This window comes from Enterobacter sp. R-25, assembly GCF_049913205.1.
Taxonomy (GTDB): Bacteria; Pseudomonadota; Gammaproteobacteria; order Enterobacterales; family Enterobacteriaceae; genus Enterobacter; species Enterobacter ludwigii.
In genome coordinates this window covers 804,065-919,407 of the sequence record NZ_CP183982.1, presented here as the reverse complement: position 1 = coordinate 919,407, position 115,343 = coordinate 804,065, and the positions used below count along the sequence as shown (strand labels likewise).

106 protein-coding genes, 5 tRNA genes, 3 rRNA genes and 1 pseudogene (2 of these 115 running past the window's edge) are annotated in these 115,343 nt (G+C 51.7%); 34 read left to right on the top strand and 81 right to left on the bottom strand.

The window, feature by feature from the left end:
- Positions 1–33: the 3' end of a TetR/AcrR family transcriptional regulator gene (locus ACN9MQ_RS04350; protein ID WP_073395584.1), read on the top strand. It extends 609 nt beyond the left edge of the window; only the last 33 of its 642 coding nucleotides appear in the window; the start codon falls outside the window, past its left edge; it ends in the stop codon at positions 31–33.
- Between the two features lie 151 nt (positions 34–184).
- On the opposite strand, the gene ACN9MQ_RS04345 is transcribed toward ACN9MQ_RS04350, so the two are convergent.
- Complete coding sequence (locus ACN9MQ_RS04345) at positions 185–589, bottom strand: type II toxin-antitoxin system YafO family toxin (protein ID WP_073395582.1); 405 nt, start codon at positions 587–589, stop codon at positions 185–187.
- A complete protein-coding gene (gene yafN / locus ACN9MQ_RS04340) occupies positions 586–879 on the bottom strand; it encodes a type I toxin-antitoxin system antitoxin YafN (protein ID WP_073395581.1) in 294 nt (97 codons plus the stop codon). The genes ACN9MQ_RS04345 and yafN overlap by 4 nt, the downstream gene beginning before the upstream one ends.
- A gap of 539 nt (positions 880–1,418) precedes the next feature.
- Here yafN and ACN9MQ_RS04335 point away from each other — a divergent pair.
- From ACN9MQ_RS04335 to ACN9MQ_RS04325, 3 genes and pseudogenes are all read left to right on the top strand, one after another.
- Entirely contained in the window at positions 1,419–2,318 is a 900-nt protein-coding gene (locus ACN9MQ_RS04335) for a DUF4365 domain-containing protein (RefSeq protein WP_073395579.1), read from the top strand.
- An 83-nt stretch (positions 2,319–2,401) separates the two neighbouring features.
- On the top strand, positions 2,402–3,382 hold the full coding sequence (locus tag ACN9MQ_RS04330) for a hypothetical protein (RefSeq protein WP_073395578.1): 981 nt from the start codon (positions 2,402–2,404) through the stop codon (positions 3,380–3,382).
- Positions 3,383–3,458: 76 nt separating this feature from the next.
- Positions 3,459–4,133: pseudogene (locus ACN9MQ_RS04325) on the top strand (DUF3644 domain-containing protein); the annotation flags it as partial.
- Here the strand turns inward: ACN9MQ_RS04325 and ACN9MQ_RS04320 are convergent.
- Positions 4,096–5,451, bottom strand: coding sequence for a shufflon system plasmid conjugative transfer pilus tip adhesin PilV (locus tag ACN9MQ_RS04320; RefSeq protein ID WP_236900106.1), 1,356 nt, complete (start codon positions 5,449–5,451; stop codon positions 4,096–4,098). The pseudogene ACN9MQ_RS04325 and the gene ACN9MQ_RS04320 overlap by 38 nt on opposite strands.
- 333 nt (positions 5,452–5,784) lie before the next feature.
- On the opposite strand from ACN9MQ_RS04320, the gene ACN9MQ_RS04315 reads away from it, so the two are divergent.
- The gene (locus ACN9MQ_RS04315) at positions 5,785–7,122 is read left to right on the top strand and encodes an anti-phage deoxyguanosine triphosphatase (RefSeq protein WP_073395576.1); all 1,338 of its coding nucleotides are present in this window, start codon (positions 5,785–5,787) and stop codon (positions 7,120–7,122) included.
- A gap of 32 nt (positions 7,123–7,154) precedes the next feature.
- Entirely contained in the window at positions 7,155–7,868 is a 714-nt protein-coding gene (locus tag ACN9MQ_RS04310; RefSeq protein ID WP_073395574.1) for a hypothetical protein, read from the top strand.
- Between the two features lie 121 nt (positions 7,869–7,989).
- Here ACN9MQ_RS04310 and ACN9MQ_RS04305 read toward each other — a convergent pair whose 3' ends face one another.
- Both ACN9MQ_RS04305 and ACN9MQ_RS04300 read right to left on the bottom strand, forming a co-directional pair.
- A complete protein-coding gene (locus ACN9MQ_RS04305) occupies positions 7,990–8,274 on the bottom strand; it encodes a conjugal transfer protein TraD (protein WP_049594967.1) in 285 nt (94 codons plus the stop codon).
- Positions 8,274–8,528: a hypothetical protein gene (locus ACN9MQ_RS04300; protein WP_073395573.1), complete on the bottom strand. Its 255-nt coding sequence runs from the start codon at positions 8,526–8,528 to the stop codon at positions 8,274–8,276. The genes ACN9MQ_RS04305 and ACN9MQ_RS04300 overlap by 1 nt, the downstream gene beginning before the upstream one ends.
- A gap of 865 nt (positions 8,529–9,393) precedes the next feature.
- On the opposite strand from ACN9MQ_RS04300, the gene mobQ reads away from it, so the two are divergent.
- Both mobQ and ACN9MQ_RS04290 read left to right on the top strand, forming a co-directional pair.
- Positions 9,394–10,800 (top strand): MobQ family relaxase, encoded by a 1,407-nt coding sequence (gene mobQ / locus ACN9MQ_RS04295; RefSeq protein ID WP_073395958.1) that lies wholly within the window; start codon positions 9,394–9,396, stop codon positions 10,798–10,800.
- 290 nt (positions 10,801–11,090) lie between these two features.
- A complete protein-coding gene (locus ACN9MQ_RS04290; RefSeq protein WP_139252541.1) occupies positions 11,091–12,746 on the top strand; it encodes a hypothetical protein in 1,656 nt (551 codons plus the stop codon).
- 117 nt (positions 12,747–12,863) lie between these two features.
- Here the strand turns inward: ACN9MQ_RS04290 and ACN9MQ_RS04285 are convergent, their stop codons facing one another.
- Together ACN9MQ_RS04285 and ACN9MQ_RS04280 are read right to left on the bottom strand one after the other, a co-directional pair.
- Entirely contained in the window at positions 12,864–13,523 is a 660-nt protein-coding gene (locus tag ACN9MQ_RS04285) for a hypothetical protein (RefSeq protein ID WP_073395570.1), read from the bottom strand.
- Positions 13,524–13,540: 17 nt separating this feature from the next.
- A complete protein-coding gene (locus ACN9MQ_RS04280) occupies positions 13,541–14,095 on the bottom strand; it encodes a membrane lipoprotein lipid attachment site-containing protein (protein WP_073395956.1) in 555 nt (184 codons plus the stop codon).
- A 634-nt stretch (positions 14,096–14,729) separates the two neighbouring features.
- Here ACN9MQ_RS04280 and ACN9MQ_RS04275 point away from each other — a divergent pair.
- Positions 14,730–15,107, top strand: a complete 378-nt coding sequence (locus ACN9MQ_RS04275) for a hypothetical protein (protein WP_073395568.1) — start codon at positions 14,730–14,732, stop codon at positions 15,105–15,107.
- 982 nt (positions 15,108–16,089) lie between these two features.
- On the opposite strand, the gene ACN9MQ_RS04270 is transcribed toward ACN9MQ_RS04275, so the two are convergent.
- From ACN9MQ_RS04270 to proB, 8 genes are all read right to left on the bottom strand, one after another.
- Complete coding sequence (locus tag ACN9MQ_RS04270; protein ID WP_073395567.1) at positions 16,090–16,455, bottom strand: hypothetical protein; 366 nt, start codon at positions 16,453–16,455, stop codon at positions 16,090–16,092.
- A 54-nt stretch (positions 16,456–16,509) separates the two neighbouring features.
- Positions 16,510–16,800, bottom strand: a complete 291-nt coding sequence (locus tag ACN9MQ_RS04265; protein ID WP_073395565.1) for a hypothetical protein — start codon at positions 16,798–16,800, stop codon at positions 16,510–16,512.
- 75 nt (positions 16,801–16,875) lie between these two features.
- Entirely contained in the window at positions 16,876–17,112 is a 237-nt protein-coding gene (locus ACN9MQ_RS04260) for a hypothetical protein (protein WP_073395564.1), read from the bottom strand.
- Between the two features lie 139 nt (positions 17,113–17,251).
- On the bottom strand, positions 17,252–17,452 hold the full coding sequence (locus tag ACN9MQ_RS04255) for a helix-turn-helix transcriptional regulator (RefSeq protein WP_073395562.1): 201 nt from the start codon (positions 17,450–17,452) through the stop codon (positions 17,252–17,254).
- A gap of 326 nt (positions 17,453–17,778) precedes the next feature.
- Positions 17,779–18,993 (bottom strand): tyrosine-type recombinase/integrase, encoded by a 1,215-nt coding sequence (locus tag ACN9MQ_RS04250; RefSeq protein ID WP_073395561.1) that lies wholly within the window; start codon positions 18,991–18,993, stop codon positions 17,779–17,781.
- Between the two features lie 175 nt (positions 18,994–19,168).
- Positions 19,169–19,244 (bottom strand) — tRNA-Thr (locus ACN9MQ_RS04245).
- A gap of 111 nt (positions 19,245–19,355) precedes the next feature.
- Positions 19,356–20,609 (bottom strand): glutamate-5-semialdehyde dehydrogenase, encoded by a 1,254-nt coding sequence (proA, locus tag ACN9MQ_RS04240; protein WP_014168771.1) that lies wholly within the window; start codon positions 20,607–20,609, stop codon positions 19,356–19,358.
- 11 nt (positions 20,610–20,620) lie between these two features.
- Positions 20,621–21,724, bottom strand: coding sequence for a glutamate 5-kinase (gene proB, locus ACN9MQ_RS04235; protein ID WP_020882782.1), 1,104 nt, complete (start codon positions 21,722–21,724; stop codon positions 20,621–20,623).
- Between the two features lie 305 nt (positions 21,725–22,029).
- Between proB and phoE the strand changes: the two genes are divergently transcribed.
- Positions 22,030–23,082 carry a phosphoporin PhoE gene (phoE, locus tag ACN9MQ_RS04230; protein WP_014168769.1) on the top strand — a complete coding sequence of 351 codons (1,053 nt, stop codon included), beginning with the start codon at positions 22,030–22,032 and terminating at the stop codon, positions 23,080–23,082.
- Positions 23,083–23,196: 114 nt separating this feature from the next.
- Here the strand turns inward: phoE and crl are convergent, their stop codons facing one another.
- The 3 genes from crl to gpt all read right to left on the bottom strand — a co-directional run bounded on the left by crl (position 23,197) and on the right by gpt (position 25,464).
- Positions 23,197–23,598, bottom strand: coding sequence for a sigma factor-binding protein Crl (gene crl, locus ACN9MQ_RS04225; RefSeq protein ID WP_020882784.1), 402 nt, complete (start codon positions 23,596–23,598; stop codon positions 23,197–23,199).
- A gap of 57 nt (positions 23,599–23,655) precedes the next feature.
- The gene (gene frsA / locus ACN9MQ_RS04220) at positions 23,656–24,900 is read right to left on the bottom strand and encodes an esterase FrsA (RefSeq protein WP_073395559.1); all 1,245 of its coding nucleotides are present in this window, start codon (positions 24,898–24,900) and stop codon (positions 23,656–23,658) included.
- A 105-nt stretch (positions 24,901–25,005) separates the two neighbouring features.
- Entirely contained in the window at positions 25,006–25,464 is a 459-nt protein-coding gene (gene gpt / locus ACN9MQ_RS04215) for a xanthine phosphoribosyltransferase (RefSeq protein WP_010427903.1), read from the bottom strand.
- 260 nt (positions 25,465–25,724) lie between these two features.
- Between gpt and pepD the strand changes: the two genes are divergently transcribed.
- Positions 25,725–27,182, top strand: coding sequence for a cytosol nonspecific dipeptidase (pepD, locus tag ACN9MQ_RS04210; protein WP_032677472.1), 1,458 nt, complete (start codon positions 25,725–25,727; stop codon positions 27,180–27,182).
- Positions 27,183–27,236: 54 nt separating this feature from the next.
- On the opposite strand, the gene dinB is transcribed toward pepD, so the two are convergent.
- The 8 genes from dinB to ACN9MQ_RS04170 all read right to left on the bottom strand — a co-directional run bounded on the left by dinB (position 27,237) and on the right by ACN9MQ_RS04170 (position 34,437).
- Positions 27,237–28,295: a DNA polymerase IV gene (gene dinB / locus ACN9MQ_RS04205; protein ID WP_181216301.1), complete on the bottom strand. Its 1,059-nt coding sequence runs from the start codon at positions 28,293–28,295 to the stop codon at positions 27,237–27,239.
- Between the two features lie 101 nt (positions 28,296–28,396).
- Positions 28,397–28,600, bottom strand: a complete 204-nt coding sequence (nqrM, locus tag ACN9MQ_RS04200; RefSeq protein ID WP_020882787.1) for a (Na+)-NQR maturation NqrM — start codon at positions 28,598–28,600, stop codon at positions 28,397–28,399.
- Positions 28,600–29,823 carry an NADH:ubiquinone reductase (Na(+)-transporting) subunit F gene (gene nqrF / locus ACN9MQ_RS04195; RefSeq protein ID WP_020882788.1) on the bottom strand — a complete coding sequence of 408 codons (1,224 nt, stop codon included), beginning with the start codon at positions 29,821–29,823 and terminating at the stop codon, positions 28,600–28,602. The genes nqrM and nqrF overlap by 1 nt, the downstream gene beginning before the upstream one ends.
- Before the next feature lie 10 nt (positions 29,824–29,833).
- A complete protein-coding gene (gene nqrE, locus ACN9MQ_RS04190; protein WP_014168762.1) occupies positions 29,834–30,430 on the bottom strand; it encodes an NADH:ubiquinone reductase (Na(+)-transporting) subunit E in 597 nt (198 codons plus the stop codon).
- Between the two features lie 6 nt (positions 30,431–30,436).
- Positions 30,437–31,075 carry an NADH:ubiquinone reductase (Na(+)-transporting) subunit D gene (locus ACN9MQ_RS04185; protein WP_025205100.1) on the bottom strand — a complete coding sequence of 213 codons (639 nt, stop codon included), beginning with the start codon at positions 31,073–31,075 and terminating at the stop codon, positions 30,437–30,439.
- Positions 31,068–31,862: a Na(+)-translocating NADH-quinone reductase subunit C gene (locus ACN9MQ_RS04180; protein WP_020882789.1), complete on the bottom strand. Its 795-nt coding sequence runs from the start codon at positions 31,860–31,862 to the stop codon at positions 31,068–31,070. The genes ACN9MQ_RS04185 and ACN9MQ_RS04180 overlap by 8 nt, the downstream gene beginning before the upstream one ends.
- The gene (locus ACN9MQ_RS04175; protein ID WP_025205104.1) at positions 31,855–33,090 is read right to left on the bottom strand and encodes an NADH:ubiquinone reductase (Na(+)-transporting) subunit B; all 1,236 of its coding nucleotides are present in this window, start codon (positions 33,088–33,090) and stop codon (positions 31,855–31,857) included. The genes ACN9MQ_RS04180 and ACN9MQ_RS04175 overlap by 8 nt, the downstream gene beginning before the upstream one ends.
- A 3-nt stretch (positions 33,091–33,093) precedes the next feature.
- On the bottom strand, positions 33,094–34,437 hold the full coding sequence (locus ACN9MQ_RS04170) for a Na(+)-translocating NADH-quinone reductase subunit A (RefSeq protein WP_410378498.1): 1,344 nt from the start codon (positions 34,435–34,437) through the stop codon (positions 33,094–33,096).
- A gap of 298 nt (positions 34,438–34,735) precedes the next feature.
- On the opposite strand from ACN9MQ_RS04170, the gene dpaA reads away from it, so the two are divergent.
- Positions 34,736–35,476 (top strand): peptidoglycan meso-diaminopimelic acid protein amidase, encoded by a 741-nt coding sequence (dpaA, locus tag ACN9MQ_RS04165; RefSeq protein WP_014168757.1) that lies wholly within the window; start codon positions 34,736–34,738, stop codon positions 35,474–35,476.
- Here dpaA and ACN9MQ_RS04160 read toward each other — a convergent pair.
- Positions 35,447–36,214, bottom strand: a complete 768-nt coding sequence (locus ACN9MQ_RS04160; protein ID WP_014168756.1) for a class II glutamine amidotransferase — start codon at positions 36,212–36,214, stop codon at positions 35,447–35,449. The genes dpaA and ACN9MQ_RS04160 overlap by 30 nt on opposite strands.
- Before the next feature lie 46 nt (positions 36,215–36,260).
- Complete coding sequence (gene lpcA / locus ACN9MQ_RS04155; RefSeq protein WP_014168755.1) at positions 36,261–36,839, bottom strand: D-sedoheptulose 7-phosphate isomerase; 579 nt, start codon at positions 36,837–36,839, stop codon at positions 36,261–36,263.
- A 239-nt stretch (positions 36,840–37,078) separates the two neighbouring features.
- Between lpcA and fadE the strand changes: the two genes are divergently transcribed.
- Positions 37,079–39,523, top strand: coding sequence for an acyl-CoA dehydrogenase FadE (fadE, locus tag ACN9MQ_RS04150; RefSeq protein ID WP_214580802.1), 2,445 nt, complete (start codon positions 37,079–37,081; stop codon positions 39,521–39,523).
- A 108-nt stretch (positions 39,524–39,631) separates the two neighbouring features.
- Entirely contained in the window at positions 39,632–40,402 is a 771-nt protein-coding gene (locus ACN9MQ_RS04145; protein ID WP_014168753.1) for an amidohydrolase, read from the top strand.
- Positions 40,403–40,443: 41 nt separating this feature from the next.
- Here the strand turns inward: ACN9MQ_RS04145 and ACN9MQ_RS04140 are convergent, their stop codons facing one another.
- The 9 genes from ACN9MQ_RS04140 to dnaQ form a co-directional block, all read right to left on the bottom strand.
- Entirely contained in the window at positions 40,444–42,045 is a 1,602-nt protein-coding gene (locus ACN9MQ_RS04140; protein WP_020882793.1) for a gamma-glutamyltransferase family protein, read from the bottom strand.
- A gap of 9 nt (positions 42,046–42,054) precedes the next feature.
- On the bottom strand, positions 42,055–42,930 hold the full coding sequence (locus ACN9MQ_RS04135) for an ABC transporter permease (RefSeq protein WP_014168751.1): 876 nt from the start codon (positions 42,928–42,930) through the stop codon (positions 42,055–42,057).
- Between the two features lie 2 nt (positions 42,931–42,932).
- Positions 42,933–43,874: an ABC transporter permease gene (locus ACN9MQ_RS04130; RefSeq protein ID WP_020882795.1), complete on the bottom strand. Its 942-nt coding sequence runs from the start codon at positions 43,872–43,874 to the stop codon at positions 42,933–42,935.
- Between the two features lie 18 nt (positions 43,875–43,892).
- Entirely contained in the window at positions 43,893–45,407 is a 1,515-nt protein-coding gene (locus ACN9MQ_RS04125; RefSeq protein ID WP_025205116.1) for an ABC transporter substrate-binding protein, read from the bottom strand.
- A gap of 2 nt (positions 45,408–45,409) precedes the next feature.
- Positions 45,410–46,492 carry an ABC transporter ATP-binding protein gene (locus tag ACN9MQ_RS04120; RefSeq protein WP_426021422.1) on the bottom strand — a complete coding sequence of 361 codons (1,083 nt, stop codon included), beginning with the start codon at positions 46,490–46,492 and terminating at the stop codon, positions 45,410–45,412.
- Positions 46,489–47,502, bottom strand: a complete 1,014-nt coding sequence (locus ACN9MQ_RS04115; protein WP_014168747.1) for an ABC transporter ATP-binding protein — start codon at positions 47,500–47,502, stop codon at positions 46,489–46,491. Before ACN9MQ_RS04115 ends, ACN9MQ_RS04120 begins: the two co-directional genes overlap by 4 nt.
- Positions 47,499–48,218: a FadR/GntR family transcriptional regulator gene (locus ACN9MQ_RS04110; RefSeq protein WP_014168746.1), complete on the bottom strand. Its 720-nt coding sequence runs from the start codon at positions 48,216–48,218 to the stop codon at positions 47,499–47,501. The genes ACN9MQ_RS04115 and ACN9MQ_RS04110 overlap by 4 nt, the downstream gene beginning before the upstream one ends.
- A 387-nt stretch (positions 48,219–48,605) precedes the next feature.
- Positions 48,606–48,682, bottom strand: a tRNA-Asp gene (locus ACN9MQ_RS04105).
- A 132-nt stretch (positions 48,683–48,814) separates the two neighbouring features.
- Positions 48,815–49,546 carry a DNA polymerase III subunit epsilon gene (gene dnaQ / locus ACN9MQ_RS04100; RefSeq protein WP_032669568.1) on the bottom strand — a complete coding sequence of 244 codons (732 nt, stop codon included), beginning with the start codon at positions 49,544–49,546 and terminating at the stop codon, positions 48,815–48,817.
- Positions 49,547–49,610: 64 nt separating this feature from the next.
- Here dnaQ and rnhA point away from each other — a divergent pair, with 64 nt between their 5' ends.
- Positions 49,611–50,078 (top strand): ribonuclease HI, encoded by a 468-nt coding sequence (gene rnhA / locus ACN9MQ_RS04095; RefSeq protein ID WP_079231385.1) that lies wholly within the window; start codon positions 49,611–49,613, stop codon positions 50,076–50,078.
- Here the strand turns inward: rnhA and ACN9MQ_RS04090 are convergent, their stop codons facing one another.
- Positions 50,079–50,795, bottom strand: coding sequence for a class I SAM-dependent methyltransferase (locus tag ACN9MQ_RS04090; RefSeq protein WP_020882800.1), 717 nt, complete (start codon positions 50,793–50,795; stop codon positions 50,079–50,081).
- A 32-nt stretch (positions 50,796–50,827) separates the two neighbouring features.
- Between ACN9MQ_RS04090 and gloB the strand changes: the two genes are divergently transcribed.
- Both gloB and mltD read left to right on the top strand, forming a co-directional pair.
- Positions 50,828–51,586, top strand: a complete 759-nt coding sequence (gloB, locus tag ACN9MQ_RS04085) for a hydroxyacylglutathione hydrolase (RefSeq protein ID WP_020882801.1) — start codon at positions 50,828–50,830, stop codon at positions 51,584–51,586.
- Positions 51,587–51,654: 68 nt separating this feature from the next.
- Positions 51,655–53,019, top strand: coding sequence for a murein transglycosylase D (gene mltD / locus ACN9MQ_RS04080; RefSeq protein WP_426021423.1), 1,365 nt, complete (start codon positions 51,655–51,657; stop codon positions 53,017–53,019).
- 52 nt (positions 53,020–53,071) lie between these two features.
- Here mltD and ACN9MQ_RS04075 read toward each other — a convergent pair whose 3' ends face one another.
- From ACN9MQ_RS04075 to ACN9MQ_RS04065, 3 genes are all read right to left on the bottom strand, one after another.
- Positions 53,072–53,845: a class I SAM-dependent methyltransferase gene (locus ACN9MQ_RS04075; RefSeq protein WP_121340311.1), complete on the bottom strand. Its 774-nt coding sequence runs from the start codon at positions 53,843–53,845 to the stop codon at positions 53,072–53,074.
- A gap of 74 nt (positions 53,846–53,919) precedes the next feature.
- Positions 53,920–54,720, bottom strand: coding sequence for an endonuclease/exonuclease/phosphatase family protein (locus ACN9MQ_RS04070; RefSeq protein ID WP_025205128.1), 801 nt, complete (start codon positions 54,718–54,720; stop codon positions 53,920–53,922).
- Positions 54,721–54,856: 136 nt separating this feature from the next.
- Positions 54,857–56,032, bottom strand: coding sequence for an MFS transporter (locus ACN9MQ_RS04065; RefSeq protein WP_426021424.1), 1,176 nt, complete (start codon positions 56,030–56,032; stop codon positions 54,857–54,859).
- Positions 56,033–56,136: 104 nt separating this feature from the next.
- Between ACN9MQ_RS04065 and yafC the strand changes: the two genes are divergently transcribed.
- On the top strand, positions 56,137–57,042 hold the full coding sequence (gene yafC / locus ACN9MQ_RS04060; RefSeq protein ID WP_014168734.1) for a DNA-binding transcriptional regulator YafC: 906 nt from the start codon (positions 56,137–56,139) through the stop codon (positions 57,040–57,042).
- Between the two features lie 31 nt (positions 57,043–57,073).
- Here yafC and dkgB read toward each other — a convergent pair whose 3' ends face one another.
- The 8 genes from dkgB to gmhB all read right to left on the bottom strand — a co-directional run bounded on the left by dkgB (position 57,074) and on the right by gmhB (position 64,175).
- Positions 57,074–57,877 (bottom strand): 2,5-didehydrogluconate reductase DkgB, encoded by an 804-nt coding sequence (gene dkgB / locus ACN9MQ_RS04055; protein ID WP_426021425.1) that lies wholly within the window; start codon positions 57,875–57,877, stop codon positions 57,074–57,076.
- Positions 57,878–58,039: 162 nt separating this feature from the next.
- Positions 58,040–58,116, bottom strand: a tRNA-Asp gene (locus tag ACN9MQ_RS04050).
- 55 nt (positions 58,117–58,171) lie between these two features.
- Positions 58,172–58,287: ribosomal RNA gene (gene rrf / locus ACN9MQ_RS04045) — 5S ribosomal RNA — on the bottom strand.
- Between the two features lie 63 nt (positions 58,288–58,350).
- A 23S ribosomal RNA gene (locus tag ACN9MQ_RS04040) occupies positions 58,351–61,257 on the bottom strand.
- Positions 61,258–61,437: 180 nt separating this feature from the next.
- Positions 61,438–61,513, bottom strand: a tRNA-Ala gene (locus ACN9MQ_RS04035).
- 38 nt (positions 61,514–61,551) lie between these two features.
- A tRNA-Ile gene (locus ACN9MQ_RS04030) sits at positions 61,552–61,628 on the bottom strand.
- A 70-nt stretch (positions 61,629–61,698) separates the two neighbouring features.
- Positions 61,699–63,238 (bottom strand): 16S ribosomal RNA (locus ACN9MQ_RS04025).
- Together the 16S, 23S and 5S rRNA genes with 3 tRNA genes alongside form the textbook arrangement of a ribosomal RNA operon.
- Positions 63,239–63,608: 370 nt before the next feature.
- The gene (gene gmhB / locus ACN9MQ_RS04020; protein WP_014168732.1) at positions 63,609–64,175 is read right to left on the bottom strand and encodes a D-glycero-beta-D-manno-heptose 1,7-bisphosphate 7-phosphatase; all 567 of its coding nucleotides are present in this window, start codon (positions 64,173–64,175) and stop codon (positions 63,609–63,611) included.
- 188 nt (positions 64,176–64,363) lie between these two features.
- On the opposite strand from gmhB, the gene metN reads away from it, so the two are divergent.
- From metN to proS, 6 genes are all read left to right on the top strand, one after another.
- Entirely contained in the window at positions 64,364–65,395 is a 1,032-nt protein-coding gene (metN, locus tag ACN9MQ_RS04015) for a methionine ABC transporter ATP-binding protein MetN (RefSeq protein WP_014168731.1), read from the top strand.
- Positions 65,388–66,041, top strand: coding sequence for a methionine ABC transporter permease MetI (locus tag ACN9MQ_RS04010; RefSeq protein ID WP_014168730.1), 654 nt, complete (start codon positions 65,388–65,390; stop codon positions 66,039–66,041). Before metN ends, ACN9MQ_RS04010 begins: the two co-directional genes overlap by 8 nt.
- A 40-nt stretch (positions 66,042–66,081) precedes the next feature.
- Complete coding sequence (metQ, locus tag ACN9MQ_RS04005) at positions 66,082–66,897, top strand: methionine ABC transporter substrate-binding lipoprotein MetQ (protein WP_014168729.1); 816 nt, start codon at positions 66,082–66,084, stop codon at positions 66,895–66,897.
- A 106-nt stretch (positions 66,898–67,003) separates the two neighbouring features.
- Entirely contained in the window at positions 67,004–67,408 is a 405-nt protein-coding gene (gene rcsF, locus ACN9MQ_RS04000) for an Rcs stress response system protein RcsF (RefSeq protein ID WP_014168727.1), read from the top strand.
- On the top strand, positions 67,405–68,109 hold the full coding sequence (gene tsaA, locus ACN9MQ_RS03995) for a tRNA (N6-threonylcarbamoyladenosine(37)-N6)-methyltransferase TrmO (RefSeq protein ID WP_426021211.1): 705 nt from the start codon (positions 67,405–67,407) through the stop codon (positions 68,107–68,109). Before rcsF ends, tsaA begins: the two co-directional genes overlap by 4 nt.
- A gap of 112 nt (positions 68,110–68,221) precedes the next feature.
- Complete coding sequence (proS, locus tag ACN9MQ_RS03990; RefSeq protein ID WP_138613300.1) at positions 68,222–69,940, top strand: proline--tRNA ligase; 1,719 nt, start codon at positions 68,222–68,224, stop codon at positions 69,938–69,940.
- A gap of 53 nt (positions 69,941–69,993) precedes the next feature.
- Here the strand turns inward: proS and nlpE are convergent, their stop codons facing one another.
- Genes nlpE through ACN9MQ_RS03975 form a run of 3 tightly spaced genes read right to left on the bottom strand, consistent with a single transcriptional unit; the run spans position 69,994 to position 71,690 of the window.
- Positions 69,994–70,692, bottom strand: a complete 699-nt coding sequence (gene nlpE / locus ACN9MQ_RS03985; RefSeq protein WP_426021212.1) for an envelope stress response activation lipoprotein NlpE — start codon at positions 70,690–70,692, stop codon at positions 69,994–69,996.
- A 33-nt stretch (positions 70,693–70,725) separates the two neighbouring features.
- Positions 70,726–71,148 carry an alternative ribosome rescue aminoacyl-tRNA hydrolase ArfB gene (gene arfB / locus ACN9MQ_RS03980; RefSeq protein ID WP_020882624.1) on the bottom strand — a complete coding sequence of 141 codons (423 nt, stop codon included), beginning with the start codon at positions 71,146–71,148 and terminating at the stop codon, positions 70,726–70,728.
- A complete protein-coding gene (locus ACN9MQ_RS03975; protein ID WP_014168722.1) occupies positions 71,145–71,690 on the bottom strand; it encodes a YaeQ family protein in 546 nt (181 codons plus the stop codon). The genes arfB and ACN9MQ_RS03975 overlap by 4 nt, the downstream gene beginning before the upstream one ends.
- Before the next feature lie 196 nt (positions 71,691–71,886).
- On the opposite strand from ACN9MQ_RS03975, the gene ACN9MQ_RS03970 reads away from it, so the two are divergent.
- On the top strand, positions 71,887–72,087 hold the full coding sequence (locus tag ACN9MQ_RS03970; RefSeq protein WP_014168721.1) for a YaeP family protein: 201 nt from the start codon (positions 71,887–71,889) through the stop codon (positions 72,085–72,087).
- Positions 72,074–72,334, top strand: a complete 261-nt coding sequence (rof, locus tag ACN9MQ_RS03965) for a Rho-binding antiterminator (RefSeq protein WP_014168720.1) — start codon at positions 72,074–72,076, stop codon at positions 72,332–72,334. The genes ACN9MQ_RS03970 and rof overlap by 14 nt, the downstream gene beginning before the upstream one ends.
- A 28-nt stretch (positions 72,335–72,362) precedes the next feature.
- Here rof and tilS read toward each other — a convergent pair whose 3' ends face one another.
- The 20 genes from tilS to rpsB form a co-directional block, all read right to left on the bottom strand.
- A complete protein-coding gene (gene tilS, locus ACN9MQ_RS03960) occupies positions 72,363–73,649 on the bottom strand; it encodes a tRNA lysidine(34) synthetase TilS (protein ID WP_426021213.1) in 1,287 nt (428 codons plus the stop codon).
- 57 nt (positions 73,650–73,706) lie between these two features.
- On the bottom strand, positions 73,707–74,096 hold the full coding sequence (locus ACN9MQ_RS03955; protein ID WP_014168718.1) for a VOC family protein: 390 nt from the start codon (positions 74,094–74,096) through the stop codon (positions 73,707–73,709).
- 65 nt (positions 74,097–74,161) lie between these two features.
- The gene (locus ACN9MQ_RS03950) at positions 74,162–76,294 is read right to left on the bottom strand and encodes a lysine decarboxylase LdcC (RefSeq protein WP_426021214.1); all 2,133 of its coding nucleotides are present in this window, start codon (positions 76,292–76,294) and stop codon (positions 74,162–74,164) included.
- 100 nt (positions 76,295–76,394) lie between these two features.
- Positions 76,395–77,354, bottom strand: coding sequence for an acetyl-CoA carboxylase carboxyl transferase subunit alpha (gene accA / locus ACN9MQ_RS03945; protein ID WP_014168716.1), 960 nt, complete (start codon positions 77,352–77,354; stop codon positions 76,395–76,397).
- 12 nt (positions 77,355–77,366) lie between these two features.
- Positions 77,367–80,849: a DNA polymerase III subunit alpha gene (dnaE, locus tag ACN9MQ_RS03940; protein WP_014168715.1), complete on the bottom strand. Its 3,483-nt coding sequence runs from the start codon at positions 80,847–80,849 to the stop codon at positions 77,367–77,369.
- Between the two features lie 38 nt (positions 80,850–80,887).
- Entirely contained in the window at positions 80,888–81,484 is a 597-nt protein-coding gene (rnhB, locus tag ACN9MQ_RS03935; protein WP_014168714.1) for a ribonuclease HII, read from the bottom strand.
- A complete protein-coding gene (gene lpxB, locus ACN9MQ_RS03930; RefSeq protein WP_426021215.1) occupies positions 81,481–82,629 on the bottom strand; it encodes a lipid-A-disaccharide synthase in 1,149 nt (382 codons plus the stop codon). Before lpxB ends, rnhB begins: the two co-directional genes overlap by 4 nt.
- Entirely contained in the window at positions 82,629–83,417 is a 789-nt protein-coding gene (gene lpxA, locus ACN9MQ_RS03925; RefSeq protein WP_020882620.1) for an acyl-ACP--UDP-N-acetylglucosamine O-acyltransferase, read from the bottom strand. Before lpxA ends, lpxB begins: the two co-directional genes overlap by 1 nt.
- A gap of 3 nt (positions 83,418–83,420) precedes the next feature.
- Positions 83,421–83,876, bottom strand: coding sequence for a 3-hydroxyacyl-ACP dehydratase FabZ (gene fabZ / locus ACN9MQ_RS03920; RefSeq protein ID WP_010426706.1), 456 nt, complete (start codon positions 83,874–83,876; stop codon positions 83,421–83,423).
- A 103-nt stretch (positions 83,877–83,979) separates the two neighbouring features.
- The gene (lpxD, locus tag ACN9MQ_RS03915; protein ID WP_014168709.1) at positions 83,980–85,005 is read right to left on the bottom strand and encodes a UDP-3-O-(3-hydroxymyristoyl)glucosamine N-acyltransferase; all 1,026 of its coding nucleotides are present in this window, start codon (positions 85,003–85,005) and stop codon (positions 83,980–83,982) included.
- Positions 85,006–85,008: 3 nt separating this feature from the next.
- A complete protein-coding gene (skp, locus tag ACN9MQ_RS03910; RefSeq protein ID WP_020882619.1) occupies positions 85,009–85,503 on the bottom strand; it encodes a molecular chaperone Skp in 495 nt (164 codons plus the stop codon).
- 122 nt (positions 85,504–85,625) lie between these two features.
- Positions 85,626–88,043, bottom strand: coding sequence for an outer membrane protein assembly factor BamA (gene bamA, locus ACN9MQ_RS03905; RefSeq protein ID WP_014168707.1), 2,418 nt, complete (start codon positions 88,041–88,043; stop codon positions 85,626–85,628).
- Between the two features lie 31 nt (positions 88,044–88,074).
- A complete protein-coding gene (gene rseP, locus ACN9MQ_RS03900; RefSeq protein ID WP_020882618.1) occupies positions 88,075–89,427 on the bottom strand; it encodes a sigma E protease regulator RseP in 1,353 nt (450 codons plus the stop codon).
- A gap of 11 nt (positions 89,428–89,438) precedes the next feature.
- Positions 89,439–90,296, bottom strand: coding sequence for a phosphatidate cytidylyltransferase (gene cdsA / locus ACN9MQ_RS03895; RefSeq protein ID WP_014168705.1), 858 nt, complete (start codon positions 90,294–90,296; stop codon positions 89,439–89,441).
- Between the two features lie 12 nt (positions 90,297–90,308).
- Positions 90,309–91,067: a (2E,6E)-farnesyl-diphosphate-specific ditrans,polycis-undecaprenyl-diphosphate synthase gene (gene ispU, locus ACN9MQ_RS03890; protein ID WP_014168704.1), complete on the bottom strand. Its 759-nt coding sequence runs from the start codon at positions 91,065–91,067 to the stop codon at positions 90,309–90,311.
- Positions 91,068–91,253: 186 nt separating this feature from the next.
- Positions 91,254–92,453, bottom strand: a complete 1,200-nt coding sequence (gene ispC / locus ACN9MQ_RS03885) for a 1-deoxy-D-xylulose-5-phosphate reductoisomerase (protein WP_426021216.1) — start codon at positions 92,451–92,453, stop codon at positions 91,254–91,256.
- A 94-nt stretch (positions 92,454–92,547) separates the two neighbouring features.
- Positions 92,548–93,105, bottom strand: a complete 558-nt coding sequence (gene frr, locus ACN9MQ_RS03880; protein ID WP_014168702.1) for a ribosome recycling factor — start codon at positions 93,103–93,105, stop codon at positions 92,548–92,550.
- A gap of 166 nt (positions 93,106–93,271) precedes the next feature.
- A complete protein-coding gene (gene pyrH, locus ACN9MQ_RS03875) occupies positions 93,272–93,997 on the bottom strand; it encodes a UMP kinase (protein WP_003856194.1) in 726 nt (241 codons plus the stop codon).
- Between the two features lie 150 nt (positions 93,998–94,147).
- Positions 94,148–94,999 (bottom strand): translation elongation factor Ts, encoded by an 852-nt coding sequence (gene tsf / locus ACN9MQ_RS03870; RefSeq protein WP_008501911.1) that lies wholly within the window; start codon positions 94,997–94,999, stop codon positions 94,148–94,150.
- A 117-nt stretch (positions 95,000–95,116) separates the two neighbouring features.
- Entirely contained in the window at positions 95,117–95,842 is a 726-nt protein-coding gene (rpsB, locus tag ACN9MQ_RS03865; RefSeq protein ID WP_003856207.1) for a 30S ribosomal protein S2, read from the bottom strand.
- Positions 95,843–96,163: 321 nt separating this feature from the next.
- Here rpsB and map point away from each other — a divergent pair, with 321 nt between their 5' ends.
- The 4 genes from map (at position 96,164) to ACN9MQ_RS03845 (ending at position 101,052) form a co-directional block, all read left to right on the top strand.
- The gene (gene map / locus ACN9MQ_RS03860; RefSeq protein ID WP_020882616.1) at positions 96,164–96,958 is read left to right on the top strand and encodes a type I methionyl aminopeptidase; all 795 of its coding nucleotides are present in this window, start codon (positions 96,164–96,166) and stop codon (positions 96,956–96,958) included.
- A gap of 63 nt (positions 96,959–97,021) precedes the next feature.
- A complete protein-coding gene (gene glnD, locus ACN9MQ_RS03855) occupies positions 97,022–99,697 on the top strand; it encodes a bifunctional uridylyltransferase/uridylyl-removing protein GlnD (RefSeq protein WP_426021217.1) in 2,676 nt (891 codons plus the stop codon).
- A 32-nt stretch (positions 99,698–99,729) separates the two neighbouring features.
- On the top strand, positions 99,730–100,554 hold the full coding sequence (gene dapD / locus ACN9MQ_RS03850) for a 2,3,4,5-tetrahydropyridine-2,6-dicarboxylate N-succinyltransferase (protein WP_426021218.1): 825 nt from the start codon (positions 99,730–99,732) through the stop codon (positions 100,552–100,554).
- Between the two features lie 111 nt (positions 100,555–100,665).
- On the top strand, positions 100,666–101,052 hold the full coding sequence (locus ACN9MQ_RS03845) for a DUF3461 family protein (RefSeq protein ID WP_014168696.1): 387 nt from the start codon (positions 100,666–100,668) through the stop codon (positions 101,050–101,052).
- Positions 101,053–101,142: 90 nt separating this feature from the next.
- Here ACN9MQ_RS03845 and cdaR read toward each other — a convergent pair whose 3' ends face one another.
- From cdaR to dgt, 3 genes are all read right to left on the bottom strand, one after another.
- Positions 101,143–102,300, bottom strand: coding sequence for a DNA-binding transcriptional regulator CdaR (gene cdaR / locus ACN9MQ_RS03840; protein WP_020882613.1), 1,158 nt, complete (start codon positions 102,298–102,300; stop codon positions 101,143–101,145).
- A gap of 154 nt (positions 102,301–102,454) precedes the next feature.
- Entirely contained in the window at positions 102,455–103,891 is a 1,437-nt protein-coding gene (gene degP, locus ACN9MQ_RS03835) for a serine endoprotease DegP (protein ID WP_032679638.1), read from the bottom strand.
- Positions 103,892–104,022: 131 nt separating this feature from the next.
- Complete coding sequence (gene dgt / locus ACN9MQ_RS03830; protein ID WP_047743453.1) at positions 104,023–105,537, bottom strand: dGTPase; 1,515 nt, start codon at positions 105,535–105,537, stop codon at positions 104,023–104,025.
- Between the two features lie 82 nt (positions 105,538–105,619).
- Between dgt and mtnN the strand changes: the two genes are divergently transcribed.
- Genes mtnN through ACN9MQ_RS03815 form a run of 3 tightly spaced genes read left to right on the top strand, consistent with a single transcriptional unit; the run spans position 105,620 to position 107,762 of the window.
- Positions 105,620–106,318 (top strand): 5'-methylthioadenosine/S-adenosylhomocysteine nucleosidase, encoded by a 699-nt coding sequence (gene mtnN / locus ACN9MQ_RS03825; protein ID WP_014168692.1) that lies wholly within the window; start codon positions 105,620–105,622, stop codon positions 106,316–106,318.
- Positions 106,311–107,111: a vitamin B12 ABC transporter substrate-binding protein BtuF gene (btuF, locus tag ACN9MQ_RS03820; protein ID WP_244047685.1), complete on the top strand. Its 801-nt coding sequence runs from the start codon at positions 106,311–106,313 to the stop codon at positions 107,109–107,111. The genes mtnN and btuF overlap by 8 nt, the downstream gene beginning before the upstream one ends.
- Before the next feature lie 27 nt (positions 107,112–107,138).
- The gene (locus ACN9MQ_RS03815; RefSeq protein ID WP_014168690.1) at positions 107,139–107,762 is read left to right on the top strand and encodes a TRIC cation channel family protein; all 624 of its coding nucleotides are present in this window, start codon (positions 107,139–107,141) and stop codon (positions 107,760–107,762) included.
- 56 nt (positions 107,763–107,818) lie between these two features.
- Here the strand turns inward: ACN9MQ_RS03815 and erpA are convergent, their stop codons facing one another.
- Entirely contained in the window at positions 107,819–108,163 is a 345-nt protein-coding gene (erpA, locus tag ACN9MQ_RS03810) for an iron-sulfur cluster insertion protein ErpA (protein WP_013095643.1), read from the bottom strand.
- Positions 108,164–108,248: 85 nt separating this feature from the next.
- Positions 108,249–109,649 carry a H(+)/Cl(-) exchange transporter ClcA gene (clcA, locus tag ACN9MQ_RS03805; RefSeq protein WP_020882610.1) on the bottom strand — a complete coding sequence of 467 codons (1,401 nt, stop codon included), beginning with the start codon at positions 109,647–109,649 and terminating at the stop codon, positions 108,249–108,251.
- A 177-nt stretch (positions 109,650–109,826) separates the two neighbouring features.
- Here clcA and hemL point away from each other — a divergent pair, with 177 nt between their 5' ends.
- On the top strand, positions 109,827–111,107 hold the full coding sequence (gene hemL / locus ACN9MQ_RS03800; RefSeq protein WP_040018655.1) for a glutamate-1-semialdehyde 2,1-aminomutase: 1,281 nt from the start codon (positions 109,827–109,829) through the stop codon (positions 111,105–111,107).
- 56 nt (positions 111,108–111,163) lie between these two features.
- Here hemL and fhuB read toward each other — a convergent pair whose 3' ends face one another.
- The 4 genes in view from fhuB to fhuA are tightly spaced (at most 50 nt apart) and all read right to left on the bottom strand, a layout consistent with a single transcriptional unit that may run on beyond the window.
- Positions 111,164–113,146, bottom strand: coding sequence for a Fe(3+)-hydroxamate ABC transporter permease FhuB (gene fhuB, locus ACN9MQ_RS03795; RefSeq protein WP_426021219.1), 1,983 nt, complete (start codon positions 113,144–113,146; stop codon positions 111,164–111,166).
- Positions 113,143–114,033, bottom strand: a complete 891-nt coding sequence (gene fhuD / locus ACN9MQ_RS03790; protein ID WP_426021220.1) for a Fe(3+)-hydroxamate ABC transporter substrate-binding protein FhuD — start codon at positions 114,031–114,033, stop codon at positions 113,143–113,145. Before fhuD ends, fhuB begins: the two co-directional genes overlap by 4 nt.
- Entirely contained in the window at positions 114,033–114,830 is a 798-nt protein-coding gene (gene fhuC / locus ACN9MQ_RS03785; protein WP_020882606.1) for a Fe3+-hydroxamate ABC transporter ATP-binding protein FhuC, read from the bottom strand. The genes fhuD and fhuC overlap by 1 nt, the downstream gene beginning before the upstream one ends.
- A gap of 50 nt (positions 114,831–114,880) precedes the next feature.
- Positions 114,881–115,343 carry the 3' end of a ferrichrome porin FhuA gene (gene fhuA / locus ACN9MQ_RS03780; protein WP_426021221.1) on the bottom strand. It continues 1,757 nt past the right edge of the window, so the window shows 463 of its 2,220 coding nt (coding positions 1,758–2,220); its start codon lies off the right edge, out of view — the gene reads right to left on this strand; the stop codon is at positions 114,881–114,883.

Genomic DNA, 115,343 nt, shown 5'->3' with positions numbered 1-115,343 from the left:
ATTTTACTTATATTCAGGCAAGGTGATGAATGACATAGTACATGGCGATTCGATAATAGGAACAACACCTGACCACTATCATATTGATAGTATTAACTAATACTCTGTTTCAACTACCTACATGCCCCCATTGATGCCCCCATATGTTTTTCTGCCCTAAATGACAGAGTGTTTTTTGTCCAACTTAATGCTTCATCCTGAACGCTTCGGCCATCATCCCGATCTTATGCATATGGTTATTGTTACGCGCCATTTTATGCGCTTCGGGTTTCAGAATGATAATCAACAGATAGGCATCAGGGTCCATCGCACCTTGGCAGTATACCAAATGCGCCTGATCGCTGGTTCGTTTGAACTGACGTAAAAACTTCGGGAAAGGGGCATCCGCATCGGCAAGATGAATGTGGGCCACTTGCTCTTCTTTTACCAAGGGATAGGTGCGGTCATCATCATAAGGCGCATCACGCCCAAAGGTATCTGGCAACACGCAATCCTTTTTATAGGACAGAAAATCCGCCGCCAAATCATCAAGCTCTTGTTGGCTTAATTGTTGACGGATCAGTGCTGACTTGAAAATCCTGATACTCATTCCGTGAACTCGGTCAGATCCTTGTCAGAGGCGTTTTGCAGCAGTTTCTGTCCACTATCCGCAATATCACTTAAACGTTCAGCCGTTGGCCTGAATCGCGCACCGGTATGAACCCTGCCCTGCTTCTCTTCCAACAGATCGATCAGCTCTTCAAACACCTTAGCACTAACCATGTAGCCAGCGGGACGGTTGTTTGAGAGAACGGCAACCGGTTCATCAATAAAATATTTCGCCGGGTTCTTTCGTAACTCGGTGATGTTGATAGATTTTTCTGCGAGGATACGTTCCATAGATCACCTAAAATCGTGTTTTATTACATACATTATAATGCACATCAAAGCGTACATCTAGTTTAAATGTACTGAGGAGATTAAAGTCTACTTATGAGTGCATGATGAGCTGTGAGGGTGTTGTCGTGCATGTGCAGCCAAGGTCTGCTAGGCTAAGCATCTTGAAAAACGCATTCCGAAAATGAGTGGTCGTTTCATTTTCTGTTCTTTACCCGGGATGAGATGATTCAATTTTGATTTTACGTGTGAGGGCCTCAAGAGACACCCTAATCTTATATAACCACTTCGACTTCGGTCAGAAATGCACATTGGTCTATTAGTTATAGTTGCATTATTTATCCTAAGTGAGTGTGAATAATTTGTAAACATCAAGGAGATTTTCGTGGTTCATCACTTCGTTAGCCTCAGAAAAAAAGTTGAAAAAATATTGCTTTAACGTTAGTTTGGAATGAGTAAAATAATGAAATAGAAAAAGAGTGATTTACAATTTATAAAATAGACAATTTTCATTAAATTATTATACTTAGTGGAGATAGCACTTGAAAGCCCCAAAAACTGAATTAATTAGCAGAGCTGGCGTATATTTTGCTGGGTACGCTTTGTCAATATCAGGTATTATCTTTCGCGAAACAAGCTCAAGTGATATTGGCATAGATGGGCAAATTGAATTAGTTGATAAAGATGGTTCTGCTACTGGCATGTTAGCTGGAGTACAGATAAAAAGTGGTGACTCATTTGTAGACCACAAGAAAAGGATATTCACATTTAAAGCTAGTAAAGAACATTATAAATATTGGGACAATCTTACAATACCAAGCATAGGCATTGTCTTTTCTCCTAAACTTAAAACTGCTGCATGGTTCAATCTAGAAAACCACTCAAAAGAAATCATTAGCAACAACTCCTCTAGCACAATAATTCAGAAGATAGACATCTCCAATGAATTATCTATTGAGAACAGCCCTTGCTGTTATCTTATTAATTATATTAGAAATTATTACAAGCGACCAATAACAGAAGAAAAGTTGAACAACTTTGATTCATTAGACAGTGATAATAAAACATCTAACACTGATAAAATAATTATATGGAAGCGGTTAACTGCCGCATTCTTTTCATCAGAGAGCAATCCGGAAGTCATTTATGATGTTGGATATAGATTGTCATGGCATTTTCCTGTTGTTACAAATGAACAACGGAATTTCTTCAAAGAACGTCTAAATAAAATTACAATACCAGAATTATATAATGTAATCAAAGGTGTAATATTTGCGTATGAAAATGATTGCGACCGTGGTTTCGAACTAATAACAGATCTGTTAAAATACAAAACAGATATTATAAAAATGTTATCAGAACTGATGAAGTCTAATTTACCGACACCGAAAGAAATACTACTACTTAAAGATATTATCGATTGTTTGGTGCAGGATATATAACATATAATCCAAGCTTGCTCTCTACGGACACTGGGCTATACCACATAACATAGATTAAATATTACGCACGACAAGGAGATAGTATGATAACTCTATTTTTAGGAGCTGGTTTTTCGAAATGGGCATTCGACTTACCTTTAGTAAATCAATTATTTGATTTAAATATCTCGGCGACATCAGAGCAAGAGGTAAAAAAACTAGCTTTAATTGAAAAGGATTGGGGAGATTGGCGGAAAAAAAATCCTGATGTAACTCCTGAACAATTTGTCTATTGGTGCATGAATAAATCATCGCATAGAAAAAGTCGCATAATTTGGTATGTGAGTCGTCGCCTAACAGAACCATTCATGACTAAAATCAGGGGTTCATATACTTCGGCAATGTTTGATGAGAGATCAATTAGAGAAAATGAAAGAATAAAGTATCTTCGAGAGTTCTTTGCGAAATTAAGCGAAAATGGTTTAAGTGGAATTCTTACTTGTAATTACGATACAATTACTGAGTGTGCTTTGGGTATGTCTGGATTTAACTACGGTGTCATCGGTGAACAATTGTTCGGAAGAGGAATAAATCCATTATTCCCATGGCAAAATGCACACTTACAGGTTACTGGTTCAATTTCATTAGCTAAATTACACGGTTCGTTGTCTTGGGATATAAATACAAAATACACAAGTGGAAAACCGGGAAGAAATGGAAAAGCACTAATTATTCCACCAGCACCAGAAAAAAAACCACCAGTAGAACTACAGTATACTTGGGCTTTAGGAGCAAAACTATTAGAACAAAGTAACATTTTAATTATATTTGGTTTTGCATTTAACCCATACGATCAGGCATTGTTAGAGTATTTAAAGAAGCATGGTTCTAACCTCCAAAAAGTTATTTTAGTTGATCCATTTCCAAATATAGCAAGTGCCCAAGCACTTTGGCCTGATGTTTCAATACAAGTAATTGACCCAAGAGATAATTTTGATGCTGACACCTTACTTTCAGTGCTTAGTAGAAAGATGAAGAAAACACCTAACAATATTTTACTATCAAACAAGGATCACTCATCTTGAACAACTGCTCTAAATATCGAATATCAGTCAGCTATTAAAATATATTTATATATAATCAGATTGCAAGGATCAAAGAATGAATAGATATGATAAAGTTGATTTAGCATATGAATTTTTGAGCAAAATGGAAAAGAAAGGTGAAGCTTTCACAATAGAACAACTTGTTGAAACCACTGGTTGGGCTATTGACACTTGTCGAACCTATCCGTCTAAACGTTGGCATCAGTACATTGAAAAAGATGGTTCACAATATACAACCTCAGGAATTATTTATCTAAGTAAAGAGGAGTTTAGATCAGTTCACAGTCAAAAGCTTCAACAGACGACCGATCAATCAATAAAAGGAATCTTCATTCATAAAGCTAAAGAATTCGCCCTACTAGCAGTAAGCACTTATAATAATCCATACACAGAATTCAAAACTTATGGATTCATTGTAAATATCATCATCGCTTATACTTCATTATTTCATGCTATTTTTAATAAAAAAGGAATTAATTATTTTCATTTTAATGATAATGCAAAAACAATTTTCATTGATGGCGAGGAAAAAGCATGGGAACTTGCAGAATGCATAGATGAATACTGGCGTGGTGTTATGACACCTGAAAAAGCAAATATAATTTTTCTTATTGGATTGCGAAATAGAATAGAGCATCGAAGTTTACCTGCTATAGATCTTGCGGTTTGTGGAGAATGCCAATCTGCTTTAATTAATTTTGAAAATATTTTAGTAGAAGAGTTTGGTGATGAACATGCGCTAGCGACAAGTCTTGCCATAGCAATGCAATTGACTCGGGTTTCAGAGCAAGCAATCGTGTTCCCTTCATTACCCTTCCATTCGCCATCAATACACCATACTGGCGATCCATCGGTTGCCTTGCTGATAAGTCCGTAGGTAAGCATGTTTCCCCGGTAGTGGCTATTGATGTGGGTTGAATGTATCTACCAGCAATATTGCCTGATGCACTGATGCCACCGGTGGTTTTACCATCATTAGATGCTGACAAAACAAGATCACCGCGAAGCTTTTGACTTCCCCATACATCAAGCTTAACCGATGAGTTGTTATCGCCATTAAGGGAGAGGTAGCCATCACCCGCCCCGCCTGCGACGTTAATCAACACCGCATTCTGATTACTGGACCCACCGCCGCCAATTTGGAGACGGCTGCTGTTAGTCTTGGCAGCAACATAGCTATTCGAATCAATGCCATTCTTAACGGTCAGATAGCTGTTCATGGATACGTTTTTGCCAAAGGTAGAGAAGCCCGTCACCACCAGATCTTCTGAAACACTGACATTCTTGGCAAAGCGCCCATAGGAACCATTAAACGAAACCGCATTGACATCACCGGACGCGGTAATGTCTTTGGCGTTGTTTATGCTTTGACCTCCCATGTTGAGATCGCCCGTCATTGGCAATGTGCCATCACGATGTAGGTAAACAGAATACATGGAGGAATCGTATCCTACTCGGTAGGCCAGCAATCCAGCCGCATTAATCCCACTATAGTTATTTTGGTTCTCAGTCCATTGACCACTCGTACCTGATGCGACAGATGCAGATTGCGTCATACCGCTATCAATCCCTGCTGTTTGCATAGCACGGCCTAATAAGTCATAGCGAATACGGTCTCCTTCTGACCAAGGCAACGTTGTTATTATCAGTCCATTGATAACGTAGTTAGGCGTTGTTCCAGCGCGTTTTAGCAGGATTTTATAAGAAGATTTTTGCATATTGACGCCAGTATGACCCGCAGGCAACAGCCCTTCATTAACCAACGTCTGATAAGTAATTTCACAACCATTAGCCGAACAGGTTCTTGGTCCCGGATCGCTTGTCTGGCTGCTGCTGGATGTCAGGGTTGAAAGCTTGTCAAAATGAATACTGATATAACGATTAACCGCTTCCCCCATCTGTTTCATTTGAGCACCAACGGTATTAGCCATGATGGCTTCTTGATCTTGCTTCATGTCCTGAAACTTTATGGATGTCATTGCAGAGCCAATACCTAAAACTAATGTTATTCCCAATAAGGAAAAACCTTTTTTATTTATTATTTTCATTTTTCATCGTCCTTTTTACTTTCACGTAATTGTTAATTAGCAAAAATAAAAAAGTGGTCAATATTACCTCTGAAATTAAAAAAACATTTTTTAGTTATGAACACCTGATGAACACACACCTTAGGTTGAACTTTAAGTCATCATTGAGTTAGTTAAAATCAATATAATAACTGAATGTTATTGTTACCACCCTATCCATGCACTGTATAACAAACCATATCCCACAAATCTAAATTATTAGATAAAATAGAATACAGCTTTAAATCTTTCTATGCCAAAACTATGCCAAAAAAATCAGTGTAATAATGCCATTAAAAATCAGAGGGTTAATGCATGAATACTGCGTACTGGAGTAGAAGAAAACAGAATGATGATGATAACTACCCTGTAAAAGAATTCAATTCAAATACTGAGGACAGCCAGTACCAAAGAGACAGAGCAAGGGTTATTCATTCGGCAGCATTTAGACGATTACAAACTAAGACGCAAGTATTAGGACTCGGAGAAAATGATTTTTACCGGACACGATTAACACATTCTTTAGAGGTAGCACAGATAGGCTCTGCCATTTGTGAAAGATTACATGAAAAGTATACGACAGATGAACTCATTAGATCGTGGATTCCATCCTTAAGCCTGATTGAGGCTATCGGTTTGAGTCATGATATAGGTCACCCTCCTTTCGGTCATGGTGGTGAAGTAGCACTTAACTATTCAATGATTGATTCGGGTGGATTTGAAGGCAACGGGCAGACCCTAAGAATTGTTAGTCGCCTTGCCGAATACTCACCAAATCATGGCATGGATTTGACTCGAAGAACCCTTTTAGGACTGGTAAAATATCCGGCTCCATATAGCAAAGTAAGAAACTATAATCAAAAGGAAATATCCCAAACTATTCTTCCCTTAAATTTAGATAACTGGCACCCCCCAAAATGTTATCTTGATGATGAAAAAAATTTACTTGATTGGATTTTTAAAGAAATCCCTAAAAATGACATTGAGATATTTTCAACCATTAAATTTGTAGAGAGCAATCATCATGAAACAATTTTCAAATCATTTGACACGACAATTATGGAGCTTGCAGATGATATTTCATATGGAGTTCATGATTTAGAAGACGGTATAGCATTAGGTCTCATAACTAAAAGCATGTGGGAAAGCGATATTATCCCAATAATTTTAGCTCATAATAATAATCAACTGGCAGAAAACATTGATTTCTATAATGAAAATCTCTTCGATGGTTCTAATAAAGAAAGAAAACATGCAATAAGTAAATTAGTAGGGTATTTTATTTCATCTATACATGTTGAAAGGAATGATGTTTTCGACACACCACTTTTAATGCTAAAAGCCACCCAAGATAATGACAGCATGAGCATCTTGAAAGCGTTAAAAAAATTCGTCATGAATCGGGTAATAAAAACTCCAGAAGTTCAGGTTTTAGAATATAAAGGTCAACAAATCATATTAAGGATATTTGAAGTCTTACGTGAAAATCCTAACCGATTGCTTCCAAAAAATACACTCAGTGCTTATAAAAATGCTGAAAATAAAAACAGAGTTTTATGCGATTATATATCTGGAATGACCGACAGTTATGCAACAAAACTGTACCACAAATTATTCACACCAGATATCGGTTCAATTTTTGATAGGTTGTAGATAAAAATATAAAATTACAACAAGGATAAAGCATGAAGATTGACAACATACAGCTACACTCTTTCTTACGCTCACAGGATATAACGTATTTTCATCATGCAAATACTGTAGCAACTGCAATATCTTTTATTAGGAATGGGGGGCTAGTTTCAAGAAGTGATATTGAAAGACTTGGAGCATTTCAAACGAAGCAGGAATCCGACCCGGAAGATAAGCAGTATGACGTCTGGGGAGATGTGTTTTTGGACACAGTGGACCTTCATGGTTTTTTCCCGAGACAAAACCTATATGGTCCTGTTTTGTTCAAGTTTAATATAGATTTTCTACTTCATGAAAATTTAGATATATGGATAACAAAAACAAACCCAATGTTTTGGATCCCAAACATGTCAAGTAATGAAAGATACTTCCAAGGCATGTCTGACATTTTACTGAACTGGAATAATTTTGATCGCCAACGCAAAATGATAACAATACGAAAACCATACCACCCAGTACTATTTAAGTACTTGGAGGAAATAGTTCTTGATGATCCCGGCGTTCAAATTTATGACGAAACCATACTTTATGATGTAGCACATGCATCGTTAAGTATAGAATTGAACAATGTTCAATTGCCTTTAACACTATTAACAAAAAGACATTGTAGCGGGTGTTTTTGCCAAGACAATTACCTAAGACAATTAACTATAGAGAAGTTAATAAGTTTATTCTTAGCACCACAACATAAGCATTGGAGAAACTAGATTTGCGATATTTAAATAACATTTAAATACTTGCCGACTCACCCTCTGGGGCTTGTTCAACAGTTCACCGACCTAAAAGCAAGTTTTAGGCCGGTTCACCGTTTGGACGTGAAAAACATGATTAGGACTTAGTTCTGTTTATAACAGTATCGATATAGGTTTGGCCCTGTACTCGGTAGGCTTTGATATCACTCTCATGAAGATTCTGGATATCAAGCAGAACCCCAAAGACTAATTCCTTATCTACATAACCAATATCACATCCTAAGACTTTGGCAACCTCTGCACCGAAAATAATTTTCTGACGAGTATTCTCTTTTTTTGTTTGTTGTTTCTTTTTGGCTTCCAAGAAGTATAGACGTTCCTGCGCTGAAGCAATTTGTTGTTTAATTGTTTTTGTTGTCATTATTTATCTCCCCAATGTTTTTTCTTGTTGGAATAAGGGATGTCAGCATAGTCATAACCATTACTAATCTGTTTCTTGATTGATCTTATTTTCATCTTGAACTGTTGCTTTATCTGGCGCTTCTTTGCTTGTTCCCTAATATTTATTACTATCTTTTCTGCTTCTAAATAGGCTTGTTCCGTATCGGTATAAACACCTTCATCAAGAAGTTTTTTTGCTTCCCAATCAATGGCTTCATCATTATTTTTATACATTAAACCTCCTTATGTTTGTTATAGATTATCCTTTACCATATTTTTAATAATTATCAACACAGGAAACTAATTTTATTTTATAAAATGCAAGCTCATAAGGCTTATATTTAAATCCCACGCCACAGCATTAATCATTTCATTTAACTTATATCACTTATGTAGGCAATTATAGTTATTAAGAAAAAGATAGATAGAATCTAACTTAACCGCTTATATATGATCTATTAAATAGGTTAAGCGCATATATTTGAGCGATTCAAAGCATCAGAATATTCATACCATCAATACATGGAATCCTGACCAGTTGAAAGGGATGGTAAATTTATGGCAATAAATTAAATTAAGCAACACTATACGATAGTAATCACTAACTGTTTTGTCTAATACTCACTACGTTACTTAATTTTTCTCGTTAATGTTTTTCATATTATCTCTTAAATTTTCACTATGATTTCCCATCCTAACCTGTGAAGGTTGCCACAGGGAAAACTACAGACAAAAAGCTACTATTTTATTGTTTTAGGGCTTTCCCGCCTTACGGCGGGATAAATTAACACTCTTCTTGTCCTTCGGACCCCATCTAAAACCCATCGGGTTAATATCGCGTAATACTTCGCCCTTTCATCTAGATTGCGCCGCTTAATTCGGCGTTTTGTTTTACAGACATTAATATATTTCGTATTAATTAAGTAGGGGCTTTTACATTGTTAGAAAAAACAATGCCCACTTATACACTCACTTCGTGAGCGTGTGGGGTCTACCTACGGTTGCCTGCCGCAGGCTAAAAGACAGGTCAACGTCAACATAAAAGTTTTTCTTGCGAAAAACTAACAGCAGCATGGTTATATTTGAGGTTATTTATTATATGGCGATTTTTCATCTGGAGTTTAAAATTGTGAAGCGCTCTGAGGGTATGTCTTCCTGTAGGAAGGCAGCCTACCACGCGCGTTGCAGAATAACAGATGATCGTACAGGCAATACCTACAATTTTAGCCACAGAACAGATTTATTCCATCATCAGATATTAGCACCAGTTTCCGCACCTGCTCATATTATCGAAAGCTCAACCACCTTGTGGAATGAAGTAGAAAAGGTTGAACGTCAGAAAGACGGTCAAACAGCCCGTTATTTTGATGTTGCTATTCCCTGTGAACTGGACAATGAAGACAAGATAAAACTAGTTGTTGAATACTGCCAGAATAATTTCGTTGATAAGGGCATGATTGCCGATATCGCATATCACGATCTTAATAGCAATAATCCACATGCACATGTGATGTTGACATTAAAACCGATCACCGCTGATAGCTTCGGTAAAAAAGAAAGAAGCTGGAACGACAAGAAAAACGTAATCCTGTGGCGTGAAGCGTGGTCTACTCTTGCCAATCGCTATCTTGAGGCGTCAGGCGTGTCAGAACGTATTGTTCATCGTTCTATTGAGGCTCAACATAATGAAGCCTTGAAAAATGCTGCTATTACCTTGGATGCAGAAGAAAAAGCGCTATGGCTTGCCAAGGCAACAGCAACCAGCCGCCCGGCAATGCAACGTGTTCATCGTGCCAAGTGGAACAGCAAGAGTGTTCAGAAACAACGTGCTGCTGAACAGGCTTTTCGTGATGAGATGAAAAAGGTAGCTCAGGCTACATACAACACCTTCAAAGATTTAGATCTGCAGATCGTTGTTGACCTTAGAAGCTTCACCGTATCAGAAATGCCTGAGCCTGTTGAAATCGTATTGCCTGAAACAGGTTCGCAGTCGTCATCATCGGAAGGCCAAAAGCCTGTTCTGGTTGCCCCTACACCTCATACACGCACTACACTGAAAACCCCATCCTCTACAACGGCCAGAGCGGTTAAACGCGCGCCTGTTAAAAGTAAGAGAAAGCAGGTTAAACCTCGTCAAGATGGTTTGTTCAAGCGTTTCACCCTACTGGTGGTTGAATATATAAGGGAGAAATTCGTCTGGGCCAAGAAGAAGCCTGTTGCCCCTGATGTTGAGCACGATAAACGTATTGCTGAAAACTATGTGTTTGATGATGTGCTGGGGATCTATGTTCCACGCGCTGAACATGAGAGACGCACAAGGTTCAACCGTGATGATTACAAGCCTACCAAGGAAGAGATTACACGTTTTCCAAGTCGTCTTGGACATGGACAGTTTAATAAAGATAAAAATATGGATCTTACGCCATACAAATTGCAGGTATATGTAAGTGAAATATTCCTGCCAAAAAACACACCAAAGATAAGAAAAATTAAAAAGTCAAGTTAATGAATTAATATAGCCATAGCTAACTCATAAAACAAGCCAACTCTTTAAATATGTCATTTATAACATTGTTACTCATCACACGGCCTGTTAAGATGGGTTATCTTCCCAACATAACAAGAAAAAAACAAAAAAGAATAGCAAGCTAATAATACCATTAGGTTGCAATTAAAATAAAAATGGCAGTCATTATATTTACATCTTGTAAACTTATATAGTGAAAGTATAATCACGTAATAAAATTGTTATTTTCAACCTACATCAAAAAAGACAACCTTCTCATAGGACAAAAAATGGATGACTTATTAAGTTCTAACGAAATATACACTGAGTTTTCAACAAATAAAGAACTATCAATATATAATAATATTTTAGGGACTTATACCACAGAGGATTTTACAATAAGACTTGCATATTATATTCATGAGAAATTAGAAAAACTTAACTCAGGAGTTATCAAATATAGCAACATTGATGATGAAACATTACAAGCATACTCCACATTCCTACATGAAACTGTACACTGGAGACAACATATAGGCTCTATATCTGGATTTATTTTAAGTATGGTGTCACCATCTCAGAACTTTTGCTTACATAGCTTTTTAAAAATCATTCTTGAAGAAATAGGTCCTGTAAAGCCCTTACAAAAATACTATTATGATAATGTAAAAACAAATACCCCAGATGATAAATTGTTTCAAAACCTTAATAACACACTTAACAACTTTCATGATTTGAACTATTATACCCACTTAGCTGTAAACCCTAAAAAATTAACTGAAAACATACATTTAAAAAATGGTTTTTTTATTAGTTATGGCCATTCGACAATATACGCTTATATAAACACACTTCAAATCCTTTCCCATTTCTTTAATGATGATGAGATAGACATAAAAGCAAACGAATTAAAATCTATAATATCCTCTCAAGAAAACTCACCAGATAAGGAGTTTAATGCATTTAAAGAAGAACAGATAGTAATACCCCCAATTGGTCTCAAGCAAATATTTGAAGGACAAGCCAGATTTATTCAACTTCAATTTTTGTATTTTTCTAACAGTCATAAATATGACGTTCCGTTTTTTCAAGAAAAAAGATTACTAGATGGGGTTTATGGTGAAGCCTTCGACTTATTTTTAACCGTTATTGAAAAAGATTACCCTTCCTCATTCAATGATTCTTTAATACCTATATTTTTAGTTATATGTGATTTGGCAATAAACCCCGGCAATGCTTTTCCATTAGATGTAGGTCATGACGAAAGTTTCTTCTTTGAAGTAATACCCGGCATACGCTTTTATGATCTATGTCATGTGGCTAAAGAACTAATTGAATCAGATCAGAACTTCATTGTACGAGACTATTCAAAAGATGAGTATTCTTACATAGCTAATTTATTATGTGATAAACTATATTACCCTCATCCAAGTGAAGTTTTAGAGAAAGTGATTTCTTGGAATGAAAAATATGATTCAATTCGCGAAATAATGTGCGAAGAAAAAACGTACTCTTATAAAAATGAACTTCTTCCAATTCGTTTTCTTTTATCTAAATTTATAATTTTTTGTGTAGACAAACAAGAAAATCCAGAGTTTTTCTGCTGGACGGGGGCTTGTAGCGCAGGCGAAAAATTGAAAGATAGTTACATTTCTCTAACTGAAAAGCACAAGGCTCCATTTATAAACCAAAAAGATTTAGATGTCTACGCAGCATACCAAGAAGGTATCAATGAAGATAATATTGAAATATTAAAAGATCACTTTACCACTATGAACATATTATCAAACCTGATAAGACAGTGGATAATAAATGAAGGTGAATTCAACATTGATTTTATAAACGAAATTAGAGCAAAACATAATGAAAGTGAACTTAAAGAAGCGTACAGCACTATTTTTAAAAATCATTTTAATTTTGACCTAAACGACTTCGTATTACTTTGACACCCTCTCTCAAAAAACATAGCCATCACATATCCTGTATCTGATGGCTATGTTTCATCCTGCTAACTTATAATTTATTCACTTACATATTAACCATTGCTAAAACTATGCTTATCTTTACCAGACATCATTTTTTCTTTCCTTTATAACATCTTCATAACGCTGTCGTTCGACGATATTCAGATTGAGTTCAGACAGAATACTTGCGCCCTTCACAGCAATATCGTAGTCAATTTGTGATTGTGTCTCATACTCTTTAATGGGCTTGAAATATTCTGATTGCGGTGCAGATGACGGTGCAGAATAACCAGAATATGTTTTACTCCCAGCACAACCGAGATAAGCCAGCAGACAGACAAACAAGAAGAACAACGTCCACACCACATTGTATCCATTAAGCGTGTATCCACTGCCATTCACATCTGAAAAAACGCCGTGAAACCTAATGGCATAGATAATCAGGAATGATGAAAGGATAACAGCCCTGCTTTTACCTACAGTTAAATGCTTACGCATGAATTTTACCGCTGGCACCAGCATGACCACAAATAACCCAATGGCGGCAAAAATCAGCCATACAGGGAACAGTCCATATTTTTGTGTTGTATTCTGCGATACCGTTACCAGCGATAGCACCAAGAAGGCGTTAAGCAGAAAAAGTCTAAGGGCCAGCGATACCTTCACGTTCTTTTGTGTCTTTCGGAGAAACAGCACCGGTGCCAGTGATGGTATGTTCATCAGCAGATCGATGAAAAACGCCCAATAAATAGTGTTCATAGCGTCTTTTCCTGTAATTACCGAGCGACCCAGCCGTTATTAGTTTTCACCAGAACAATTTTGGCTTCTTCGGATTCAGCGATTCCCTTGACGCCAGAGAAAGCATTTTTATCAACCCACCCCGGAACAGCGTCGAGTTTCCACGTATAAGTCACTTGTGTGATTTTAGCGCCAGCGCCATCACTCGGTTCAGTCCAACTGGTGATCTCAGCAACAACACGATGACCGACACAGGCACCTTCCTCACGGTTCCAAAACCCAACCTCTTGTCCTTTGTCTGTTACTTCCAGAACATCAACGCTACTAAAACCATTTGCCTGTTGTGAAACAGTGAGAAGCCCCTGTTCAACAAGCCCGTTCAGGATTTCATGGCTGACATTGTATCCAGCAGAACGGTAGCCATGATTAACCTTTACTGGAAAACCCTTATTGAACGCAAAGTCATTGTTCTGCAATGAGTAGCACACCTTTGATTTTGAAATTTTCGCGTTGATAGCCTTCTCAAAGTCGCCTTTCTCACCACATCCCGCCAGAACAAGAGCTATGCCAGCAACGAGCAAAATCTTCTTCATCTTCCTATCCATCCTGATAATCAAAAATGCTGTTATGTTGAGGTAGTCTGCTGCGCACCTGTAGTCGTTAAAGCTTGTTCTTACTGGCATAACGCAGCAAAACCACCTGATTAACCAATTGATAGGATTCAATTATTTTTGTGGGCCGTCATATCGTTTGTAACGATCAAAATCAAAATAATGATAGCCAACACATATTATTAAATATATATTGATCGATTAAACCAATTAAACTACCGATCGAAAAAACGTTATTAATCGACATTATCTATCAATATCAATTTATCGATCTGATTTACCGATCATTTTCTTGCTAGATGAATCGTTACTGGATAAAGTGAACAGAAGGCTCATTGGACCGTTTATGCGCTGGTTTGTAGGGATATAACGTCAAACCCTATGACCAACAGCCAGCACTGTTCTATGGCCTTAGCGTAGGTTTTATTAATGCAACATCAGGGAAAACAACAGTGAAGGATGCCGGTAGCTGATTAGATAAAAAAAACTCACAGGCTTCTGATAAGCGGCTTTCTTCACTATTGATTAACACAAACTTTAATAGCCAGATGCGGCACAACGCTGGCCCCGGATTCTTTGCGCCTATTTTTACGTTTACTGTTTATATGGAGTTAACATGAGAAAATTGTTTATCGCTGCGTTGGTGATCCTGCCTCTTACCGCTTGCACCACCTATGGCAATAAATCCCTGAAAGATGAATCACAACAAACCGTAAAAACCAAAATCGTTAAGGGGAAAACGACCCAGCAAGATGTTATTAACGCATTCGGGGAACCACAAACACGAGCTACCAATGATGGTCAAGAAATGTGGTCCTACTCCAGCATGTCAGGCGAGAGCCAGATCTCGAACTACATTCCCGGTCTGGCCCTACTGAAGAACAGCAGCACAGCGCATATGAATTCGTTAGAGATTTGGTTCAAGGGGAATGTTGTTGATCGATATAATTTCAGTCAGACGGCGAGTAAGGTTTCGAAAGGATTGTTGGATTAACGAATAACAACCAAGTATATTTTTTCCAAGTTTTACTTTTAATTTATTGGTGCCTTTAAAATGGCACCTATCTATTTTATTATCTCATGGCATAACTTATTATAAATGAGTTTACCTTGCGTGTGCTCCCCGAAAGGGGACTTCACCCAAGGTTTCACCTCCTGAAATTTCTGACGAAAAAGTCAAAAATCGATCAGGATTGGCGAGAACCAAGATGAAAATATATGACTTCACCCAAGTTGATCTGGCTTAGAGTTCTGAATCGTTTCCAACACAGGACACCCTACGACACTCCCAGATTCGCCCATGCAGATAAAATGTATTGTTGTCCCCTATTTATGCGGTTAAGCAAAGGTAGGGCTTTCTCATAGCCATTCCATTACAACTTCATTTATCTGTTTAGAGCTTCGCTTCGAGTTGGTATTTCGTCGCTCCCCCTTCTATACCTACAATCAACAAACATACGGACAACTCTTGTAAGCGACTCGCGCTCAATGACTCCACATATGCAGACCTGATACAAAGGCTATTAATTTGATTGCTTTCGAGGACTGCGAAGCTTTTAGAAATGGTATTTGAAGTTTGTAAAAAGTTGCGATTTAGATTTGACAAATATAAGTTGATTGAGTAATGTTTTATTTATATTTGTAATCAGTTCTTGCTTAACTCGATTACAAGGCTTCAAAAGTCGGCAAAACTTTTTTAGTCCTTAGAAAGTCAGACATCATAGTCTGACTTTTTTTGTATCTTTATTCTATTTAACCGATATATATTATTCGTCAAGAGAAAGTCAAAAATATTTAGCATTATTTTAAAATAGCAGATATAGCGTGAAAATATTATCATTTTTCGATCTCTTTAATAAAATATCAGCTTGGATTTTTCTATGCATAAACATAACGTTGAATTCATCAATCATTTTTAATCTCTCAGTTATCTTATCTATTTTATTTTCCTCTTATCGAGGGAATATATTCATTATTCAATGCTGGTTCACTGTCATTTTCAGCTTCCAATAAATAGGGCCGTCAGTTTCATCTTGTTTTATGTTTTTTAATACAAGCTCAATGATATGCTCTTGGTGCCAATATAAAATCTTTTCCTTTAAGTCATCAAAGTTAATGCCTGTTAAATCCCTATATCTGCCATTCTTCACACACACTTCAACTTCATGTGCAAGTAAAACGTCATACAATATCTCTGAATGCATTTGCCAAAATAAAAGAGTCATTGCTGTTTCAGGTTCTTTTTCAAATATGTTATAAATCGTTTCACAATACCCCTGTAATACTTTTGCGATAAGATATACTGCCGTTTCATTCTTTTCATTTAATACAATCTCTTTCATATTGAATCCTTTTGTTAGGTTGATTGTTAGCCCCTTGCGGGGCAATATTAAAGCTTACTTTCTAAAACTATCCGAATACCTCACCAACATTTCCGCAACTTGCTCAACGTTAACTTCACCAATATCACCACCATTCCCTTCTTGGGTTGTGAATCTCTCAAAGTTATTCTGGATATGATCAATAATATACATAATGAATAAACTCATAAAATCAGGATCATCAAGCAGCTCAATACTCTCTCCATTTACTTCCTGAAAATACTCCCAGCTTGCTTCAAACGATCTCATAGCAAGATCAAGGAACAACTCTGTAGATTTATTTTCAAGTTTATTATTTTCAAACATAACTAAACCTCACTTTTATATGATTATTTGGAATTCATTTTATTTTAACCCCCGAACAGAGGGTAAATAAGAAAACTACTTTTTATAAACTAGATTTATGATTACAGATCCATACTCTAACTCCATCTCATCAACTAAATCATTATTCACATGCCTATTTAAAGCGTCTAACAAGTTTTTATCTTTCATTATTTCCTCGATGGTATATCCGCTCAACGCAACAAATACATTGAAGCTTTCTTGGATCACGCTAAGTGTTTTAGGCGTTTTTTCACATACCATGCTTACTAATATTGATATATCATTATTCATTTTGTTTATCCTTTTTTTTGTAATAAGATTCCCTGCATAAAAGTGCTTTATGCTTTTCAATGTAGGGATATGATTAATAAAGTGTGTTATTTAACGTTTTACATAAAACCTCCTCATCGTATTAATAGTGTATTTTTCATTAATCAGCATGTTTACGTGATAACTGAATAATATTTTCAATCCATTCATCGATTTCACTTTCAACAAAAGCTCTGGCTTTTATTCCAATCTTTATCGGTTCTGGGAATACGCCCCTGCTAATAAGTCGATAAATCCATGCTTTGCTATATCCTGTTTTATTCATCACTTCCGGCAGGCGAATAAGTCTTCTTGTTGTCATATATTTCTCCGTTGTTGTTTTGATGAATGTAGTATCTGCAGATCGCTTATGACGTTCAACCCTCGAAAAATCAGAATTGAACCTGAATTGAATGTTTTTTAAACAAAAACGAATGAAATGGCGGGAGAGCTGTCACTGGGCGGGGTGTAGAGCGATTTGGCAAAAAGTGCTATTTATTTTCCTGTTTTAAGGTATTTTATAATTTCCATATTAATCAATTAGTTAATCAATATCAGTTTAAATTCTGACTTAATTCTTATCTGCTTTAGCCAAGAAAAAGGGCTATGCCCGTTAAGACATAGCCCCTCTTTCATCAGCCGTTATCCTTACCCACGCCGATTAAACGCTCCCTGCACCACATTGCTTCCGTTCTCAAGGCTTACCATGTAGTCGGCATACCATTGCAGCATCTCACGTCTGCCATCAAGATATTGCGCATGGTTGTAGGTGCCACGGATAGCATTCTTATCAACATGCGCCAGTTGGGTTTCAATCCATGCGGTGTTGTAGCCCTGTTCATGAAGAACGGTGCTCATGGTATGGCGGAAGCCGTGACCCGTAACCCGGCCTGTATAGCCAATTCGCTTAAATACCTGATTGATACTGGCTTCGCTCATGGTCTTACTGGGATCATTGCGTCCGGGAAATAGTAAAGGAAATTGCCCCGTCATTGCTCTGATCTGTTCGATAATGGCTAACGCTTGGGTAGATAGCGGGATGATATGGGGACGGCGCATTTTCATGCGTTCAGCAGAAATTTCCCATAGCGCTTTCTTGGTATCGATTTCTGACCATAGCGCACCACGCAATTCACCTGTTCTCAGGCCGGTAATGATCAGCAATCTTGCTGCCAGCACCATCAATTCACTGCCAGAGTAGCCAGCAAGGGCTTTAAAGAAGGCGGGAAGCTCTTCTATGGTCAGGAACGGGTAATGTGTAGACTCATGCCCTTGCATGGCACTGGTGAGATCTGGTGCGGGATTATACTCGGCTCTGCCTGTCACGATGGCATAGCGAAACACTTCGCCGCAGCGTTGACGCACTTTTTTGGCTTTCTCGGTTGCTCCTCTGTCTTCCATCTTTTTAAGCACGTTTAGCAGTTCCAACGGCTTGATGTCTGCAACAGGACGTTGACCAATGAAGGGGAAGACGTCTTTGTTGAACGCTTCAAGAATGTCTGAGGCATATCCCGCAGACCATTTCTTCACTTTCATGCTGTGCCATTCGAGCGCAATTTGCTGAAAAGTGTTTTTTACTTCTTCGATTTGGGCTTGTTTGCTTTCTTGCTTAAACGCACTCGGATCAACGCCATTAACCAGCAGCTTTTTAGCATCATCTCTTTTGCTTCTGGCATCGGCTAAGGTAATGGTCGGGTAGACACCAAACACCACACGTTTTTCTTTACCGGCGATACGGTATTTCATGCGCCAGCTTTTGGTGCCGTTAGGGAACACTTCCAGATACATGCCCCCACCATCTGCTAACTTGTAGGGTTTATCTTTGGGCTTGGCAGTCTCTACCTGTCTGGCATTGAGCTTCATTTGGGGGCATCTCCTTTAGACCGAACACGATATGCCCCCACCGATGCCCCCAACTCACCGTAGATTTCTGTGAACGTGAGTAGACGAGCAGAGACAACAAGGGCCGTGAAACCGCGTATTATAAGGGTTTAAAGGGTATTTGAGTAGACTTAAGGAGACGTTAAAATAAGTAGAATGGTGCCGATAATAGGAGTCGAACCTACGACCTTCGCATTACGAATGCGCTGCTCTACCAACTGAGCTATATCGGCCCTGAAAGGCCGGTTACGAGCGTAACCACGGGGCAAAAGGTTAGATCTAACCGGGTGATGCGTCAATGCCCTTTTGAATCAAACGGCTATTTTTGCATCACCCGTGATTATTTACGCACGAATCGTATCATCACCGAAGCCGATCCACTTGTAAGTGGTCAGTGCTTCCAGGCCCATCGGGCCTCTTGCATGCAGTTTTTGCGTGCTGACAGCAACTTCTGCGCCCAGGCCGAACTGGCCACCGTCGGTGAAGCGGGTTGAGGCATTCACGTATACGGCGGAGGAGTCCACCTCATTCACAAAGCGATCGGCATTGCGCAGGGTACGCGTCAGAATCGCATCCGAGTGCTGGGTACCATGTTCACGGATGTGAGCAATGGCATCGTCAAGGCTCGCAACCACCTTCACGTTCAAATCCAGCGACAGAAACTCGTCGTCGTACTGTTCCGCTTTCACCGGTACCACCGTCGCTGGGCCGTCTTTCAGCAGTGCCAGCGCGTTGGCATCCGCGTGCAGCGTCACGCCGCTTTCGGCCATCTGTTTGCTCAGCGCAGGCAGGAAGGTGTTGGCGATGCCCTGATGCACCAGCAGCGTTTCAACCGTATTACAAGTGCTTGGACGCTGGGTTTTGGCATTGACGATAATCTTCAGCGCCGGTTCAATCTCGGCACTGTCATCGACCACGATATGGCACACGCCGATACCGCCCGTGATCACAGGAATGGTCGACTGCTCACGGCACAGCTTGTGCAGGCCCGCGCCACCGCGTGGGATCAGCATGTCGATGTATTTATCCATACGCAGCATCTCGTTCACCAGCGCACGGTCCGGGCTCTCGATTGCCTGTACGGCACCTGCCGGCAGGCCGCACTCCTCCAGCGCCTGCTGGATAACGTTTACGGTCGCGGCGTTGGTACGCCAGGTCTCTTTCCCGCCACGCAGAATGGCGGCGTTGCCGGTCTTCAGGCACAGGGAAGCGACATCAACCGTAACGTTGGGACGGGCTTCATAGATCACGCCAATCACGCCCAGCGGCACGCGACGACGCTCAAGGCGCAGCCCGCTGTCGAGCAGCCCACCGTCAATGACCTGACCTACCGGATCGGCAAGATTGCAGACCTGGCGGACATCGTCAGCGATGCCTTTCAGACGTGCCGGGGTCAGCGCCAGGCGGTCGAGCATTGCTTCGCTCAGGCCATTGCGACGCGCTTCCAGCAGATCCTGCTCGTTGGCGAGCAGAATCTCCTGCGACTGCGATTCCAGATAATCAGCGATTTTTTCCAGTACGCGGTTTTTCTCGCGGCTGGAAAGGAGCGCCAGTTTGTAAGAGGCGGCCTTCGCGGCTGCGCCCATTTGTTCCAGCATTTTCTGGCTCCTTAACGAATAATCATGTCATCACGATGCACGGCAACCGGGCCATATTCATAACCCAGAATGGCGTCTATCTGCTGTGAATGGTGACCCGCAATACGGCGCAGGGCATCGCTGTTGTAGCGGCTTACGCCGTGGGCGATGTCACGACCTTCGAGATTACGGATACGGATCACTTCACCACGTGAGAAGTTGCCTGTCACGCTTTTAATTCCTTTAGGAAGTAATGAGCTCCCTCTTTCCAGAATTGCGGCAGTCGCCCCTTCATCAACGGTGAGTTCGCCTGCCGGCGGTGCGCCAAAGATCCAGCGTTTACGGTTCTCCAGCGGGGAGGCCTGCGCGTGGAAGCGGGTTCCCACGGAGATGCCTTCCATCACGTCGCCAATCACGCCAGGACGGCTGCCCGCGGCAATGATGGTGTCGATACCGGCACGGCATGCCACGTCAGCAGCCTGCAGCTTGGTCCCCATCCCGCCGGTCCCGAGGCCTGAAACGCTGTCACCTGCGATGGCGCGTAGCGCATCGTCGATACCGTGTACATCGGTAATCAGTTCAGCGTCCGGATTTGAACGCGGGTCGGCGGTGAAGAGCCCCTGCTGGTCGGTCAGGAGCAGTAATTTATCAGCGCCTGCCAGAATTGCGGCCAGTGCCGAGAGGTTATCGTTATCACCCACTTTGATTTCAGCGGTGGCAACGGCATCGTTTTCGTTAATGACGGGAACGATGTTGTTATCCAGCAGCGCGCGCAGCGTATCGCGCGCGTTCAGAAAACGCTCCCTGTCTTCCATATCCGCACGCGTCAGCAGCATCTGCCCGACGTGGATGCCATAGATAGAAAACAGCTGTTCCCAGAGTTGAATGAGTCGGCTTTGTCCCACGGCGGCCAGCAGCTGTTTCGAGGCGATCGTCGCGGGGAGTTCGGGGTAACCCAGGTGTTCACGCCCGGCGGCAATCGCCCCGGAGGTCACAATTACAATACGATGCCCTGCGGCATGCAACTGAGCGCACTGACGTACAAGCTCAACAATGTGGGCGCGATTAAGGCGGCGCGATCCGCCTGTTAAAACACTGGTACCGAGTTTTACCACCAGCGTCTGGCTGTCACTCATGATTCTCTGCCGTTCAACGATAAGGGAAAATGATGTCAAACGAACGTTTTAACAGGTGTCAGCCCCGTTGCCAACTGCCTTAGCACATCGCGAAACACTTTGTTGCGCGGGATCAGGAAGCGTAGCGGCAAAATTTGACAGTTTTATTACCGAAATAATAAATCACAGTTTTTTAAAATTATTCTTAATTTGTCATAAAAGTTTCATTGCGTAACGTTAAAACCCTTTCTGTTTTTTCACGGGACTTAAGCATGAGCTTATCGTCCAGCGAATTTTTTTAGCGCGTTTATAAGACAGGATCGAAAATGAAAAAGAGCACACTGGCATTAGTGGTAATGGGCGTTGTGGCTTCCGCATCTGTACACGCAGCCGAAGTTTATAATAAAAACGGTAATAAACTGGACGTATACGGCAAAGTTAAAGCAATGCACTACATCAGCGATGATGACACTAAAGATGGTGACCAGACTTACGTCCGTTTCGGTTTTAAAGGCGAAACACAGATTAACGATCAGCTGACAGGCTATGGCCGTTGGGAAGCTGAATTTGCCGGTAACAAAGCAGAAAGCGACTCTACACAGAAAACGCGTCTGGCGTTTGCTGGTCTGAAACTGAAAGACATTGGCTCTCTGGATTACGGTCGTAACCTGGGTGCGCTGTACGACGTTGAAGCCTGGACCGATATGTTCCCTGAGTTCGGCGGTGACTCTTCAGCCCAGACTGATAACTTCATGACCAAACGTGCGAGCGGTCTTGCCACCTACCGTAACACCGACTTCTTCGGTGCGGTTGATGGCCTGGATATGACCCTGCAGTATCAGGGCAAAAACGAAAACCGCGACGTCAAAAAACAGAACGGTGACGGTTTCGGTACCTCTCTGACCTATGACTTCGGTGGCAGCGACTTCGCCGTCAGCGGTGCTTACACCAACTCTGACCGTACTAACGCACAAAACCTGCTGACGCGCGGCGAAGGTAAAAAAGCAGAAGCATGGGCAACCGGTCTGAAATATGACGCTAACGATATTTACCTGGCAGCGATGTACTCTGAAACCCGCAATATGACCCCAATTTCGGGTGGTTTTGCGAATAAGGCTCAGAACTTTGAAGTTGTTGCACAATACCAGTTCGATTTCGGTCTGCGCCCGTCCCTGGGTTATGTCCAGTCTAAAGGCAAGGATATCGAAGGTGTGGGTGACGAAGATCTGGTGAAATACATCGACGTGGGCGCGACCTATTATTTCAATAAAAATATGTCCGCGTTTGTTGATTATAAAATCAACCAGATTGATGACGACAATAAACTGGGCGTGAGCAGCGATGACATCGTTGCTCTGGGTATGACCTACCAGTTCTGATATTGTTGAAATAAAAAATCCCGGCGCAGATGCCGGGATTTTTTTTGCCTGGAGGGGGTCGGGTTTACTGCCCTCACCCCATCCCTCGCGAAGAGAGAGGGAGAAATATCGCGATTACGCCGTCAGCTTAACCGCTTCGCTGGAAAAGTTATCCGCGGGTTCAAGCTTCAGATCCAGGGTGGCCAGCAGTGCTCTTGCCTTTTCGAGGTACTCTTTCAAAGTATGCTCCAGGCGGTCAATCACTTCCTGGTCTTTGATTGGGGCTGTTTGCCAGTAGCCGTCTTTATTAAACAGGCCGAACTGGTAGCTATACGTAAAACGTTTTTCTTCCGCTTCCATTTCCATCCACCAGCCCCAGAATTCACGTTTTTCGGGTGCAGGCTTCACGTTGACGCATACAGCCAGGCAGTCGAAAAAAAAGCGATTTTCTTCACACTGCTCTTCTCGAATATACGGGCCGAGAGCCATAAACTTCTTGATCAGTCTACTTTTCGGGTGTCCACTCGGTAACGTCATTGCGATCTCCTTTTGTGAAGCCACTGTTTTACCAAACCAGCAAAATTTAGCAATCTATTAACACAATCTCTGCGCGATCCAGCGTGTGATCTCTCTCAATGCTTTGTCAAAATTCTGGTACACCGGGCTGAACGGTACCTCAAGCAATTTGCCATCCGCAGATGACGAAGTGATTAAGCGTGACTCCTCTTCGGGACTGAAGGGATCGTTTTTCCAGTACCCTGACATCATAGGCGTAGGGCAACGCCGTCCCAGCAACCCCTGCGTTTTTAGCGAGTAACGATTGAGTTCAACGCGCAGCGCTTCGTCTGATGCATCATGCATGCCAAGGCGGCTGGCCAGCACATCAAGGTACATTTCCGGCACGCGGCCCTGCCGGGTCGGATCGCTGAGCAGAGCGTGCACCACCGGACCGAGACAGGCGACGGCCTTCAGGCGTGAAGCTTCAAGGTAAGCCAGACGCACGGCGACGTTGGCGCCAAAGCGGAAGCCAAATGCAGCAACACGCGTGTGGTCAACCCATGGAATGTTTTCCAGCGCTTTTAGTGCATGCTGGTGCAGAAGACTCGAGTCCTGAGTCAGTTTCCATTTGGATGAAAAGCCAATTGAGGGCATATCCAGCGTCAGCATCGCGATCCCTTTTGGTGCGAAGTAACGCTCATACAGGCTGTAATAGTCGATTTGCAGTGAATCCAGCCCGCCGCACATCAGAACGGTCGGGAACGGGCCGTCGCCTTCTGGCATATGCAGGAACCCGGTGACGGGCGCGCCACCCGGGATGGTAAACTCCAGCTCGCGCATCCGGCCCGGCAAGCGTTGAGCGGCCTCTTCGTAGGCGCGATTCGCCAGCGCCTGAGCCTGCTCGGCCAGCTCATCACCTTTCAAATGCGGGTATGCGGCAATAGCATAGAGGTTGGCTGCATGCAGCCAGTGTTTGCCGCTGAGCGTGGCGTCCTCTTCCTGGCTGGCTTTTTGCTGCCAGAGCATCGCCTGTTTAGACCATTCGTAGATCCAGTTTCCCCCGCGATAACCCACGACCGTATCGTAGAGTTCACTGTCGGTGCGCTCGGCTTCGCTCATCACGATACGCGCCTGCACATCAAGGATTTCACGGGGATCAATACCGCGCCAGATCCACATCAGACGGTTAATCATGCGGTACCAGTGGGGCACGTTTTTACCGTCTAATGCAGACTGGACGGCAGGCATGGTCCCCGGATTAAACCGGCGCACCAGCGTCGACGTTTCAGGATGTTTGAAACGGGGTTTGAAGAGAGTCTCGGTGAGATTCGCCTGCGTCATTACGTTGCCTCCATGAATACGTCATATAGAGACCATTGTAACGCGCGTCAGACTAAAAAAAACAACGCCCGGTATCACCGGGCGTTAAATAAATGCGTAAGAGAATTAACGACCAGAGATTGGCGGTACGAATACCACGCCCATATCCCATGGCTGTTCAATCCAGGTATCCTGAGGGATATCAATCACGTAATCGTCAACCAGCGGACGGCCTGCTGGCTTCGCGAAGATGGTGACGAAGTGGGCTTTTGGATACATTTCGCGGATAGCCACCGCGGTACCGCCGGTATCAACCAGGTCGTCGATAACGATGAAGCCTTCACCGTCGCCTTCCGCACGTTTCAGCACGGTCAGCTCACGCTGGTTGTCATGGTCATAGCTGGAGATGCATACGGTATCGACATGACGAATACCCAGCTCACGTGCCAGCAGCGCCCCCGGTACCAGACCGCCACGGCTGACGGCAATAATGCCTTTCCACTGTTCGGAAGGCATCAGACGCGCAGCCAGTTTGCGTGCGTGAATCTGCAACATGTCCCAGGTGACGACGTATTTTTCGCTCATGTGAAGTGTCCCAGCCTGTTTGTATACGGCTTAAAAAGTGTTCGAGGGGGAAATAGGTTGCGCGAGATTATAGAGATCTGACGCACTAAAAACCAGTGTTTAGCGCCCGGAGCCTGAGTTTTTACATGCTTTATGCTACCAGCCACCGGAGAAAGTGGTATTCTCAGTTGCATCTCGCAAGCCTGTCTTGTGGTAACTATTAACCTGCTAACCCTGTGACCTGCAACTCGCTTTGCAGGGCATCGACAAGGAGACTTATCGTGTCTGAACTGTCTCAATTATCTCCACAGCCACTGTGGGATATTTTTGCCAAAATCTGTTCCATTCCCCACCCTTCCTACCATGAAGAACAGCTTGCAGAACATATTATGGGCTGGGCGAAGGAAAAAGGTCTGCATGCTGAACGCGACCAGGTTGGCAACATTCTGATCCGCAAACCGGCGACCGCAGGCATGGAAAACCGTAAACCGGTTGTGCTGCAGGCGCACCTGGACATGGTTCCACAGAAAAACAACGACACCGTTCACGACTTCACCAAAGACCCTATCCAGCCTTACATCGATGGCGACTGGGTGAAAGCGCGCGGCACGACCCTTGGTGCAGATAACGGCATTGGTATGGCGTCTGCTCTGGCCGTCCTGGCGGACGACAGCGTTGAACACGGTCCGCTGGAAGTGCTGCTGACCATGACGGAAGAAGCAGGCATGGACGGCGCGTTCGGTCTGCAGGCGAACTGGCTGCAGGCGGATATTCTGATCAACACCGACTCTGAAGAAGAGGGTGAGATCTACATGGGCTGCGCCGGCGGGATTGATTTCATCACGACCCTGCCACTGTCCCGCGAAGCGATCCCTGCTGGTTTCCAGACCTTCAAGCTGACGCTGAAAGGGCTGAAAGGCGGTCACTCCGGTGGTGATATTCACCTGGGTCTGGGCAACGCCAACAAACTGCTGGCACGCTTCCTGGCTGGCCACGCGGCTGAGCTGGATCTGCGTCTGGTGGATTTCAACGGCGGCACACTGCGCAATGCCATTCCGCGTGAAGCCTTCACGACCGTGGCAGTACCCGCTGCAAAAGCTGACGAGCTGAAAAAGCTTTCCAGCGTGTATCTGGATATCCTGAAAAACGAACTGTCAGCGAAAGAGAAGAACCTGACCGTGGTGCTGGAGTCCGTGACTACCGACAAAGCGGCGCTGACCTCCCCGTCTCGTGACGCCTTCGTTCAACTGCTGAACGCGACGCCAAACGGCGTGATTCGTAACTCAGACGTCGCGAAAGGCGTGGTTGAAACCTCCCTGAACGTGGGCGTGGTCACCATGAGCGATGACAGCGCGGAGATCATCTGCCTGATCCGTTCGCTTATCGACAGCGGTAAAGAGTATGTGGTGAGCATGCTGGAGTCTCTGGGTAAACTGGCGGGTGCGCACACCTCCGCAAAAGGTAGCTACCCAGGCTGGCAGCCGGATGCCAGTTCGCCGGTGATGGCGCTGGTGCGTGAAACTTACCAGCGTCTGTTCAACAGTACCCCGAACATTCAGGTGATCCACGCCGGTCTGGAGTGTGGTCTGTTCAAGAAACCGTATCCGAACATGGACATGGTGTCTATCGGGCCAACCATTACCGGTCCGCACTCGCCGGATGAGCAGGTTCATATTGAAAGCGTGGGTCATTACTGGACTCTGCTGACTGAACTGCTGAAAGCGATCCCTGCTAAGTAATTCGCCGTATGATGCCCGGTAGCGCGTTGCCTGCCGGGCTGACAAATCCGCCTGCTATAACCCCAATACCAGCTGCCGCTCCAGTTGCGGGTCCAGCAGCGTCACGTGTAACCCCACCAGCCTCACTCCCCGCCCTGCCCGCCGTTCTTCCCAGGCTTTTCTCGCGGTGGCGATAAGATCGTCTTTATTCAGTCGCGGCCAGACATGCTCCTGCGTCGTTTGCTGGAAATCATTAAACTTCAGCTTAACGCCCTGACGGGCAATCAGCAGATCGGGTTTTACTTTCGCTAACCGCCGCTCCAGTTCGGGATAAAGTTGGTCAGTGATAATGACTTCACACTCGGACCAGTCATGGATGTCTTCCATCAGCGTGCGTTCAACCCCGACCGATTTACGCAGCCGCTCATTGCTCACGCTGCGCTCATCAATTCCCTGACTGCGCTCCCACAGCACGCGACCAAACTTACCGAAACGCTTAAGCAGCATGGCCAGATCGCTTCGCTGTACATCTTCACAGGTCCGTAATCCCATACTTTCCAGCTTTGCAGCAGACACTTTCCCCACGCCGGGGATTTTGCCGAGCGGCAGCGTTTTTAAAAACGCCGGAACCTCTTCCGGAGTGATGACGTACTGACCATCGGGTTTATTCAAATCAGACGCTATTTTGGCGAGGAATTTCACCGGTGCGACGCCTGCGGAAGCGGTCAGATTGAGCTCGTTGAAGATAGTCCGGCGGATCTCCTGCGCCATTAACGTTGCGGAGCCGTGGCAGTGCAGGCTGTCAGTGACATCCAGGTAGGCTTCGTCCAGTGACAGAGGTTCAATCAGCGAGGTATAGCGAGAGAAGATCTCGCGGATATGCAGGGAGGCTTCTTTGTAGGCTTCAAATCGGCCGGGCAACAGCGTGAGATGAGGGCACAGCTTTAGCGCCATGGCAGTTGGCATAGCGCTGCGCACGCCAAATTTGCGCGCAGGGTAGTTGGCGGTGCTGATCACACCGCGCTGGACACGGCTACCGCCAATCGCAATAGGTATATCCCGCAGCGCCGGATTGTCACGCATCTCCACTGCGGCAAAAAAGCAGTCCATATCGACATGGATAATTTTGCGCATAGTAAGCCCTCACTTATTACTGGATAAGTATACAGTAAAGAAATGAGGATTGAGAAGTGTGTTTCCCCTCTCCTCCTGGAAGAGGGAAAACACCGTATTCACTACAGGATCCGTCGGGCCTCACGCGCCATGCGTTTTTTACGGGCGTCGCAGGGTTCGGGGCAGTCGCACACTTTTTCCATCCCGAGCGCGGAGATACCACCACAGCTGCCCTGAATGCTTTTACGCTTTATGATCCAGCCCAGAGACATGCCGAGTACAACAAGCAAAAAAACCGCGAAAGTTGCCAGAAACGTCAGCATCATCACCCCCCGAAGTCATCCAGCAGGATGTTCTCATCTTCCACACCCAGATCTTTTAGCATCTTAATGACTGCAGCGTTCATCACTGGCGGCCCACACATGTAAAATTCGCAATCCTCTGGCGCAGGATGCTGCTTGAGGTAGTTTTCATAAAGCACGTTGTGGATGAACCCCGTGTGGCCGGTCCAGTTATCTTCCGGTTGCGGATCGGAGAGGGCCACATGGAAGGTGAAGTTTGGGTTTTCACGCGCCAGTTGCTCAAACTCATCATCATAGAACATCTCTCGCAGCGAGCGTGCCCCGTACCAGAAGCTGATTTTGCGCTTGCTTCCGAGGCGCTTGAGCTGGTCAAAAATGTGCGAACGCATCGGTGCCATGCCCGCGCCACCACCGATAAAGACCATTTCAGCCTCGGTCTCTTTAGCAAAGAACTCGCCAAACGGACCGGAGATGGTCACCTTATCTCCCGGTTTCAGGGACCAGATATACGACGACATGACGCCCGGGGGTGCATCAGGCACATTCGGCGGCGGCGTGGCGATACGCACGTTGAGCATAATGATGCCCTTCTCGTCCGGGTAGTTGGCCATTGAGTAGGCGCGAAGCGTCGGTTCTTTAACGTCAGACACAAAACGGAAAAGATTGAATTTGTCCCAGTCGGCACGGTACTCATCCGGAACGTCGAAGTCCGCATACGCCACGGTGTGATCCGGGCACTCAATCTGGATGTATCCCCCTGCCCGGAACGGAACATCTTCCCCTTCCGGCACGCGCAGCTTCAGCTCTTTAATGAAAGTCGCTTTGTTATCGTTAGAGATAACTTCACACTCCCATTTTTTGACCCCGAAAATCTCTTCCGGCAGCTCAATTTTCATGTCCTGGCGCACCGCGACCTGGCAGGCCAGACGGCAGCCCTCTTTTGCCTCACGCTTCGTGATATGCGCAAGCTCAGTGGGCAGAATATCCCCGCCGCCCTCTTTCACCGTGACGCGGCACTGACCGCAGGAGCCACCGCCACCGCAGGCTGAGGAGACAAAGATCCCGTTGCCGGAGAGCGTATTGAGCAGTTTATCCCCCGCCGGCGTGCGGATCTGGTTTTGCGGCTCACCGTTGATATCAATCACCACGTCGCCGGAATTCACCAGCTTCGCGCGTGCCGCCAGAATCAGCCCTGACAACACCAGTACAATCAGCGTGAACATCACCACGCCAAGAATAATTTCCATCTGTTAGCCCTTATAGCTGCACACCGGAGAAGGACATAAAGCCCAGCGCCATCAGCCCGGTGGTGATAAAGGTGATCCCTAAGCCACGTAAACCCGCAGGCACATTGGCATATTTCATTTTTTCGCGGATCCCCGCCATGGTAACGATAGCCAGCATCCAGCCGATGCCGGAGCCGAAACCATACACAACGGATTCACTGAAGTTGTAATCACGCTGAACCATAAACGAGACGCCACCAAAGATGGCGCAGTTCACCGCGATCAACGGCAGAAAAATCCCCAGCGCGTTGTATAGCGACGGGAAATACCTGTCGAGGATCATCTCCAGGATTTGTACCAGCGCCGCAATCACACCGATAAAGGTGATGAAGTTCAGGAAGCTGAGATCGACACCGTCTACCAGCGCACCGTCGCGCAGCACAAAGTTGTACACCAGGTTGTTAATCGGTACAGATAAGCCGAGCACCACCGTGACCGCGACACCCAGACCAAATGCCGTCGATACCTTTTTGGAAACGGCAAGAAACGTACACATGCCCAGGAAAAACGCGAGTGCCATGTTTTCAACAAACACCGCGCGCACAAATAAACTCAGGTAATGAGCCATCGTCGGTTACTCCTTTTCCTGCTGTTCTGGCTTCAGGGTACGAATCAGCCAGATCAGCAAACCGATAATGAAAAATGCGCTTGGGGCCAGCAGGAAGAGTCCGTTTGGCAGATACCAGCCGCCGTTTTGTACCGTGTCCAGCACCGTGACGCCAAACAGCTTACCGCTGCCAATCAGCTCGCGCAGGAACCCAACGGTCAGCAGGATAACGCCGTAACCGAGACCGTTACCGATCCCGTCCATAAAGCTCGCCAGCGGAGGCATTTTCATCGCATAAGCTTCGGCACGCCCCATCACGATGCAGTTGGTGATAATCAGGCCGACAAACACCGAGAGCTGTTTTGACGTTTCATACGCGAAAGCGCGCAATAGCTGATCGACCACGATCACCAGCGACGCGATGATCGCCATCTGCACAATGATCCTCACGCTATTCGGGATGTGGTGGCGGATCATGGAGATAAACATGCTGGAAAATGCCGTCACCAGCGTGACCGCGACGGTCATGACCAGCGCGGTTTCCAGTTTTGTCGTGACCGCCAGCGCCGAACAGACGCCCAGTACCTGTAAGGTAATAGGGTTATTCGCCAGCAGCGGACCGATGAGCACCTTTTTGACTTCTTTCAGTTCACCCGTATCAGCCATTGTTCAGCGCTCCTTCACGTACGTTTTTCAGGAAAGGACCAAAGCCCAGCTCGCCCATCCAGAAATCAAAACTGTGCTGCACCCCTTTTGACGTGAGCGTTGCCCCGGAAAGCCCATCTACGGCATATTCGTCACCCGGACGCGCAGCCCCTTTCATCACCTTCAGGGCAGGCAGGCCGTTATCGTCGAGCACTTTCTTGCCGACAAACTGCGCGCGCCAGTTAGGGTTTTCAACCTCACCGCCGAGCCCCGGCGTTTCGCCCTGGTCATAATAGGTAATCCCTTTCACCGTGCGACCATCCGTATCGAGTGCCACAAAGGCGTACATCATCGACCATAGCCCGTTGCCGTATATCGGCAGCACGACCTCCTGCACCCGCTTCTGCTCATCGCGCACAAGGTAAATTTCGGCGAGGTTACTGCGACGCTTGATGCCAGCGGGATCTTGCGATGCCTCCAGCGTCAGGCTCATCTCAGGGTCTTTCAGTGCCAGCGCCTGGTTAAATTTCGTCGGGTCTTTATCCAGCAACTGGCCGGTTTTTAAATCCACCAGACGCGCCGAAATTCGCTCCGCGAAGAGTTCAGCCACGTCGTCTGTACTCATCCCTTCCTGCATTAATCCGGCCACAGCCAGGATGTTGCGTTGTTTATCCAGCGCACGCTGCTCCTGTTGCCGTGGTTTTAATCCCACGGCAGAGCCAGCCACGACAATGGAACAGACCAGGCAAAGGACCAGCACCACCAGCAGCGTTTTGCCGATGCTGTCGTTATTCTTGCTTTCAGCCACGCGCTTTCCTCCGCTTAATGTTGGCGCGCACGACCAGATAGTCGAAGAGCGGCGCAAACAGATTGGCAAACAGAATGGCCAACATCATCCCTTCCGGATAAGCCGGGTTGACCACACGAATCAGGACACACATCGCACCAATGAGCACGCCATAGCTCCATTTACCTTTGTCGGTAAAGGACGCAGAGACAGGATCGGTAGCCATGAACATCATGCCGAAAGCGAACCCACCCAGCACCAGATGCCAGTACCAGGGCATGGAGAACATCGGGTTGGTGGCGGAACCGATGAAATTAAACATCGTGGCTGTTAACACCATGCCAATCATTACCCCTGCGACAATGCGCCACGACGCGACGCGTCCGAAGAGAATGATGGCCCCACCGAGTAAAATCATCAGCGTGGAAACTTCCCCAACAGAGCCGGGAATGTTGCCAATAAAGGCATCCAGCCAGGTCACGGGTTGACCCGTGGCGTTGTTAACCAGCGTTTCGCCCCCGTGCGCGGCCCACTGTGAAAGCGGCGTCGCACCCGAGAACCCATCCGCGGCCGTCCACACCAGGTCGCCCGAGATTTGCGCCGGATACGCAAAGAACAGGAAAGCTCGCCCGGCCAGCGCCGGGTTGAGGAAGTTGCGCCCGGTGCCACCGAAGATCTCCTTGGCAATCACCACGCCAAAACTGATCCCCAGTGCCGCCTGCCAGAGCGGCAGCGTTGGTGGAACAATCAGGGCAAACAGAATCGACGTCACGAAGAAGCCTTCGTTGATCTCATGTTTGCGAATGATGGCGAACAGCACTTCCCAGAAGCCCCCCACGATAAACACCGTGATGTAGATTGGCAGGAAGAATACGGCTCCCAGCGTCATCATGCTTATCCAGCCGGCATCGGCTGCAAAGCTGACGCCCAACGTCTTAGCCAGTCGGTAGTGCCAGTCCGACTGGATAACCTGAGCCAGCTGTGGGGCATCATATAAATGATGCAGCGCCGGAATGGTCTGCAGGCCAACGTTGTACATACCCCAGAACATGGCCGGGAAGACCGCAAACCAGACCAGAATCATCATTCGTTTGAGGTCGATAGCATCGCGGACGTGTGCCGCCCCTTTTGTGACCAGCCCCGGCGTGTAGAAAATGGTCGCCGTTGCTTCATACAGCGGGTAGTACTTCCTGAGCTTCCCGTGCGTAAAGTGCGGCTCTATTTTTTCAAAGAGGTGTTTTAAGCCCATCAGTTATCCTTCCTGCTCAATGCGGGTTAACACCTCGCGCAATACCGGTCCATATTCGTATTTTCCCGGACAGACATAGGTACAGAGCGCCAGATCTTCTTCGTCAAGCTCGAGGCACCCCAGCGCCTGGGCACTGTCGGTGTCGCCGGCCAGCAGATCGCGCAGCAGCAGAGTTGGCAGAATATCCAGCGGCATAACGCGCTCGTAGTTGCCAATCGGAACCATGGCGCGCTCTCCGCCGTGGGTGCTGGTCGAGAAATTAAAGAGTTTGCGACGCAGGAAGTGTCCAAGGGTAGTGCGGGTCACGGAATACTTCTCAGCGCCCGGCAGAACCCAGCCGAACAGCTCTTTCTCGCGACCTTCCAGAACCACACTGACCTGCAGGTGGAAGCGCCCAAGATACGCCTGCGCGCCAGCCGCATGACGGCCACTGAGCACCGAGCCAGAAATCAGGCGGTTTTCACCCTCTTTCGTTTCACCGGCAAGCAGTTCATTAATGTCCGCACCCAGCAGCGTTTTCACCAGGCGTGGATTTGCTGCCTGTGGCCCGCCGAGGGCGATCACCCGTTCAGGGCACAGTTCACCGGTGGTAAAGAGCTTACCAATGGCAATCACGTCCTGATAATTCAGATGCCAGACCTGTTTCGTCAGGCTCACCGGCTCCAGGAAGTGGATATGCGTTCCGACTAACCCCGCCGGGTGCGGGCCTGCAAACGTATTAAACGTAACTTGCCCCTGCGGATGGCCCCCGAGTTTGCCGCCGCCCGCCTGACAGACGTGGACCTTCCCCGAGGTCAGACGGGTTAACACGGTTAGCCCGGCATCAAACGCGTTACGCTGCGCCAGAATAATGGGCTCCGGGTCCGCGCTGAGCGGGTTGGTATCAATGGCGGTGACGAAAATAGCGGCCGGAAGCGTGTCCGGAACAGGCGATTTGCTGAAAGGTCGCGTGCGAAACGCCGTCCACAAGCCGGACGCCAGCAGTTGTGCCTGAACGGCTTCCCGGCTCAGGGCGGCGAGGTCTGCTGCGTCGAAACGGGAAAACTCACGTTGTTCGTCGCCTTCAATACGGATAACCACCGACTGCAGGACGCGACGTTCACCGCGATTGATTGCCACCACGGTACCGCTCGCGGGGGCCGTAAACATAACGCCAGGATTTTTTTTGTCCTCGAAGAGCGCCTGTCCTTTAATGACGCGATCGCCTTCCTGCACCAGCATTGAGGGACGCATTCCCAGGTAGTCATCGCCCAAAATGGCGACATGGCGGACACTTGCGCCAGGCGAAACGTGCGGCTCGGGCACGCCTGCAATCGGCAGATCAAGTCCTTTTCTGATTTTAAACATGTGGTTAGCAAGCTTCCATGAACTTCAATCCAGAGGGGGCGAAGTGTACCATTTTCGCTGTTTTTCGGGCACCAAAACCTCGGTTGCAGGCGCTAAAGTGCGAGGTATTACGCAAAGTTCCTGGAGCCAACGCGATTTTGATGGTTTATAAAGTAAAACTAATTTGTAAACTCACCGCCCGGCTCTTGCGAAAATCTATGGCGGTGCTAATGTGAGCGCACCTAACAGAATAATCTGATTTCGGGTCTCTTTTGCCGTCCTGGCAATTTGGTCTTAGTTTTATCAAGGAACTAGTAGTATGCGTAAAATCGCATTGTTCATTGCGATGCTCCTGATTCCGTGCGTATCGTTTGCCGGGCTGCTCAGCAGCAATAGCTCAACCACGCCGGTCAGCAAAGAATATAAACAGCAGTTAATGGGATCACCGGTTTATATTCAAATCTTCAAGGAAGAACGCACACTCGATCTGTTTGTAAAAATGGGCGAGACATATCAGCTGCTTGATAGTTACAAGATTTGTAACTACTCCGGTGGTCTGGGGCCAAAACAGCGTCAGGGCGATTTCAAAAGTCCGGAAGGGTTTTACAACGTTCAGCGTAGCCAGCTAAAACCTGACAGCCGCTTCTATAAAGCCATTAACATTGGCTTCCCGAACGCCTATGACCGTGCCCACGGTTATGAAGGCAAATACCTGATGATCCACGGTGCATGCGTGTCTATCGGCTGTTATGCGATGACCGATACCGGCATTGATGAGATTTTCCAGTTTGTCACCGGCGCACTGGTCTTTGGTCAGCCGAACGTTCAGGTCAGCATCTACCCGTTCCGCATGACCGATGCCAACATGGCACGTCACAAGTATTCCTACTACGCGGATTTCTGGAAACAGCTGAAACCGGGTTACGACTACTTTGAGCAGACGCACAAGCCGCCGGTTGTCTCGGTTGTCGATGGCCGCTATGTGGTCAGCAAGCCGCTGAGCCACGAAGTCGTCCAGCCACAGCTGGCATCAAACTACTCGGTCCCCGAGACAAAATAAGACCCACTCGCCTGGCATAATCTTTTGCCAGGTTTCGTTGCCCGTCAGCGGCTGGGTCGCGATCACTGTGACCACATCATTCGGTGTGGTCTCTCGTTGAAAATCAATTTCCACATCCTGATCGAGCAGCTTGGCGACGCCAAACGGCGCGCGGCGCGTGATCCAGAACAGATTGGTCGAACAGAACGCCATCACATAACGCCCGTCAGACAGCAGCATGTTGAACACGCCCTTCTCACGCAGTTCTGATGCCAGCGACGCAATGTATTTGAAGACGGCGGTCATGTTGCCGGGCGTGCGCGGATAACGCTGCGTCAGCTTGTGCAGCAGCCAGCAAAACGCTTTTTCGCTGTCGGTCTCACCGACCGGACGGAAATTGCCCGTCTCCAGCGACTTATAGCCGGAGAGCTGGCCATTGTGCGCGTAGGTCCAGTGACGGCCCCACAGCTCGCGTGTGAACGGGTGGGTATTTTCCAGCGCCACTTCCCCACGGTTTGCCTGACGGATGTGGGCAATCACCGAGCGGGACTTAATGGGATAGTCCTGCACCAGTCTGGCAATCGGGGAATTAAAGCTGGGCTGGGGATCTTTGAATGTGCGACATCCTTTGCCTTCGTAGAAGGTAATGCCCCAGCCGTCTTTATGCGGCCCGGTGCCCCCGCCGCGCTGAACGAGCCCGGTGAAGCTAAAGCAGATATCGGTTGGCACATTGGCGCTCATCCCGAGCAATTCGCACATACATCACCTCCACAACAGCGGGGGCAATCATGCCCCCAGCGAAGTCTTACTTAACCATCTCTTTTTCGATCAGCTGGATCAGGATGTGGATCACTTTGATGTGAATTTCCTGAATGCGGTCAGCATAACCGAAATGCGGAACACGGATTTCGATATCCGCCGTACCGTCCATCTTACCGCCATCTTTACCGGTCAGGGTGATGACTTTCATCCCTTTTTCACGCGCTGCGGCAATCGCTTTGATCACGTTAGCCGAGTTTCCGGACGTCGAAATCCCCAGCAGCACGTCACCTTCACGGCCCACGGCTTCAACGTAGCGAGAGAAGATATAGTCATAACCAAAATCGTTACTGACGCAGGAAATGTGGCTCACATCGGAAATCGCAATCGCCGGGTAGCCCGGACGGTTTTCACGATAACGCCCGGTCAGCTCTTCTGCAAAGTGCATCGCATCACAGTGGGAACCACCGTTACCACAGGAGAGCACTTTACCGCCGGCCTTGAAACTGTCGGCCAGCAGGACCGCTGCGCGCTGAATAGCGTGAATATTGGCATCATCTTTCAGAAAGTTAGCCAGCGTTTCCGCCGCTTCGTTCAGTTCGTTACGAATAAGATCCTGGTACATGAGGATAATCCTTCAGTATTGATGAAATAACACAGTGGAGTGTACCGGATAGCGGGAAAAGCGAGAAGCTAAAGCCATGCGAATCGTCTGGCGTTTTGCGTTTTCGTGCTGGCTTAAACCTGAACAATGTGAACCAGGTTGTAATTATTTTGTAAACACATTGCTAAAGGAAATAACATCAACTACAACCATATCATCACAAGTGGTCAGACCTCCTACAAGCAAGGGAGCTTTTCTTTATGATGATTTTGAGCATTCTCGCAACCGTTGTTCTGCTCGGTGTGCTGTTCTATCACCGGGTGAGTTTATTCCTGAGCAGTCTGGTTCTGCTGGCCTGGACGGCTGCGCTTGGCGTCGCTGGCCTGTGGAATATCTGGCTTTTAGTCCCGCTGGCTATCATTCTTCTGCCGTTTAACTTTACGCCGATGCGTAAATCGATGATCTCCGCGCCGGTGTTCAAAGGCTTCCGCAAAGTGATGCCGCCCATGTCGCGTACGGAGAAAGAAGCGATTGATGCCGGTACCACCTGGTGGGAAGGCGACCTGTTCCAGGGCAACCCGGACTGGAAAAAGCTGCACAACTATCCGCAACCGCGTCTGACCGCTGAAGAACAGGCCTTTATTGATGGTCCGGTGGAAGAAGCGTGTCGCATGGCAAATGACTTCGCGATTACCCATGAAATGGCGGACCTGCCACCAGAACTGTGGGCGTATCTGAAAGAACACCGCTTCTTCGCGATGATCATTAAGAAAGAGTACGGTGGTCTGGAGTTTTCCGCTTACGCTCAGGCCCGCGTCCTGCAAAAACTGGCAGGCGTTTCCGGGATCCTGGCGATCACCGTTGGCGTGCCGAACTCGTTAGGCCCGGGTGAACTGCTGCAACACTACGGTACCGAAGAGCAGAAAGATCACTACCTGCCGCGTCTGGCACGTGGCCAGGAAATTCCATGCTTCGCGCTGACCAGCCCGGAAGCGGGATCAGATGCGGGTGCGATCCCGGATACCGGTGTCGTCTGCATGGGTGAATGGCAGGGCCAACAGGTGCTGGGGATGCGCCTGACCTGGAACAAACGTTATATTACGCTCGCCCCTATCGCGACCGTGCTGGGCCTGGCCTTTAAGCTCTCCGATCCGGAAAAACTGCTGGGCGGTGAAGAAGATCTGGGCATTACCTGTGCGCTGATCCCAACCTCCACCCCAGGCGTTGAAATTGGTCGTCGCCACTTCCCGCTGAACGTACCGTTCCAGAACGGCCCAACCCGCGGCAAGGATATCTTTGTACCGATTGACTACATCATCGGTGGTCCGAAAATGGCCGGTCAGGGCTGGCGCATGCTGGTGGAATGTCTGTCGGTTGGCCGCGGTATTACCCTGCCGTCGAACTCGACCGGTGGTTTGAAATCTGTCGCGATGGGGATTGGTGCATACGCCCATATCCGCCGTCAGTTCAAAATCTCTATCGGCAAGATGGAAGGGATCGAAGAGCCGCTGGCACGTATCGCAGGCAATGCCTACGTGATGGATGCTGCCGCCTCCCTGATTACCTACGGCATTATGCTGGGTGAAAAACCGGCCGTGCTGTCAGCTATCGTGAAGTATCACTGTACCCACCGCGCACAGCAGTCAATCATTGATGCAATGGATATCGCGGGCGGTAAAGGCATTATGCTCGGCGAGGGCAACTTCCTGGCGCGCGGCTACCAGGGCGCACCGATTGCCATCACCGTTGAAGGGGCAAACATCCTGACCCGCAGCATGATGATCTTCGGCCAGGGGGCAATCCGTTGCCATCCTTATGTGCTGGAAGAGATGGCCGCCGCGCAGAATAACGACGTGGATGCCTTCGACAAGCTGCTGTTCAAACATATCGGTCACGTGGGCAGTAATAAGGTGCGCAGCTTCTGGCTGGGTCTGACGCGCGGTCTTACCAGCGCCACGCCAACCGGTGATGCGACCAAGCGTTATTACCAGCATCTTAACCGCCTGAGCGCCAACCTCGCTCTGCTGTCAGATGTTTCTATGGCGGTGCTGGGCGGTAGCCTGAAGCGTCGCGAGCGTATCTCTGCCCGTCTGGGTGATGTGCTGAGCCAAATCTTCCTGGCCTCTGCGGTCCTGAAACGCTACGACGATGAAGGCCGTCAGGAAGCCGATCTGCCGCTGGTTCACTGGGGTGTTCAGGATGCGATGTATCAGGCGGAACAGGCCATTGACGATCTGCTGGCGAACTTCCCGAACCGCTTTGTTGCAGGTGCCCTCCGCGTGGTGATCTTCCCGACCGGTCGTCATCATCTGGCGCCGTCTGACAAACTGGATCACAAAGTGGCGAAGATCCTGCAGGTACCGAGCGCAACCCGTTCCCGTATCGGCCGCGGTCAGTATCTGGCTCCAACACCGCATAACCCGGTTGGTCTGCTGGAAGAAGCGCTGCTGGACGTGATGGCTGCCGATCCCATCCACCAGAAGATCTGCAAACAGCTGGGCAAAAACCTGCCGTTCACCCGCCTGGATGAACTGGCGAAACAGGCCCTGACGGGCGGGATCATCAACAATGATGAAGCCGCTCTGCTGGTGAAAGCCGAAGAGAGCCGTCTGCGCAGCATTAACGTGGATGATTTCGACCCGGATGAGCTGGCGACACAGCCGGTAAAGCTCCCGGAGAAGGTCCGTAAACCTGAAGCTGCATAACGCGTTTCGCTTCTACAAACCCCGCCACGCGCGGGGTTTTTTATTGCCACATTTTCTCTTTATGTCGTGCTACAGTGTCAAAAAGTGGTCGTTTGAGGAGTCTGAATTGTGCCTGGTCTGAAGATTTCGATTTTGCAGCAACCTTTAGTGTGGATGGACGGCCCTGCCAACCTGCGCCACTTTGATCGTCAACTGGAAGGCATTACCGGGCGTGATGTGATTGTCCTGCCGGAGATGTTCACTACCGGCTTCGCCATGGAAGCGGCGCAACAGTCAATGCCACAGCAAGAGGTGGTCGCCTGGATGCACGCCAAAGCGCAGCAAACCAATGCGCTGATTGCGGGCAGCGCTGCGCTGCAAACCGAGCGCGGGCCGGTCAACCGCTTCCTGCTGGTCGAGCCGGAAGGGAAAGTGCATTTCTATGATAAACGCCACCTGTTCCGCATGGCAGATGAACATCATCACTATGAAGCGGGTGATGCGCGCGTGGTGTTCGAATGGCGCGGCTGGCGTATTCTGCCGCTGGTTTGCTACGACCTGCGCTTCCCGGTGTGGTCACGCAACCGCAACGATTACGACCTGGCGCTGTATGTCGCCAACTGGCCTGCCCCGCGCTCACTGCACTGGCAGTCGCTGCTGGTCGCACGCGCCATTGAAAACCAGGCGTATGTGGTCGGCTGTAACCGCGTGGGGACCGATGGCAACGGGCATCATTATCGGGGGGATAGCCGGGTGGTGAACCCGCAGGGTGAAATTATTGCCACCGCCGAGCCGCATCAGGCAACGCGCATTGATGCTGAGTTGTCACTGACGGCCCTGAAGGAATATCGCGAGAAGTTTCCGGCCTGGCAGGATGCGGATCCCTTTAGCATTGGATAACGGTTTCCCCTCCCTCTCACAGGTAGAGGGAGGGGACATCATTAACTCACCAGCGCCTGCCCGTCTTTGCGGCTCTCTGTCGCCGCCACATAATGCCCTTCCGGCATACGATAAATCACCTGCGCGCCGCCGAAGTTGTAATCCTGGAGCGGATCTTCCACCACGATCTGGTGCCCGCGCTCACGCAGTGCGGCGATAGTATTGCGATCGAACGTCGATTCGACGATCACTTCCCTGCCCTGCACCACGCGCCAGCGAGGCGCATCAATTGCCGCCTGCGGGTTTTGCCCGTGCAGCATGATGCGCAGGGCCATCTGCATATGCCCCTGCGCCTGCATTGGCCCGCCCATGACGCCAAAGGACATCAGCGGTTTACCGTTGCCGTCCATCGCAAAGCCCGGAATGATGGTGTGGAACGGACGCTTACTGCCCGCCAGCGCATTTGGATGGTTTGGATCCAGCACAAAGCCACAACCGCGGTTTTGCAGACTGATCCCGGTCTCCGGCACCACAATCCCGGATCCAAAGCCCATATAGTTGGACTGAATAAAGGAGATCATCATACCGCTGGAATCTGCAGCGCTCAGGTAGACCGTACCGCTCTGCGTCGGCGAACCGTAGACGAAATCGGAGGCGTTATCGGGGTCGATAAGCGCCGCGCGCGACGCCAGGTAACGATCGCTCAGCAACGCCTGGGCCGCGAACTCCATGTGTTCTTCATCAGCGACGTAGCGATCGAGATCCGCCAGCGCCAGTTTCATCGCCTCAATAGACAGATGAAGCGACTGTACGGAATCCGGATGATGTTTTTCAATTCCACACTGCTCCAGAATACCGAGCGCAATCAGCGTGGCGATGCCCTGCCCGTTTGGCGGCAGCTCCTGCACCGAACCACCGGCAAAATCACGCGACAGCAGTTCTACCCAGTCCACACGATGATTGGCCAAATCCTCTGCCGTCAGGTGCGCGCCATGCTCTTTCGCGAAAGCGGCAATTTTCTGCGCCAGCTCGCCGCGGTAAAACGCTTCACCGTTGGTTCTGGCAATCAGCTCCAGCGAATGAGCCTGCGCCGGGTTACGGAAGATCTCGCCGACCCGGGGAGCACGCCCTTCCGGTGCAAAGCAGGCGCTAAAGCCTGGCTGATCTTTCAGCTTGTTATAACCCCGCTGCCAGAGATGGCCAATCAACGGGGAGACCGGAAAACCGTTACGCGCATACTCGATGGCAGGTTGCGCCAGCGTAGTGAGCGGCAGCGTGCCAAAACGTTCTGCCAGCGCCACCCAGCCCGATACCGCACCCGGCACGGTGACGGCATCCCAGCCAATTTCTGGCACCGCGGTTTTACCGGCAAACAGATCCGCGTGCCAGCTGGCAGGCGAGCGGCCAGAGGCGTTCAGGCCGTGGAGTTTTTCACCATCCCAGACGATGGCAAAGGCATCGCTGCCAATACCGTTGCCGGTGGGTTCAACCACCGTCAACGCCATGGCGGTTGCAACCGCCGCATCAACCGCGTTACCGCCGAGCTGCAGCATCTTCATTCCCGCCTGGGCCGCCAGCGGCTGAGATGTCGCCACGGCGTTGTGGCCCATCATCGGCGGGCGTCGTGAATCGTAACCGGAAGTGAAATCAAGCGCTTTGGTCATCATGACTCCTTAGTCATGGCGCGGATCGAGCGCATCGCGCAGCCCGTCGCCGAGTAAATTAAAGCCCTGCACGGCAAGAAAAATCGCCACACCGGGGAATACAGACATCCACGGAGCCTGCTCAAGGAAACCTTTCGCGGTATTAAGCATTGAGCCCCATGACGGGTTCGGCGGCTGCTGGCCTAACCCCAGAAATGACAGACTGGCTTCAGCAATGATTGCCGAGGCAATGGCCAGCGTGGCCTGCACCAGAATCGGAGACATCACATTGGGTAGCACATACTTAATGATGATCCAGCGATCCGGCAGGCCAATTGCCCTTGCGCCGTCGATATACTCTTCGTTGCGAATGGCGATCACCTGGCCGCGCGTCAGGCGGGCGAAGATCGGCATTGCGGAGAGGCCAATGGCGATCATGGCGTTGGTCAGGCTTGGGCCCAGAAACGCCCCGAGCGCGATCGCCATGATCAGGAACGGACAGGCCAGCAGCGCTTCAATAAAACGCGAGATCACGCCGTCCCACATCTTCTGGAAGTAACCCGCCACCAGCCCCAGCGGAACGCCAATGACCACGGCGATCACCACCGACATACAGCCAGCCATCAACGACGTTCTCGCCCCCCAGATAATGCGGGACAAAATATCGCGGCCCAGTTCATCGGTCCCAAACCAGTACATCGCCGAAGGCGCTTTACGCACCGCCAGGAAATTGGCTTTCACCGGATCAAAAGGCGCGATCCACGGTGCCAGCAGTGCCACCAGCACAAAAAAGCCCACCACTACGGCACCCATCACCGCGCTTTTATTGGCGAGAAATTTCTTCAGCACCCGGTTCTGTGCACGGGGCTGAACCGCGGCAATGGTTTGAGTTGTCAGTTCCGCCATGCTTAACCTCGCATTTTCGGGTTGATAAGAACGTAAAGCACGTCGGCCAGCAGGTTCAGCAGCAGGAAACCGATCGCCACGATAAGCACCACCCCCTGCACCACCGCATAGTCACGGTTAAAGACCGAATCGACGATCATCTTGCCGAACCCTGGAATGGTGAAGACCTGTTCGGTCAGTACCGCGCCCCCCAGCAGTTCGCCGAACAGCAGCGTGGTCAGGGTGATCACCGGAACCAGCGCATTGCGAAACGCATGCTTTAAAATCACCGCCTTTGGCAACAGCCCTTTAGCCCGTGCGGTGCGGATGTAATCGGCCTTCATTACCGCGATCATGGAGGCGCGGGTATGGCGCATCAGCGTGGCCGCCAGCCCCGTTCCCAGTACCGAGGCAGGCAACAACAGCGTACGCAGGTTCTGGATCGGATCTTCACTAAACGGCACGAATCCCGACGCTGGCAGCCATTGCAGATTGACCGAGAAGACCAGAATCAACAGGATCCCGAGCCAGAAATGCGGTATCGAGATCCCCGAGATCGCCACAAAGTTGGCACCGTGATCGACCCAGCTGTTTTTGTTGACCGCCGCGAGGATCCCCATGCTGATGCCAAACACCAGCGCGATGATCATCGCCAGCAGCGACAGCTCCAGCGTCACCGGCAGTTTGCTGGCAATGAGCTGGGTGACCGGCTCGTGAGTGCGTAAGGAGACACCAAGATCGCCCTGCAGCGCGCGCGTCAGCCAGTTGAAGTACTGCACAGGGATGGGCGCATCGAGATTGAGCTCAGCACGCAGCTGGGCGATCACCGCCGGATCGCGCTCCTCCCCGGCCATGGCGATCAGCGGATCGCCGGGCAGCAGTTTTTGCAGGCCAAACACCATCATGCTCACCAGCAGTAAGGTCGGGATGGCCAGCAGCAGACGTTTGCAAATCAGTTCCAGCATGGGTTCTCCTCAGGCCAGTTATTTCGCCAGCGTCAGGCCAGCCAGACGCACAATGCCGTCCGGATACGGTTTAAAGCCCTGCACGCTCTTGTTCAGACCAAAAATACGCGGTTCAAAATAGAGGTAGGCAATGGGCATATCCGTCTGCAGCTGTTTCACCACCTTGTCGTACAGCGGCTGACGGACGGCTTTGTCGTTGCTCAGGCGCGCCTGCGTCAGCCATTCATCCACCTGCGCGTTACTGTAACGGCCGTCGTTAAGGGTGCCTTTGCTGTTAATGAAGCCGTAGATGCTGCCATCCGGATCCGGACGACCCGACCAACCAGAGAAGCTCAGCTGATAATCACCGCTTTGCTGGCGGTCGAGCAGCGTGGCGAACTCGGTCATTTGCAGGTTCAGGTTAAAGCCAGCCTCTGCGACCATCGCCTGCAGTACCTGACCGACCTGCTGTGAAGTTGGGTTGTTGGGCACCAGCAGATTGACGTTCAGCGGCGTAGTGATGCCTGCCGCTTTCAACAGCGCTTTGGCTTTGTCGACATCGCGTGGTGGCACCGGCAGGTTAACGTGATACGGACTTACGGTAGAAAACGCCTGGTTTGCCGGGGTGTACAGCCCCTCGAAGACCACCTGATTTAACGCATCGCGATCGATTGCCTGAGAAAATGCCTCACGCACGCGGGCATCCTTAAACGGATCGTTCGCCGGGACCTTGCCGTTATTGATATTGAAGGTAATGCCCTGATAACCCAGACCGGTCACCTTCGCCAGCGCCAGTTTGCTGTCGGCTTCTACGGTTTTCACGTCGCTGGCGGCAATGCCTTCCGTCAGATCAAGATCCCCTGCACGCAGGTTAGCCAGACGCACGGAGGCATCCGGGATCGGCAGATAAATAATTTTATCGAAGTGGTAAGCGCCTTTGTTCCAGTAGTTGTCAAAACGCGTCAGAACGATACGGTCCTGCGAGACGCGGCTGTCGAACTTATAGGGGCCAGAGCAGACCGGATGGGCGGCAAAGTCAGGCTTTTTCGCGGCGTCGGGTGCCATCATCGCCCCGGCGCGATCGGTAAGCTGCATCAGCAGTGCGGCATCAGGTGTTTTCAGATGCAGGGCAATCTGCATCGGGCCTGTCACCTCAACGGACTCAACGGACGAGATTTCACTTTTACGCAGCGAACCTTTTAACGTCAGCGCGCGGTCGAGGTTGTATTTTGCCGCGGCGGCGTCAAATTTTTCACCGTCATGGAAGGTCACACCTTCACGCAGATCCATGGTCAGCGTTTTGCCGTCGTCACTCCAGGCCCACGATTTCGCCAGGCCGGGAACCACTTTCAGATGCTCATCCACGTCCACCAGCCGGTCGCACAGAGACGCAAAGACGAAACGGCCATAATAGGTGCGCGCCAGATGCGGATCGAGCATGTCCGGATCCGCACCCAGACCAATTCGCAGTACGCTTTCAGAATGGGCGGGCAGCGCCGCGCCAAGCAACATAACACTTCCCAGTACGGTCAAAAGAGAATTACGCATTGTCATTATCATGAGTTCCTTGAAGGAAGGGAGGAGTGAGTGGCCGCGTGTTCAAACAGCGCGCGGCGGCGCAGAAAGGCTGCGGATGGCGGTGCTATGTGGATAACACTGCGATCGCGGTTAATCTCCTGCCAGCGATGGCAGGCAATCTGGCGTCCCCCGTCCAGCACCTGATTGATCGGCTCGACCTGGCGACATTCATCCGTGGCATACGGACAACGGGTATGGAAACGGCAGCCTGACGGCGGGCTGGCCGGGTTCGGTAAATCCCCCTGCAGCAGAGGTGCCACACGCGGCGCGCCTGGCTGCATCTGGGGGGCGGAGGCGATTAACGCCTGCGTATAGGGGTGTAGCGGGGCATCAAAGATTTCGTCGACGGTCGCAAGCTCAACAATTTGCCCGAGATACATCACCGCCACGCGGTCACTCATATGGCGAATCACCGCCAGGCCATGGGCAACAATCACCATTGTCAGCCCCAGCTGATGCTTCAGACTTTCCAGCAGGTTGACCACCTGCGCCTGAACCGAGACATCCAGCGCGGAGACCGGCTCGTCCCCCAGCAACAGCTTTGGACCGGAGGCCAGCGCACGCGCAATACCGATTCGCTGACGCTGCCCTCCGGAAAATTCGTGCGGATAACGTTGCGCCCAGGCCGCTGGCAGCCCTACGGTTTTAAGCAGCTCCGCCACCCGATATTGCCTGTCGGCTTTCTTCATCGACTGGTGTAGCCACAGCGGCTCACCGACGATCTGCTCGACCGTCATGCGCGGGTTTAACGATGCGAAAGGATCCTGAAAGATGATCTGCAGCTCCCGCCGCAGCTGGTTCAGACGTGCTCCCGAGGCGTGAGTGATCTCTTCACCCTGATAAAATACGCGTCCTTCGCTGGCCGCCAGCAGCCGCAGAAGAAGACGGCCCAGCGTCGATTTTCCGGATCCGGACTCGCCCACAATCGCCAGCGTTTCACCAGGCATGACGGAAAGGGAGACGCGATCGACCGCGGTGACAAAACGTGCTGGGGTAAACAGTTTTTTAGGGCCGGGAAAAAGCTTGCTCAGGTCCCGGGCTTCAAGAATGGGCGTCGTCATGCAATTTCTCCCAGCGCAATATGTTGTTCCAGCGGCACGCGGAAGCAGGCCACCTGATGGTCGGTCCCCATCGCCGTCAGCGACGGCTTTTCGTCATGACACCGCGTTTGCGCGAAGGGGCAGCGGGTAGCGAACCGGCACCCTTTGGGCATGGATTCCGGCAGCGGAACGGCTCCGGGAATAGTGGAAAGCGCGCCTTTACGTGCGCCGAGGGACGGAATCGAGCCCATCAGTCCTATGGTGTACGGGTGTTGCGGATCGGCAAAAATGGCCTCCACGCTCCCCTGCTCTACCACCTGTCCGGCATACATTACCGCCACCTGCTGCGCGACTTCCGCCACCACGCCCAGATCGTGGGTGATCATTAACACCGCCGTACCGGTCTCTTCTTTGAGGGTATTAAGCAGCGCGAGGATCTGCGCCTGAATGGTCACATCCAGCGCGGTTGTCGGCTCGTCGGCAATCAGCAAACGTGGATGGTTAATCAGCGCCATCGCAATCATCACGCGCTGACGCATCCCCCCGGAAAGCTGGTGCGGATACGCTTTCAGGCGCATTTCTGCTGCCGGGATCTGCACCTTCTCCAGAATCTGCAGCGCAACCTTCATCGCCTCTGCACGAGAAAGTTTCTGATGGCGCATCACCGCTTCACTGAGCTGGTCTCCCAGCGTGAAGGCAGGGTTGAGCGAGGTCATTGGCTCCTGGAAAATCATTGCCAGTTCGCTGCCGCGAAGATCGGCATATTCCCGCGGTGAAAGCTTTCGTAAGTCGTGACGACGGAACTGCATCTCGCCGCTGACGATCTGTGCGCTGGCGGGCAGTAAGCCCATCAGCGCTAATGAGGTGATACTTTTCCCGCAGCCGGATTCCCCCACCAGCGCCAGCGTTTCTCCCGCGTTGACCGTCAGTGAAATACCATCAAGCACGCTCACCGGAGAGCCGGCGAACGTTACGTTAAGATTTTGCAGCCGCAGTACAGGCGTGGGGTCCTTAAACGGGATCGTCGTCATAGCGTGAAGTCGTCCTCAAGGTGAATAGCCTGAATCAGGGCTGACTGCAGGCTAAGCAGGTGTTCGCGCATGGCGGCCGCTGCTTCATTAGGCTGGCGATGGATAATCGCAGACATGATTTTTTGATGGTGGTCGTTGTAGTGATCAACCCGCTCGGGTGTACGGGCTAATTCGCGCAAATGCTGCCAGCCCGGTTCACGTCTGACGGCATCAATGGCATCAAACAGGCCAAGCATCAGGCGATTACCGGCAGCCTCGGCAATGGCGCGGTGAAATGCGCTATCCCAGAGTTCGTTGAGATCGCGGTCGTCCGGGCTGACCTTATCAATGCGTTCCAGCATGCGCTGCATAAGCGCGAGGTTTTCCCTGGTGGCACGCAGTGCCGCAAGCCGGGCTAAGCCGGGTTCGAGCTGTAGACGAGCTTCCATGACTTCCAGAAGGTTGGTTTGCTGAACCAATCCCTGAAGGGCCAGAGGTTCAACAGGTGCAGACGGGCCTATAAAGGTCCCTTTGCCCTGTTTACGCCAGATCCGCCCCTCCTCTTCCAGCACGTCCAGCGCACGACGTACTTCACGTCGTCCTACGCCGAGAGTCTCCGACAGCTCACGTTCAGTGGGCAGCGGAGTGCCTGGTGTTGACTCATGCTGGTTGATCAGTCCGCGCAGCTGCTCAAGCGCGGTGCTGGAATTGGCCAGAAACCGTGACGGTTTTTCCATATTGGTTCGCTCGCTATCATCATTACTTTATTTTTATTAACGATAAGTTATTGATATGACGTGCTACTTACCGTGCTAATGATTAAGCAATAAACGAACCAATAAAGCATTGGTTCATGAACTTTCTGAAGGGATGGAGATAAGCGAATGATTTTCTGTGAATTATTTTTTACAAAATTACACATCTGCTCCGCTGCCATAATGACAATCGGTGGCAAAATGCACAAATACGGTGCAAATTGTGCACTATCATTGATCAAATGTTAATTAATTGCACCACAGATATTAACTTTTTGTTAATAAAGACAGGGGGGGCGGATAAAGAAGATTTGCAGACGCAGAAACGACGAAGGCCTGAATCATTTCTGATTCAGGCCTTCTGAATAGTGGCGGAACGGACGGGACTCGAACCCGCGACCCCCTGCGTGACAGGCAGGTATTCTAACCGACTGAACTACCGCTCCACTGTTCCCGCTGGGGGAACGAGGCGCATATTACGGTTTGCCTCCGGACTCGTCAACGCTTTTTCTCACGTTTTGAATCGTTTGCTGCAAAATTCACCCAAACGATGATTTTACAGGCATTCCGGCCCTTTTTCAGGCCCGCCACATACAGCTTCCGCCTTTCTTCTGCACTAAATCAAGACGGGATTCATGGTTAAGTAACTCGTCATCATTGGCTAAAACCACCCGCAAACGACTGGCCTGGCGAACAACGCGTTGAATCCCCGCTTCCCCCTGCGTCTGCTGCGATTCATTTTCCATGCTGAACTTCATGGACGTCTGACCACCGGTCATCGCCAGGTAGACATCCGCCAGGATCTGGGCATCGAGCAATGCGCCGTGCAGCGTTCGCTTGGTGTTATCTATTTCATAGCGAGAACAGAGCGCATCCAGGCTGTTACGCTTGCCAGGAAACATTTTCCTCGCCAGCGCCAGGCTATCGGTCACCTTACAGAACGTGTTCGTTTTCGGAATATCACGATGGAGCTTACTGAACTCATAGTCCATAAAGCCGATATCGAACGACGCGTTGTGAATGATAAGCTCGGCGCCTTTGATATATTCCAGAAACTCATCTGCCACTTCCGCGAAGGTCGGTTTATCCAGCAAGAACTCATCGGCGATACCGTGCACGCCGAACGCTTCTGGGTCCACCAGTCGGTCGGGTTTGAGGTAGACATGGAAGTTGTTCCCCGTAAGACGACGGTTCACCACTTCAACGGCACCGATCTCGATGATCTTGTGCCCTTCGTAGTGCGCGCCGATCTGGTTCATACCGGTGGTTTCGGTATCGAGGACAATCTGGCGAGTAATTGCAGTGCTCATAGCGGTCATTTATGTCAGACTTATCGTTTAACTGAACGTTTCAAATACAGGAAGTCTACCAGAGATGCGTAAACAGGTAGAAATTTTCACCGATGGATCTTGCCTCGGCAACCCAGGGCCTGGCGGTTATGGCGCGATTATGCGCTATCGCGAGCATGAAAAAACTTTTAGCGAAGGCTATTTTCTGACCACCAACAACCGCATGGAGTTGATGGCCGCCATTGTGGCGCTGGAAGCGCTAAAAGAACACTGCGATGTGGTGTTGAGCACTGACAGTCAGTACGTACGCCAGGGGATCACCCAGTGGATCCACAACTGGAAAAAACGCGGCTGGAAGACGGCAGACAAAAAGCCGGTCAAAAACGTCGATCTCTGGAAACGTCTTGATGCTGCGCTGGGCCAGCACGAGATTAAATGGGAATGGGTTAAAGGTCACGCAGGCCACCCCGAAAACGAACGTTGTGACGAACTGGCACGGACAGCGGCATCCAACCCCGCTCATGAAGACACAGGCTATCAGCCCGAATCCTGATCAGGGTTTTCTGTACTGCCGCGTGGCGCCCACGGTCTGGCGAATGGGCGATTTCGATTTACTCTGCTTCATCGGATTAAGCGTAAGGGGGATGGTCCGCTTACGCGCGACAATAAATTGCATGCAGCCTAATGCCGGCAGATGGGTGCTCAGAACAACGCCCCCCTGCCGCGCCCAGGGAAGTACCTGAAAACCGCCCGAGCAGAGCACCTCAAAATTCAGCAGTGAAAGCCAGTCAAGCTGGCGCATCATCGTGAACATCCTGCTGTTATACGGCGGTGTCCGGCGAAGCACCGGAACCAGCTTGCGCAGCCCCATCAGACTCAGCGGATTGAACCCGCTGAGTATCAGCCAGCCATCATCAATCAGGACGCGATCGGCCTCGCGCAGCAGGCGATGAGGATCGCTGCACCAGGGCAACGTGTGTGCCAGCAGGCAGGCATCAACGGACTTTTCCGCAAACGGCAGATGCAAAGGATCCGCTTTCACCTGAACCGGTGATGCGCCAAGAGAGACATTAACCTGATGTGAGATAGCGCAGCTTTCGGTATTGATTTCCGCGCTGAGATTGCCAATCTTAAGCAAGTGAAAACCATACATTTTCGCGAGCCAGGGTTTAAGCTGCTGTTCCAGGTTCTCGCGATAGTATTCACCCCAGGGCAATTCGGCCCAACGTTCAGGTGCCGGGACAATCTGAGGTATCCTTGCCGGTTTCATCAACACACCCACCACGCTATAAGAGGTAATTTATGAATCTTATCAGTATTCCCGCCTTTCAGGACAATTACATCTGGGTTTTAGTCGATGACGAGCGTCGGTGCGTCATTGTCGATCCTGGAGAATCGGCTCCCGTATCAGATGCGATAAAAGAGAACGGCTGGCAACCAGAGGCCATCCTTCTGACCCATCATCATAACGATCATACCGGCGGTGTTGCTGACCTTCGTGCCCAATTCCCGCATCTGGTGGTTTACGGACCGGCAGAGACACAAGATAAGGGAGCAACGCAGGTAGTCGAAGAAGGTGAAAATATCCTCATACGCGAGTGGGAGTTTTCTGTATTTGCTACACCAGGTCACACTTTGGGACATCTTTGCTTCTACAGCAAACCTTATCTTTTTTGCGGCGACACGCTGTTCTCCGGCGGCTGTGGAAGACTTTTTGAGGGCACCCCAGCCCAGATGTACCAGTCATTACAGAAGATTAGCGCATTACCTGACGATACCCTTATTTGTTGCGCACATGAGTATACATTAGGAAATATGAAGTTTGCGGCGAGCATCTTGCCAGAGGATCGGGCGATTCAAGATTATTATCACAAAGTGAAGGAGTTACGTGCAAAAAACCAAAAAACACTCCCCGTAATTCTGAAAAATGAGCGTAAAACTAATTTATTTTTACGAACAGATGATATTGATTTAATTGATGAAATTAACAAAGAAACAAATTTGTCACAACCAGAACAGCGATTTGCATGGTTAAGGTCAAAGAAAGATAACTTCAGATAATTGCGGGTTGCCTTTTCAAAATTTCGCCGTTATCATCGCTCGTCTTTTAAGCAACTATTGACACACACATGAAGGCAAAAGCGATATTACTCGCCTCTGTCCTGCTTGTAGGTTGCCAGTCGCAGAACGGCAGCAACGTACAACAGCACGCACAGAGCCTTTCTGCAGCTGGTCAAGGGGAAGCAGGGAAGTTTACAAGTTCAGCGCGATGGATGGACGATGGGACGTCTTTCGCACAGGATGAAGACTTGTGGACCTCTATTGGCGACGAGCTAAAGATGGGAATTCCGGAAAACAACCGGATTCGCGAACAGAAGCAAAAGTATTTAAGAAATAAGAGCTATCTCCACGATGTAACTTTACGGGCAGAGCCGTATATGTACTGGATAGCCGGGCAAGTTAAGAAACGTAACATGCCGATGGAGCTGGTACTCCTACCCATAGTGGAGAGCGCTTTTGACCCACACGCGACGTCTGGCGCCAATGCCGCAGGCATTTGGCAGATCATTCCGAGCACCGGGCGAAACTATGGTTTGAAACAGACCCGCAACTATGATGCGCGTCGTGATGTTGTCGCTTCAACGACAGCCGCTCTCGACATGATGGAACGTCTTAATAAGATGTTCGACGGCGACTGGCTGTTAACGGTCGCAGCGTATAACAGTGGCGAAGGTCGTGTACTGAAGGCAATGAAAGCGAATAAAGCACGGGGTAAATCCACCGATTTTTGGTCGCTCTCACTGCCACAGGAAACGAAGATTTACGTACCGAAAATGCTGGCATTGAGCGATATTCTCAAGAACAGCAAGCGTTACGGTGTACAACTGCCAACACCAGACGAAAGTCGTGCACTGGCGCGTGTTCGCCTCAGCAATCCGGTTGATATTCAACAGGTTGCTGATATGACGGGTATGTCGGTAAGTAAACTGAAAACCTTTAATGCTGGCGTTAAAGGCTCAACGCTGGGGGCCAGTGGTCCGCAGTATGTAATGGTTCCGCAGAAACATGCTGAGCATTTACGTGAGTCTTTAGCATCGGGTGAAATTGCCGCTGTTCAGTCAACGCTGATCGCGGATGCATCATCCGTGAACAGCCGCAGCTATAAGGTTCGGTCAGGTGATACACTTTCGGGCATTGCCTCACGTCTTGGCGTGACGGCAAACGATCTGCAGCAGTGGAATAATCTGCGCAGCTCAGGCCTGAAAGTGGGTCAGACTCTGACGGTGGGTGCAGGTAACAGTGCACAGCGTCTCGCCAGCAACAGCGATAGCATTACCTATCGTGTGCGTAAAGGTGATTCACTGTCCAGTATCGCAAAACGACACGGCGTAAATATCAAGGATGTGATGCGCTGGAACAATGATACTGACAATCTGAAACCAGGCGACCAGCTGACGTTGTTTGTGAAAAACAGCGCCACGCCAGACTCCTGATGACACGACCTAACGATAAAAAGGCACCGATTCCCCTCGGTGCCTTTTTTCTTTACGCTGCTTTTTGCGCTTCAGCCATGATGGTATCGCTGGTAAATGATCCATCATCCTGCAATTCAAAGTACGCCTTCACTTCCGCCGACGCGCTATCCTGATACAATCGAATGGCCTGGCTTAACGCTTCCGGCGTGCGCATACGGGCAATCCACGAGCTGAACTCCAGCGGCAAGCGGTCCGTTATCAATGCACGTGTGATCAGCCCCGCTTCAGTAATCAGCGCTAACCACTCCCCGCTGGAGTAGTTTTGCACATGCGAGGTGTCGCGCAGCGCTTCAACCGTTTGCAGCCAGATATTACGCACCGGATGTCCCGGCGACATCACATCCATAATGATAAAGACCCCGCCCGGCTTCAGAACGCGTTTAACTTCACGTAATGCCTGGCCGACATCATGCCAGTGATGGGCAGAATAACGGCTGATAACAACTTCAAATGAGGCATCTTCAAAGGGTAAGGATTCGGCATAGCCCTGACGCGTTGCGATGTTGTTCAGCCCTTTGGCTTGTGCGGCCTCTGCAACCACCTCCAGCATCTGACTGGATAAATCATAGGCCGTGACCTGCGCCACCTGCTGTGCTGCCGTGAAGCTGGCATGCCCGGCGCCACAGCCTAAGTCCAGAACGTGCGCGTGCGGCACTGCCGCCAGGCGTTCACCGAGACGGACCAGATCACGGCCAGACGCGTGCACGGCACTGCTCAGATAAGCATTTGCCTGGGAGCCAAACTGTTTTTCTACGTTGTCATGATGGGAGTGTGTTGTTGTCATCGTACTGTCCTTTTGTTGTTAAAAATAAAGGGCAGCACCCGAATGGCCTGCCCCACGGCAGACCTGACATACCATTATTTATCAGGTTTGCCGGGACTGAATTCAACGAGTAGAGGATTGTGATCGGAGGCACGCGTCACCAGAACAGAGGCGTCGTGAACGTTCAGACCACGATAGAAGACAAAATCGAGAGGACGGCCAAACGCTTTCTTGCGCTGGTCATCGCTAAAACGAACTTCACGCAGCGACATTTCGCGTGCAAAGCGATACAGCGCATTCATGCGCGGACGGCTCCAGGCATTAAAATCCCCGGCCATAATGATGGGCCCGCTGTGATGGGCGATCTGGTCACCGATCGGAAGTAACTGCTTACTATACACATCCACGCCCAGGCTGAAGTTGACCGCGTGGATATTCACAACCATCAGCATGCGCGTGTCCGGCAGCGGGTAGACCGTTACCAGCGCCGATTTCGCCAGACGCAGAATCGGCTCGCGCTCGCGCAGCGGGCAGCAATAGACCGGATGAGCCGAAGAGAGAGTCATCACGCCAGAAGGATGTTGCGGCAAGACAAACGCGGGAACCTGGTCAGCAGCGAGGTAGTGAGTCGTAGCAAACCTTACCAGCTCGGGGGTGGTTTGCGCCTCCTGCAACAGCACCAGATGGGCGTCTTTCCCAAAATTCTTGAGTACCGATAACCACTCAGCGCGCTGTTGTTTAAAGATGTTCCACACCAGCACCCGGATTTTTTCATCGCTGCTTAAGGGTGTCCCGGCAGGTAATGCCTGACTTATGCTCGCAAACGACCCCGGAGGCAAGATCCTCTCCGCGGGCATTCCGGCAACATAACGCATGGCATAGGTATTTTTTCGCACTTTTGGAAACGGCCTCTGTAACATGAACCAGCCCGGAAAACGGACTGGTTCTAATGTTATAGGGACTTTAGGTTACACTTTCAACGCAATTTCAGATAAACCGCTTTCCAGTTTTGTAAGCAAGCACTTACTGATGTTATCCCAGCACTACACGAGCGGGTTTATCAAGGCGCCCACTCAGGCTAATCAGCAGGAAAGCGACCAGAACAATCACCGCACCAATCCATGGCGTTTGGGTTAATCCGAAATGTTCAACGGTTTGCCCACCAATGATAGAACCCAGCGCAATCCCAATATTGAACGCGGCAATATTCAGGCCCGATGCGACATCTACCGCGTTGGGTGTATAAAGTTCGGCTTTTTGTACCACGTAAACCTGCAGGCCTGGCACATTACCAAAGGCGAAGATCCCCATCACCAGTACCGTTATCAGCGCGGCGTATTGCATCGATGCCGTGAACTGGAAAATCATCAGCAGAACAACCAGTGCTGCGAAGATAAACTTCAGGGCCGGCACTGCACCATGTTTGTCCGCAAGCTTCCCTCCCCAGATATTACCGATGGCGACGGAGATACCATACCCCAGCAAAATCCAGCTCACTGCACTGGGTGAGAAGCCTGCCAGGTCCTGCATCATCGGAGCCAGGAAGGTGAAAGCCGTGAATACACCCCCATAGCCGAGCGCTGTGACGGCGTAGATGATCAGCAAACGCGGATGCGTGAGTACCTTGAGCTGATCGCTCAGGCTGGCACTCGCACGTCCTGCAATAGTCGACGGTACCAATAGCAGGCTGGCAACCAGGGCAATCACCCCCAGTAAAGAGACGGCAAGGAAGGTTTCGCGCCAGCCAAAGTGCTGGCCGATAAACGTTCCTAACGGTACACCGGTGACAAGGGCGACGGTCAGACCACCGAACATAATCGCGATGGCGGATGCTGCTTTCTCTTTTGGTACCAGGCTGGTTGCAATAGTTGAACCAATGGAGAAGAACACACCGTGAGCGAGACCGGTCAGCAGCCGGGCAATCACCAGCGTGGTGTAGTCCGGCGCCTGCCAGGCCAGAACATTGCCAGCGGTGAATAACACCATCAGCGTAACCAACAGCGGCTTACGCGGGAAACGTCCCGTCAACGCGGTCAGGACGGGGGCGCCGATGGCAACCCCGAGCGCATAGATAGAAACCAACAGGCCGGCAGAAGGCAGCGAGATTGAAAGCTGGTTAGCTATCGTAGGCACCAGTCCTACGATAACAAATTCGGTCGTGCCAATTGCAAAGGCACTGATCGTCAGGGCAAGTAGCGCCAGTGGCATAAATAACTCCATATCATCAGGATTAAGATGACAGGCAGTATGCGCCAGTGCTTAAATAACAAAAATGGTCAAAATATCAATAGAATTTTGCAGGTGGTGCAACAATGAAAGCAACGTCGGAAGAGCTGACAATTTTTGTCGCCGTCGTCGAAAGCGGCAGTTTTAGCCGTGCGGCCGAGCAGTTGGGGCAGGCTAATTCAGCCATCAGCCGCTCGGTGAAAAAACTGGAGATGAAGCTCGGCGTCAGTCTTCTCAACCGAACGACGCGTCAGCTGAGCCTGACGGAGGAAGGCGAGCGTTACTTCCGCCGTGTGCAGTCCGTCCTGCAGGAGATGGCGGCGGCAGAAACAGAGATTATGGAAACCCGTAGCACGCCACGCGGATTGCTGCGCATTGATGCGGCAACACCGGTTGTTCTTCATTTTCTGATGCCGCTGATCAAGCCTTTCCGCGAACGCTATCCGGAGATGACGCTCTCGTTAGTTTCCTCAGAGACGTTTATCAATCTCATCGAGCGGAAAGTGGATGTGGCGATCCGGGCCGGCACACTGACCGACTCGAGCTTGCGGGCCCGCCCTCTTTTTGCCAGCTACCGCAAGATAGTCGCATCACCGCAATACATCGCAGAGCATGGCAAACCAGAGACGGTTGAAGAACTGAAGCAGCACCTGTGCCTGGGCTTCACGGAGCCCGTATCGCTGAACACCTGGCCTGTGGCCTGTCATGATGGTCAACTGCATGAAATCACCAGTGGGTTATCGTCCAACAGTGGAGAAACGCTGAAGCAGCTTTGCCTCGAAGGGAATGGGATCGCCTGTTTGTCGGACTATATGATTGATAAAGAAATTGCACGCGGTGAGCTTGTAGAGCTGATGGCAGATAAACGTCTGCCTGTGGAGATGCCTTTTAGTGCAGTTTATTACAGTGACAGAGCGGTAAGTACGCGCATACGCGCCTTTATCGATTTCCTGAGCGAACATATAAAAACAGCTCCCGGGGGAGCTGTGTGAGGGTTTCAGGTTACAGAGGAAAGGGTCAATATTAATCCCAGTCAGGTGCCAGACCTTCAGGGCTGACCAGACGATCGTTGCATTCCAGGGCAGCGATCGCTTTTTTGTCTTCGGCGTCCAGCTGGAGATCCCTCACTAACAGGTTACTGGCCAGGTTTTCACGTCGGGTTGAAGAGGGGATCACGGCGTAACCTTCACCCATCGCCCATGCCAGAATCACCTGTGCAGCCGTTGCGCTATGTTTCTCTGCGATACGATTAATCACGTCATCTTTCAGTGCTTTACCGTAGGCCAGGGTCATATATGAGGTGATGTGGATGCCGTGCTGTTTTGCCCAGTCCACGACTTTGCGGTTTTGCAGGTAGGGAGAGAGTTCAATCTGATTGGTTGCAATGTTTTCAGCCCCCACGGCGGCAATGGCTTTTTCCATCAGCGGGATGGTGAAATTAGAAATACCTATTTCACGCGTTAAGCCCTGCTCTTTCGCTTCACGCAATGCCTGCATGAACTCCTCGACTGACACGGCATCGTTCGGTGATGGCCAGTGGATCAACGTCAGATCCACATAGTCGGTACGCAGTTTTTCCAGGCTCTCTTTCAGGCTGGGGATCAATTTATCTTTGCTGAGGTTTTCAGTCCAGATTTTGGTCGTGATGAAAAGCTCGCTGCGCGCTACGCCGCTCTCTTCGATAGCCTGACCAACGGCAGCTTCGTTATCGTAAATCTGCGCCGTATCAATTGCGCGATAGCCAAGTTCAAGTGCAGTTTTAACAGATGCGATAACAACGTCGTCTTTCAGGCGGAAAGTGCCCAGACCCAGTGCAGGGATAGTCATGTAATCCTCGTTATTCATAATGATTGTTAACTGAGGAGGATTATCGCTGCTGCCGTTATGCAGAAAAAGAGCGTTTAACGCAGAGGATTTTTGCTGATTTGGCAATAATGATAAGACAGATATGAAAAAAGCCCTGAGCGTTAACTCAGGGCTTTTAATAAGTGGCGGAACGGACGGGACTCGAACCCGCGACCCCCTGCGTGACAGGCAGGTATTCTAACCGACTGAACTACCGCTCCACCGAAGACTGCTGTAACCACCGGATTTATGCACCGGCTTACTACGTAATTTGATGCCTGGCAGTTCCCTACTCTCACATGGGGAGACCCCACACTACCATCGGCGCTACGGCGTTTCACTTCTGAGTTCGGCATGGGGTCAGGTGGGACCACCGCGCTAAAGCCGCCAGGCAAATTCTGTAATCTGTATCAGCTGAAAATCGTCTCTCATCGCCAAAACATCTTCGGCGTTGTAAGGTTAAGCCTCACGGTTCATTAGTATCGGTTAGCTCAACGCATCGCTGCGCTTACACACCCGACCTATCAACGTCGTAGTCTTCAACGTTCCTTCAGGAGACTTAAAGTCTCAGGGAGAACTCATCTCGGGGCAAGTTTCGTGCTTAGATGCTTTCAGCACTTATCTCTTCCGCATTTAGCTACCGGGCAGTGCCATTGGCATGACAACCCGAACACCAGTGATGCGTCCACTCCGGTCCTCTCGTACTAGGAGCAGCCCCCCTCAATTCTCCAGCGCCCACGGCAGATAGGGACCGAACTGTCTCACGACGTTCTAAACCCAGCTCGCGTACCACTTTAAATGGCGAACAGCCATACCCTTGGGACCTACTTCAGCCCCAGGATGTGATGAGCCGACATCGAGGTGCCAAACACCGCCGTCGATATGAACTCTTGGGCGGTATCAGCCTGTTATCCCCGGAGTACCTTTTATCCGTTGAGCGATGGCCCTTCCATTCAGAACCACCGGATCACTATGACCTGCTTTCGCACCTGCTCGAGCCGTCACTCTCGCAGTCAAGCTAGCTTATGCCATTGCACTAACCTCCTGATGTCCGACCAGGATTAGCTAACCTTCGTGCTCCTCCGTTACTCTTTGGGAGGAGACCGCCCCAGTCAAACTACCCACCAGACACTGTCCGCAACCCGGATCACGGGTCTACGTTAGAACACCAGCCATTAAAGGGTGGTATTTCAAGGTTGGCTCCACGCAGACTGGCGTCCACGCTTCAAAGCCTCCCACCTATCCTACACATCAAGGACCAGTGTTCAGTGTCAAGCTATAGTAAAGGTTCACGGGGTCTTTCCGTCTTGCCGCGGGTACACTGCATCTTCACAGCGAGTTCAATTTCACTGAGTCTCGGGTGGAGACAGCCTGGCCATCATTACGCCATTCGTGCAGGTCGGAACTTACCCGACAAGGAATTTCGCTACCTTAGGACCGTTATAGTTACGGCCGCCGTTTACCGGGGCTTCGATCAAGAGCTTCGCGTTGCCGCTAACCCCATCAATTAACCTTCCGGCACCGGGCAGGCGTCACACCGTATACGTCCACTTTCGTGTTTGCACAGTGCTGTGTTTTTAATAAACAGTTGCAGCCAGCTGGTATCTTCGACTGATTTCAGCTCCACCCGCAGGGGCTTCACCTACATATCAGCGTGCCTTCTCCCGAAGTTACGGCACCATTTTGCCTAGTTCCTTCACCCGAGTTCTCTCAAGCGCCTTGGTATTCTCTACCTGACCACCTGTGTCGGTTTGGGGTACGATTTGATGTTACCTGATGCTTAGAGGCTTTTCCTGGAAGCAGGGCATTTGTTACTTCAGCACCGTAGTGCCTCGTCATCACACCTCAGCGTTAACAAGGAACCGGATTTACCTGGAACCTCCGCCTACATGCTTAAACCGGGACAACCGTCGCCCGGCTAACATAGCCTTCTCCGTCCCCCCTTCGCAGTAACACCAAGTACAGGAATATTAACCTGTTTCCCATCGACTACGCCTTTCGGCCTCGCCTTAGGGGTCGACTCACCCTGCCCCGATTAACGTTGGACAGGAACCCTTGGTCTTCCGGCGAGCGGGCTTTTCACCCGCTTTATCGTTACTTATGTCAGCATTCGCACTTCTGATACCTCCAGCACCCCTCACAGGACACCTTCAACGGCTTACAGAACGCTCCCCTACCCAACAACGCATAAGCGTCGCTGCCGCAGCTTCGGTGCATGGTTTAGCCCCGTTACATCTTCCGCGCAGGCCGACTCGACCAGTGAGCTATTACGCTTTCTTTAAATGATGGCTGCTTCTAAGCCAACATCCTGGCTGTCTGTGCCTTCCCACATCGTTTCCCACTTAACCATGACTTTGGGACCTTAGCTGGCGGTCTGGGTTGTTTCCCTCTTCACGACGGACGTTAGCACCCGCCGTGTGTCTCCCGTGATAACATTCTTCGGTATTCGTAGTTTGCATCGGGTTGGTAAGCCGGGATGGCCCCCTAGCCGAAACAGTGCTCTACCCCCGAAGATGAATTCACGAGGCGCTACCTAAATAGCTTTCGGGGAGAACCAGCTATCTCCCGGTTTGATTGGCCTTTCACCCCCAGCCACAAGTCATCCGCTAATTTTTCAACATTAGTCGGTTCGGTCCTCCAGTTAGTGTTACCCAACCTTCAACCTGCCCATGGCTAGATCACCGGGTTTCGGGTCTATACCCTGCAACTTAACGCCCAGTTAAGACTCGGTTTCCCTTCGGCTCCCCTATACGGTTAACCTTGCTACAGAATATAAGTCGCTGACCCATTATACAAAAGGTACGCAGTCACCCCATAAAAGAGGCTCCCACTGCTTGTACGTACACGGTTTCAGGTTCTTTTTCACTCCCCTCGCCGGGGTTCTTTTCGCCTTTCCCTCACGGTACTGGTTCACTATCGGTCAGTCAGGAGTATTTAGCCTTGGAGGATGGTCCCCCCATATTCAGACAGGATACCACGTGTCCCGCCCTACTCTTCGAGTTCACAGCCTGTGTGCTTTCGTGTACGGGACTTTCACCCTGTACCGTGCGACTTTCCAGACGCTTCCACTAACACACAAGCTGATTCAGACTCTGGGCTGCTCCCCGTTCGCTCGCCGCTACTGGGGGAATCTCGGTTGATTTCTTTTCCTCGGGGTACTTAGATGTTTCAGTTCCCCCGGTTCGCCTCGTTAACCTATGTATTCAGTTAACGATAGTGTGTCGGAACACACTGGGTTTCCCCATTCGGACATCGCCGGGTCAAAGGTTCATATCACCTCGCCGGCGCTTTTCGCAGATTAGCACGTCCTTCATCGCCTCTGACTGCCAGGGCATCCACCGTGTACGCTTAGTCGCTTAACCTCACAACCCGAAGATGTTTCTTTCGATTCATCACCGGCTTGCGAAAATTTGAGAGACTCGAACACACATAACATGTGTGTCGTTTCAATTTTCAGCTTGATCCAGATTTTTAAAGAGCAAAACTTCGCAGTGCACCTTTTCAGGTTCACTCTGAAGTTTTCTTGTTTTCGCAGTAAAAGATGGTGGAGCTATGCGGGATCGAACCGCAGACCTCCTGCGTGCAAAGCAGGCGCTCTCCCAGCTGAGCTATAGCCCCATCGTATGACCAACCTCTTCAAATCTGCATGACAGATTTGGTAGGCCTGAGTGGACTTGAACCACCGACCTCACCCTTATCAGGGGTGCGCTCTAACCACCTGAGCTACAAGCCTGTAGAGGTTTTTTACTGCTGTTTTTCATCAGACAATCTGTGTGAGCACTACAAAGGCAGGTTCTTTAAGGTAAGGAGGTGATCCAACCGCAGGTTCCCCTACGGTTACCTTGTTACGACTTCACCCCAGTCATGAATCACAAAGTGGTAAGCGCCCTCCCGAAGGTTAAGCTACCTACTTCTTTTGCAACCCACTCCCATGGTGTGACGGGCGGTGTGTACAAGGCCCGGGAACGTATTCACCGTAGCATTCTGATCTACGATTACTAGCGATTCCGACTTCATGGAGTCGAGTTGCAGACTCCAATCCGGACTACGACGCACTTTATGAGGTCCGCTTGCTCTCGCGAGTTCGCTTCTCTTTGTATGCGCCATTGTAGCACGTGTGTAGCCCTACTCGTAAGGGCCATGATGACTTGACGTCATCCCCACCTTCCTCCAGTTTATCACTGGCAGTCTCCTTTGAGTTCCCGGCCGGACCGCTGGCAACAAAGGATAAGGGTTGCGCTCGTTGCGGGACTTAACCCAACATTTCACAACACGAGCTGACGACAGCCATGCAGCACCTGTCTCAGAGTTCCCGAAGGCACCAAAGCATCTCTGCTAAGTTCTCTGGATGTCAAGAGTAGGTAAGGTTCTTCGCGTTGCATCGAATTAAACCACATGCTCCACCGCTTGTGCGGGCCCCCGTCAATTCATTTGAGTTTTAACCTTGCGGCCGTACTCCCCAGGCGGTCGACTTAACGCGTTAGCTCCGGAAGCCACGCCTCAAGGGCACAACCTCCAAGTCGACATCGTTTACGGCGTGGACTACCAGGGTATCTAATCCTGTTTGCTCCCCACGCTTTCGCACCTGAGCGTCAGTCTTTGTCCAGGGGGCCGCCTTCGCCACCGGTATTCCTCCAGATCTCTACGCATTTCACCGCTACACCTGGAATTCTACCCCCCTCTACAAGACTCTAGCCTGCCAGTTTCGAATGCAGTTCCCAGGTTGAGCCCGGGGATTTCACATCCGACTTGACAGACCGCCTGCGTGCGCTTTACGCCCAGTAATTCCGATTAACGCTTGCACCCTCCGTATTACCGCGGCTGCTGGCACGGAGTTAGCCGGTGCTTCTTCTGCGGGTAACGTCAATTGCTGCGGTTATTAACCACAACACCTTCCTCCCCGCTGAAAGTACTTTACAACCCGAAGGCCTTCTTCATACACGCGGCATGGCTGCATCAGGCTTGCGCCCATTGTGCAATATTCCCCACTGCTGCCTCCCGTAGGAGTCTGGACCGTGTCTCAGTTCCAGTGTGGCTGGTCATCCTCTCAGACCAGCTAGGGATCGTCGCCTAGGTGAGCCGTTACCCCACCTACTAGCTAATCCCATCTGGGCACATCTGATGGCAAGAGGCCCGAAGGTCCCCCTCTTTGGTCTTACGACGTTATGCGGTATTAGCTACCGTTTCCAGTAGTTATCCCCCTCCATCAGGCAGTTTCCCAGACATTACTCACCCGTCCGCCACTCGTCACCCGAGAGCAAGCTCTCTGTGCTACCGTTCGACTTGCATGTGTTAGGCCTGCCGCCAGCGTTCAATCTGAGCCATGATCAAACTCTTCAATTTAAGTTTGATGCTCGTGAATTAAACTTCGTAATGAATTACGTATGTTCACTCAGAGACTTGGTATTCATTTTTCGTCCGAGGACGTTAAGAATCCATGTCACTTTGAGTGCCCACACAGATTGTCTGATAAATTGTTAAAGAGCAGTTGCGACGCGGCTTGCAGCTCACCGTCGCGAGGTGGCGTATATTACGCTTTCCTCTTTCAGAGTCAACCCTGAAATTCAGGATTTTTTCTCTTCAACCGACCGGGTTAACTGTGAAGTGATTCACATCCGCCGTGTCGATGGAGGCGCATTATAGGGTGCCGCCGAGGAATGACAAGCGGAAATATGCATTTTTATTTCGACCGCTCACCTTTTCACCAAAAAGGCTATTTTTGGTGCTTTTTAATCTCTTTTGGCAGCTCTGCCAGGCTATTAATCACCCAATCCGCGGCACTCTCTGCTTCAGGCGTCACAGGTTTGCCGGTGCGCACAAGTATTTTAGTCCCCACACCTGCGGCGGTTGCTGCCTGCATATCTTCCAGTTTATCGCCCACCATATAAGAAGCAGCCATATCGATATGCAGGAATTCCTGCGCAGAGATAAACATTCCCGGATGCGGCTTGCGGCAATCACACGTCTGACGAAATTCTTCTACAGTTCCCTGCGGGTGGTGCGGGCAATAGTAAATGCCATCAAGTTCGACACCGCGGTCAGCCAGCGACCAGTCCATCCATTCCGTCAGCGTCTCGAATTGCGCCTCGGTGAATTTTCCACGTGCGATACCGGACTGGTTGGTCACGACCACCAGCGCATAGCCCATCTCTTTCAGCTGGCGCATGGCATCGATAACGCCCTCGATAAACTCGAACTCATCAATCTCGTGGACATAACCGTGATCCACATTAATAGTGCCATCACGATCGAGAAAAATTGCGGGTACTGATTTTGCCACCGGTTTGCTCCTGAAAAAGGCATGTACAGCTAGTATCTCATGAATCGCAGCGCAATAAAGTGCTCATCGTACAGAGTTGGATTGATTTAGACGTCTGGATGCCTTAACATCCGTTTTGTTTACGGTCATCACCCGTATCTGGCAGAAGAAAATGCCACGGCTAACTTACATACGATAAAAATAATCTAATGATTAAACTTTCCAATATCACCAAAGTGTTCCAGCAGGGGAACCGAACCATTCAGGCGCTGAACAATGTCAGCCTGCATGTTCCTGCTGGTCAAATTTATGGCGTCATTGGCGCATCGGGTGCAGGTAAAAGTACGCTGATCCGTTGTGTTAACCTGCTTGAGCGCCCAACCCAGGGTCGTGTAGAAGTAGGCGGGCAGGAACTGACCGCCCTTTCAGAGAAAGAACTGACGAAAGCACGCCGCCAGATTGGCATGATCTTCCAGCACTTTAACCTGCTGGCCTCCCGTACGGTGTTTGGCAACGTTGCCTTGCCGCTGGAACTGGACAACACGCCAAAAGAAGAAGTTAAGCGTCGCGTAACCGAACTGCTGGATCTCGTTGGTCTGGGTGATAAACACGATAGCTACCCGGCCAACCTGTCCGGTGGACAAAAACAGCGTGTGGCCATTGCCCGCGCGCTGGCAAGTAACCCGAAAGTGCTGCTGTGCGATGAAGCCACCAGCGCATTAGATCCCGCCACTACGCGTTCCATTCTGGAGTTGCTGAAGGACATCAACCGTCGCCTCGGCCTGACCATTCTCCTTATTACACATGAAATGGACGTCGTGAAACGCATCTGTGATTGCGTCGCGGTGATCAGCAACGGTGAGTTGATTGAGCAAGACACGGTCAGCGAAGTGTTTTCCCATCCGAAAACCCCGCTGGCACAACAGTTTATTCAGTCCACGCTGCACCTGGATATTCCGGAAGATTATCTGGAGCGTTTAAAAACAGAATCGACCGCGGACAGCGTCCCGATGCTGCGTATGGAGTTCACTGGCCAGTCCGTCGATGCACCACTGCTGTCCGAAACCGCGCGCCGCTTTAATGTGAATAACAACATCATCAGCGCGCAAATGGATTACGCCGGTGGCGTGAAGTTCGGCATCATGCTGACGGAAATGCACGGCACACAAGCAGAAACCCAGGCGGCAATTGCCTGGCTGCAAGAACATCACGTAAAAGTAGAGGTACTGGGTTATGTCTGAGCCGATGATGTGGCTGCTGGTTCGCGGCGTTTGGGAAACGCTGGCAATGACCTTTGTATCAGGCTTTTTTGGTTTTGTGATTGGTCTGCCGGTCGGCGTGCTGTTGTATGTGACGCGCCCAGGACAAATCATTGAGAACGCGAAGCTGTATCGCACCCTGTCTGCGCTGGTGAATATCTTCCGTTCTATCCCGTTCATTATTCTGCTGGTATGGATGATTCCATTTACCCGTGTGATCGTGGGAACGTCTATCGGTTTGCAGGCAGCCATCGTTCCGCTGACCGTAGGAGCTGCGCCGTTTATCGCCCGTATGGTGGAAAACGCCCTGCTGGAAATTCCGACCGGTTTGATCGAGGCTTCCCGCGCGATGGGGGCAACGCCAATGCAGATCGTGCGTAAAGTCCTGCTACCTGAAGCGCTGCCAGGGCTGGTTAACGCGGCAACCATTACGTTGATTACTCTGGTGGGTTATTCCGCGATGGGCGGTGCCGTTGGCGCTGGCGGTTTAGGCCAGATTGGCTACCAGTACGGCTATATTGGTTATAACGCTACCGTAATGAATACCGTTCTGGTATTGCTGGTTGTGCTGGTTTACTTAATCCAGTTCTCTGGCGATCGCATCGTCCGGACTGTTACTCACAAATAACGTTACACACAACACAAACTCGACGAGTTAAGGATATAACATGGCGTTTAAATTAAAGACCTTTGCAGCGGTAGGCGCGCTGATCGGCTCTCTGGCACTGGTGGGTTGCGGTCAGGACGAAAAAGATCCAAACCACATCAAAGTGGGCGTTATCGTGGGTGCAGAACAGCAGGTTGCTGAAGTCGCGCAGAAAGTCGCGAAAGAGAAGTATGGTCTGGACGTTGAGCTGGTGACCTTTAACGATTACGTTCTGCCGAACGAAGCGCTGAGCAAAGGCGATATCGACGCCAATGCCTTCCAGCACAAACCTTACCTGGATCAGCAGATCAAGGACCGCGGCTATAAACTGGTGGGTGTGGGTAACACCTTTGTTTACCCTATTGCCGGTTACTCCAAGAAAATTAAATCTCTGGACGAACTGCAGCCAGGCTCTCAGGTTGCCGTCCCTAACGACCCAACCAACCTTGGCCGTTCCCTGCTGCTGCTGCAGAAAGTGGGCCTGATTAAACTGAAAGACGGTGTTGGCCTGCTGCCAACCGTTCTGGATGTCACCGAGAACCCGAAAAATCTGAAAATTGTTGAGCTGGAAGCCCCACAGCTGCCACGTTCTCTCGACGACGCGCAGATTGCCCTGGCCGTTATCAACACCACGTACGCCAGCCAGATTGGCCTGACGCCAGCAAAAGACGGTATCTTCGTTGAAGACAAAGACTCCCCGTATGTAAACCTGATCGTGACTCGCGAAGACAACAAAGATGCGGAAAACGTGAAGAAGTTCGTACAGGCTTATCAGTCTGACGAAGTTTACCAGGAAGCCAACAAAGTGTTTAACGGCGGCGCTGTTAAGGGCTGGTAATCTCACCTCAGTGTAATATCATCAAGACGGGCTTATGCCCGTCTTGTCATTTGTGCAGTCAACTGATTCAATATCTGACGTTTTGATTATCCATTGAGGAATTATTATGCGTGCTTTACCGATCTGTCTTTTAGCACTCATGCTGAGCGGCTGTTCTATGCTAAGCAGATCTCCTGTTGAACCTGTCCAAAGCACGGCAACCCCGCCAAAAGCAGAACCCGTAAAACCGAAAGCGCCTCGCCCTGCGCCGGTTCGCATTATTACCAAAGCTGACGAACTCGTGGGTAAACCTTTCCGTGAACTGGGTGAAGTAAGCGGCGAATCCTGTCAGGCTACCAATCAGGACTCTCCACCGAATATCCCAACAGCGCGTAAACGCATGCAGATCAACGCGGCAAAAATGAAAGCCAACGCGGTTCTGCTGCATAGCTGCGAAGTGACCAGTGGAACACCGGGTTGCTACCGTCAGGCGGTTTGCATCGGCTCGGCGCTGAACATTACGGCGAAATGAGTTCATTTCAGTTCGAACAGATAGGCGTTATTCGCTCTCCCTATAAAGAGAAGTTCGCCGTGCCACGCCAGCCAGGTCTGGTCACCAGCGGTGGCGAGCTTCACTTGATCGCGCCCTACAATCAGGCCGATGCCGTACGCGGGCTCGAAGCATTCAGCCACTTATGGATTGTGTTTGTGTTTCACCAGACGATGGAAGGTGGCTGGCGTCCGACCGTACGCCCTCCTCGCCTGGGAGGCAACGCCAGGATGGGCGTGTTTGCGACGCGCTCAACCTTCCGTCCAAACCCTATCGGGATGTCGCTGGTCGAACTGAAAGGTATACGCTGTCAGAAGGATCAGGTCATACTGGAGTTAGGCAGCCTTGACCTGGTTGATGGCACGCCGGTTATCGATATCAAGCCGTATCTCCCCTTTGCCGAAGCGTTACCCGACGCCCGCGCAAGCTATGCACAGGAAGCACCGCAGGCAGATATGCCTGTTCACTTCACGGCTGAGATAACCACGCAGCTTCAGCAGCTGGAAACACGCTATCCCCGCCTTCGTGACTTTATCACCGAAGTGCTGGCTCAGGACCCCCGTCCGGCCTATCGTAAAGAAGAGGACGCCGGGAAAACCTACGCCGTCTGGCTGCTGGATTTTAACGTTCGCTGGCGCGTGACCGGGGCAGGTTTTGAAGTGTTTGCCCTTGAACCCAGGTAATTTTGTCCTCCTCTCTTTTGGCATCTTTGCCACACTGGTAAACTAAACCACTTTTTTTGTCTCAGGCTGGTGTTTCAGCCTGTTCCAATCGTCGAAATGGAACCGTAACAACATGCGTACTAGCCAATATCTGCTCTCCACTCTGAAGGAGACGCCTGCCGACGCCGAAGTGATCAGCCATCAGCTGATGCTGCGCGCCGGGATGATCCGCAAGCTGGCCTCCGGGTTATATACCTGGCTGCCGACCGGCGTGCGCGTCCTGAAAAAAGTCGAAAACATCGTGCGTGAAGAGATGAACAACGCCGGTGCTATCGAGGTGTCCATGCCTGTGGTTCAGCCCGCTGACCTGTGGCAGGAGAGCGGCCGTTGGGAGCAATATGGCCCTGAGCTGCTGCGTTTCGTTGATCGTGGCGAGCGTCCATTCGTCCTCGGCCCAACGCATGAAGAAGTCATTACCGACCTGATTCGTAATGAGCTGAGCTCTTACAAACAGCTGCCGCTGAACTTCTTCCAGATCCAGACCAAGTTCCGTGATGAAGTTCGCCCACGCTTCGGCGTCATGCGCTCACGCGAATTCCTGATGAAAGATGCTTACTCTTTCCATACGTCTCAGGAATCGCTGCAAGAGACCTACGACAAAATGTACGAGGCTTACAGCAAAATCTTCTCCCGTATGGGTCTGGATTTCCGTGCTGTGCAGGCTGATACCGGTTCTATCGGCGGAAGCGCGTCTCATGAGTTCCAGGTTCTGGCTCAGAGCGGTGAAGACGATGTGATCTTCTCTGACTCTTCTGATTACGCTGCGAACATCGAGTTTGCAGAAGCGCTGGCCCCTAAAGCGCCACGTGCTGCTGCAACCGAAGAGATGACGCTGGTTGATACACCTCACGCAAAAACCATTGCCGAGCTGGTTGAGCAGTTCAACCTGCCCGTCGAAAAAACGGTAAAAACCCTGCTGGTGAAATCCACCGAAGGTAGCGCGTACCCGCTGGTTGCCCTGCTGGTGCGTGGCGATCACGAACTAAATGAAGTGAAAGCTGAGAAGCTGCCTCAGGTTGCCAGCCCACTGATGTTCGCAACGGAAGCGGAAATCCGTGCCGTCGTGAACGCAGGTCCTGGTTCCCTGGGCCCGGTGAATATGCCGGTTCCGGTGGTTATTGACCGTACGGTAGCCGCAATGAGCGACTTCGCCGCTGGCGCTAACATCGACGGTAAACATTACTTCGGCATCAACTGGGATCGCGATGTCGCGACGCCGGAAGTGGCTGATATCCGTAACGTGGTGGCAGGCGATCCAAGCCCGGACGGCCAGGGCACCCTGATGATCAAACGCGGTATCGAAGTGGGCCACATCTTCCAGCTGGGGGATAAATATTCCCGCGCACTGAATGCCGCCGTTCAGGGGGAAGATGGCCGCAACCAGATCCTGACCATGGGTTGCTACGGTATCGGTGTGACGCGTGTGGTTGCAGCAGCCATTGAACAGAACTACGACGAACGTGGCATCGTCTGGCCAGACAATATCGCCCCGTTCCAGGTGGCTATTCTGCCAATGAACATGCACAAGTCTTACCGTGTGCAGGAGCTGGCCGAAAAACTTTACTCCGAGCTGCGCGCTCAGGGTATCGAAGTGCTGATGGATGACCGTAAAGAGCGTCCAGGCGTGATGTTTGCCGATATGGAACTGATCGGTATCCCGCACACCGTAGTCATCGGCGACCGTAACCTCGACAGCGACGACATTGAATACAAATACCGTCGCAGTGGTGAAAAGCAGATGATCAAGACTGGCGACATTCTTGATTACCTGGTGAAAGCCATCAAAGGTTAACATTCAACAAAAAACCCCGCTCAGGCGGGGTTTTTTAATGGGTCGATATCGGCTTATTTACTGTTACAGTCTTTGCCCGCAACAAACTTCGCGTCTTTATCTGCCACCAGCGTTTTCACCAGCTCTCCGCTGTTCGGATTCGGCTCCAGCGTAAAGTGACCATCTACCGTCAGCAGGACAGGCTTGCTGTCATTGCCACGCGCAACAGCGTAATCACGCTCCAGCTGCGCATTGTTCGCCACGCTGATTTTCTTGCCGGTGGCGCAGTCGGTAAAGATCGCCGCATCCGCCATATAGAAATACATCCCACGCATTGGCATTGGCGTTGCAGGCAGGGCCGCTTTCACCGGGGCCAGCGTATAGTTGAACTGGGACTCAATCGGATTGCCTTCGCGGTCGAGCATCTCCATCCCTTCACCTTTGGCGCGGAAATAGGTTTTCTCACCGGTGGTATCCGTCAGTACCAGCTTCTCAGCCGTACGCGCCCATGTCCCGTAGCTCGCAAAGGAAGATGGTTCTTTCGCCCCTTGATAACGCTGGTTCATAACCCAGGTACCGTCTTTCTGCAGGAACAGTGACGTTTCAATGCCCTCGCAGTCGGCACACGGTAAAACGCCGCGCCAGCTCTGCTGCATTGGCTTTAACTCTTCATTCTGCGCAGGCTGCACGACCTGCGTTTCAGAACGGTTGTTACACCCGAAAAGCGCAAACAGCGTACTCACTGCCAGCGCTGACAATAGTGCTTTTTTCACAATGAATTCCTTATGAAATTGTGTTCCTTTTCGTCACTCCGTAGGGCGACGAACTTTACCGCGTAGTGCTTTCACTGTGGATTTTTGGGCCTTCGACGATAGCCGACGCTCTTTCGATGCGCGGGTCGGTCGCGTTGCCCGACGGCTTTTTTGCACTGCCGTTAATTCTTTAATCATCGACACCAGTCTGGCAATCGCCGCTTCGCGGTTCAACTCCTGGCTGCGGTACTCCTGCGCTTTAATCACAATCACGCCATCACTGGTGATCAGGTGATGGCTGGCAGCGAGCAGGCTTTCTTTGTAATACTCTGGCAGGCTGGAGGCCCGAATGTCAAAGCGCAAATGGATAGCCGTTGAAGCCTTGTTAACGTGCTGTCCACCCGCCCCCTGAGCACGGATGGCGGTGATCTCCAGCTCATTGTCAGGGATACTAACGTTTCGGGACAAGACAATCATGGCGCTGGCTGCCACGCCGTCAAATGAATTTCCAGATTATTCTGAGAATCAGAAAGCCAGATAGCACCGTCCTGAATTGTGGCCTGCAGGACCATCGTCCGGCTGGCAAACTCGCTCAGCTTCGCCAGTTGCTCATCGTCCAGATACCAGACGGTAAGGTTGGCAAACTGCCCGCACTTGCTCTTGCTTTGCTGCCACCAGATTTCCGCAGCACGTTGATTATACGCGAATAACGCCACGTTAGCGGACTGCGTGCAGGCCTTTTTAATGCGGCGCTCATCCGGCAGACCGAGTTCAATCCATAAATCGATACCCAGATGATCGTTGTGCAGCCAGGCCTCTGGCTCGTCCTCAGCGCTTAAGCCACGGCTAAATTGCAGACGCTCGTCAGCATACTTTATCCACGCCAGCAGGCGCAGCATCATGCGCTCCTGGGTTTCAGAGGGGTGGCGTGCCAGAGTGAGTGACGCATCCAGGAACTGGTTGCGGTCAAGATCTGCCACATTGACCACAGCTTTATAAATTGTCGCTTTCAGCGCCATGAGAGAACTCCTTTCGAATCAGGCGCACATTGTAGCGAAAAAGGAATAAAAAGGCTGTTCCCGGATGAACATTCACCGGCTATCAAGGCGCTGATATTGCTTAAATGAGTATGGTATAGTCACCTTGCTAAACCGAGTTTATCTTCGTAGGCTTAATGATATCTCACAGTAAGTCAGTGCGCTGGCGGGAGGGGATGTGAATAATTATTGTGAGTTAATTCGCAAACGGTATGCGGAAATCGCCAGCGGAGATCTGGGGTATGTCCCGGACGCGTTGGGCTGTGTATTGAAAGTGCTTAATGAAGTGGCCTCTGATGAGGGCCTTTCAGAATCGGTCAGGGAAAAAGCAGCGTATGCTGCGGCGAATTTACTGGTGAGCGATTATGTCAATGAATGAAACTTATCAACCCATCAATTGTGATGACTATGACAACCTCGAACTCGCCTGCCAGCATCATTTAATACTGACGCTGGAGCTAAAAGATGGCGAAGTGTTGAAGGCAAAAGCCAGCGACCTGGTTTCGCGAAAGAATGTGGAATATCTGATAGTGGAAGATGCCGGGGCGACGCGTGAGCTACGTCTGGACAAAATTGCCAGCTTCAGCCACCCGCAAATCGGCACCGTTGTGGTGAGCGAATCCTGATGACACTAACGGGCAGCCCGGCTGCCCGTTACGCTTTCCACTCAAACTGCACGCCCGTTTCTGCCCACCCCTCTTGCGTAATGAATACCCCCGCAGCAGCAATCAGCGTTTCACCGTAGAAAAGTAGCGGCGTGGTATCGCGTCGCCAGGGCGGCACATTGCTCTCCTGCCAGATTTTCTTCAGCTTCCGCCCTCCGTTGCGCCCGACAATATGCAGCAGACCGCCCGCCTTAAAGCGCACGGTTACTGGCTCCCCGGGTTCAGGCAGACGCACATGGCCGGTTGGCACCAAAGACACACGACCGGCATCACAGGGCAACAGCAGCGGTTCCGCAAGCGACGGCCAGTCGAGCACCCTGTCGGCGAGCGAGGGAGATGATTTAACCCACCAGAGCGCCCCTTTATAGCGTCTGACGTCAAAACCGTTCAGGTGCACACGCGGCGTAGCATCTTCCCGCGCCAGGGCGACTTCATCCCAGAGACGAGCCAGCATTGCCCGCGATGGCATAGCGGCACCGTGAGAGGCCAGCCAGCGTCGTAACAATGCGGCCCGACGCGCCGGGCTCATCGCTTCCAGCGGTGCGATGGTAAGCGATCCCTGCTCGGTAATCAGTTCCGCCAGCTCTTCGCTCAGCAGCTCATCCAGCAGACTCTCCTGTTCAGCGCACAGCATGGCGCTGCGTGCTGCCGCTTCTGCAAAGTGCGGCCAGCGTTCGCTCAGAAGCGGTACGACACGCAGACGCAGGAAGTTACGGTCATAGCGGTCATCCTGGTTGCTTTCATCTTCAATCCAGCTCAGCCCGTGTTCCCGTGCCCACGTTTCCAGCGAGGCTCGCGTCTCGCCAAGCAGTGGGCGAAGGAGGTGCGATCCGGCGAAGTCAGCCCGTTCTGGCATCGCGGATAATCCCGCCGGGCCACTTCCTCGTTTGAGGGCCAGTAATAACGTCTCGCACTGGTCATCGAGATGCTGCGCCGTGACCAGCGCTTCGCCAGGCTGTAATTCAGCGGCAAAAGCGGCATAGCGTGCTTTACGCGCCTGCGCCTCAATGCCCAGCCCCTCATCCTGGAGATGTACACGTTCAACAGTCAGCGGGATCGCCCATGCTGCACACACCGCCTCGCAGTGTGCCACCCACGCATCCGAGTGCGGGCTTAACCCGTGATGAATGTGCATCGCCCGAAGCTGAATATCAGGCTCGTTGTCACGCCAGAGTTTGAGACGGTGGAGCAGAACGGTGGAATCCAGGCCACCGCTAAACCCCACCAGCAGCTGGCGGTACGGTGAAACGGCTTGAGCAATCGCGGGTAGGGTCATAGAAAATCACACATAAAAATGCCCGAACTGAGCGGGCATTATCACACAGGGTGGAAATTACTGCTGGTAAAGCTCCAGCGGAAGGCCATCCGGATCGTTGAAAAAGGTAAAACGCTTGTCGGTGAACGGATCGATACGAATCGCTTCGCACTTCACGCCGTGGGTCTCCAGATGTTTTACGGCGCGATCAATGTCGTCGACGCTAAAGGCAAGGTGGCGCAGGCCGCAGGCTTCCGGGCGGGACGGACGTGCTGGCGGAAAAGGAAAAGAGAACAGCTCAATCACATATTGCCCGTTTAAAGCGAGATCGCCTTTCCAGGAGTCACGCTCCTCACGGTAAGCCTCGCTTAACAACGTAAAGCCCAGAATATCGCAGTAGAAGGCCTTACTTTTTGCGTAATCGGTGGCAATGATCGCAATATGGTGAACCTGTTTTAAACCCAGCATAGCTTCTCCTTTTTATGATGCCTGAACGTTACAACCGACAACCCGGGCCTGGCAAGCTGTCGCCCTTATTTTAGGACTCGCACCCAGTAAACCCCTTGCTCATCGCGCTTCGACCCGTGAATATCAGTCTCAAAGCCCGGATAGTGGCGCCCCACTGAGCAGAGCATCAGCAGAAAATCGAGCACCGCCCGACTCTCTTCGGTGATCATCTCCCCCGGCATCAACAACGGTACGCCCGGCGGATAAGGCAGGATCATGTTAGCCGACACGCGCCCGACCAGATTTTCCAGCTCAACGGTTTCAACCTCCCCTTTCACCTGACGTTGCCAGGCCTTGTGTGGGGTCAACTTCATCTCCGGCAGCACGTCAAACGCCTGCAGCATCAGGCGCGGCAGATCGTGCTGACGGATCAGCCGATGGATCCCCTGGGCCAGATCCTGAATGCGCATATTGCGGTAGAAGTCAGGATCTTCAGCATAAAGATCCGGCAGCATATTTTTCACCCGCAGGTTGAGATCGTAAGCGCGCTTAAACTCCATCAGTCCGCGCAATAAGCCCATCGCACGGGTTTTATCAATCCCAATACTGAACAGGAACAAGAGGTTATACGGGCCGGTTTTCTCCACCACTACGCCACGTTCATCAAGGAATTTTGCCACCAGAGCAGCAGGAATGCCTTCGTCACTCATCGTGCCCTGTTCGTCCATCCCCGGCGTCAGGATCGTTACCTTCACCGGGTCGAGGAACATATGGTCGGCGTCGGCATCGCGAAAACCGTGCCAGCTCTCGCCGGGTGAGACAGGCCAGCACTCGGCCTCATCAATCTCTTCGGGTTGCCAGATATCGAAGAACCAGCCGTCCGCTTCATCTTTAAGCCGCTGAACTTCTTTACGGAAATGCAGCGCCCGCTCTACAGACCGATTGATCAGACGCTTGCCCGGATTCCCGCGCAGCATTGCCGCCGCCGTTTCAATAGAGGCCACCAGCGGATAGCTTGGCGAGGTGGTGGTGTGCATCATAAAGGCTTCGTTAAAGGTCTCTTCGTCGTACTCGCCTTTGATGTGAATAAGCGAGGCCTGAGAAAACGCGGCCAGCATTTTGTGCGTCGACTGCGTTTCGAAAAAAACTTTGCCCGGCACGCGCTCACCGCTCATGCCGCTTTTTCCCGCGTAAATCGGGTGAAAGTTGGTGTATGGCACCCACGCAGAGTCAAAGTGGATCGACGGGACATCCAGCGTCTGCTTAATCCAGTTGGTGTTATAGAGCAGACCGTCATAGGTGGAGTTAGTGATGACCGCATGGATCGGCCAGCTTGCCCCCGGGATCGCCGCGACCTTATGTTCAATCGCGGCGTGGCTAAATTCACGACGCGGGATCCCGCCGAGGATCCCAAGCGCGTTTCGCGTCGGGGAGAGCCATAACGGCACGACATCGCTCATCATCAGCAGATGAGCCAGCGACTTGTGGCAGTTACGGTCAATCAGCAAGGTGCTGCCGGCGGGTGCGGCGTACATTCCGACGATTTTGTTTGATGTCGAGGTGCCGTTGGTCACCATATAACTCTGCTCGGCACCAAAAGTCCGGGCAATGTATTCTTCAGCTTCCAGGTGCGGTCCGGTGTGATCGAGCAGCGATCCGAGTTCAGTGACGGAAATCGACACGTCCGCTTTAAGCGTGTTGCCCCCGAAGAAATCATAGAACAAACAACCCACCGGGCTTTTTTGATAGGCCGTCCCTGCCATATGGCCTGGCGTGCAGAAGGTGTATTTGCCTTCTTTGACGTAAGTAAACAGCGCGCGGGTAAACGGTGGGGTGATGTTATCGAGATATTCACCGGTGTACTGTTGAATACGGGTCGCAATATCTTCCGCGACACCGAGTGAGTATTCAAAGAACCACAGCGCCATTCGCATATCATGAGCGCTCACGTCCATTGTCGAGTGGGTATTAATAAAAGCGTACAGCGGGAGATATTCGTTCAGCTTATTGATATCGCTGCACAACTCCATGTCGTACTCGTCCCAGTCGAAGATCACGCCACAGATGCGAGGGTTGTGCTCGATAAATTTCAGCAGGTCGGCGCTATTGTGCGGCCAAATCAGCTGGTACCCGCGGGACTGAAGGGCGTGCTCCAGCTCCTTAATGGGCTCGTCTTTATAAAAGACGCCGTGCGGCCCCATAATGGCGATGATGTTCACGGTTTACCTCCTTTAAAAACATTAGCTAAGCATAGTTAAGGTAAACGGCAGGCATAAAAAAAGCCGCAACAATGTGCGGCTTTTAGGATAATTGTGAAGCTTACGCGTAACCGTAGGTCATCAGACGCTGGTAACGACGGTTGAGCAGATCTTCTGTGCTCAGGACATCCAGGTCCGCCAGGTCTGCCAGCAGCTGCGCTTTCAGGGAAGCCGCCATCACTTCCGGCTTACGATGCGCGCCACCCAGAGGTTCAGGGATCACGGAGTCGATCAGCTTCAGCTCTTTCAGACGTGGGGCAATGATGCCCATCGCTTCTGCAGCCAGAGGCGCTTTATCGGCGCTCTTCCACAGAATAGAGGCACAACCTTCCGGGGAGATAACGGAATAGGTGCTGTACTGCAGCATATTCACTTTATCGCCCACGCCAATCGCCAGCGCACCACCGGAACCCCCTTCACCGATAACGGTACAGATGACCGGCACCTTCAGGCGAGACATCTCGCGAAGGTTACGTGCGATGGCTTCTGACTGGCCACGCTCTTCCGCGCCCACGCCAGGATACGCACCCGGGGTGTCGATGAAGGTGATGATTGGCATCTTGAAACGCTCAGCCATCTCCATCAGACGCAGGGCTTTACGGTAGCCTTCTGGTGCCGGCATACCAAAGTTACGACGAATTTTCTCTTTGGTTTCACGGCCTTTCTGATGACCAATGATCATCACCGGGCGCCCGTCCAGACGTGCGATGCCGCCGACGATAGCTTTGTCGTCAGCGTAAGCGCGATCGCCTGCCAGTTCGTCAAATTCGTCAAACGCCAGGCGGACATAATCCAGGGTGTACGGACGCTGTGGATGACGCGCCAGCTGGGCGATCTGCCATGCGCCGAGATCGGCAAAGATTTTGCGCGTCAGTTCTACGCTTTTCTCACGCAGACGATGCACTTCTTCATCGATGTTAATATCCAGTTTTTCATCCTGACGGCTTACCGCTGTCAGAGAATCGATTTTCGCTTCCAGCTCAGCAATCGGCTGTTCGAAATCAAGGAAATTCAGACTCATAGTATTCCTGTATTAGTCAAACTCCAGTTCCACCTGCTCCGAACCAATGAGGCCACGGAGATCGTTAAGTAAACGATCGCTCGGAGAGACACGCCACGTTGCACCAAAGCGCAACCGCGCACGTGCATCCGCCCTCTGATAGTAGAGATGTACTGGAATTGTCCCCGAGCGGTGGGGTTCCAGAGACTGACGGAGTCGGTTTAAAAGCTGGTCATCAATTTGCCTGTCCGTCAGCGAGATAGCAAGCCCGCGAGCATATTTTTCCCGGGCTTCGTCAATGTCCATCACTTCGCGGGCGGTCATTTTAAGCCCCCCACTGAAGTCATCAAAGCTGACCTGTCCGCTGACGATAAGTATGCGGTCTTTTTCCAGCAAATGCTGGTATTTATCCAGCGCGTCGGTGAACAACATCACCTCCAGACGCCCGGAACGGTCATCCAACGTACAGATGCCGATACGATTGCCGCGCTTGGTGACCATAACCCTTGCAGCAATCACGAGCCCCGCAGCCGTGGTGATTTTACCACGTTCTGTCGGATGCATGTCTTTCAGCCTATAGCCTCCGACATAGCGCTCAATTTCTTTGATGTACTGGGTGATGGGGTGCCCCGTCAGGTATAAGCCTAACGTTTCACGCTCTCCATCCAGCACCACCTGTTCTGGCCACGGCTGGCAGCTGGCATAAGACTGCTCTATCTGCTCTGGCTCTTCCGCCAGTACGCCAAACATATCCGCCTGACCGATCGCTTCCGCTTTGGCGTGCTGATCCGCCGCTTTCAGCGCATCGCCGAGAGAGTTCATCAGCGCGGCACGATGCGGCCCCAGCCTGTCGAACGCGCCGGACATGATCAGTTTTTCGAGCACGCGGCGGTTCAGTTTTTTGGTGTCCGTACGGGCGCAAAGATCGAACAACTCGCGGAAATAACCGCCGTTGTTACGCGCTTCGAGGATTGCCTCAATCGGGCCTTCACCCACGCCTTTTATCGCGCCAATCCCGTAAACAATTTCCCCGTGCTCGTTGACGTGGAAATGATAGAGACCGGAGTTGATATCCGGCGGCAGGATCTTAAGCCCCATGCGCCAGCACTCATCGACCAGGCCAACCACCTTCTCGGTGTTGTCCATATCGGCAGTCATAACCGCTGCCATAAATTCAGCAGGATAGTGCGCTTTCAGCCACAGCGTCTGGTAAGAGACCAAAGCATAGGCAGCAGAGTGGGATTTGTTAAATCCGTACCCGGCGAATTTCTCTACCAGGTCAAAGATTTTGATCGCCAGCTCGCCATCAATACCGTTTTTTCTTGCGCCTTCTTCGAAGGTGCCGCGCTGCTTGGCCATCTCTTCCGGCTTTTTCTTACCCATCGCACGACGCAGCATGTCCGCGCCGCCAAGGGTGTAGCCAGAGAGCACCTGGGCAATCTGCATAACCTGTTCCTGGTACAGGATAATGCCGTAGGTTGGCTCCAGAACGGGCTTCAGGCACTCGTGCTGCCACTGCACATCCGGATAGGAAATCTCTTCACGCCCGTGCTTACGGTCGATAAAGTTATCTACCATCCCTGACTGTAGCGGGCCCGGACGGAACAGGGCCACCAGTGCGATCATATCTTCGAAGCAGTCAGGCTGCAGGCGCTTAATCAAATCTTTCATGCCGCGGGATTCAAGCTGGAAGACGGCGGTGGTCTCCGAGCGCTGCAGCATGTCGAAACTTTTCTTATCATCAAGCGGGATGGCCGCGATATCCAGCGGCGGCTCGCCGTTCTTCTCGCGACGGGCGTTGATCATCTCCAGCGCCCAGTTGATGATGGTGAGCGTACGCAGACCGAGGAAGTCAAACTTCACCAGCCCGGCGTATTCGACGTCGTTCTTGTCAAACTGGGTGACCGGATGCTGGCCCGCTTCATCGCAGTATAGCGGCGCAAAATCGGTGATTTTGGTCGGCGCGATAACCACCCCACCCGCATGCTTACCGGCGTTACGCGTGACGCCTTCCAGCTTACGGGCCATGTCGATCAGCGCTTTAACTTCTTCATCGGCTTCGTAGATTTCTGGCAGCTGTGGTTCAGCTTCAAACGCTTTTGCCAGCGTCATACCTGGGTCAGGCGGCACCAGTTTAGAGATACGATCGACAAAACCGTACGGATGCCCCAGTACACGGCCAACGTCGCGAATAACCGCTTTCGCTGCCATCGTACCGAAGGTAATAATCTGCGATACCGCGTCGCGGCCGTACATGTCCGCCACGTGTTCAATAACCTGGTCGCGTTTCTCCATGCAGAAGTCGACGTCGAAGTCGGGCATCGAGACACGTTCCGGGTTAAGGAAACGTTCGAACAGCAGGTCAAATTCCAGCGGGTCGAGGTCGGTAATTTTGAGTGCATAGGCTACCAGCGAGCCCGCACCGGAGCCACGCCCCGGTCCAACCGGTACGCCGTTATCCTTCGACCACTGGATAAACTCCATAACGATCAGGAAGTAGCCCGGGAAACCCATCTGGTTGATCACCTGGAGTTCAATATCCAGGCGCTCGTCATACTCCGGACGACGCTTTTTACGCTCTTCTTCATCCGGGAAGAGGAATTCCAGACGCTCTTCGAGGCCTTCTTTTGACTTCATGACCAGGAAGTCTTCCGTGGTCATGTCCCCGGTCGGGAACTGCGGCAGGAAGTATTCGCCAAGGCGCACGGTGACGTTACAGCGTTTGGCTATCTCAACGCTGTTCTCCAGCGCTTCCGGGATATCGGAGAAGAGTTCACACATCTCCTCTTCATTGCGCATGTACTGCTGCGTCGAGTAGTTACGTGGACGCTTCGGATCGTCAAGCGTGAAGCCATCATGGATCGCGACGCGAATCTCATGCGCGTCAAAATCGCCAGGCTCAAGGAAACGCACGTCATTGGTTGCCACCACGGGCAGGCCGCGTTCTTCTGCCAGCGCAACCGCGGCGTGCAGGTAACTCTCTTCGTCCTGCCGACCGGTGCGGATCAGCTCAAGGTAGTAACGATCCGGGAAATGTTCTTCATAGAACGACACGCACTGATCCACCAGCGCACTGTTGCCACGCAGCAGACATTTGCCGACATCACCCATACGGCCGCCGGAGATCAGCAGCAGCCCGTCGTTCAGCTCAGCCAGCCAGTCCCGGTCGATCCACGGCCCCAGTGCGCCATAGCCGCGCTGATAGGCTTTGGAGATAAGCAGAGTAAGGTTTTGATACCCTACGTTATTCATCGCTAACACGGAGATTTGCGTCAATTCATCGCCGATAAGATCGCTTTGGACGTGAAAATCCGCGCCAACGATGGGTTTCATCCCCGCGCCATGTGCCGCTCCGTAGAACTTCACCAGGCCACACAGGTTGGTAAAATCGGTGATCGCCAGCGCAGGCATGCCAAGCGAGGCCGCCTTTTTTACCAGCGGCCCGGTCTTCGCCAGCCCATCGATCATGGAGTAGTCGCTATGCACCCGCAGGTGTACGAAACGTGGTTCAGCCATCTTCAGATTCCGCGTTACTTAATTGCTTGCGTATTGATTCAGGACACCAGTCCCAGCGCGCGTTTCACCGGGCCAAAGCTGCGTCGGTGATGTTCAGTTGCGCCATGTTCAGCCAGCCTTTCCAGATGAAAGGCCGTTGGATAACCCTTATGCTGGGCGAAGCCATACTGAGGGTAAGTGAGGTCCAGCGCGGCCATTTCGGCATCACGCGTCACTTTGGCAATGATAGAAGCCGCACTGATTTCTGCGACCCGGCTATCGCCTTTCACCACCGCCATTGACGGCATCGGCAACGCAGGGCAGCGGTTTCCGTCAATCAGGACATACTCCGGGGTAATTTTCAGACCCGCCACTGCACGCTGCATCGCCAGCATAGTGGCATGCAAAATATTGAGTTCGTCGATCTCATGCGGCTCTGCACGCCCCAGGCTCCAGGCCAGCGCCTTTTCCTGAATCTCACTAAACAGCGCCAGACGGCGCTTTTCAGACAATTTTTTAGAGTCGTTTAACCCGATAATCGGGCGAGCAGGATCGAGGATCACCGCAGCGGTCACCACTGCACCCACTAACGGGCCACGACCGACTTCGTCCACACCCGCCACGAGGTGGGTGTGAGGATAAATAAATTCCATCATTTTGCTAACTCCAGCACCTCTTCAGCCGCTTGTTCATCGGCATTACAGCGGATCTGCTGATGCAGTTCGCGGAACGTATCATGCATCTGGTGGCTGGTTTTGCCATCGGCCAGTAGCGGTAACAACGCATCGGCCAGCGCCTGCGGCTCGCACTCATCCTGCAGAAGCTCTTTTACCAGCTCGCGCCCGGCAAGCAGGTTTGGCAGAGAGACATAGTCCGTTTTCACCAGACGTTTCGCCAGCCAGAAGGTGAACGGCTTCATGCGATAGCCAACCACCATCGGGCACTTCGCCAGCATACACTCCAGCGCAGCGGTGCCCGAGGCCAGCAGTGCGGCGTCGCTTGCGACCATCGCTTCACGGCCCTTCCCGTCCAGCAGATGAACATGGAGATCCGGAGCAACCTCCGCCTTGATGCGCTCAAACTGCTCGCGACGTTTTGCATTCACCAGCGGCACAACCACTTCGAGGTCAGGATAGGTCTTGCGAAGGATTTGCGCCGTTTTCAGGAAGTCCGCGCTGAGCATCTCGACTTCTGCACCACGGCTACCGGGCAGCAGTGCCAGACAGTGCGCATCATGAGGAATACCCAGCACATCGCGCGCCGCGTTTTTATCCGGATCCAGCGGCATTGCATCCGCCATGGTATGACCGATAAAACGGCACGGGACATTAAATTTGTCGTAAAACGCTTTTTCGAAAGGCAGAAAAGCCAGTACCAGGTTGGTTGACCGTCCGATTTTGAAAACGCGTTTCTGTCGCCACGCCCAGACGGACGGACTGACATAATGAATGGTTTTGATGCCCTTCTGCTTCAGATTCCCTTCGAGGGTAATGTTGAAATCCGGTGCATCGATACCGACAAACACATCGGGTTTGAGTTCGGTAAAGCGACGGGTGAGATCGGCACGAATGTGCAGCAGACGACGCAGGCGACCCAGCACCTCAACGATGCCCATCACAGCCAGCTCTTCCATTTCATACCAGGCTTCACAGCCTTCGGCCTGCATCAGCGGGCCAGCAACGCCTACAAAGCGTGCATTGGGTACCCGGGCCTTGAGCGCACGGATAAGACCTGCACCAAGAATATCGCCGGAGGTTTCTCCGGCGACCAGGGCTATCGTAAGCGGACGACTGTCGACCATTAACGAATCAGACCCCTTGTGGAACGGTCAAAGAACGTCATGAACTCGTTCACTTCAGGGTGCTTTTCCGCCAGCTCGGCAATTTCCGGCTTCGCCTCTTCCAGCGTTTTACCGCTACGGTACAACAGTTTGTACGCGTTGCGGATTGCAGTAATCGCTTCGCGGCTAAAGCCACGACGCTTGAGGCCTTCGATGTTCACGCCAAACGGCGTGGCATGGTTACCCTGCGCAATGACGAACGGTGGGACATCCTGCGCCACACCGGAGCATCCGCCGACCATCACGTGTGCACCAATGATGCAGAACTGATGGACTGCGGTCATGCCGCCAATAATTGCGAAATCATCTACCGATACGTGTCCTGCCAGCGTTGCGTTGTTGGCAAGAATACAGCGGTTACCTACCGTACAGTCGTGCGCGATATGCGCATTAACCATAAACAGGTTGTCGCTGCCCACCTTCGTCAATCCACCACCCTGTACTGTTCCACGATGAATGGTGACGCTTTCGCGAATGCGGTTACGATCGCCGATTTCCAGACGGGTCGACTCACCAGCATATTTAAGATCCTGGTTTACTTCGCCGATGGAAGCGAACTGATAGATCTCGTTATTGCAGCCAATAGTCGTATGACCATTCACGACAACGTGAGATTTCAGTACTGTACCCTCACCAATTTCGACATGGGGTCCAACAATACAAAATGGGCCAATATGGACGTTAGCACCAATAATGGCACCGACTTCCACAATGGCGGTAGGATGAATAAAGGCGGATTTATCAATCACGTATCAAGACTCCCGGCTACGAGCACACATCATAGTCGCTTCGCAAACAACTTTGCCGTCAACCAGAGCTACGCCTTTGAAGCGAGTCAGGCCGCGACGCGTTTTTTCAAAAGTGACTTCCATGATCATCTGATCACCAGGCACGACAGGACGCTTGAAGCGCGCTTCATCGATACCCGCGAAGTAGTACAGCTCACCCGGCTCCAGTTTGCCCACGCTTTTAAACGCAAGAATACCGGTAGCCTGTGCCATCGCTTCCAGAATCAACACACCCGGGAAGATAGGTTTACCCGGGAAGTGTCCCTGGAAGAACGGCTCGTTCACGGAAACATTTTTCACTGCGCGCAGAAAACGACCTTCTTCAAAATCCAGCACACGGTCTACCAGCAAAAACGGGTAGCGGTGCGGCAGAAGTTCTAAAATCTCTTCAATATGCAGAGTATGAGTGTCAGTAGTCAAAATACTCTTCCTGTCAAAATGTACTGATAAAAATAATAACACGGCCTGCCGGTTTATAAGAAAGCCGACAGGCCGGGGAATATAGCATTAAACGGATGAACGCTTAGTCTTGTTGATCGATTTTGCGCTCAAGAGACTTGAGTCGCTTGCTCATATCATCAATATTCATCACCAGAGCAGCTGTTTTACGCCATACCTTGTTGGGTTGCAGCGGGATGCCAGAGGAATAGACGCCAGGTTCGGTGATAGGACGCATTACCATGCCCATTCCTGTCACGGTCACCTTGTCGCATATTTCCATATGGCCATTAATCACGCTCGCACCGCCGATCATGCAGTAACGGCCAATTTTCAGGCTGCCCGCCATGATAACGCCACCCGCAACCGCGGTATTGTCGCCAATCACAACGTTATGCGCAATCTGGCACTGATTATCGATGATAACACCATTGCCAATAATCGTATCGTCAAGTGCACCACGGTCAATGGTGGTACAAGCACCGATCTCAACACGATCGCCGATAATCACGCGACCAAGCTGTGGGATCTTAACCCAATTACCACGATCGTTAGCGTAGCCAAAGCCATCAGAACCAATCACTGTGCTGGACTGAATGAGGCAATTTTCGCCAATTTCTACTTCATGGTAAACAGACACGTTGGCCCATAAACGGGTCCCGGCGCCGATTTTCGTATTTTTCCCAACGAAGCAACCTGGGCCAATGACAACGTTATCGCCCAGCACCACGCCAGATTCGATAACGGCATTTGCGCCAACTGCCACGTTGTGACCAAGCTGAGCCGTCGGATCAATCGCTGCACTGGCAGCAATGTCCTGCGCCGGCTGCGGCGTGGAATCAAGAATTTGTGCCATGCGTGCATACGTCAGGTAGGGATTTTTCACTACCAATGCGCTTCCAGTGGCAAACGGAAGATCGTCCTGCGTCAGAACAACAGCTGACGCCTGGCATTGAGCCAGTTGCTCACGGTACTTAGGGCTTACCATGAAGGTAATAGTGCCGGCTTTAGCAGATTGCATGGACGCAACAGCGGTGATGACGAGATCGCCATCACCGTGTAATTCTGCATCCAACTGCTGAGCTAAATCAGCCAGTCGAATTGAAGGCATTACTTATTTAACCTGTTTCAGAACATCAGCGGTGATGTCTTTAACATCGCTGCTGTTGAAAGCAACGGCATTCGCATCAACAACCAGATCGATGCTCTGATCGGCAGCAACTGCTTTAACAGCAGTCTGAATGCGAGTCACCAGCTTGCCACGCTCTTCGTTAGAACGACGCTGACGATCCTGCTCGAAAGCCTGCGCTTTCTGGGAGAACGTCTGACGCTGAGCCATTACGTCTTTTTCCAGCTTGCTACGGTCGCTCGCTTTCATGGTAGAACCATCACGCTGCAGACGCTGCATTTTGGACTGAAGATCGTTTTCCATACCCTGCAGTTCGCTTGCACGGCCTTTGAATTCGTTTTCCAGCGTCGCAGAAACACCTGTTTTCTGTGCAACTTGCTGGAACAAATTACCCATGTTGACGATTGCAATTTTGTCTGCTGCCTGAGCAGAGGTTGCCATCGCTAAACCGAGACCTGCAGCTAATAACCACTTTTTCACAATTAACTCCTTACCATCCCATTGGCACCAGAAGGTACCGTTCTTTGCGTGGCAAGGCGATCGTGTTACCGATCGCCAGTTGTCAGCGCTACACTGCCAACGCATTCCATTGCAGCGGATTATTACCAGGTTTTACCAATGTTAAACTGGAATTGCTCCGCTTTGTCTCCATCGTATTTCTTAAACGGCTGGGCGTAGGAGAAGACCAACGGCCCCAGCGGTGACATCCATTGTAATGCGATACCTGCAGACATGCGAATATTGCTCGGATCGCTGTAGTCTGGTACGCCTGCCGCACGCATCTGGGCAGTATTCTCCCAGTTGGTATCCCATACAGTACCGGCATCCCAGAAGATGGATGTACGGACTGAGTTTGCGTATTTATCACTGATGAACGGCGTAGGCGTAATGAACTCCAGGCTGGCAACGGCCATGGCGTTACCGCCCACCGCATCATCAGAGCTACAGACTTCAGAAGACGACGATTTATTACAGTTATCGGTGTCGTTACCGCCGTAATAGACCGCTTTCGGACCAATGTTGTTGGACTGGAAGCCACGGACGGTGCTGGAACCACCGGCGTAGAAGTTCTCATAGAATGGCAGTTCTTTGCCACCTAAACCATCGCCATAGCCCCAACGGGTACGACCCAGGACTACCCACTTGTGGTCGTCATCAATTGGGAAGTAGGACGCGGTGTCCAGCGTTACCTTGTAGAACTCGTTATCAGAGCCCGGAACGGTCACTTTACCGTTCAGGTTGACACGAGAACCTTCCGTCGGGAAGTAACCGCGGTCGAGACGGTTATAGGTCCAGCCATAGTTGAAGGTGAAGTCATCAGCAGCAAAGCCGTTGTTGTCCCCATTTTTACTGGTTGACTGGCCAATAGAGTCCAGATAACGCCACATCGCCACCTGCGGTTGCATGTTGGACAGGTCGTTATGCACGTAACCTAAACCAGCGCGCAGCGAGTTGTATTCGTTAACCGGGAAGCCGAGCGTGCCATCTACACCGTAGCTCTTGTTGGTGTAAGAAGACAGATCCGCGTCATCTGCTTTAAAGTCGTTATAGAAGATACGACCGCCCAGGCTCACACCATCTACGGTGAAGTATGGGTTGGTAACAGAGAACTCAGAGTAGGTCTGGTAGTCGTTTTTGGTACCGTTGATACCTACGGAGTAACCCGTACCCAGCCAGTTATCCTGCTGTACGCCGACCTGGAAGCTGACGCCACTTTCAGTACCGTAGCCCACACCGAAGTTAAAGCTACCGGTGTTACGCTCTTTGACTTTATAAACGACATCAACCTGATCCGGGCTGCCCGGAACACGCTGGGTATCGGTATCAACCGTTTCGAAATAGCCCAGACGGTTCAGACGCTCTTTACCCTGGTCAACAAGGTCGCTACCTAACCATGCGCCTTCCATCTGACGCATTTCGCGACGCAGGACGGAATCTTTGGAGGTGTCGTTACCTTCGAAGCGGATCTTACGCACGTAGAAACGGTTACCCGCATCAACGTTAACGTGAAGCTTCACAGTTTTATCCGCGTCGTTGATTTCAGGCTGAGTTTGTACACGCGGATAAGCATAACCATAGCGGCCGAGCAGCTTCTTAATGCTGTCTTCCATTTTGGTAACTTTAGACCCGCTATACAGCTCGCCCGGCTGAATTTTGGTCAGCGATTCGATCTCAGCAGAATGGCCTGCCAGGTTACCACTCACGTCAACACCAGAAAGCTTGTACTGATCGCCTTCTGTGATGTTAATCGTAATGTAGATGCCTTTCTTGTCTGGCGTCAGACTGACCTGAGTCGAGTCGATGTTGAAACGGGCATAACCGCGATCCAGATAGTAGCTGCGCAGGGTTTCAAGGTCGCCCGCCAGTTTCTGCTTCTGGTATTTACGATCGCCCACCACGTTCCACCATGGCACTTCGTCGCGCAGCTGGAACGTAGAGATCAGTTCATCGGTGCTGAACGCGTGGTTACCCACGATGTTGATCTGTTGGATCTTCGCAGAAACACCTTCCTGGAAGACCAGTTTCAGGTCAACACGGTTACGTGGCAACGGCGTCACAACCGCTTTCACGCTGGCACTGTATTTACCCACGCTGTAATAGAAGTCTTCCAGACCTTTTTCTATGTCTGAAAGGGTTGTGCGGTCCAGGGATTCCCCCACACGTACGCCAGATGCTTCAAGGTTCTGCTTGAGCATGTCATCTTTCACCGACTTGTTACCGGAGAAGGTGATACTGGCGATCGTCGGACGTTCTTTTACCTGAACCAGAAGCGTATCACCATCGCGCAGGACGCGGACATCCTCGAAGTTGCCAGTGGCAAACAGAGCACGGATGGTGTTACTGATGTCATCATCATTAACCGTATCGCCGGGGCGCACAGGCATACTGAGGAGGGCCGCACCAACGGCGACACGCTGAAGGCCTTCGAAATGAATGTCTTTCACTACGAACCCGTCAGCACCGTATACGGTGGCGCTGCTAAACAGCAGCGACGCTATGAGCAACTTTTTCATCGCCATCGTTATTATGCGTTCTTCCTAACTAACTCTCTTACAACCGAGAGAAATCATTGAAAAGTGCAAGCCCCATTAACAGCACCAGCAAAATCGAGCCAATGCGATAACTAAAGTCTTGAACTCGCTCGGATACCGGCCCGCCTTTTAGCTTTTCAATCGCCAAAAACAGCAGATGACCCCCGTCTAAAACGGGAAGCGGGAACAGGTTGATTATCCCAAGGTTCACGCTAATGAGCGCAAGAAACATGAGATAGTAAATCACCCCGAACTCCGCTGACATCCCAGCCCCCTGAGCTATTGAAATTGGCCCACTGAGGTTGTTCAGTTTCACATCACCGGTTATCAATTTCCCCAACATGTTTACCGTCAGCTTCATCAGTTGCCATGTTTTATCCGTGGCTTCAAGGATGGCGCTGAACGGTCCATACTGGCGTATTGTCTTGTACTCATCTGGCAGCGGGATGACTTTCGGCACAACGCCTGCAAACCCTTCTGCCTTTTTGCCGACCGACTTCGTATCCGGAGTCAGCGTCAGCGAAAGCGGACTGCCCTGCCTTTCAACTTCCAGCGCGAGCGACGTGCCCGGATTATCGCGCACCAGAGTAACAAAGGTCATCCACTCTGTTAATGGTTGACCATCGACTTTAACGATCCTGTCGCCCGCTTGCAAACCAGCTTTGCTGGCAGCCGAGTTTGCCTGTACTTCGGCTAATACCGGCTCAATCTGCGCACCGCGTGGACGAATGCCCAGCGCAGAGACGGGATCTTCTTTGTCTGGCTCGAAACGCCAGTGACGTAAATCGAGCACTTTGTCCTGCCGCTGGTCAGAACCAAACGGCGACACGCTGAATGTTGTCTGCCGATCGCCAATTTTGGCTACCAGCTGCAGACGCACGGCATCCCAATCAGGGGTTTCGATGCCATCAATCGCTTTAAGTTCCATCCCCGGCGTAATTTGCGCACTCGCCGCGATGGAATCAGGCGCAATTTCACCCACAACCGGACGCACGCCAGGCACGCCGATGATAAACACCAGCCAGTAGGCGAAAACAGCAAAGATGAAGTTGGCTACCGGCCCGGCAGCGATGATGGCGGCGCGTTGTCCAACGGTTTTGTTGTTGAATGCGCTGTGTCGTAGCTCAGGGGCGACAGGCTCAACGCGTTCGTCGAGCATCTTAACGTAGCCGCCAAGCGGGATAAGAGCGATGACAAATTCTGTGCCGTGGCGGTCAGTGCGCGTCCAGAGTGATTTACCAAAACCGATGGAAAACCGCTCTACCCGCACACCGCAACGGCGAGCAACCCAGAAATGGCCAAATTCATGCACGGTAATCAGTACACCCAGTGCAACAATGAACGCCGCCAGATTCCAGAGAATGCTCAGCATAAAACCTTCCGTTAAATCGTCCCGAATACCAGTAAAAGCAAGCACGCAAACACTGGAACAGCCGCTGTCAGGCTATCAATGCGATCCAGTATACCGCCATGTCCTGGAATCAGGTGTCCGCTGTCCTTAATCCCTGCTTCACGCTTAAACATACTTTCGGTTAAATCACCGAGTACCGAGGCCAGCGCAGCAAAAATAGAGCACACCAGCAGTATTGACGGTGCCACTTCCAGATTCGCCCAGACGCCATAGCCCCAGGAAATGATTGCTGCCGTAAACAGGCCGCCGATGAATCCTTGCCAGGTTTTGCCCGGAGACACTTTTGGCGCCAGTTTATGTTTGCCAAACAGTTTACCAAACATATAGGCCCCAGAGTCAGCCCCCCAGACGAGAATCATCACATAAAGCAGCCAGATCGCGCCGCTGTAGTGGTTTTCGTCATAGTGCCAGGCGCGCAGTGCGACCATACCCCAGAAAAAAGGAACAATTGTGAGCAGGCCAAAAATAAGACGCAACACTTTTGAATTACGCCAGAATGCCGCGGAACCTGGGTAAAAAAGCACCAACAGCAGCGCGGCAACCCACCAGCCCAGCGATATCCAAAGGGAACCGGCAACCAGCGGTTGATGAATATCATGGTGATATTCAGGCAAGGTAAACAGCATCAGGGCCAGGATAAAGCCACAGAGTACCGCCAGCCATACCCGCTGAGTGCGTGAGGTAAAGCCGCTAAACTGACCCCATTCCCACGCGGCGAGCATGCAGACCACCAGCGTCAAAATAGCGAATCCCACCGGGGGCAGTAAAAACAGCGCCGCAATGACAATGGGTATTAATACAAAAGCGGAAATCAGGCGATACTTCAGCAAAAGCTACCCCCATCAGGCTTTGTCGCCACCTGGCTCGGTGCCGCCGAAACGACGCTCTCGATTGGCAAAGGCATGCAGCGCACCTTCAAAGTCTTGTTCATCAAAATCGGGCCAAAGAACATCAGTAAAGTAAAGTTCGGCGTAGGCAATTTGCCACAGCAAAAAGTTACTGATGCGATGTTCTCCCCCTGTCCTAATTACCAAATCCACAGGTGCCAGTTCATTCATGCAGATTTGCTTACTCAGCGCCTCTTCATCAATTTGGTCGGGTCTCAACAGCCCTTCCTGAACCTGTTCGGCCAGATGCCGAACGCCCTGGATAATATCCCAGCGTCCACCGTAATTCGCCGCGATATTGAGCGTCAGACCGGTATTATTTTCAGTCAGCGCTTCTGCTTTACGAATCCGTTCCTGCAAACGTGAGTTAAAACGACTGGTTTCGCCGATAATACGCAGACGGACGTTGTGGCGGTGCAGGCTTTTTACTTCGCTATCGAGCGCCCACACAAACAATTCCATCAACGCGGTCACTTCCTGCGGCGGTCGATTCCAGTTTTCACTGCTAAAAGCATAGAGCGTTAACGCATCAATGCCGTTATTGGCGGCAAAAGAAACGGCGCGGCGAACAGATTTCGCCCCAGCTTTATGCCCAAAGGCTCGTATCTTCCCTTGTCTTTTCGCCCAGCGGCCGTTGCCATCCATAATGATTGCTACATGACGGCAGCCATGAGCTGGCAAGTTTTCGCTTATTGGTTGATTCGCAGACAACATAACGCGTTTTTGGTCCCTGAAAAGGATTTAACGGTACTCAGGAATACTGAAGCCTATACGTAAAAAAGCCGTGTCAAACCACGGCTTACCTGACCACGTAAAGTCAAATACCTGCGATCAGGTGGCGCAGACTATATCACTGAAGCCCAACGCTAACAAATAGCACAACCACTAGTGCTTGCTTTATCACCAGCTTGCGAGGCGTGTCACCTGCTTACGTGCAATAACGCGAGCCTGTGCATCCACCGCCAGCACCTCTTCCACGCTTTGTGGTTCGCGCAAATCCATCATTTCCAGTACCGATAAATTCAACGTCGCAATATCGGTAAATCGGATCTGCTGATTCAGAAATGCCTCAACGGTAATTTCATTAGCTGCATTAAGTGCCGTCGTCGCCGCCTGCCCCTGGTCAAAGGCTTTCATCGCAAGCTTCAGACACGGATAACGATCGTAGTCCGGTTCGCTAAAGGTCAGTGAACTCAGCTTGCAAAAATCGAGCGGTTTCGCCCCGGACTTCACCCGATTCGGCCACGCCATGGCATGCGCGATAGGCGTGCGCATGTCCGGTTCGCCCAGTTGCGCAAGGACGCTGCCATCCTGATAGCGTACCATCGAGTGAATCACCGATTGCGGGTGGATCAGCACTTCCATCTGTTTCGCCGACGCATTGAACAGCCAGCGCGCTTCAATGTATTCCAGACCTTTGTTCATCATGGTGGCGGAGTCAACGGAGATTTTACGCCCCATTGACCAGTTCGGATGACGGCACGCCTGCTGAGGCGTCATTGCGCTCAGTGCAGACAGTGGCGTTTCACGGAACGGGCCACCTGACCCGGTAAGCAAAATCGATACAACGCCATTCTGCTCCAGGTCAGCGTACCCCAGGTTCTGCTGAAAAGGTTGCGGTAAACTCTGAAAAATCGCGTTGTGCTCGCTGTCGACCGGTAAAAGACGCGCCCCGCGCTGCTTCACCGCCTCCATAAAGAGACGTCCGCAGGTCACCAGCGACTCTTTGTTAGCCAGCAGAACCTCTTTACCGGCATCAATAGCGGCAAGCGTCGGTAGCAGCCCTGCAGCCCCGACGATTGCCGCCATGACCTGATCAACCTCATCCAGCGCAGCCATGTCGCAGGCCGCCTGCTGGCCGCTCAGGACTTCGGTACGACAGCCTTTCTCACGCAACTGCGCGGTGAGCAGGCGGGCGCTCTCTTCGTCATCCATAACCGCATAGCGAGGCGTAAACTCCAGGCACTGTTCGATCATACGCTGCACATTCTTACCGGCCACCAGCGCGGTCACGGTGTAATGTTCAGGATTATGGCGAACAACGTCGAGAGTGCTGCAACCGATAGAGCCGGTTGAGCCAAGGAGTGTTAAATGCTTCATGAGATGCCCGAAAAAGTTAGACCAGATAAAAGCAAAACGCCGCCAGCAAGACCCGAAGTCCTTCTGAACGGCGTTTATCAGTGTACGACAGAAATCAGAACTGCATCAGTTCCGCTTCTTTATCTGCCAGCGCCGCATCAATTTTCTTGATCGCAGCATCCGTCATCTTCTGAATGTCGTCCTGAGAACGACGATCGTCATCTTCACTGATCTCTTTTTCTTTCAGCAGCGCTTTGAGTTTGTCGTTCGCATCACGACGTACGTTACGCACGGATACGCGACCCTGCTCAGCTTCACCACGAACGACTTTGATCAGGTCTTTACGACGTTCTTCCGTCAGTGGAGGCAGTGGAACGCGAATGTCAGCGCCCGCAGAGCTTGGGTTCAGACCCAGGTCAGACGCCATGATCGCTTTCTCAACCGCTGGGCTCATAGAACGATCGAAGACGTTGATTTTCAGCGTACGGGTATCTTCAACGGTAACACTCGCCAGCTGACGCAGTGGCGTTGGCGTGCCGTAGTATTCTACGATGATGCCATCCAGCAGGCTTGGGGAAGCACGGCCAGTACGGATTTTGCTGATTTGGGTTTTGAACGCTTCTACGCATTTTTCCATGCGTACTTCAGCATCTTTTCTGATTTCGTTAATCACGTTACGAATCCTTGAAAACTTGTCTCAGGCAGACTATCCGCCAGCACAGCGCTACAGGTGTGCTAAGTATAGTCGCGTTTAATTCTGACAACGCCAAAGGCGCGCCCAGGTAAGATACCACTACAAAATAAAGCGGAATCTTACCTGTATTTATCGCCGACGGAAATTATTCCGTGATCAAAGTGCCTTCTTTTTCACCCATGACCACTCGACGCAGTGCGCCAGGTTTGTTCATGTTGAAGACACGGATCGGCAGTTTGTGGTCACGAGCCAGCGTAAAGGCGGCAAGATCCATCACTTTCAGCTCTTTTTCCAGCACTTCGCTGTAGCTCAGCTGATCGTACATGGTGGCAGACGGATCTTTTGCCGGGTCGGCAGTAAACACGCCATCCACTTTGGTCGCTTTCAGAACCACATCGGCTTCGATCTCGATACCGCGCAGGCAGGCAGCGGAATCGGTAGTAAAGAACGGGTTACCCGTACCGGCGGAGAGGATCACCACGCGGTTGTTGCGCAGCAGGCTAATCGCCTCTGCCCAGCTGTAGTTATCGCAGACGCCATTCAATGGGATTGCGGACATCAGGCGGGCGTTCACATAGGCGCGATGAAGCGCATCACGCATTGCCAGGCCATTCATCACGGTTGCCAGCATACCCATGTGGTCGCCCACAACGCGGTTCATCCCCGCTTTCGCCAGACCAGCACCACGGAAAAGGTTGCCACCGCCAATGACCACGCCAACCTGAATACCCAGTTCGACCAGTTCTTTGATTTCCTGTGCCATGCGGTCAAGGATGCTTGCGTCAATACCGAAGCCTTCCGATCCCTGCAGCGCTTCGCCACTCAGCTTAAGCAGAATGCGTTTGTACACGGGTTTTGCATTGGTAGCCATGTTTCTTTCCTGAGACTGTCAACGATTAAGATGGGGGTTAATTCTGGCGACATGATATGTCGCATATCAGCACAGGGATACTGGAGCCTGTCTGATTTCGTGTGACGGGTGACAAAAAGAAGCCGCCCTCAGGCGGCTCCTTTTCAATCATTAAGACTGCTTGGACATTGCAGCAACTTCTGCTGCGAAGTCAGTCTCAACTTTCTCGATGCCTTCGCCCACTTCGAAGCGGATGAAGCCAGTCACGTCAGCGTTGTGCTCTTTCAGCAGCTGAGCAACAGACTTGCTTGGATCCATAACGAATGGCTGGCCAGTCAGAGAAACTTCGCCGGTGAATTTCTTCATGCGGCCTTCAACCATTTTCTCTGCGATTTCTTTTGGCTTACCAGACTGCATCGCGATGTCCAGCTGAACCTGGTACTCTTTCTCTACCACTTCAGCAGACACGTCTTCTGGCTTAACGAATTCTGGTTTGCTTGCAGCGATGTGCATAGCCAGCTGTTTAACCAGCTCTTCATCAGCGCCTTTAGCCGCAACCAGAACACCGATACGTGCACCGTGCTGGTATGAACCCAGAACGTCGCCTTCCAGAGAAGCAACACGACGGATGTTGATGTTCTCACCGATTTTAGCAACCAGAGCAACACGTTCTTCTTCGAACTGTGCTTTCAGAACTTCAACGTCAGTGATTTTGCCCGCAACAGCTGCGTCCAGAACTTTGTTAGCAAATGCCTGGAAACCACCATCTTTAGCAACGAAGTCAGTCTGGCAGTTAACTTCCAAGATGATGCCGTAGTTGCCGTCGATCTTAGTGATGATCACGCCGTCAGCAGCAACGTTGCCTGCTTTTTTAGCTGCTTTGATCGCACCGGATTTACGCATGTTTTCGATTGCCAGCTCGATGTCGCCGTTCGCTTCAGTCAGCGCTTTTTTGCAATCCATCATGCCTGCGCCAGTACGCTCGCGCAGCTCTTTTACCAGGGATGCGGTAATTTCAGCCATTCTTAAATCCTCGGGAGATGTGAACTGCCCGGCCTGAGGCCAAACAGTGTAAATTGAAAAAAGGGGCCGATAATTGGCCCCTATTCATACACGGTACTAATAAGGGGTGAAACCTTATTATTCAGCTTCTACGAAGCTTTCTTCCGCCTGAGAAGCCAGATCCTGGGAACGGCCTTCACGAACGGTAGCAGCTACAGCGCTCAGGTACAGGCTAACAGCACGGATTGCGTCGTCGTTACCCGGGATAACGAAGTCAACACCGTCCGGATCGGAGTTGGTATCAACGATAGCGAATACCGGGATACCCAGGTTGTTAGCTTCTTTGATTGCGATGTGCTCGTGGTCTGCATCGATTACGAACAGCGCGTCTGGCAGGCCGCCCATATCTTTGATACCGCCCAGGCTGTTTTCCAGCTTGTCCAGTTCACGAGTGCGCATCAGCGCTTCTTTCTTAGTCAGCTTGTCGAAAGTACCGTCCTGAGACTGGGTTTCCAGATCTTTCAGGCGCTTGATGGACTGACGAACGGTTTTCCAGTTAGTCAGCATGCCGCCCAACCAGCGATGGTTCACGAAGAACTGATCGCAGCTGTTAGCAGCATCTTTCACAGCTTCGCTTGCAGCGCGCTTAGTACCAACGAACAGAATCTTACCTTTACGGGAAGAGATCTTGTTCAGCTCAGCCAGGGCTTCGTTGAACATTGGTACAGTTTTCTCAAGGTTGATGATGTGAACTTTGTTACGTGCGCCGAAGATGAAAGGCTTCATTTTCGGGTTCCAGTAACGGGTCTGGTGACCGAAGTGAACACCAGCCTTGAGCATGTCGCGCATGGAAACAGTTGCCATGTTTAAAACCTCTATATTAAAAGTTGGGGTTATGCCTCCACGTATCCCATATTACCGACCCCGAAGGGCACCCCGGAATATGTGCCGATACGTGTGTGTTGTTACACAAAGTGAGATTTGTCGCTTCCGTCCAGCCTGTGTATCTGAAATGGATCGGAAGTCCGGCGCGCTTTATACCACAAAACACGACCAGAAACCAACAGTTGTTGGCCGAGTGTGCTGTTAATGATTCTCAATTTGGCACGGGGTGCGCCTGACTGATACCATTAACGACACTTAGACTAGTATTGTCGAAAAAATCGACACTGATGGACAGATTACATGGCTATCTCTATTAAGACACCTGAAGAAATTGCAAAGATGCGCGTCGCCGGTCGTCTGGCCGCAGACGTGCTGGAAATGATCGAGCCGTACGTGAAGCCGGGCGTGAGCACGGGTGAACTGGACCGCATTTGTAACGACTATATCGTCAATGAGCAGCACGCGGTCTCCGCCTGCCTTGGCTATCATGGTTTCCCGAAATCCGTCTGCATTTCGATTAACGAAGTGGTTTGTCACGGTATTCCGGACAACGAAAAACTGCTTAAAGATGGCGACATCGTCAACATCGACGTGACGGTCATTAAAGATGACTACCACGGTGACACCTCTAAGATGTTCATCGTGGGCAAGCCGACGATTCTGGGCGAGCGTCTGTGCAAAGTGACGCAAGAAAGCCTCTACCTGGCGCTGAAAATGGTTAAACCCGGCATTCGCCTGCGCACCATCGGGGCCGCTATCCAGAAATTCGTTGAAGCGGAAGGTTTCTCCGTTGTGCGTGAATACTGCGGCCACGGCATTGGCCGTGTCTTCCACGAAGAGCCACAGGTTCTGCACTATGATGCGGATGACGGCGGCGTGGTACTGCAAAAAGGCATGACCTTCACCATCGAGCCGATGGTCAACGCCGGTGATTACCGCATCCGCACCATGAAAGATGGCTGGACGGTGAAAACCAAAGACAGAAGCTTGTCTGCACAGTACGAGCATACTATTGTGGTAACAGACAACGGCTGCGAAATTATGACGTTGCGCAAGGATGACACCATCCCGGCGATACTCACGCACGATGAATGATAAAAAAGCCGGCAGATGCCGGCTTTTTTAATGGCTATAGCTTTTTCTTATGGGTGGCGCACGATGAGTAATCTTTTACCCGAACAGTATGCTAACACAGCACTTCCCACCCTACCCGACCAGCCCGATAACCCGGGCGTCTGGCCCCAGCAGGATCTGACCTGCGCCGGTATCAAGGCGCATAAGGATGTCTTCCAGCGCTGGCTCGGAAGCGCATTTGATGCCGGCATCTCCGCGGAGCAGCTTATTGAAGCTCGCACCGAGTTTATCGACCAGCTCCTGCAGCGTCTGTGGATTGATTACGGGTTTGGGCAGATCAGTGACGTGGCACTGGTCGCCGTCGGGGGCTATGGCCGCGGTGAGCTTCATCCGCTTTCCGATATCGACTTACTGATTTTAAGCCGCAAAAAGCTGCCGGATGAACAGGCGCAGAAAATTGGCGAACTGCTGACGCTGCTGTGGGATGTAAAGCTTGAAGTGGGCCACAGCGTGCGCACGCTGGAAGAGTGCCTGCTCGAAGGATTATCTGACCTGACCGTCGCCACCAACCTGATTGAAACCCGCCTGTTGATTGGCGACGTTGCGTTGTTCCTGGAGCTGCAAAAACACATTTTCAGCGACGGCTTCTGGCCTTCAGAAAAATTCTTCGCCGCGAAGGTCGAGGAGCAGAATCAGCGTCACCAGCGCTACCACGGCACCAGCTATAACCTGGAGCCGGATATAAAAAGCAGTCCGGGCGGACTGCGCGACATTCACACGCTGCAGTGGGTGGCCCGCCGCCACTTTGGCGCTACCTCAATGGACGAGATGGTTGGCTTCGGCTTTTTAACCGAGGCTGAGCGAAACGAGCTGAATGAGTGTCTACACCTGCTCTGGCGGATCCGTTTTGCCCTGCATCTCGAGCTTAGCCGCTACGATAACCGTCTGCTGTTTGACCGTCAGCTCAGCGTGGCGCAGCGCCTCAACTACCGCGGTGAAGGTAACGAGCCGGTTGAGCACATGATGAAGGATTTCTTCCGCGTTACCCGTCGCGTCACTGAACTGAACCAGATGCTGCTGCAGCTGTTCGACGAAGCGATCCTGGCCCTGACGGCGGACGAAAAACCGCGGCCGATCGATGATGAATTCCAGCTGCGCGGCACGCTTATCGATCTGCGCGACGAAACGCTGTTTATCCGTGAGCCGGAAGCGATCCTGCGGATGTTCTACACCATGGTTCGCAATAGCACGATCACCGGGATCTACTCCACAACGCTGCGTCATCTGCGCCATGCGCGCCGTCATCTGACGCAGCCACTGTGCTATATCCCGGAAGCCCGATCCCTTTTTCTCAGTATGTTGCGCCATCCGGGTGCCGTCAGCCGTGGGCTTCTGCCGATGCATCGCCACAGCGTGCTGTGGGCCTATATGCCACAGTGGTCACATATCGTCGGGCAGATGCAGTTCGATCTGTTCCACGCCTATACGGTGGATGAACACACGATCCGCGTCATGCTCAAGCTGGAGAGCTTTGCCAGAGAAGAGACACGCTCACGTCACCCACTGTGCGTCGAACTGTGGCCACGTCTGACCCACCCGGAACTGATCCTGATTGCCGCCCTGTTCCACGACATCGCCAAAGGTCGCGGCGGTGACCACTCGGTGCTCGGCGCGCAGGACGTGCTGAAATTTGCCGAACTGCATGGACTGAACTCTCGCGAGACGCAGCTGGTTGCCTGGCTGGTACGCCATCACCTGCTGATGTCCGTCACCGCGCAGCGTCGTGACATTCAGGATCCGGAGGTCATCAAGCAGTTTGCAGAAGAGGTTCAGACGGAAAACCGCCTGCGCTATCTGGTCTGCCTGACGGTAGCCGATATTTGTGCCACCAACGAAACGCTGTGGAACAGCTGGAAGCAAAGCCTGTTGCGCGAGTTGTACTTTGCCACCGAAAAACAGCTGCGCCGCGGGATGCAAAACACCCCGGACATGCGCGAGCGTGTACGCCATCATCAGCTGCAGGCGCTGGCGCTGTTGCGGATGGATAACATTGATGAAGAGGCGCTGCATCAGATTTGGGCGCGCTGTCGTGCCAACTATTTTGTCCGCCACAGCCCAAACCAGCTTGCCTGGCATGCGCGACATCTGCTTCAGCATGATTTATCGCAGCCGATGATCCTCCTCAGTCCGCAGGCCACGCGCGGCGGTACCGAGATCTTTATCTGGAGTCCGGATCGGCCTTATCTGTTTGCTGCGGTTTGTGCCGAACTGGACAGGCGTAACCTGAGCGTTCACGACGCGCAGATTTTCACCACCCGGGACGGCATGGCGATGGACACCTTTATTGTGCTGGAGCCAGACGGAAGCCCGCTGTCGTCGGACCGCCATGAAGGGATACGTTTTGGCCTGGAACAGGCGATCACCCAGCGCAGCTGGCAGCCACCGCAGCCGCGTCGTCAGCCGTCGAAATTACGCCACTTTACCGTCGATACCGAGGTCAATTTCCTGCCGACCCACACCGATCGTAAATCGTTCCTGGAGCTGATCGCGCTCGACCAGCCAGGGCTGCTCGCCCGCGTCGGCCAGGTTTTTGCCGATCTGGGAATTTCGCTTCACGGCGCCAGAATTACAACCATTGGCGAACGAGTAGAAGATTTATTTATAATCGCCACCGCCGACCGGCGTGCCCTTAATAATGACCTGCAACTTGAAGTGCAACAACGGTTGACAGCAGCCCTCAATCCAAACGATAAAGGGTGACGTGTTTTTTAGTGAAATGGAAAGAGTAAACAATGCAGCAGTTACAGAACGTTATTGAGTCCGCTTTTGAGCGTCGCGCCGAGATTACTCCGGCAAATGTGGATACCGTTACCCGTAAAGCGGTTAATCAGGTTATTTCTCTGCTGGATTCCGGCGCGCTACGTGTAGCAGAAAAAATCGACGGTCAGTGGGTAACTCATCAATGGCTGAAGAAAGCCGTGCTGCTCTCTTTCCGTATCAATGATAACCAGGTTATCGACGGAGCAGAAAGCCGCTACTTCGATAAAGTCCCTATGAAATTCGCTGACTACGACGAAGCTCGCTTCCAGAAAGAAGGCTTCCGCGTAGTACCGCCAGCGGCCGTACGTCAGGGTGCGTTCATCGCGCGTAACACCGTGCTGATGCCCTCCTACGTTAACATCGGTGCTTACGTAGACGAAGGCTCCATGGTGGATACCTGGGCAACCGTCGGCTCCTGCGCGCAGATCGGTAAAAACGTTCACCTGTCCGGCGGCGTGGGTATCGGTGGTGTACTGGAGCCACTGCAGGCTAACCCAACCATCATCGAAGATAACTGCTTCATCGGCGCGCGCTCTGAAGTGGTGGAAGGCGTGATCGTTGAGGAAGGCTCCGTTATCTCGATGGGCGTTTACATCGGTCAGAGTACCCGTATTTACGATCGTGAGACCGGTGAAATTCACTACGGTCGCGTGCCGGCCGGTTCCGTTGTGGTCTCCGGCAACCTGCCGTCAAAAGATGGCAAGTACAGCCTGTACTGTGCGGTTATCGTGAAGAAAGTTGATGCGAAAACCCGCGGTAAGGTGGGCATCAATGAGTTGCTGCGCACCATCGATTAATCGGATATAACAAAAAGCGGGGGCCACCCCGCTTTTTTCATATCTGAGGGTGGCGAAAATAGATTTTTTCGTTAATTATTCAAAGGTTATGTTGAGATCAAGGGTACCGCTATGTACGATAATCTGAAAAGTCTGGGCATTACCAATCCTGATGAAATTGATCGTTACAGCCTTCGCCAGGAAGCTAATAACGACATTCTGAAAATCTATTTTCACAAGGACAAAGGAGAGTTTTTCGCCAAGAGCGTGAAGTTTAAATATCCACGCCAGCGTAAGACCGTCGTCGCTGACGGTGTAGGACAGGGATACAAAGAAGTTCAGGAAATCAGCCCTAATCTGCGCTATGTGATCGATGAACTCGATCAGATCTGTCAGCGCGACCGCACTGAAGTCGATCTCAAACGTAAGATCCTCGACGATCTGCGTCACCTTGAAAGCGTAGTCACCAACAAGATTAGCGAAATCGAAGCGGATCTTGAAAAGCTTACCCGGAAATAAACTTAAAACGGCAATCTTTGATTGCCGTTTTAGTGTTTGCGCCCTCTCCCGTGGAAAGGGATGGCGTAAGGGCATCAGGCCGTATTCCACTCATCTCTGCTCATCGAGCTGTAACGCCACATAAAGCAGCAGCCTGTCGTCAAAGCTCCCCAGATCCAGCCCTGTCAGCTCCGAAATCCGGTTCAGTCGATATTCCAGCGTATTGCGATGTATAAACAGCGCTTTCGACGTTGCCAGCGGCTGTACGTTATGACGGAACCACGCCTGCAGCGTCCGACGCAGCAGACCGTTGTTGTCCATCGCCTTGAGGCGCGCTAACGGACGTGCCAGCTCATTGGCCTGCCAGCCACCGCGCAGGCTGTCGAGCAGCACCGGCAGCATCAGATCCTGGTAGAAATAACTGCGGCTTTCCGGCATCCGCTGCTTACCCACCATCATGGTGGTGCGGGCAGTACGCCAGGAGCGGGCAATACTGCCCGGACCGGTGAAGTAATTGCCCAGCGCGACGCGAAAACGAAGCTGACCATTCTCCTTCATGCGGGCAATCAACTGCTCCACGCGACGACGATGATCTTCTGCATCCCAGCGCCCGAACGCGTTCAGCGCGGGCTTGAGCACCACCATTTCCGTCAGAGAGACAATCGCCACCAGGTTATCGCGTTCCGGTGTCGCCAGCGCATTTTGCAGCTGCTGCAGCTCAGCCATCGCACTGTCGACGCCAAGCTGGCCGCTGTCCACCTCAATTACCGCCACGACGCGCGGTTGATTCAGATCGATTCCCAGGCGCTGCGCCCATTCATTGAGTGCAGGGGTATGCTCATCCGCCTGAATCAGGTTCATCACCAGCTCTTCACGCAGACGGCTGTCCTGGGCGAGCAGATGCATCAGGCGCGACTGCTCAAGCATCATCTCCGCCGTCATACAGACCAGTTCGCCATATTTTCGCAGCGACTCCGGCTCGCCGGTCAGGCCGATAACGCCAACAATTTCCCCCTCAAGACGCAGCGGTAAATTGATGCCCTGACGGACACCGTGCAGGTGTTTCGCCACCGCATCGTCGATGTCCACCACCCGCCCCTGGGAGAGCACCAGCAGCGCCCCTTCGTGCAATTCCCCAATACGCTCACGATCGCCACTGCCAATAATGCGCCCACGGGCATCCATTACGTTGATATTGGTATCAATGATGCGCATGGTGCGTGCCACAATATCCTGCGCCATTTTGGTATCGAGATGCCAGCCAGCCATGTAACCCTCCTGTGAGCAGAGCTCAAGCATAGGGAAGTTCAGCTACCGCTGCATTGTGCGAATGCACAAAGTGAAAGGGAGAAGTATGGAGTTGTGGAAAAGGTCACAGAAAGGTGAAAAGCCCCTGCTCATTTGAAACAGGGGCCTGAGAGGATTACTGCATCAGCAAGTAAATTGAGGTATCACCACGCTGAATATTCAACGCCAGCACGGAAGGTTTGCTGTCCAGAATTTTGCGCAGTTCAGCAATGTTTTTCACTGGCTGCTGGTTCGCACCCATGATCACATCGCCTTTTTTCAGGCCAATGCGCGCAGCCGGGCTGTTCGCTTTAACGTTGTTTACCACAACGCCTTTGTCCTGACCTTTATTGCTCATCTCGGCGCCTTCAATGCCGCTGAAGATGGTGCTGGAATCAACCTGATTCTGGCTGCTCTGCTGCAGTTCCAGGCTCACGTTAACCGGTTTACCGTCACGCAGCAGGCCGAGGGTGACTTTGCTGCCAATCGGCATGGAGCCCACTTCAGCACGCAGCGCGGCAAAGCTGCTGATCGGTTTCCCGTTCAGGGAGGTGATAACATCACCCGCTTTAATGCCCGCTTTCGCCGCGGAGGAGTTTGGCATCACCTGGCTGACAAATGCGCCGCGCTGGGCATCAACTTTCATCGCCTTAGCCAGTTCGGAATTCAGTTCGGTACCCAGAATCCCCAGTTCACCGCGTTTCACCTGGCCATACTGCACCATCTGCGCGGTCAGGTTTTTCACCATGTTACTTGGGATAGCAAAGCCGATCCCGATATTGCCACCGTCTGGTGCAAGGATCGCGGTGTTGATACCAATCAGCTCACCGTTCAGGTTCACCAGCGCACCGCCGGAGTTACCCCGGTTGATGGCGGCATCCGTCTGGATGAAGTTTTCATAGTTTTCGGCGTTGAGGCCGCTACGACCCAGCGCGGAAACAATCCCCGAGGTTACGGTTTCACCCAGACCGAACGGGTTACCGATAGCGACGGTATAATCACCGACACGCAGCGCATCGGAGTCGGCAATTTTAATCGCCGTCAGGTTTTTCGGATCCTGAATCTGGATCAACGCGATATCGGAGCGCGGGTCTTTCCCGACCACTTTGGCATCAAATTTACGCCCGTCGCTCAGTTGGACCTTAATGCTGTTGGCGTTATCAACAACGTGGTTGTTGGTCACGACGTAGCCTTTCGCCGCATCGATAATCACACCCGAGCCAAGCGCCATGAATTTCTGCTGCTGGCCACCCCCCTGGGTGTCATCCCCTGCACCACCGCCCTGACAGAACGGGGAGCTCTGGAATGGCGAACCGTCCTGGCAGAAAGGTGAGTTATCACCAAAGAACTGCTGGAAGTTACGCGGCATACGCGGCGTATTGACGGTTGTGCTGCCCTCAACGTTAATACTCACCACCGATGGCATCACTTTTTCGAGCATCGGTGCCAGGCTTGGCATCTGCTGCGCGGTCGCTGCCGACGATGCGGTCTCAGCTGCAGTAGCAGTCAGAGGAGACAGCGCTAAACCTAAACTCAGAGCCAGTGCACTCATTGCTAATGTGGTTTTTTTCATGTGTCTTAATCTCGATTTACAGATAACGCAAAATTGCTGTGTAACTCAGATTCATTTTATACCGCTTAGTTCCGGCCATAAGTTTATGGAAAAGGTAAAAATTTATTGGCCGTCTTTACAAAACTCCGTGCTTATTCCACCGCCATGAGCTTGCGGTATTCATCCCAGGCATACAAATCTGTCATCCCGCTGATATAGTCCTGGATAAGACGGCAGCGATAATAATATTCCATCACCGGCCACTGGGGCGACTGACGATCCAGCTTGCCGATGGCTTCGACATAAGCCAGACGGTGGCGGGTTGAAAGTTTCTGATAAAGCCGGGATTCAATCGGTATTCGCCGTACGCGCTCTTTTTCCACCAGTTCGCTGAACTCGTCGACGGATAATTGCAGCAGAGGCCGATAGATTTCGAGTAACCCACTGATAACCCTGTATCCCTGCAGCTCAAGCTGTTCAACATCCGGATGGCTGAAAACATGACGCACGGCCACGTTTTTATAGAGCTCAAGAAGCTGGCTAAAGCTGCTGTCATCTTCCAGCAACGCATGGTTGAATTCGCCGCTATAAATTAACGGCAGGTTGTCTATAAAGCGCGAGGCGGCATAAGGCACCAGTTTATTTAATGTATTGACCCGTAAATACATAAAGAACTGATCTTCCGTGCTGCGGCTTAATGTATTTGAACGCGATTTCTCCCAGGCATTTTCGACAACCTGAGCAAACAGCGAGCCTTTTTCATGCGTTCCCCAGGCCTCATAAAGATGCTGATAAAGTTCTTCGACGCTGAATATTCTTTTCTCAACGGCGTCTTCCAGGTCGGCAACACAATATGAAATGTCGTCGGCAGCTTCCATAATCCAGGTTAAGGGGAAGCGGCCGTTTGGTGTCAGAGAAAGTTCTTTACGCAGGCGCTCTATATAGGCTTCTTCAGAAAGATAATAGCCCGGCTTTTTCATCAAATAACTGTGCGACGCGGGCGTCTCGCCCATCCACCAGGCCGGTCGCGTATATTTCAGGATGCACCCCACCTGGGCCCAGGTCAGGTTCATACGCATCAGGGAGTGGACCAGCCGGATCCCCTGCGCATTGCCTTCGAAGTGACAGAGGTCGTGACGGACTTTACGCCGCAGGTCGTTCAGCGCGTCTTCACCTTCGCGCAGGCGTAAATCCCGCACCAGGCAGCGGTCATCGCTCAGAGGCTGGCTTACCGCATCAGCAGGATAAAGCCGCTGTTTAAACCAGTCATTTATGGCGGCTTCGCCAAAATGACCAAAGGGCGGGTTACCGATGTCATGCATCAGGCAGGCCATCTCAACGATGCTCTCAAACGGCCCGGTCAGCTCATTCAGCCCATAGGTTTCGAGGAGCTGCTGCTCTTTGAGACGGCTTAAGATCTCTTTGGCAATGTAGCGGCCAACCTGCTGAACTTCCATAGAATGCGTTAAGCGCGTACGCACCGCAGCGTTACGTTCAAGCGGAAACACCTGGGTTTTTTGCTGTAACCGACGGATTGCCGGCGAGTTTATGATCCGCCCGCGATCGCTTTCGAAGATACGCAGGATCTCATGCTCGCTCTTGTCGCCCTGCGGCGAACGGAAACGTCGGTGCCAGTTAATTTTGGTGCGAAAATCGATTGGTGACATGTGCTCCCCCGCGTGAGAATGCGTTTCCTCTTAACCGCATGATAGACTATGCATCTTAACAAGGCACATCGCGAGTAAATCTATGAAAATCGGCATTATTGGTGCAATGGAAGAAGAAGTTACGCTGCTGCGTGACAAAATTGAGAACCGTCAGACTCTCTCCCTCGGTGGCTGTGAGATCTATACCGGCCAGTTGAATGGCGTTGACGTCGCTCTGCTGAAATCAGGCATCGGTAAGGTTGCTGCTGCGCTGGGCGCGACCCTGCTGCTCGAACGCTGCAAGCCGGACGTTATCATTAACACCGGTTCTGCAGGCGGCCTGGCGTCGACGCTGAAAGTCGGTGATATCGTTGTTTCCGATGAAGCGCGTTACCACGATGCAGACGTTACCGCATTCGGCTACGAATACGGTCAGCTTCCGGGTTGCCCGGCCGGGTTTAAAGCCGATGACAAACTGATTGCGGCGGCTGAAAGCTGCATCGCTGAGCTGAACCTCAACGCGGTACGCGGCCTGATCGTCAGCGGTGATGCGTTCATCAATGGCTCCGTCGGCCTGGCGAAAATTCGTCATAACTTCCCTCAGGCCGTTGCCGTTGAGATGGAAGCGACCGCCATTGCTCACGTTTGCCATAACTTCAACGTTCCGTTCGTGGTGGTTCGCGCCATCTCCGACGTGGCTGACCAGCAGTCTCATATCAGCTTCGACGAGTTCCTGACCGTTGCGGCAAAACAGTCCACCGTGATGGTGGAGCGCCTGGTGCAGAAACTGGCTCGTGGGTAACCCATACATCAGGGCGCTGGTCGCCCTGCTTTTTCTCGCACCGGCATGGCTATTTGCCGCGCCGCGTGTGATTACGCTCTCTCCGGCAAACACCGAACTGGCCTTTGCCGCCGGGATCACGCCTGTCGGCGTGAGCAGCTTTTCGGATTACCCTCCGCAAGCGGCCCATATTGAACAGGTGGCGACCTGGCAAGGGATGAACATTGAGCGCATCGTGGCGCTTAAACCCGATCTCGTGCTCGCCTGGCGCGGCGGTAACGCCGAGCGGCAGGTCAACCAGCTCTCCTCGCTTGGGATCAAGGTGATGTGGATTGATGCGGTGAGCATTGAGCAGGTCGCTCAGGCACTGCGTTCTCTGGCCCCCTACAGCCCTACCCCAGCAAAAGCCGAGAATGCCGCGAAACAGATGCTCAGCGACTATGCCGCACTGAAATCCCGCTATGATACCCCCGTCAAAAAACGCATCTTCCTGCAGTTTGGCAGCCAGCCGCTGTTCACCACCGGGAAAGGATCCATTCAGAATCAGGTGCTGGAAATCTGCGGCGGTGAAAACATCTTTGCAGCCAGCCGGGTGCCGTGGCCTCAGGTCAGCCGGGAACAGGTGCTCGCACGCCAGCCACAGGCCATCGTGGTGGTCGGAAATGCGAGCGAGATTCCTAAAATTGAACAATTCTGGCAACGTCAGCTAAAAATACCGGTGATCCCCCTCACCAGTGACTGGTTTGAACGCGCCAGCCCGCGTATTATCCTCGCCGCAAAACAGCTCTGTGCCGTGCTGGCAGAGAGTCACTAACAACATACCCCGCTCGAGGATTTAACGATGCTCGTTTATTGGCTGGATATTCTTGGCACAGCCGTTTTTGCTATCTCCGGCGTTTTACTCGCCGGAAAACTGCGCATGGATCCGTTTGGCGTGCTGGTGCTGGGCGTGGTCACCGCCGTGGGTGGCGGGACGATACGTGATATGGCCCTGGCGAATGGCCCGGTATTTTGGGTAAAAGATCCAACCGATCTGGTGGTGGCGATGGTCACCTGTCTGTTGACCATCGTGTTGGTTCGCCAGCCCCGCCGGTTACCGAAATGGATACTCCCGGTACTGGATGCCGTCGGTCTGGCCGTCTTTGTGGGCATCGGGGTCAATAAAGCCTTCAATGCGGGAACGGGCCCGATGGTGGCCATCTGCATGGGCGTGTTAACCGGGGTCGGCGGCGGGATTATTCGCGACATTCTGGCGCGTGAAGTTCCCATGATCCTGCGTACCGAAATCTATGCCACGGCGTGTATTATTGGTGGGATTGTTCACGCGACGGCGTATTACACCTTTGCGATGCCGCTAGAAAATGCAGCTATGCTGGGTATGGTGGTCACGCTGGGGATACGGTTAGCGGCGATACGCTGGCATCTGAAGCTGCCGACATTTGCGCTGGATGATAATGCACGATAAGCGTTGTTTATAAGCCCGGTGGCGCTACGCTTACCGGGCTTACGACTGCATCCCTGTCAGATGCTGAACGAAGAGCCACATCCACAGGTACTTGTCGCGTTCGGGTTAGTCACAACGAAGCGCGAACCTTCCAGGCCTTCAGTGTAATCCACCGAACCACCCACCAGGTACTGCAGGCTCATCGGGTCAACCACCAGCGCAACGCCCTGCTTCTCGATAGTCATATCGCCGTCGTTGACCTGATCGTCAAAGGTAAAACCATACTGGAAGCCGCTGCAGCCGCCACCGGTAATATAGACACGCAGTTTCAGATCCGGATTGTCCTCGTCGGCAATCAGGGTTTTCACTTTGTTGGCTGCTGCTTCGGTAAATTCCAGCGGCAACGCTACGTCATCACTCATCTTATGCTCCCATGAATACTGCTACTGCTATTGGGTAAAATTCACCCAATTCTTTATGTCATTATCTAATACCCTGGTAATTCATTCAAGTATTCTGCGTCGGGGCCCGCTCGGCCTCTTGTTTTGCCAGGGTACGGGCAAGAATGGTGGAGTATAGCGGTTTTCCACCCAGGAATTGGGCTAATAGTGTCGCGCCGAGACAGGTAATGATCATTGGCAAAATGAGCTGGTAATTATCCGTCATCTCCAGAACCAGCACGATGCCGGTCAACGGCGCACGCAGGGACGCCGCCAGCAGCGCGCCCATTCCGGCAATAGCAAAGGTCCCGGCGTCCAGATGATAGGCCGGAAATCCGGCAGCAGCGACCATGCCAAACGCGGTTCCCAGAAGCGTACCCAGCGCCAGCATCGGGGCAAAAATACCGCCAGGCGCACCGGAGGAGAAGCACAATACGGTGGTAATCACCCGTGAAATAAACATGAACAGCAACAGACCAATGCTGAAATTACCCGCCGCGGCAATCGGTATCAGCCCGAAGCCACCGCCTGCGGCATTGGGCTCAATGAAGCCGAGCACGCCGCAGCCGCCGCCCAGCAGTCCGCCGATCAATACCCAGCGGGTGGTATTCCCACCGTGAATGCGCTGGAACATATCCTGAGCGCGTAAGATAAGCGTGTTAAACAGCGGGCCGACCACGCCAAAAATCATGCCGAGGATCAGGTACAGCCACAGCGTATTCACCGGCGCATTGGTCAGTTTCCCCACCTCAATCACCGCACCTTCGCCATTAAAAATGCGAAAGACAATGCTCGACATAATGACGCCGGTGAATACCGCTTTTATCGAGATCAGGTTGTAGCGAAACTGTGCCCGCATCTCTTCAATAATGAACAGGATCCCCGCCAGCGGTGCGTTGAACGCCGCCGAAAGGCCGGCCGCCGCCCCCGTTGCCAGCAGTGTATGTCGCGCCTCCGCGCTGCGCATGCGAAAAAGATCGCCGACCATACGCCCAACGTTTCCGCCCAGCTGCACCGTTGGCCCTTCGCGCCCGAGCACCATGCCTGCCCCGAGCGTTCCCATGCCACCGATAAATTTTACCGGGATGACGCGCCACCAGCGAACCGGCCTCAGCTCTTCCAGTGCGCCTTCTATTTCAGGGATCCCGGAACCGCCCGCTTCCGGCGCAAATTTACGGACCAGGAAATAGCCCACCATGGCAAACAGCGCAGATAAGCCAAAGGCCCACACCCATACCCATCCACCGCTATAGGCAAAACCCGCCACGGTTCCAATTCGCCAGTTCATTATCGCGTTAACCGCTTTTTCGAAGGCGATACCCACCAGCCCGGCAACTGCGCCGACCACGGCAGCAGCCAGCAGGATAGCCAGCGGCGTTTTATCACGATTAAGCAAGCGCCGGATGCTGATACGGTGCTGCGCACGTCTGAACTGCTGTTCAGTATAAGAATGAGTGTCTGCTTTCATTACCGTTTCTTTTCGTCATACAAATAACCGCAGGGATTTTACCAGAGTGCGTAATATCATCCCGTGAAAAATACTTAACAATTGTTTGGGCATGAAAGGGGGCAAAAATTTCATTACCTTCCGAGGATCACTTAGAATAGTGTGCTTAATCATTTTATACGAACCAGGAACGACGCCATGAGCAAGTCTGAAAACCTCTACAGTGCAGCCCGCGAGCTTATCCCAGGTGGCGTGAATTCGCCTGTTCGCGCCTTTACCGGCGTAGGCGGTACGCCGCTGTTTATCGAACGTGCTGACGGCGCGTATCTGTATGATGTCGATGGCAAAGCCTATATCGATTATGTCGGCTCCTGGGGTCCGATGGTGCTGGGTCACAACCATCCTGCTATCCGCAATGCGGTGATCGAAGCCGCCCAGCGCGGCCTGAGCTTCGGCGCGCCAACCGAGATGGAAGTGAAAATGGCGGAACTGGTCACCGAACTGGTCCCGACAATGGACATGGTGCGTATGGTGAACTCCGGTACCGAGGCCACCATGAGCGCGATCCGCCTGGCACGTGGCTTTACCGGCCGCGACAAGATCATCAAATTTGAAGGCTGCTACCACGGTCATGCGGACTGCCTGCTGGTAAAAGCCGGCTCCGGCGCGCTGACCCTCGGTCAGCCGAACTCACCGGGCGTACCGGCTGACTTTGCGAAGCATACCCTGACCTGCACCTATAACGATCTGAACACCGTTCGGGCAGCCTTCGAGCAGTATCCGCAGGAGATTGCCTGCATCATCGTTGAACCTGTCGCAGGCAACATGAACTGCATTCCTCCGCAGCCGGAGTTCCTGCCGGGTCTGCGCGCCCTGTGCGATGAGTTTGGCGCTCTGCTGATCATCGACGAAGTGATGACCGGCTTCCGCGTCGCGCTGGCGGGGGCACAGTCTTACTACGGCGTAGAGCCGGACCTGACGTGCCTTGGCAAAATCATCGGCGGCGGCATGCCTGTCGGTGCATTCGGGGGACGTAAAGAGGTGATGGAAGCGCTGGCGCCGACTGGCCCGGTCTACCAGGCGGGTACCCTTTCCGGCAACCCGATTGCGATGGCCGCAGGTTTCGCCTGTCTGACCGAAGTCGCGCAGCCGGGTATTCACGAAACCCTGACCGATCTGACATCTCAACTGGCCAACGGCCTGCTGGAGGCCGCGCAAGAAACCGGTATTCCTCTGGTGGTAAACCACGTTGGTGGGATGTTCGGGATTTTCTTCACCGATGCGAAAACCGTGACCTGCTATCAGGATGTGGTGAAGTGTGACGTTGAACGCTTCAAGCGCTTCTTCCATCTGATGCTGGAAGAAGGCGTCTACCTGGCACCATCCGCGTTTGAAGCAGGCTTTATGTCCGTCGCGCACAGCGAAGACGATATCAATAAGACTATCGATGCTGCGCGCAGGGTCTTTGCGAAGTTGTAAGACAGAAACGATCTGCTGCCCTCTCCACCGGGAGAGGGCAATACCCCACCGCCCTTCTACCTGCTTTGCTTTCTCAACAAATAGATAAAGTACGGCGCACCGATAAACGTCGACAGCAACCCGGCAGGTATCTGGTACGGGAACAGCACCATCCGCCCCAGCCAGTCAGCCACCACCAGTATTACGCCCCCCGTCAGCGCCGACATCACAATGTGCGGCATCGTGCGACGAAAGCCCATCATTCTGGCAATGTGCGGCGCCATTAAGCCGACAAAACTCAGCGGGCCGATGGTCATGGTGGCCGTTGCCGTGAGGCATGCGGCCAGCAGCAGTAACCCGATACGGGACGGCGCCAGGGCCATCCCCACCGCACGCGCGGTCTCGCCGCCCAGCGGCAGAATGGTCATCCAGCGACGGCACAGCGGCACCATCGCCAGCAATACGATCATTGCAATCCCGGAATGCACGACCTGGCTGGCGGTGGCGCTGTACGTTGAACCGGAGATCCAGGTCAGGATCTTGGCCATACGCGGATCGCCACTCGCCTGCAGCATCATCAGCAGCATGGTAAATGCCGTGCTGAGCGCCATCCCGGCAAGCAGCATCCGGTGAGGGGAAAACCCGCCACGCCCGGAGGCAATGAGGATGATCAGCAGCGTCACCGCCGCGCCAACGCTCCCGGCAGGCATCAACCAGCCGAAGGCATTTCCCGACACCAGGAACAGCATCAGGACCACGCCAAAGGCGGCCCCAGAACTGATACCCAGAACCTCCGGGCTGGCCATCGGGTTACCGGTCAGACGCTGGATAATACAGCCCGCCACCGCCAGCATGACCCCGGCGATTAACGCCGAGAGAATGCGCGGCCAGCGCCACTGCATGAGTTCGTTAAGCAGCTCCCCAGACGCCCAGTGCCAGCCCACCGCATCGCGTCCGAAAGCGAGCGCGGCAAATGAGATAACAATCAGCACTGCCAGCCCGGCAAGGCTGAACCCCAGCACTGACTGGCGCTCAGCATAGACCTTATCGCCAGCATCCATCGCTGGCGCGCTGATACTGCGCAGACGCGGCAGCAGCCACAGCAGCAGCGGTGCACCGATAAGCGCCGTCATCGAACCGGTAGACACTTCCATCCAGACGCGCGCCAGCCAGAGAATGATTTGATCGGAAAGCCAGAGGATCAACGCGCCAATCAGCGGGGCTAACATCAGGCGCGCCAGCAGGCGGCGCGCACCGAGCATTTTTGCCAGCAGCGGCGCAAACAGTCCGATAAACCCGATGATGCCTACCGCATTTACCAGCAGGGCACTGAGCACAATTGCCAGCGTCAGCGCCCCCAGACGGGCCAGCGACAACGCCAGCCCCAGATTACGCGCCACGCCATCGTCAAGACCCATCAACGTCAGCGGGCGCAAGAGCAGCAGCGTCAACACGACGCCACCGACGAGCTGCGGCCACAGACGCTGCACGACGCTCCAGTCGGTCTGGGTGAGCGTACCGGTGCTCCAGAGGAACATGCTCTGCAGCTGATCGTGATGGAACAGCACCAGCAGCTGATTAATCGCGCCGCAGTACAGGCTCACCACCAGCCCCGCAAGAATAAGCGTGACGGGGGAGAGACGTTTGCCCCAGGCGACGCCGAATACCAGCGCGCCCACCACACACGCACCGGCGAGGGCAGCAAACTGCGAGGTCAATGCCCCTGGCAACGCCCAGAGTATGGTAATCGTGATCCCAAGCTGTGCCCCGGTCGCCACGCCAAGCGTCGTCGGCTCGGCCAGAGGGTTACGCAGTACCTGCTGGAATAAAACGCCCACCAGCCCTAATCCCGCACCGACCAGCAGCGAAATCGAAAGGCGCGGCAACAGACTGTAGTGGAACAGCATTTGCTGAATATTATCGATATCTGGCGTCACCAGCGCCCCACGCCACTGGTCGCGCGGTAAGGCCGTCGACAGATTGAACCAGGTCAATGCCAGCGCGCACAGGAAAATGAGGCAAAGTAACAGTGCCGGGAAACGGGCAATACGCTTACTCATGCCTGGCCTCCCAGCGCGTTGTCCAGCACGCGGGCAAAGTGCATGGCAGAAAGCGTCGCTCCGTAGAACCATACCGCAGGTGCGCGCAGGAACCGTTTTTCGCGCACAAACGGCATTGCCTGCCAGAGCGGCGTCGCCATCAGGGTTTGCATCTCCCGCTCGTTGCCGTGGTCAAAGCACAACACATCGACATCGCGAAATGCCGCAAGACGGTCAATCCCCACGGCGGTGCTGCCCCAGAAGGTCATCTCCCCTTCCCAGGCATTACGAATACCAAAACTGTCGAGCACGTCCTGGAACAGGCAGTTTTTCCCAAAGACCAGCATATGGCGGGCATCCAGCAGCGTCACCATCAGCAGCGGGCGATCGCCCCGGTGAGCAAAACGCGGCTTCAGGGTGTTAATCAGAGCATCAAAATCGTCGAGATGTTTTTTGGCCTCAACCTCACGGTTAAGGAACTGTGCCATCTCGTGGAGGGAGTTTTTCGCCATCGCCAGCGGATTTTTACCGTCGCTGAAGGAGAAACCCCGGCCGGGCGCAATCCGTGCCATTGTCTCTTCTGACGGGCCGTAACCTGCAGACCAGAACAGGAATGACGGCTTCATCTGGGTGAGCAGTTCGAGGTTTGGCTCGGTGCGCAGGCCGATGTCGATTACCGAGTCCGGTAGCCTCGGCTCATTCACCCATAGCCTGTAGTTAGGAATATCCGCCACGCCATAGGGCGTAACGCCCAGCGCCATCATCAGCTCTACCGGCAACCATTCCAGCGCCACAATGCGGTGTGGATCGACCGCAGCCGCACGCGCGTTATTCATTTTTAACAGCAGCGGTGAAAGCGCCAGTGCCGTCAGCAGACGACGGCGACTCATCAACATAGAATCCAGCATCAGTACACAAAGCTCACCGGTGCAGCCCCGGCAGGGTGAGGCAAAATCCCCATTGGAATACCGTAAATGTGTTCCAGCGTTTCACTGCGCATCAGTTCAGACGGCGTCCCCTGGGCGATCATTTCACCGCCGCGCAGGGCAACGAGGTAATCGCAGTAACGCGCGGCCATGTTGATATCATGCAGGACCGCGATAACCGTCAGACCGCGCTGCTGGCTTAAACGATGCACCAGCGCAAGCACGTCGACCTGATGGGCAATGTCCAGCGCAGAGGTCGGTTCGTCGAGCAGCAGGCAGCGGCTGTCCTGGGCCACCAGCATTGCTATCCACGCGCGCTGACGTTCCCCTCCTGACAGGCTGTCTACCAGACGGTGGGCCAGCGGTTTTAGCCCCACCAGCGCAATCGCCTCTTCCACTTTCTCTCTGTCGGCCACGCCGAAACGGCCAAGCGCGCCGTGCCACGGATAACGCCCAATCGCCACCAGTTCACGCACGGTCATCCCCTCCGCCTGCGGCAACTGCTGCGGCAGATACGCCACTTTGCGGGCAAAGGCTTTACTGCTCCAGCTCTCCAGCGGCTGACCGTCCAGCAGGATATCGCCTTCTGACGGCGGCTGATGGCGGCCAAGCATTTTGAGCAGGGTTGATTTACCAGAGCCGTTGTGACCAATCAGGCCTGTCACTTTACCTGCCGGGAAGGTCAAAGAGAGCGGATGCAGCAGGGTGCGTCCGGGCACGCGAAAGGAGAGATTATTGAGCGTGAAGGTGGTGTCGGATTGCGTTTGATTATCCTGCATATCGGCCAACTTAAATAAAAAGGGCACGGCGAACCGTGCCCGAAGAGAGATTAGAAGCGGAAGGTCGCGGTGGCGACAACCTGACGTTCAGCACCCCAGTAGCATGCATAATCCTTATAGCAGCTGGAGACATATTCCCGATCGAACAGGTTATTCACGTTCACCGCCACAGATGACCCCGGCAGACCCAGACGGGCCAGATCGTATTTCACCATCGCATCGGCAAGGGTGTAGCTCGCGACGTTAAACGGCTGATTTTTTTTGTCGCCGCTTGAGTAGTAGCTCACCGTGTTACCGATGTAACGGGTACCGGCACCAATCGTCAGGCCGCTTAAGGCCGTGTCGGTGAAGGTGTAATCTGCCCACAATGACGCCTGATTACGCGGCACTTCCGCCGGACGTTTACCTTCAAAGGTGCTGTCATGGGTGTACTCAGCATCAATAAAGCTGTACGCCGCGGTCACGTTAATATTGGCGTTAACCGCTGCTTTCGCTTCCAGTTCGAAACCACGA

Bases quoted from the DNA above. Each gene is read 5' to 3' on its own strand.
- ACN9MQ_RS04250 (WP_073395561.1), bottom strand. From the start codon at position 18,993: ATGAAGCTCAATGCCAGACAGGTAGAGACTGCCAAGCCCAAAGATAAA.
- rnhB (WP_014168714.1), bottom strand. From the start codon at position 81,484: ATGATGGAATTTATTTATCCTCACACCCACCTCGTGGCGGGTGTGGAC.
- clcA (WP_020882610.1), bottom strand. From the start codon at position 109,649: ATGAAAGCAGACACTCATTCTTATACTGAACAGCAGTTCAGACGTGCG.
- ACN9MQ_RS03815 (WP_014168690.1), top strand. From the start codon at position 107,139: ATGCTCGTTTATTGGCTGGATATTCTTGGCACAGCCGTTTTTGCTATC.
- dnaQ (WP_032669568.1), bottom strand. From the start codon at position 49,546: ATGAGCACTGCAATTACTCGCCAGATTGTCCTCGATACCGAAACCACC.
- ACN9MQ_RS04010 (WP_014168730.1), top strand. From the start codon at position 65,388: ATGTCTGAGCCGATGATGTGGCTGCTGGTTCGCGGCGTTTGGGAAACG.
- bamA (WP_014168707.1), bottom strand. From the start codon at position 88,043: ATGGCGATGAAAAAGTTGCTCATAGCGTCGCTGCTGTTTAGCAGCGCC.
- ACN9MQ_RS04110 (WP_014168746.1), bottom strand. From the start codon at position 48,218: ATGGAAAAACCGTCACGGTTTCTGGCCAATTCCAGCACCGCGCTTGAG.
- ACN9MQ_RS04330 (WP_073395578.1), top strand. From the start codon at position 2,402: ATGATAACTCTATTTTTAGGAGCTGGTTTTTCGAAATGGGCATTCGAC.
- tsaA (WP_426021211.1), top strand. From the start codon at position 67,405: ATGAGTTCATTTCAGTTCGAACAGATAGGCGTTATTCGCTCTCCCTAT.
- mobQ (WP_073395958.1), top strand. From the start codon at position 9,394: ATGGCGATTTTTCATCTGGAGTTTAAAATTGTGAAGCGCTCTGAGGGT.
- glnD (WP_426021217.1), top strand. From the start codon at position 97,022: ATGAGTAATCTTTTACCCGAACAGTATGCTAACACAGCACTTCCCACC.
- proS (WP_138613300.1), top strand. From the start codon at position 68,222: ATGCGTACTAGCCAATATCTGCTCTCCACTCTGAAGGAGACGCCTGCC.
- nqrF (WP_020882788.1), bottom strand. From the start codon at position 29,823: ATGGAAATTATTCTTGGCGTGGTGATGTTCACGCTGATTGTACTGGTG.
- ACN9MQ_RS03975 (WP_014168722.1), bottom strand. From the start codon at position 71,690: ATGGCGCTGAAAGCGACAATTTATAAAGCTGTGGTCAATGTGGCAGAT.
- fhuC (WP_020882606.1), bottom strand. From the start codon at position 114,830: ATGCAGGATAATCAAACGCAATCCGACACCACCTTCACGCTCAATAAT.
- ACN9MQ_RS04315 (WP_073395576.1), top strand. From the start codon at position 5,785: ATGAATACTGCGTACTGGAGTAGAAGAAAACAGAATGATGATGATAAC.
- rof (WP_014168720.1), top strand. From the start codon at position 72,074: ATGTCAATGAATGAAACTTATCAACCCATCAATTGTGATGACTATGAC.
- nqrM (WP_020882787.1), bottom strand. From the start codon at position 28,600: ATGATGCTGACGTTTCTGGCAACTTTCGCGGTTTTTTTGCTTGTTGTA.
- ACN9MQ_RS04260 (WP_073395564.1), bottom strand. From the start codon at position 17,112: ATGAATAATGATATATCAATATTAGTAAGCATGGTATGTGAAAAAACG.
- metN (WP_014168731.1), top strand. From the start codon at position 64,364: ATGATTAAACTTTCCAATATCACCAAAGTGTTCCAGCAGGGGAACCGA.
- ACN9MQ_RS04275 (WP_073395568.1), top strand. From the start codon at position 14,730: ATGAGAAAATTGTTTATCGCTGCGTTGGTGATCCTGCCTCTTACCGCT.
- ACN9MQ_RS04345 (WP_073395582.1), bottom strand. From the start codon at position 589: ATGAGTATCAGGATTTTCAAGTCAGCACTGATCCGTCAACAATTAAGC.
- ACN9MQ_RS03845 (WP_014168696.1), top strand. From the start codon at position 100,666: ATGTACGATAATCTGAAAAGTCTGGGCATTACCAATCCTGATGAAATT.
- fhuB (WP_426021219.1), bottom strand. From the start codon at position 113,146: ATGAGTAAGCGTATTGCCCGTTTCCCGGCACTGTTACTTTGCCTCATT.
- proA (WP_014168771.1), bottom strand. From the start codon at position 20,609: ATGCTGGAACAAATGGGCGCAGCCGCGAAGGCCGCCTCTTACAAACTG.
- metQ (WP_014168729.1), top strand. From the start codon at position 66,082: ATGGCGTTTAAATTAAAGACCTTTGCAGCGGTAGGCGCGCTGATCGGC.
- ACN9MQ_RS04090 (WP_020882800.1), bottom strand. From the start codon at position 50,795: ATGAAACCGGCAAGGATACCTCAGATTGTCCCGGCACCTGAACGTTGG.
- ACN9MQ_RS04135 (WP_014168751.1), bottom strand. From the start codon at position 42,930: ATGGCGGAACTGACAACTCAAACCATTGCCGCGGTTCAGCCCCGTGCA.
- ACN9MQ_RS04120 (WP_426021422.1), bottom strand. From the start codon at position 46,492: ATGACGACGCCCATTCTTGAAGCCCGGGACCTGAGCAAGCTTTTTCCC.
- ACN9MQ_RS04305 (WP_049594967.1), bottom strand. From the start codon at position 8,274: ATGACAACAAAAACAATTAAACAACAAATTGCTTCAGCGCAGGAACGT.
- ACN9MQ_RS04170 (WP_410378498.1), bottom strand. From the start codon at position 34,437: ATGTTTAAAATCAGAAAAGGACTTGATCTGCCGATTGCAGGCGTGCCC.
- ACN9MQ_RS04280 (WP_073395956.1), bottom strand. From the start codon at position 14,095: ATGAAGAAGATTTTGCTCGTTGCTGGCATAGCTCTTGTTCTGGCGGGA.
- dapD (WP_426021218.1), top strand. From the start codon at position 99,730: ATGCAGCAGTTACAGAACGTTATTGAGTCCGCTTTTGAGCGTCGCGCC.
- ispC (WP_426021216.1), bottom strand. From the start codon at position 92,453: ATGAAGCATTTAACACTCCTTGGCTCAACCGGCTCTATCGGTTGCAGC.
- ACN9MQ_RS04290 (WP_139252541.1), top strand. From the start codon at position 11,091: ATGGATGACTTATTAAGTTCTAACGAAATATACACTGAGTTTTCAACA.
- tilS (WP_426021213.1), bottom strand. From the start codon at position 73,649: ATGACCCTACCCGCGATTGCTCAAGCCGTTTCACCGTACCGCCAGCTG.
- ACN9MQ_RS04075 (WP_121340311.1), bottom strand. From the start codon at position 53,845: ATGACAACAACACACTCCCATCATGACAACGTAGAAAAACAGTTTGGC.
- gloB (WP_020882801.1), top strand. From the start codon at position 50,828: ATGAATCTTATCAGTATTCCCGCCTTTCAGGACAATTACATCTGGGTT.
- ACN9MQ_RS04310 (WP_073395574.1), top strand. From the start codon at position 7,155: ATGAAGATTGACAACATACAGCTACACTCTTTCTTACGCTCACAGGAT.
- ispU (WP_014168704.1), bottom strand. From the start codon at position 91,067: ATGTTGTCTGCGAATCAACCAATAAGCGAAAACTTGCCAGCTCATGGC.
- degP (WP_032679638.1), bottom strand. From the start codon at position 103,891: ATGAAAAAAACCACATTAGCAATGAGTGCACTGGCTCTGAGTTTAGGT.
- nqrE (WP_014168762.1), bottom strand. From the start codon at position 30,430: ATGGCTCATTACCTGAGTTTATTTGTGCGCGCGGTGTTTGTTGAAAAC.
- cdaR (WP_020882613.1), bottom strand. From the start codon at position 102,300: ATGGCTGGCTGGCATCTCGATACCAAAATGGCGCAGGATATTGTGGCA.
- ACN9MQ_RS04270 (WP_073395567.1), bottom strand. From the start codon at position 16,455: ATGAAAGAGATTGTATTAAATGAAAAGAATGAAACGGCAGTATATCTT.
- mtnN (WP_014168692.1), top strand. From the start codon at position 105,620: ATGAAAATCGGCATTATTGGTGCAATGGAAGAAGAAGTTACGCTGCTG.
- ACN9MQ_RS04125 (WP_025205116.1), bottom strand. From the start codon at position 45,407: ATGACAATGCGTAATTCTCTTTTGACCGTACTGGGAAGTGTTATGTTG.
- erpA (WP_013095643.1), bottom strand. From the start codon at position 108,163: ATGAGTGATGACGTAGCGTTGCCGCTGGAATTTACCGAAGCAGCAGCC.
- tsf (WP_008501911.1), bottom strand. From the start codon at position 94,999: ATGGCTGAAATTACCGCATCCCTGGTAAAAGAGCTGCGCGAGCGTACT.
- dinB (WP_181216301.1), bottom strand. From the start codon at position 28,295: ATGCGCAAAATTATCCATGTCGATATGGACTGCTTTTTTGCCGCAGTG.
- ACN9MQ_RS03955 (WP_014168718.1), bottom strand. From the start codon at position 74,096: ATGCTGGGTTTAAAACAGGTTCACCATATTGCGATCATTGCCACCGAT.
- dkgB (WP_426021425.1), bottom strand. From the start codon at position 57,877: ATGACTATCCCTGCACTGGGTCTGGGCACTTTCCGCCTGAAAGACGAC.
- accA (WP_014168716.1), bottom strand. From the start codon at position 77,354: ATGAGTCTGAATTTCCTTGATTTCGAACAGCCGATTGCTGAGCTGGAA.
- ACN9MQ_RS04300 (WP_073395573.1), bottom strand. From the start codon at position 8,528: ATGTATAAAAATAATGATGAAGCCATTGATTGGGAAGCAAAAAAACTT.
- phoE (WP_014168769.1), top strand. From the start codon at position 22,030: ATGAAAAAGAGCACACTGGCATTAGTGGTAATGGGCGTTGTGGCTTCC.
- rpsB (WP_003856207.1), bottom strand. From the start codon at position 95,842: ATGGCAACTGTTTCCATGCGCGACATGCTCAAGGCTGGTGTTCACTTC.
- hemL (WP_040018655.1), top strand. From the start codon at position 109,827: ATGAGCAAGTCTGAAAACCTCTACAGTGCAGCCCGCGAGCTTATCCCA.
- ACN9MQ_RS04160 (WP_014168756.1), bottom strand. From the start codon at position 36,214: ATGTGCGAATTGCTCGGGATGAGCGCCAATGTGCCAACCGATATCTGC.
- yafC (WP_014168734.1), top strand. From the start codon at position 56,137: ATGAAAGCAACGTCGGAAGAGCTGACAATTTTTGTCGCCGTCGTCGAA.
- dnaE (WP_014168715.1), bottom strand. From the start codon at position 80,849: ATGGCTGAACCACGTTTCGTACACCTGCGGGTGCATAGCGACTACTCC.
- mltD (WP_426021423.1), top strand. From the start codon at position 51,655: ATGAAGGCAAAAGCGATATTACTCGCCTCTGTCCTGCTTGTAGGTTGC.
- frsA (WP_073395559.1), bottom strand. From the start codon at position 24,900: ATGACGCAGGCGAATCTCACCGAGACTCTCTTCAAACCCCGTTTCAAA.
- rnhA (WP_079231385.1), top strand. From the start codon at position 49,611: ATGCGTAAACAGGTAGAAATTTTCACCGATGGATCTTGCCTCGGCAAC.
- dgt (WP_047743453.1), bottom strand. From the start codon at position 105,537: ATGTCACCAATCGATTTTCGCACCAAAATTAACTGGCACCGACGTTTC.
- ACN9MQ_RS04265 (WP_073395565.1), bottom strand. From the start codon at position 16,800: ATGTTTGAAAATAATAAACTTGAAAATAAATCTACAGAGTTGTTCCTT.
- lpxB (WP_426021215.1), bottom strand. From the start codon at position 82,629: ATGGTCGACAGTCGTCCGCTTACGATAGCCCTGGTCGCCGGAGAAACC.
- arfB (WP_020882624.1), bottom strand. From the start codon at position 71,148: ATGATTGTCTTGTCCCGAAACGTTAGTATCCCTGACAATGAGCTGGAG.
- ACN9MQ_RS04140 (WP_020882793.1), bottom strand. From the start codon at position 42,045: ATGACCAAAGCGCTTGATTTCACTTCCGGTTACGATTCACGACGCCCG.
- lpcA (WP_014168755.1), bottom strand. From the start codon at position 36,839: ATGTACCAGGATCTTATTCGTAACGAACTGAACGAAGCGGCGGAAACG.
- fadE (WP_214580802.1), top strand. From the start codon at position 37,079: ATGATGATTTTGAGCATTCTCGCAACCGTTGTTCTGCTCGGTGTGCTG.
- rcsF (WP_014168727.1), top strand. From the start codon at position 67,004: ATGCGTGCTTTACCGATCTGTCTTTTAGCACTCATGCTGAGCGGCTGT.
- map (WP_020882616.1), top strand. From the start codon at position 96,164: ATGGCTATCTCTATTAAGACACCTGAAGAAATTGCAAAGATGCGCGTC.
- fhuD (WP_426021220.1), bottom strand. From the start codon at position 114,033: ATGCTGGATTCTATGTTGATGAGTCGCCGTCGTCTGCTGACGGCACTG.
- ACN9MQ_RS04175 (WP_025205104.1), bottom strand. From the start codon at position 33,090: ATGGGCTTAAAACACCTCTTTGAAAAAATAGAGCCGCACTTTACGCAC.
- gpt (WP_010427903.1), bottom strand. From the start codon at position 25,464: ATGAGCGAAAAATACGTCGTCACCTGGGACATGTTGCAGATTCACGCA.
- pyrH (WP_003856194.1), bottom strand. From the start codon at position 93,997: ATGGCTACCAATGCAAAACCCGTGTACAAACGCATTCTGCTTAAGCTG.
- ACN9MQ_RS04065 (WP_426021424.1), bottom strand. From the start codon at position 56,032: ATGCCACTGGCGCTACTTGCCCTGACGATCAGTGCCTTTGCAATTGGC.
- ACN9MQ_RS04115 (WP_014168747.1), bottom strand. From the start codon at position 47,502: ATGACGACGATCCCGTTTAAGGACCCCACGCCTGTACTGCGGCTGCAA.
- ACN9MQ_RS04255 (WP_073395562.1), bottom strand. From the start codon at position 17,452: ATGACAACAAGAAGACTTATTCGCCTGCCGGAAGTGATGAATAAAACA.
- crl (WP_020882784.1), bottom strand. From the start codon at position 23,598: ATGACGTTACCGAGTGGACACCCGAAAAGTAGACTGATCAAGAAGTTT.
- yafN (WP_073395581.1), bottom strand. From the start codon at position 879: ATGGAACGTATCCTCGCAGAAAAATCTATCAACATCACCGAGTTACGA.
- ACN9MQ_RS04185 (WP_025205100.1), bottom strand. From the start codon at position 31,075: ATGGCTGATACGGGTGAACTGAAAGAAGTCAAAAAGGTGCTCATCGGT.
- rseP (WP_020882618.1), bottom strand. From the start codon at position 89,427: ATGCTGAGCATTCTCTGGAATCTGGCGGCGTTCATTGTTGCACTGGGT.
- proB (WP_020882782.1), bottom strand. From the start codon at position 21,724: ATGAGTGACAGCCAGACGCTGGTGGTAAAACTCGGTACCAGTGTTTTA.
- ACN9MQ_RS04130 (WP_020882795.1), bottom strand. From the start codon at position 43,874: ATGCTGGAACTGATTTGCAAACGTCTGCTGCTGGCCATCCCGACCTTA.
- lpxD (WP_014168709.1), bottom strand. From the start codon at position 85,005: ATGCCTTCAATTCGACTGGCTGATTTAGCTCAGCAGTTGGATGCAGAA.
- dpaA (WP_014168757.1), top strand. From the start codon at position 34,736: ATGCGTAAAATCGCATTGTTCATTGCGATGCTCCTGATTCCGTGCGTA.
- ACN9MQ_RS04285 (WP_073395570.1), bottom strand. From the start codon at position 13,523: ATGAACACTATTTATTGGGCGTTTTTCATCGATCTGCTGATGAACATA.
- ACN9MQ_RS04320 (WP_236900106.1), bottom strand. From the start codon at position 5,451: ATGAAAATAATAAATAAAAAAGGTTTTTCCTTATTGGGAATAACATTA.